At 72.4% G+C, this 115,343-nt stretch carries 84 protein-coding genes and 1 riboswitch (1 of these 85 only partly in view); of the genes, 46 read left to right on the top strand and 38 right to left on the bottom strand.

What is annotated here, in order from left to right:
* Positions 1-30 precede the first annotated feature (30 nt).
* Together STRVI_RS41420 and STRVI_RS41415 are read left to right on the top strand one after the other, a co-directional pair.
* On the top strand, positions 31-14,511 hold the full coding sequence (locus STRVI_RS41420; RefSeq protein ID WP_050993858.1) for a non-ribosomal peptide synthetase: 14,481 nt from the start codon (positions 31-33) through the stop codon (positions 14,509-14,511).
* Positions 14,512-14,518: 7 nt separating this feature from the next.
* Positions 14,519-15,028 (top strand): flavin reductase family protein, encoded by a 510-nt coding sequence (locus tag STRVI_RS41415; protein WP_014061536.1) that lies wholly within the window; start codon positions 14,519-14,521, stop codon positions 15,026-15,028.
* 100 nt (positions 15,029-15,128) lie between these two features.
* Here STRVI_RS41415 and STRVI_RS41410 read toward each other — a convergent pair whose 3' ends face one another.
* From STRVI_RS41410 to STRVI_RS41395, 4 genes are all read right to left on the bottom strand, one after another.
* Positions 15,129-15,767, bottom strand: a complete 639-nt coding sequence (locus STRVI_RS41410) for an MBL fold metallo-hydrolase (protein ID WP_014061535.1) — start codon at positions 15,765-15,767, stop codon at positions 15,129-15,131.
* Entirely contained in the window at positions 15,767-16,852 is a 1,086-nt protein-coding gene (locus STRVI_RS41405; RefSeq protein ID WP_014061534.1) for an S-(hydroxymethyl)mycothiol dehydrogenase, read from the bottom strand. Before STRVI_RS41405 ends, STRVI_RS41410 begins: the two co-directional genes overlap by 1 nt.
* A gap of 110 nt (positions 16,853-16,962) precedes the next feature.
* A complete protein-coding gene (locus tag STRVI_RS41400; protein ID WP_014061533.1) occupies positions 16,963-18,582 on the bottom strand; it encodes a M4 family metallopeptidase in 1,620 nt (539 codons plus the stop codon).
* Between the two features lie 808 nt (positions 18,583-19,390).
* Positions 19,391-20,401, bottom strand: a complete 1,011-nt coding sequence (locus STRVI_RS41395) for an NAD(P)-dependent alcohol dehydrogenase (RefSeq protein WP_014061532.1) — start codon at positions 20,399-20,401, stop codon at positions 19,391-19,393.
* A gap of 98 nt (positions 20,402-20,499) precedes the next feature.
* Here STRVI_RS41395 and STRVI_RS41390 point away from each other — a divergent pair, with 98 nt between their 5' ends.
* Together STRVI_RS41390 and STRVI_RS41385 are read left to right on the top strand one after the other, a co-directional pair.
* Positions 20,500-21,081, top strand: a complete 582-nt coding sequence (locus STRVI_RS41390) for a TetR family transcriptional regulator (protein ID WP_014061531.1) — start codon at positions 20,500-20,502, stop codon at positions 21,079-21,081.
* A gap of 88 nt (positions 21,082-21,169) precedes the next feature.
* Positions 21,170-21,760 carry a Uma2 family endonuclease gene (locus STRVI_RS41385; RefSeq protein WP_014061530.1) on the top strand — a complete coding sequence of 197 codons (591 nt, stop codon included), beginning with the start codon at positions 21,170-21,172 and terminating at the stop codon, positions 21,758-21,760.
* Between the two features lie 118 nt (positions 21,761-21,878).
* On the opposite strand, the gene STRVI_RS41380 is transcribed toward STRVI_RS41385, so the two are convergent.
* A complete protein-coding gene (locus tag STRVI_RS41380) occupies positions 21,879-22,454 on the bottom strand; it encodes a TerD family protein (protein WP_014061529.1) in 576 nt (191 codons plus the stop codon).
* A 182-nt stretch (positions 22,455-22,636) separates the two neighbouring features.
* Here STRVI_RS41380 and arfB point away from each other — a divergent pair, with 182 nt between their 5' ends.
* Positions 22,637-23,065, top strand: a complete 429-nt coding sequence (gene arfB / locus STRVI_RS41375; protein ID WP_014061528.1) for an alternative ribosome rescue aminoacyl-tRNA hydrolase ArfB — start codon at positions 22,637-22,639, stop codon at positions 23,063-23,065.
* A 125-nt stretch (positions 23,066-23,190) separates the two neighbouring features.
* Here arfB and STRVI_RS41370 read toward each other — a convergent pair whose 3' ends face one another.
* Positions 23,191-23,691 carry a flavin reductase family protein gene (locus STRVI_RS41370; RefSeq protein WP_014061527.1) on the bottom strand — a complete coding sequence of 167 codons (501 nt, stop codon included), beginning with the start codon at positions 23,689-23,691 and terminating at the stop codon, positions 23,191-23,193.
* Between the two features lie 404 nt (positions 23,692-24,095).
* Between STRVI_RS41370 and cdgB the strand changes: the two genes are divergently transcribed.
* Together cdgB and STRVI_RS41360 are read left to right on the top strand one after the other, a co-directional pair.
* Positions 24,096-25,784 carry a diguanylate cyclase CdgB gene (gene cdgB, locus STRVI_RS41365; protein ID WP_014061526.1) on the top strand — a complete coding sequence of 563 codons (1,689 nt, stop codon included), beginning with the start codon at positions 24,096-24,098 and terminating at the stop codon, positions 25,782-25,784.
* A 251-nt stretch (positions 25,785-26,035) separates the two neighbouring features.
* Positions 26,036-27,010, top strand: coding sequence for a hypothetical protein (locus STRVI_RS41360; protein WP_014061525.1), 975 nt, complete (start codon positions 26,036-26,038; stop codon positions 27,008-27,010).
* A 154-nt stretch (positions 27,011-27,164) separates the two neighbouring features.
* On the opposite strand, the gene STRVI_RS41355 is transcribed toward STRVI_RS41360, so the two are convergent.
* The 3 genes from STRVI_RS41355 to STRVI_RS41345 all read right to left on the bottom strand — a co-directional run bounded on the left by STRVI_RS41355 (position 27,165) and on the right by STRVI_RS41345 (position 30,474).
* Complete coding sequence (locus STRVI_RS41355) at positions 27,165-28,127, bottom strand: 1-phosphofructokinase family hexose kinase (RefSeq protein WP_014061524.1); 963 nt, start codon at positions 28,125-28,127, stop codon at positions 27,165-27,167.
* Positions 28,128-28,357: 230 nt separating this feature from the next.
* Positions 28,358-29,542 carry an N-acetylglucosamine-6-phosphate deacetylase gene (nagA, locus tag STRVI_RS41350; protein ID WP_014061523.1) on the bottom strand — a complete coding sequence of 395 codons (1,185 nt, stop codon included), beginning with the start codon at positions 29,540-29,542 and terminating at the stop codon, positions 28,358-28,360.
* Positions 29,542-30,474 carry an ROK family protein gene (locus STRVI_RS41345; protein ID WP_043241504.1) on the bottom strand — a complete coding sequence of 311 codons (933 nt, stop codon included), beginning with the start codon at positions 30,472-30,474 and terminating at the stop codon, positions 29,542-29,544. Before STRVI_RS41345 ends, nagA begins: the two co-directional genes overlap by 1 nt.
* 292 nt (positions 30,475-30,766) lie before the next feature.
* Between STRVI_RS41345 and STRVI_RS41340 the strand changes: the two genes are divergently transcribed.
* From STRVI_RS41340 to otsB, 3 genes are all read left to right on the top strand, one after another.
* The gene (locus STRVI_RS41340; RefSeq protein WP_014061521.1) at positions 30,767-32,050 is read left to right on the top strand and encodes an extracellular solute-binding protein; all 1,284 of its coding nucleotides are present in this window, start codon (positions 30,767-30,769) and stop codon (positions 32,048-32,050) included.
* 134 nt (positions 32,051-32,184) lie between these two features.
* Positions 32,185-32,427: a DUF3263 domain-containing protein gene (locus tag STRVI_RS41335; protein WP_043241501.1), complete on the top strand. Its 243-nt coding sequence runs from the start codon at positions 32,185-32,187 to the stop codon at positions 32,425-32,427.
* 154 nt (positions 32,428-32,581) lie between these two features.
* A complete protein-coding gene (otsB, locus tag STRVI_RS41330; RefSeq protein WP_208949305.1) occupies positions 32,582-33,436 on the top strand; it encodes a trehalose-phosphatase in 855 nt (284 codons plus the stop codon).
* 225 nt (positions 33,437-33,661) lie between these two features.
* Here the strand turns inward: otsB and STRVI_RS41325 are convergent, their stop codons facing one another.
* Positions 33,662-35,116, bottom strand: a complete 1,455-nt coding sequence (locus STRVI_RS41325) for an alpha,alpha-trehalose-phosphate synthase (UDP-forming) (RefSeq protein ID WP_014061518.1) — start codon at positions 35,114-35,116, stop codon at positions 33,662-33,664.
* Between the two features lie 148 nt (positions 35,117-35,264).
* A complete protein-coding gene (locus STRVI_RS41320; RefSeq protein WP_043241498.1) occupies positions 35,265-36,212 on the bottom strand; it encodes a glucosyl-3-phosphoglycerate synthase in 948 nt (315 codons plus the stop codon).
* Positions 36,213-36,405: 193 nt separating this feature from the next.
* A riboswitch (SAM riboswitch) is annotated at positions 36,406-36,547 on the top strand.
* 18 nt (positions 36,548-36,565) lie between these two features.
* Here STRVI_RS41320 and thrC point away from each other — a divergent pair.
* The 4 genes from thrC (at position 36,566) to groL (ending at position 40,752) form a co-directional block, all read left to right on the top strand.
* Entirely contained in the window at positions 36,566-37,867 is a 1,302-nt protein-coding gene (gene thrC / locus STRVI_RS41315) for a threonine synthase (protein ID WP_014061516.1), read from the top strand.
* Positions 37,864-38,142 (top strand): MoaD/ThiS family protein, encoded by a 279-nt coding sequence (locus STRVI_RS41310; protein ID WP_014061515.1) that lies wholly within the window; start codon positions 37,864-37,866, stop codon positions 38,140-38,142. The genes thrC and STRVI_RS41310 overlap by 4 nt, the downstream gene beginning before the upstream one ends.
* Positions 38,143-38,551: 409 nt before the next feature.
* Positions 38,552-38,758, top strand: coding sequence for a cold-shock protein (locus tag STRVI_RS41305; protein WP_009716982.1), 207 nt, complete (start codon positions 38,552-38,554; stop codon positions 38,756-38,758).
* A 368-nt stretch (positions 38,759-39,126) separates the two neighbouring features.
* Positions 39,127-40,752 (top strand): chaperonin GroEL, encoded by a 1,626-nt coding sequence (groL, locus tag STRVI_RS41300; RefSeq protein WP_014061514.1) that lies wholly within the window; start codon positions 39,127-39,129, stop codon positions 40,750-40,752.
* Between the two features lie 157 nt (positions 40,753-40,909).
* Here the strand turns inward: groL and murQ are convergent, their stop codons facing one another.
* Positions 40,910-41,881, bottom strand: coding sequence for an N-acetylmuramic acid 6-phosphate etherase (gene murQ / locus STRVI_RS41295; protein ID WP_014061513.1), 972 nt, complete (start codon positions 41,879-41,881; stop codon positions 40,910-40,912).
* A gap of 93 nt (positions 41,882-41,974) precedes the next feature.
* Positions 41,975-42,913 carry a MurR/RpiR family transcriptional regulator gene (locus STRVI_RS41290; RefSeq protein ID WP_043237409.1) on the bottom strand — a complete coding sequence of 313 codons (939 nt, stop codon included), beginning with the start codon at positions 42,911-42,913 and terminating at the stop codon, positions 41,975-41,977.
* A gap of 161 nt (positions 42,914-43,074) precedes the next feature.
* Between STRVI_RS41290 and STRVI_RS41285 the strand changes: the two genes are divergently transcribed.
* Both STRVI_RS41285 and STRVI_RS41280 read left to right on the top strand, forming a co-directional pair.
* Entirely contained in the window at positions 43,075-43,440 is a 366-nt protein-coding gene (locus STRVI_RS41285) for a hypothetical protein (RefSeq protein ID WP_043237407.1), read from the top strand.
* Entirely contained in the window at positions 43,440-43,712 is a 273-nt protein-coding gene (locus tag STRVI_RS41280; RefSeq protein WP_014061510.1) for a DUF4031 domain-containing protein, read from the top strand. Before STRVI_RS41285 ends, STRVI_RS41280 begins: the two co-directional genes overlap by 1 nt.
* Before the next feature lie 389 nt (positions 43,713-44,101).
* Here STRVI_RS41280 and STRVI_RS41275 read toward each other — a convergent pair whose 3' ends face one another.
* Positions 44,102-45,340, bottom strand: a complete 1,239-nt coding sequence (locus STRVI_RS41275; RefSeq protein ID WP_086019661.1) for a Cmx/CmrA family chloramphenicol efflux MFS transporter — start codon at positions 45,338-45,340, stop codon at positions 44,102-44,104.
* Positions 45,341-45,429: 89 nt separating this feature from the next.
* Positions 45,430-46,101 carry an HD domain-containing protein gene (locus tag STRVI_RS41270; protein WP_014061508.1) on the bottom strand — a complete coding sequence of 224 codons (672 nt, stop codon included), beginning with the start codon at positions 46,099-46,101 and terminating at the stop codon, positions 45,430-45,432.
* A 56-nt stretch (positions 46,102-46,157) separates the two neighbouring features.
* Here STRVI_RS41270 and STRVI_RS41265 point away from each other — a divergent pair, with 56 nt between their 5' ends.
* Together STRVI_RS41265 and STRVI_RS41260 are read left to right on the top strand one after the other, a co-directional pair.
* A complete protein-coding gene (locus STRVI_RS41265) occupies positions 46,158-46,886 on the top strand; it encodes a copper homeostasis protein CutC (protein WP_014061507.1) in 729 nt (242 codons plus the stop codon).
* Between the two features lie 243 nt (positions 46,887-47,129).
* Positions 47,130-47,549, top strand: a complete 420-nt coding sequence (locus STRVI_RS41260; protein WP_014061506.1) for a VOC family protein — start codon at positions 47,130-47,132, stop codon at positions 47,547-47,549.
* An 8-nt stretch (positions 47,550-47,557) separates the two neighbouring features.
* Here STRVI_RS41260 and STRVI_RS41255 read toward each other — a convergent pair whose 3' ends face one another.
* The 3 genes from STRVI_RS41255 to STRVI_RS41245 form a co-directional block, all read right to left on the bottom strand.
* Entirely contained in the window at positions 47,558-49,699 is a 2,142-nt protein-coding gene (locus STRVI_RS41255) for a HelD family protein (RefSeq protein WP_014061505.1), read from the bottom strand.
* Between the two features lie 292 nt (positions 49,700-49,991).
* Positions 49,992-50,420, bottom strand: a complete 429-nt coding sequence (locus STRVI_RS41250) for a hypothetical protein (RefSeq protein ID WP_014061504.1) — start codon at positions 50,418-50,420, stop codon at positions 49,992-49,994.
* A gap of 202 nt (positions 50,421-50,622) precedes the next feature.
* A complete protein-coding gene (locus STRVI_RS41245; RefSeq protein ID WP_014061503.1) occupies positions 50,623-52,272 on the bottom strand; it encodes a DNA repair helicase XPB in 1,650 nt (549 codons plus the stop codon).
* Between the two features lie 178 nt (positions 52,273-52,450).
* Here STRVI_RS41245 and STRVI_RS56260 point away from each other — a divergent pair, with 178 nt between their 5' ends.
* On the top strand, positions 52,451-53,347 hold the full coding sequence (locus STRVI_RS56260) for a VanZ family protein (RefSeq protein WP_014061502.1): 897 nt from the start codon (positions 52,451-52,453) through the stop codon (positions 53,345-53,347).
* A 16-nt stretch (positions 53,348-53,363) separates the two neighbouring features.
* Here STRVI_RS56260 and STRVI_RS41235 read toward each other — a convergent pair whose 3' ends face one another.
* On the bottom strand, positions 53,364-56,312 hold the full coding sequence (locus STRVI_RS41235) for a helicase C-terminal domain-containing protein (RefSeq protein ID WP_014061501.1): 2,949 nt from the start codon (positions 56,310-56,312) through the stop codon (positions 53,364-53,366).
* A 186-nt stretch (positions 56,313-56,498) separates the two neighbouring features.
* Between STRVI_RS41235 and STRVI_RS41230 the strand changes: the two genes are divergently transcribed.
* The gene (locus STRVI_RS41230; protein WP_014061500.1) at positions 56,499-57,767 is read left to right on the top strand and encodes a hypothetical protein; all 1,269 of its coding nucleotides are present in this window, start codon (positions 56,499-56,501) and stop codon (positions 57,765-57,767) included.
* Positions 57,768-57,914: 147 nt separating this feature from the next.
* On the opposite strand, the gene STRVI_RS41225 is transcribed toward STRVI_RS41230, so the two are convergent.
* From STRVI_RS41225 to STRVI_RS41215, 3 genes are read right to left on the bottom strand one after another with little or no spacing between them, the layout of a single operon-like run.
* Positions 57,915-58,853, bottom strand: a complete 939-nt coding sequence (locus tag STRVI_RS41225; RefSeq protein ID WP_123060300.1) for an ABC transporter ATP-binding protein — start codon at positions 58,851-58,853, stop codon at positions 57,915-57,917.
* On the bottom strand, positions 58,850-60,007 hold the full coding sequence (locus STRVI_RS41220; RefSeq protein ID WP_014061498.1) for a FecCD family ABC transporter permease: 1,158 nt from the start codon (positions 60,005-60,007) through the stop codon (positions 58,850-58,852). The genes STRVI_RS41225 and STRVI_RS41220 overlap by 4 nt, the downstream gene beginning before the upstream one ends.
* Complete coding sequence (locus tag STRVI_RS41215; RefSeq protein ID WP_014061497.1) at positions 60,004-61,038, bottom strand: FecCD family ABC transporter permease; 1,035 nt, start codon at positions 61,036-61,038, stop codon at positions 60,004-60,006. The genes STRVI_RS41220 and STRVI_RS41215 overlap by 4 nt, the downstream gene beginning before the upstream one ends.
* A 75-nt stretch (positions 61,039-61,113) precedes the next feature.
* Between STRVI_RS41215 and STRVI_RS41210 the strand changes: the two genes are divergently transcribed.
* On the top strand, positions 61,114-61,806 hold the full coding sequence (locus tag STRVI_RS41210; RefSeq protein WP_014061496.1) for an HAD family hydrolase: 693 nt from the start codon (positions 61,114-61,116) through the stop codon (positions 61,804-61,806).
* 165 nt (positions 61,807-61,971) lie between these two features.
* Here STRVI_RS41210 and STRVI_RS41205 read toward each other — a convergent pair whose 3' ends face one another.
* Positions 61,972-62,277: a hypothetical protein gene (locus STRVI_RS41205; protein WP_050993857.1), complete on the bottom strand. Its 306-nt coding sequence runs from the start codon at positions 62,275-62,277 to the stop codon at positions 61,972-61,974.
* A 168-nt stretch (positions 62,278-62,445) separates the two neighbouring features.
* On the opposite strand from STRVI_RS41205, the gene STRVI_RS55800 reads away from it, so the two are divergent.
* Positions 62,446-62,829 carry a cold-shock protein gene (locus STRVI_RS55800; protein WP_014061494.1) on the top strand — a complete coding sequence of 128 codons (384 nt, stop codon included), beginning with the start codon at positions 62,446-62,448 and terminating at the stop codon, positions 62,827-62,829.
* Between the two features lie 126 nt (positions 62,830-62,955).
* Here STRVI_RS55800 and STRVI_RS41195 read toward each other — a convergent pair whose 3' ends face one another.
* The 4 genes from STRVI_RS41195 to STRVI_RS41180 form a co-directional block, all read right to left on the bottom strand.
* The gene (locus STRVI_RS41195; protein WP_014061493.1) at positions 62,956-63,822 is read right to left on the bottom strand and encodes a 1,4-dihydroxy-6-naphthoate synthase; all 867 of its coding nucleotides are present in this window, start codon (positions 63,820-63,822) and stop codon (positions 62,956-62,958) included.
* On the bottom strand, positions 63,819-64,631 hold the full coding sequence (gene mqnB / locus STRVI_RS41190) for a futalosine hydrolase (protein ID WP_014061492.1): 813 nt from the start codon (positions 64,629-64,631) through the stop codon (positions 63,819-63,821). The genes STRVI_RS41195 and mqnB overlap by 4 nt, the downstream gene beginning before the upstream one ends.
* A 121-nt stretch (positions 64,632-64,752) precedes the next feature.
* Complete coding sequence (locus STRVI_RS41185; protein WP_014061491.1) at positions 64,753-65,259, bottom strand: hypothetical protein; 507 nt, start codon at positions 65,257-65,259, stop codon at positions 64,753-64,755.
* Between the two features lie 210 nt (positions 65,260-65,469).
* A complete protein-coding gene (locus STRVI_RS41180; protein WP_043237404.1) occupies positions 65,470-66,924 on the bottom strand; it encodes an MFS transporter in 1,455 nt (484 codons plus the stop codon).
* A gap of 422 nt (positions 66,925-67,346) precedes the next feature.
* Here STRVI_RS41180 and STRVI_RS41175 point away from each other — a divergent pair, with 422 nt between their 5' ends.
* Positions 67,347-68,252 carry a DUF3027 domain-containing protein gene (locus STRVI_RS41175; RefSeq protein ID WP_043237401.1) on the top strand — a complete coding sequence of 302 codons (906 nt, stop codon included), beginning with the start codon at positions 67,347-67,349 and terminating at the stop codon, positions 68,250-68,252.
* Between the two features lie 1,078 nt (positions 68,253-69,330).
* Positions 69,331-72,864: a sacsin N-terminal ATP-binding-like domain-containing protein gene (locus STRVI_RS41170; protein WP_043237398.1), complete on the top strand. Its 3,534-nt coding sequence runs from the start codon at positions 69,331-69,333 to the stop codon at positions 72,862-72,864.
* A gap of 311 nt (positions 72,865-73,175) precedes the next feature.
* Here STRVI_RS41170 and STRVI_RS41165 read toward each other — a convergent pair whose 3' ends face one another.
* Positions 73,176-73,994, bottom strand: a complete 819-nt coding sequence (locus STRVI_RS41165) for an SAM-dependent methyltransferase (RefSeq protein WP_014061487.1) — start codon at positions 73,992-73,994, stop codon at positions 73,176-73,178.
* 412 nt (positions 73,995-74,406) lie between these two features.
* Positions 74,407-74,670, bottom strand: a complete 264-nt coding sequence (locus tag STRVI_RS41160; RefSeq protein WP_014061486.1) for a DUF2530 domain-containing protein — start codon at positions 74,668-74,670, stop codon at positions 74,407-74,409.
* 170 nt (positions 74,671-74,840) lie between these two features.
* On the opposite strand from STRVI_RS41160, the gene STRVI_RS41155 reads away from it, so the two are divergent.
* The 4 genes from STRVI_RS41155 (at position 74,841) to thpR (ending at position 79,330) form a co-directional block, all read left to right on the top strand.
* Positions 74,841-76,307: an NCS2 family permease gene (locus STRVI_RS41155; RefSeq protein ID WP_014061485.1), complete on the top strand. Its 1,467-nt coding sequence runs from the start codon at positions 74,841-74,843 to the stop codon at positions 76,305-76,307.
* Positions 76,308-76,532: 225 nt separating this feature from the next.
* Entirely contained in the window at positions 76,533-76,994 is a 462-nt protein-coding gene (locus tag STRVI_RS41150) for a MarR family winged helix-turn-helix transcriptional regulator (protein ID WP_043237395.1), read from the top strand.
* A 32-nt stretch (positions 76,995-77,026) separates the two neighbouring features.
* Positions 77,027-78,409: an MFS transporter gene (locus STRVI_RS41145; protein ID WP_014061483.1), complete on the top strand. Its 1,383-nt coding sequence runs from the start codon at positions 77,027-77,029 to the stop codon at positions 78,407-78,409.
* 342 nt (positions 78,410-78,751) lie between these two features.
* Entirely contained in the window at positions 78,752-79,330 is a 579-nt protein-coding gene (gene thpR, locus STRVI_RS41135) for an RNA 2',3'-cyclic phosphodiesterase (RefSeq protein ID WP_014061482.1), read from the top strand.
* Positions 79,331-79,533: 203 nt separating this feature from the next.
* Here the strand turns inward: thpR and STRVI_RS41130 are convergent, their stop codons facing one another.
* A complete protein-coding gene (locus STRVI_RS41130; RefSeq protein ID WP_014061481.1) occupies positions 79,534-80,529 on the bottom strand; it encodes an aldo/keto reductase in 996 nt (331 codons plus the stop codon).
* A gap of 177 nt (positions 80,530-80,706) precedes the next feature.
* On the bottom strand, positions 80,707-81,231 hold the full coding sequence (locus tag STRVI_RS41125) for a hypothetical protein (protein ID WP_014061480.1): 525 nt from the start codon (positions 81,229-81,231) through the stop codon (positions 80,707-80,709).
* A gap of 365 nt (positions 81,232-81,596) precedes the next feature.
* On the opposite strand from STRVI_RS41125, the gene STRVI_RS41120 reads away from it, so the two are divergent.
* On the top strand, positions 81,597-82,607 hold the full coding sequence (locus tag STRVI_RS41120; protein ID WP_014061479.1) for a membrane protein: 1,011 nt from the start codon (positions 81,597-81,599) through the stop codon (positions 82,605-82,607).
* Positions 82,608-82,770: 163 nt separating this feature from the next.
* Here the strand turns inward: STRVI_RS41120 and serC are convergent, their stop codons facing one another.
* Positions 82,771-83,889 (bottom strand): phosphoserine transaminase, encoded by a 1,119-nt coding sequence (gene serC / locus STRVI_RS41115; protein WP_014061478.1) that lies wholly within the window; start codon positions 83,887-83,889, stop codon positions 82,771-82,773.
* 177 nt (positions 83,890-84,066) lie between these two features.
* On the opposite strand from serC, the gene STRVI_RS41110 reads away from it, so the two are divergent.
* The 9 genes from STRVI_RS41110 to STRVI_RS41070 all read left to right on the top strand — a co-directional run bounded on the left by STRVI_RS41110 (position 84,067) and on the right by STRVI_RS41070 (position 98,481).
* The gene (locus tag STRVI_RS41110) at positions 84,067-87,024 is read left to right on the top strand and encodes an FAD-binding and (Fe-S)-binding domain-containing protein (protein WP_014061477.1); all 2,958 of its coding nucleotides are present in this window, start codon (positions 84,067-84,069) and stop codon (positions 87,022-87,024) included.
* 630 nt (positions 87,025-87,654) lie between these two features.
* Entirely contained in the window at positions 87,655-88,512 is an 858-nt protein-coding gene (locus tag STRVI_RS41105; protein WP_014061476.1) for a TIGR03084 family metal-binding protein, read from the top strand.
* Positions 88,509-90,257 (top strand): acyclic terpene utilization AtuA family protein, encoded by a 1,749-nt coding sequence (locus STRVI_RS41100; protein ID WP_014061475.1) that lies wholly within the window; start codon positions 88,509-88,511, stop codon positions 90,255-90,257. The genes STRVI_RS41105 and STRVI_RS41100 overlap by 4 nt, the downstream gene beginning before the upstream one ends.
* A complete protein-coding gene (locus tag STRVI_RS41095) occupies positions 90,254-91,852 on the top strand; it encodes an acyl-CoA carboxylase subunit beta (RefSeq protein WP_014061474.1) in 1,599 nt (532 codons plus the stop codon). Before STRVI_RS41100 ends, STRVI_RS41095 begins: the two co-directional genes overlap by 4 nt.
* Before the next feature lie 11 nt (positions 91,853-91,863).
* Positions 91,864-93,855 (top strand): biotin carboxylase N-terminal domain-containing protein, encoded by a 1,992-nt coding sequence (locus STRVI_RS41090; protein WP_014061473.1) that lies wholly within the window; start codon positions 91,864-91,866, stop codon positions 93,853-93,855.
* 115 nt (positions 93,856-93,970) lie between these two features.
* Positions 93,971-95,131 carry an acyl-CoA dehydrogenase family protein gene (locus tag STRVI_RS41085; RefSeq protein WP_014061472.1) on the top strand — a complete coding sequence of 387 codons (1,161 nt, stop codon included), beginning with the start codon at positions 93,971-93,973 and terminating at the stop codon, positions 95,129-95,131.
* A 193-nt stretch (positions 95,132-95,324) separates the two neighbouring features.
* Positions 95,325-96,908 carry a 4-coumarate--CoA ligase family protein gene (locus STRVI_RS41080; protein WP_014061471.1) on the top strand — a complete coding sequence of 528 codons (1,584 nt, stop codon included), beginning with the start codon at positions 95,325-95,327 and terminating at the stop codon, positions 96,906-96,908.
* Positions 96,905-97,849 (top strand): enoyl-CoA hydratase family protein, encoded by a 945-nt coding sequence (locus tag STRVI_RS41075; protein WP_014061470.1) that lies wholly within the window; start codon positions 96,905-96,907, stop codon positions 97,847-97,849. The genes STRVI_RS41080 and STRVI_RS41075 overlap by 4 nt, the downstream gene beginning before the upstream one ends.
* The gene (locus STRVI_RS41070; protein ID WP_014061469.1) at positions 97,846-98,481 is read left to right on the top strand and encodes a TetR/AcrR family transcriptional regulator; all 636 of its coding nucleotides are present in this window, start codon (positions 97,846-97,848) and stop codon (positions 98,479-98,481) included. The genes STRVI_RS41075 and STRVI_RS41070 overlap by 4 nt, the downstream gene beginning before the upstream one ends.
* 78 nt (positions 98,482-98,559) lie before the next feature.
* Here the strand turns inward: STRVI_RS41070 and STRVI_RS41065 are convergent, their stop codons facing one another.
* Positions 98,560-99,660: a citrate synthase 2 gene (locus STRVI_RS41065; protein WP_014061468.1), complete on the bottom strand. Its 1,101-nt coding sequence runs from the start codon at positions 99,658-99,660 to the stop codon at positions 98,560-98,562.
* A 340-nt stretch (positions 99,661-100,000) separates the two neighbouring features.
* Here STRVI_RS41065 and pdxH point away from each other — a divergent pair, with 340 nt between their 5' ends.
* Together pdxH and STRVI_RS41055 are read left to right on the top strand one after the other, a co-directional pair.
* Positions 100,001-100,696: a pyridoxamine 5'-phosphate oxidase gene (pdxH, locus tag STRVI_RS41060; RefSeq protein ID WP_251982833.1), complete on the top strand. Its 696-nt coding sequence runs from the start codon at positions 100,001-100,003 to the stop codon at positions 100,694-100,696.
* A 544-nt stretch (positions 100,697-101,240) separates the two neighbouring features.
* The gene (locus STRVI_RS41055; protein WP_014061466.1) at positions 101,241-102,791 is read left to right on the top strand and encodes a PAS domain-containing protein; all 1,551 of its coding nucleotides are present in this window, start codon (positions 101,241-101,243) and stop codon (positions 102,789-102,791) included.
* A gap of 470 nt (positions 102,792-103,261) precedes the next feature.
* On the opposite strand, the gene STRVI_RS41050 is transcribed toward STRVI_RS41055, so the two are convergent.
* A complete protein-coding gene (locus STRVI_RS41050) occupies positions 103,262-104,017 on the bottom strand; it encodes an SIS domain-containing protein (RefSeq protein ID WP_014061465.1) in 756 nt (251 codons plus the stop codon).
* A 151-nt stretch (positions 104,018-104,168) separates the two neighbouring features.
* Between STRVI_RS41050 and STRVI_RS41045 the strand changes: the two genes are divergently transcribed.
* Entirely contained in the window at positions 104,169-104,861 is a 693-nt protein-coding gene (locus STRVI_RS41045; RefSeq protein ID WP_014061464.1) for a metal-dependent transcriptional regulator, read from the top strand.
* An 892-nt stretch (positions 104,862-105,753) separates the two neighbouring features.
* The gene (locus STRVI_RS41040) at positions 105,754-106,623 is read left to right on the top strand and encodes an alpha/beta fold hydrolase (RefSeq protein WP_014061463.1); all 870 of its coding nucleotides are present in this window, start codon (positions 105,754-105,756) and stop codon (positions 106,621-106,623) included.
* A gap of 19 nt (positions 106,624-106,642) precedes the next feature.
* On the opposite strand, the gene STRVI_RS41035 is transcribed toward STRVI_RS41040, so the two are convergent.
* A complete protein-coding gene (locus STRVI_RS41035; protein WP_251982832.1) occupies positions 106,643-107,080 on the bottom strand; it encodes a hypothetical protein in 438 nt (145 codons plus the stop codon).
* A 335-nt stretch (positions 107,081-107,415) separates the two neighbouring features.
* Here STRVI_RS41035 and STRVI_RS41030 point away from each other — a divergent pair, with 335 nt between their 5' ends.
* Together STRVI_RS41030 and STRVI_RS41025 are read left to right on the top strand one after the other, a co-directional pair.
* Entirely contained in the window at positions 107,416-108,603 is a 1,188-nt protein-coding gene (locus tag STRVI_RS41030) for a lactate 2-monooxygenase (RefSeq protein ID WP_014061461.1), read from the top strand.
* A gap of 176 nt (positions 108,604-108,779) precedes the next feature.
* The gene (locus tag STRVI_RS41025) at positions 108,780-109,124 is read left to right on the top strand and encodes an SH3 domain-containing protein (protein ID WP_014061460.1); all 345 of its coding nucleotides are present in this window, start codon (positions 108,780-108,782) and stop codon (positions 109,122-109,124) included.
* A 107-nt stretch (positions 109,125-109,231) separates the two neighbouring features.
* Here the strand turns inward: STRVI_RS41025 and STRVI_RS41020 are convergent, their stop codons facing one another.
* From STRVI_RS41020 to STRVI_RS41010, 3 genes are all read right to left on the bottom strand, one after another.
* Positions 109,232-110,917, bottom strand: coding sequence for a hypothetical protein (locus STRVI_RS41020; protein WP_014061459.1), 1,686 nt, complete (start codon positions 110,915-110,917; stop codon positions 109,232-109,234).
* Positions 110,914-111,723 carry an ABC transporter ATP-binding protein gene (locus STRVI_RS41015; protein WP_050993856.1) on the bottom strand — a complete coding sequence of 270 codons (810 nt, stop codon included), beginning with the start codon at positions 111,721-111,723 and terminating at the stop codon, positions 110,914-110,916. The genes STRVI_RS41020 and STRVI_RS41015 overlap by 4 nt, the downstream gene beginning before the upstream one ends.
* A 174-nt stretch (positions 111,724-111,897) precedes the next feature.
* Positions 111,898-112,563, bottom strand: coding sequence for a bifunctional DNA primase/polymerase (locus STRVI_RS41010; RefSeq protein ID WP_014061457.1), 666 nt, complete (start codon positions 112,561-112,563; stop codon positions 111,898-111,900).
* A 383-nt stretch (positions 112,564-112,946) separates the two neighbouring features.
* Between STRVI_RS41010 and STRVI_RS41005 the strand changes: the two genes are divergently transcribed.
* Entirely contained in the window at positions 112,947-114,344 is a 1,398-nt protein-coding gene (locus STRVI_RS41005; protein WP_014061456.1) for a hypothetical protein, read from the top strand.
* Between the two features lie 362 nt (positions 114,345-114,706).
* Positions 114,707-115,343 carry the 5' portion of a hypothetical protein gene (locus tag STRVI_RS47205; RefSeq protein WP_014061455.1) on the top strand. Its footprint extends 1,019 nt past the window's final position, so 637 of the gene's 1,656 nt are visible here — the first part of the coding sequence; it begins with the start codon at positions 114,707-114,709; its stop codon lies beyond the right edge, outside the window.

The following is a 115,343-nucleotide window of genomic DNA, read 5'->3' as shown; positions in this document are numbered from 1 at the left end:
ATGTCTCTCCCGCAGGGTGTTCGATTCCGCTTGACCGACGGCCAGCGGGGAATCTGGTACGCCGTCCAGGGCGATTCCGCCAATCCGCTCTTCGGCCTGGCGGAGCGGGTGGACATCCAGGGCCCCGTCGACACCGGGCTGTTCGAGGCCGCCCTGCGGCGGGTGGTGGACGAGACCGAGGCCCTGCGGGTGTCCTTCGGCGAGGACGCCGACGGCCCCTACCAGGTGGTGGCGCCCGGACTCGACTGGCCGTTCCACCTCGTGGACGTGTCCGGACAGGACGATCCGGAAGCCGCCGTGCGCGACTGGACCTCGGCCGACCAGAGGCGGCCGGTGGACCTCACAGCCGGACCGCTGTTCACCTTCGCGCTGTTCCGGCTCGCCGAGGACCGGTACGTCTGGTACCAGCGCCATCACCACATCGCGCTGGACGGCCTGAGCGTGGGCATGGTCGCGCGTCGGGTCGCCGCCGGGTACTCGGCCGCCTCGGCGGGGGAGCGGTGCCCGGAGTCCGGCCACGGCGGTCTGCGGGAGCTCATCGAGGCCGACGCCGCGTACGGCGGGTCCGAGGAGATCGCCCGCGACCGGGGTTACTGGGCCGAGCAGTTGGCCGACCGCCCCGAGGCGCATGGCCTCACCGCACAGCCCACCCGCTATCCGGACGGCCCGCTGCTGCGGGTCGCATCCACGCTGGAGCCGGCCGCCGTCGAGTCGATCCGGTCGCTGGCCCGCGAGGCCGGTACGGCCTGGCCGACAGTGGCCGTCGCCGCCCAGGCGCTGTATCTGCACCGGATCACCGGCCGCACCGATGTCGTCCTCGCCCTCCCGGTCGCGGCCCGGCCCGGCGGCGACGCCGCGAACGTGCCCGGCATGGTGTCCAACCTCGTGCCGCTGCGGCTGTCCGTACGGCCCGGGGACACCGTCGCCGAGCTGCTGGGCCAGGTCTCCCGGCGGATGCGCGGCGCCCTGCGCCACCAGCGCTACCGCTACGAGGAGCTGCGCCGCGACGTCGGCGCGCTGGCCGACGGCAGGCGCCTGGTCGGCCCGCGCGTCAACATCATCATGTTCGACTACGACCTGGACTTCGGCGGCCACCCGGGCGTGGTGCACAACCTGACCATCGGCCACGACGACGATCTGACCGTCGTCGTCGACAACCGGGCGGGTGACGGCGGGCTGCGGGTGGAGCTCAACGCCAGTCCCGAGCTGTACTCCGCCGCCGAGGTGGAGCGCCACGGCGAGCGGCTGACCGGACTGATGCGCGCCCTGGGCGCCGGTGCGCCCGACCGGCCGCTCGGAACGCTGGACATCGCCACCGAGGCCGAGCGCCGGCAGGTGCTGGCGGACTTCGACGGCGACGCGGCCCAGGCCGCCACCGCCGCGCATTCCGCGAAGCTGGACGGTGACGGGGCGGACGGCGACGGGGCCGCCACCGCCACCCTCACCGAGCTGTTCGAGGCGCGGGTGCGGGAGTGCCCCGACGCGCCCGCGGTGTCCCTCGGCGCGGACACGCTGACCTACGCCGACCTGAACGCGCGGGCGAACGCGCTGGCCCGGTTGCTGGTCGCGCGGGGCGCGGGGCCGGGCCGGTTCGTGGGCCTGGTGCTGCCCCGCTCGATCGACCTGGTGGTGGCGCTGCTGGCGGTGGTGAAGTCGGGCGCCGCCTATGTGCCCATCGACTCCGCGTATCCGGCGGACCGTATCGCGTACACCATCTCCGATGTGGACCTGACCCTGCTCGTGACGGACACCCGGGTCGAGGTGGCGCTCCCGGAGGGCGTGGCGCGGGTGGTGCTGGGCGACGAGGAGGTGCGGGCCAGGCTCGCCGCCCTGCCCGGCACCGATCTGACGGACGCCGACCGGCCCTCGCCCCTGCTGCCGGTGGCCCCCGCGTACGTCATCTACACCTCCGGTTCCACCGGGCGCCCCAAGGGCGTCGTGGTCTCCCACCGGAACGTGGTCCGGCTGTTCGCCGCCACCGGCCGGTGGTTCCCCTTCGGCGCCGACGAGGTGTGGACCCTGTTCCACTCCTACGCCTTCGACTTCTCGGTGTGGGAGCTGTGGGGGCCGCTGCTGCACGGCGGGCGGCTCGTGGTGGTCCCGTTCGAGGTGTCGCGGTCGCCGGAGCGCTTCCTGCGGCTGCTGGCGGACGAGCGGGTGACCTTCCTCAACCAGACCCCGTCGGCGTTCTACCAGCTCGTCAACGCCGACCGCGAGGACCCGGCGACCGGCGACCGGCTGGCGCTGCGCCATGTGGTCTTCGGCGGAGAGGCGCTGGACCTGGGGCGGCTGGCCGACTGGTACGAACGGCACGGCGCGGGCGCCCGGTGCGCACCGCGGCTGGTCAACATGTACGGCATCACCGAGACCACGGTGCACGTCAGCTACCTCGCCCTGGACCCCGGACTCGCCGCCGCGGGCGCCGGTTCGCTGATCGGCGGGAGCATCCCCGATCTGCGGGTGCGGGTGCTGGACGGCGCGCTGCGCCCGGCGCCCCCGGGCGTGGCCGGCGAGATGTACGTGGCGGGCGCCGGTGTCGCGCAGGGCTATCTGAAGCGGCCCGGCCTGAGCGCCTCCCGGTTCGTGGCCGACCCGTTCGCGGGCGACGGCAGCCGGCTGTACCGCACCGGTGACCTGGCGCGCTGGAACGCCGACGGGCTGCTGGAGTACCTGGGCCGCGCCGACGACCAGGTGAAGATCCGGGGATTCCGGATCGAGACCGGGGAGATCGCCGCCGCGCTGTCGGCCTGCCAGGGCGTCGCCGACTGCGCCGTGGTCGCCCGGGACGACCGGGGCGGTGAGCGGCGGCTGGTGGCCTATGTGGTGCCGCAGGCCCCCGGTGAGGGGCTGGATTCCGGGCTGCTGCGCAAGAAGCTCGGCGAGTCGCTGCCGGACTACATGCTGCCCGCCGCGTTCGTCACCCTGCCCGCGCTGCCCCTGACGCCGAGCGGCAAGCTCGACACACGGGCGCTGCCGGAGCCCGAGGTGGCCGGCGGGGCGGCCGGACGCGATGCCCGCACCCCGGGCGAGCAGGTGCTCGCCGGGCTGTTCGCCGAGGTGCTCGGCGTGCCCCGGGTCGGGGTGGACGACAACTTCTTCGCCCTCGGCGGCCATTCGCTGGCCGCCACCCGGCTCGCCGGCCGGGCCCGCTCCGTGCTCGGCGTGGAACTCGCCGTGCACGAGGTGTTCGACCGGCCCACCGTGGCCGCGCTCGCCGAACTGCTGGACACCGCGCGGACGGCGCGGACCGCGCTGGTCCCGGTGGACCGGCCCGAGCCCATGCCGCTGTCGTTCGCCCAGGCCCGGCTGTGGTTCCTCGACCGGCTCGACGGCCCCAACCCCACGTACAACATCCCCTTCCTGCTGCGGATGTCCGGCGACCTGGACGTGGCGGCGCTGCGGGCGGCGCTGCGCGACGTGCTGCTGCGGCACGAGAGCCTGCGCACCGTCTTCCCCGACACGGCGGGTGAGCCCCGGCAGCACCTGGTGGCCGCCGAGGAGCTGCCGCCGCTGCCGTACGCGTCCGAGGTCACCGCCGCGGACCTGCCCGCCGCCCTCGCGGCAGCCGCGAGCCACAGCTTCCGGCTCGCCACCGAACTGCCGCTGCGCGCCGAGCTGTTCCACCTCGGCGGCGGCGAGCATGTGCTGTCCGTCGTCGTCCACCACATCGCCGGGGACGGCTGGTCGCTGGCCCCGCTGGTGCGCGATCTGTCGGCCGCCTACACCGCCCACTGCGACGGCCGGGCCCCCGGCTGGGAGCCGCTGCCGGTCACCTACGCCGACTACACCCTCTGGCAGCGGTCGCTGCTGGGCGAGGACTCCGACGAGACCAGCCCGCTGGCCCGTCAACTGGCGTACTGGAAGAGCGCGCTGGCCGGTCTCCCCGAGGAGCTGGCCCTGTCCACCGACCGGCCCCGGCCCGCCGTGGCGAGCCACCGCGGCGCCGTACTGGACTGCGAGATCGGCCCCGGACTCCACCGTGAGCTGCTCGCCGTCGCCCACGCCGGCGGCGCCAGCGTGTTCATGGTGCTCCAGGCGGCGCTGGCCGTGATGCTGTCCAAGCTCGGCGCGGGCGACGACATCCCGGTCGGCAGCCCGATCGCCGGACGGACCGACGAGGCCCTGGACGACATGGTCGGGTTCTTCGTCAACACGCTGGTGCTGCGCACCGACACCTCCGGGCGGCCGACGTTCACCGACCTCGTCGACCGGGTCCGCCGGGCCGACCTGGCGGCCTACGCGCATCAGGACGTGCCGTTCGAGCGGCTGGTCGAGGTGCTCAACCCGGACCGCTCGCGGTCCCGGCACCCGCTGTTCCAGATCCTGCTGAGCATGCAGGACCACCCGGACCGCACACTGGACCTGCCCGGTCTGACCGCCTCGGTGGCCCCGGGCGACCTCACCATCGCCAAGTTCGACCTGCAATTCGACTTCCAAGAGCGGCGGGACGAGGCGGGAGCGCCTGCCGGGATCGGCGGACAGGTGCTGTACGCCACCGATCTGTACGACGCCGGGACCGTGCGCCGGATGGTGGGGCGGTTCCTGAAGGTGCTGGAGTCGGCCGTCGCGCGGCCGGGGACGAGCATCGCCGAGATCGACGTCCTGGCACCCGAGGAGACCCGCCGGCTGGCCGTGGAGTGGGCCGGTCCGGTCCGCGAGGTGCCCGCGCTCACCGGCTCGGTACCCGCCCGGTTCGCCGAGCGGGTGGCCGCCGCCCCGGACGCGACCGCGCTCATCGCCGCCGACGGCACCGAGATCGGCTACCGGGAACTGGAGACGCGCGCCAACCGGCTCGCGCACCGGCTGCTCGCCGCGGGCGCCGGCCCGGAGGCCCGGGTCGCCGTGCTCCAGCAGCGCTCCGTGGAGCTCGTCGTCTCCCTGCTCGCCGTGCTCAAGGCCGGCGCCGCGTATGTGCCGCTGGACTCGCGCGCCCCGCAGAGCCGCTGGGAGCAGGTGATGGAGCGGACCGAACCGTCGGTGCTGCTCGTCGACCGGGCCCAGCCGGACCTGGAGTTCAGCCACCGGGCCACCACCGTCGTGGTGGACGGCGACCTCGATGGCCTAGCCGACATCACCGACCTCACCGGGGATCCGGACCAGCCTCCCGTGGTGGCCGTCCACCCGGAGCGGCTCGCGTATGTGATGTTCACCTCCGGCTCGACCGGCCGCCCCAAGGGCGTCGCGGTCACCCACCGCGATCTGCTGGCGTTCGCCCTGGACGGCTGCTTCGCAGCAGACGCCCACCGCCGGGTGCTGCTGCACGCGCCGCACGCCTTCGACGCCGCCAACTACGAGCTGTGGGTGCCGCTGCTCACCGGCGGCACGGTGGTCATCGCCCCGCCGCAGGACATGGACGTCCGCACCCTGCGCCGGATGATCGCCGAGCACGGCATCACCGGACTGCACCTGACCGCCGGGCTGTTCCGCGTCGTGGCCGAGAACGACCTGGACTGCCTGGCCGGTGTGCGGGAGCTGCTGGCCGGCGGCGACATCGTGCCCGGTACGGCGGTGCGTGCCCTGCTCGACCGCTTCCCCGGCATGGTGTTCAAGGACACCTACGGCCCGACCGAGACCACCTCCTTCGCCACCTTCCACCGGGTGACCTCCGCCGACCGGGTGCCCGACGTCGTACCGATCGGTGCCCCGCTGGACAACACCCGGGCCCATGTCCTGGACGGCCAGTTGCGCCGGGTGCCGCCGGGTGTGGTCGGCGAGCTGTACATCGCCGGCGAGGGTCTGGCGCGCGGCTACTGGCGGGCGCCCGCGCTCAGCGCGGAGCGGTTCGTCGCCGACCCGTACGGTCCGGCGGGGAGCCGGATGTACCGGGTGGGCGACCTCGCCCGCTGGACCGGCGAGGGGGTGCTGGAGTTCGCCGGCCGCGCCGATGACCAGGTGAAGATCCGGGGCTTCCGGATCGAACCCGGTGAGGTCGAGGCCGCGGTCGCCCGCCGGCCCGGTGTCGCCTCCGCGGCCGTGATGGTGCGCGAGGACCGCCCCGGGGACAAGCGGCTGGTCGCCTACGCGGTGCCGGCCCCGGGCCACCGCCTCGACACCTCCGCGCTGCGCGACCAGCTCGCCGAGGAGCTGCCCGACTACCTGGTGCCCTCCGCCGTACTGGCCCTGGACACCCTTCCGCTCACCCCCAACGGCAAGCTCGACCGCAAGGCGCTGCCGGAGCCGGAGCTCACCGGCGAGGGGGCGGGCAGGCCGCCGCGGACCCCGCAGGAGCAGGTGCTGTGCGGACTCTTCGCCGAGATCCTCGAACTGGCCTCGGTGTCGGTGGACGACAACTTCTTCTCCCTGGGCGGGCACTCCCTGCTCGCCACCCGGCTGGTGCTGCGCATCCAGGCCGTCCTGGGTGTCGACGTGGCGGTGCGCGACCTGTTCGACGCGCCGACCGTCGCCGAGATGGCCCGGCTGGTCGACCGGGCCACCGGGGCGCGCACCCCGCTGACGCCCCGGGAGCGCCCCGAGGCGGTGCCGCTGGCGTACCCGCAGCGCGGACTGTGGTTCATCAACCAGATGGACCACGCCGACGGCACCTACAACCTGGGTGTGTCGCTGCGCTTCACCGGACGGCTCGACCGCGGCGCGCTCTACACCGCGCTGCACGACGTCATCGCCCGGCACGAGAGCCTGCGCACCCTCTTCCCCGACCGCGACGGTGTGCCCTCCCAGGTCGTGCTGGACGCCGACGAGGCCCAGGCCGAGGTCCAGGTCTCCGAAGTGGCCGAGGAGCGGCTGGACGAGGCGCTGTCAAAGGTGGCGCGGCGCGGCTTCGACCTCGGCTCCGAACTGCCGATCCGCGCGGACCTGCTGGTGCTGAGCCCCACCGAGCACGTCTTTCTGATCGTGGTGCACCACATCGTCGCCGACGGCTGGTCCTTCGGCCCGCTGGTGGACGACCTGGTCGCCGCCTACACCGCGCGGCGCACCGGATCCGCCCCCACCTGGCGGCCGCTGCCGGTGCAGTACGCGGACTACACGCTGTGGCAGGCCGAGCTGCTGGGCGCCGAGGACGACCCGGAGAGCCTGCTCGGCCGTCAGCTGGACTACTGGAAGCAGACCCTGGCCGGTCTGCCCGAGCAGTTGGAGCTGCCCACCGACCGGCCCCGCCCGGCGGTGCTGAGCAACGAGGGCGACCGGCTGCCGCTGTCCCTGAGCCCCGAGCTGCATACCGCGCTGACCGACATCGCCCGCTCCAGCGGCGCCAGCCTCTTCATGGTGGTGCAGGCGGGCCTGGTCGGGCTGCTGTCCCGGCTGGGCGCGGGCGAGGACATCCCGATCGGCACGGCCATCGCGGGCCGCAACGACGAGTCCCTGGTGGACGGCATCGGCTTCTTCGTCAACACGCTGGTGCTGCGCAACGACGTGTCGGGCGATCCGACCTTCCGGCAGCTCGTGGAGCGGGTCCGGGAAGCGGACCTGGCCGCCTACGCCCACCAGGAGGTGCCGTTCGACCTGCTGGTGGAGACCCTGAGCCCGGACCGGTCGCTCTCCCGGCACCCGCTGTTCCAGACGATGCTGACCTTCGAGAACATCCCCGAGCTGAAGCTGCGCTTCCCCGGTCTGGACACCAGGCTGCACCCCGCCAACAACCGCACGGCCAAGTTCGACCTGGACTTTGCCATCGGCGAGACCTTCGACGCCGGCGGCGCCCCGGCCGGGATGACCGGCACGCTGGTCTACAACACCGACCTGTACGACCGGGCCGGCGCGCAGACGCTGGCCGACCGGCTCGTACGCTTCCTGGAGACGGTGGCGGCCAACCCGGCCGTCCGCGTCACGCAGATCGACCTCCTCTCCGAGGCGGAGCGCCGGCGGGTGCTGGTGGAGTGGAACGGGGACGCGGACGGTGAGGTCGTGGCCACCCTTCCGGAGCTGTTCGAGGCGCGGGTGCGGGAGTGCCCCGGTGCGCGGGCGGTGTCCCTGGGCGGGGACGGGCTGACGTACCGGGAGCTGAACGCGCGGGCCAACGCGCTGGCGCGGTTGCTGGTCGAGGAGGGCGCGGGGCCGGGCCGGTTCGTGGGTCTGGTGCTGCCGCGGTCGGTGGATCTGGTGGTGGCGCTGCTGGCGGTGGTGAAGTCGGGTGCCGCGTATGTGCCGATCGACCCCTCCTATCCGGCGGACCGTATCGCCTACACGGTCTCGGACGTGGACCTGGCGCTCGTGGTGACGGACACCCGGGTCGAGGTGCCGCTGCCGGAGGGCGTGGCGCGGGTGGTGCTGGGCGATGAGGCGGTCGCGGGCCGGCTCGCCGGGCTGCCGGGTACGGACCTGACGGACGCCGACCGGATCGCGCCGCTCGTGCCGGCAGCACCCGCGTACGTGATCTACACGTCGGGTTCGACGGGGCGTCCCAAGGGTGTGGTGGTCTCGCACACCAATGTGGTGCGGCTCTTCGAGCACACGCGGCAGTGGTTCGCGTTCGGCCCGGACGATGTGTGGACGCTGTTCCACTCGTACGCGTTCGACTTCTCGGTGTGGGAGCTGTGGGGGCCGCTGCTGCACGGTGGCCGGCTCGTGGTGGTGCCGTTCGACGTGTCCCGTGCGCCGGAGCGTTTTCTGCGGCTGCTGGCGGATGAGGGGGTGACCTTCCTCAACCAGACGCCATCGGCGTTCTACCAGCTCGTCCACGCCGACCGGGAGGATCCGGGGACCGGCGACCGGCTGGCGCTGCGCCATGTGGTGTTCGGTGGTGAGGCGCTCGACCTGGGACGGTTGACGGATTGGTACGAACGGCACGGTGCGGGCGCCGCCTGTGCGCCGCTGCTGGTGAACATGTACGGCATCACCGAGACCACGGTCCACGTCAGCCATCTGCCGCTGAACGCGGAGCTGGCGGCCTCGGGCGCGGGCTCGCTCATCGGCCGGGGCCTTCCGGACCTGCGGATCTATGTGCTGGACGGTGCGCTGCGCCCGGTGCCCCCAGGGGTGGCGGGGGAGATGTACGTGGCCGGTGGCGGCGTGGCGCAGGGGTATCTGAAGCGGCCGGGGCTGAGCGCGTCGCGGTTCGTGGCCGATCCGTTCGCCGGTGATGGTTCGCGCATGTACCGGACCGGTGATCTGGCGCGCTGGACCGCGGACGGTCTGCTGGAGTATCTGGGCCGGGCGGATGACCAGGTGAAGATCCGGGGCTTCCGGATCGAGACGGGGGAGATCGCCGCCGTGCTCTCCGCCTGCCAGGGCGTGGCCGACTGCGCGGTGGTCGCCCGGGACGACCGCAGCGGCGAACGCCGGCTGGTCGCCTACGTGGTGCCGCAGGACCCGGGTGAGGCACCGGAACCGGGCCTGCTGCGCGACACGCTCGCCGCGTCGCTGCCCGACTACATGCTGCCGTCCGCCTTCGTGGTGCTCGATGCCCTGCCCTTGAACGCCAGCGGCAAGCTCGACCGCAAGGCGCTGCCCGCCCCGGAGTACGCGCCGGCGTCGGCGGGCCGCGCGGCGGGCACACCCCGCGAGGAGATCCTCTGCGGTCTGTTCGCCGATGTGCTCGGCGTGCCCGCGGTCGGGGTGGACGACAACTTCTTCGATCTGGGCGGCCATTCGCTGCTGGCGGCCAGGATCGTCAACCGGATCCGTTCGGTCCTGGCCGTCGAGCTGTCGGTCCGCACACTCTTCGAGGCCCCGACCGTGGCGGCGCTGGCGAGGACCCTGGGCGGGGAGGCGGCCGCCCGGCTGCCGCTGACCGCCCGCGAGCGGCCCGAGGTGCTCCCGCTGTCGTCCGCCCAGCGCAGGCTGTGGTTCCTGGGCCGGATGGAGGGGCCGAGCGCCACCTACAACGTGCCGGTGGTGCTCCGGCTGTCCGGGGCGCTGGACCGGGCGGCGCTGGAGCTGGCGCTGTCCGATCTGATCGGCCGGCACGAGAGCCTGCGCACGGTCTTCCCCGAGACCGACGGCTCGCCCCGGCAGCAGGTGTGGGACCCGGACGCGGTGCGCGTTCCGCTGACCGTGGTGGAGACGACCGAGGCCGCGCTGCCGGAGCAGCTCCGGGCGACCGCCACCCGGGGTTTCGACCTGACCGTCCAGCTCCCGCTGCGCACCACCCTGTTCGTGCTCGGCGAGAGCGAGTACGTCCTGGCCGTGGTGATCCATCACATCGCCACCGACGGCTGGTCCACGGCGCCGCTGGTACGCGACCTGTCGGCCGCCTACGCCGCCCGCTGCGACGGCCGGGCCCCGGCCTGGGCGCCGCTGCCGCTGAGCTACGCCGACTACACCCTCTGGCAGCGCGACCACCTCGGCGACGAGGACGACCCGCAGAGCCTGGCCTCCCGCCAACTGGCGTACTGGCGCCAGGCGCTCGCCGGGCTCCCGGACGAGCTGACCCTGCCCACCGACCGGCCCCGGCCGGCCGTCGCAGGCCATCGCGGACGCACCCTGGACTTCGCGCTCGAACCCGGGCTGCACGACCGGCTCACCGCGCTGGCCCGGGCCCGCGGGGTCAGCACCTTCATGGTGCTGCAGTCGGCGCTGGCCCTGCTGCTGACCAAGCTGGGCGCCGGAGAGGACATCCCGGTCGGCAGCCCCGTCGCCGGGCGCTCCGACCAGGCCCTGGAGGACCTGATCGGCGTCTTCCTGAACACGCTGGTGCTGCGCACCGACACCTCGGGCGACCCGACATTCGACCAACTGCTGGACCGGGTGCGGCGCACCGCGCTGGACGCCTACGCCCACCAGGACATCCCGTTCGAGCGGCTGGTGGAGGTGGTCGACCCGGAGCGGTCCCTGGCCCGGCATCCGCTGTTCCAGGTCATGCTGATGGTCCAGAACATGCCGGCCGCCGAAACCGCGCTGGGCGGGCTGACCCTGCGGCCCGAGCTGGTCGACCTGGGCGTCGCCAAGGTCGATCTGAGCTTCGCCTTCGGTGAGCGGCCGGAGCGGCCGGGCGCGCTGTCCGGCGTCTGCGAGTACAGCACCGAGCTGTTCGACGCGGACAGCGTGGAGACGCTGGTCCGGCGGCTGATCGAGGTGCTGGAGGCGGTGACCGGCGACCCGGGGCTGCGGATCAGCGAGGTCGACGTGCTGTCGGCGGCCGAGCGCGAGCGGGTGCTGGTCGAGTGGAACGACACCGCCCGTCCGCTGCCCGCACGCCGGGTCCACGAGCTGTACGCGGCGCAGGCCGGCCGTACGCCGTCGGCCGTCGCGGTGGTCTCCGGCGGGGTCGAGCTGACCTACGCCCAGTTGGACGAGCGGGCCAACCGGCTCGCCACGCTGCTGACCGCCCGCGGGGTGGGCCCCGAGCGGCTCGTGGCCGTGGCGCTGCCGCGCTCCGCGGACCTGCTCGTCGCCCTGCTGGCCGTGCTCAAGACCGGGGCGGCCTATCTGCCGCTGGACCCGGAACACCCGAAGGACCGGATCGGCTACACCCTCCAGGACGCCCGCCCCGCGCTGGCCCTGGTCACCACCGGCACCGCGCCGCTGCTCACGGCGGGCGGCGGGGACGGCGGCGGGCAGGACCCGGCGGACCGTAGCGGGGAGGCTGCCGCAACCGGTGGTGCTGTGGGCGGTGGTGCCGCGACCGGTGGGGTCGCGAGCGGTGATGCGGTGACTGGTGATGCGGTGACCGGCGGCGTACCGGCGCTGGTGCTGGACGACCCGGCCACCGTCGCCGAGCTGGCGGCGGCGCCCACGGCCGCGCCCGGTGTGGTGTGCTCGCCGGACCACCCGGCGTATGTCATCTACACCTCCGGTTCGACCGGCCGCCCGAAGGGCGTGGTCGTCCCGCACGGCGCGCTGAGCAACTTCCTGGACGACATGGCCGAGCGGTTCGGCCTCGGCGCCGCCGACCGGCTGCTCGCGGTCACCACCGTGTCGTTCGACATCGCCGCGCTGGAGCTCTATCTGCCGCTGCTGTGCGGCGCGGGCGTGGTGATCGCCGACCGGGACACCGTGCGCGACCCGGCCGCGCTGCTGCGGATGGCCGAGGACACCGGGGCGGGCATCGTCCAGGCGACGCCGTCGCTGTGGCAGGCCATGGTCACCGCGTCGCCCGAGGGCGTGCGCGGGCTGCGGGTGCTGGTCGGCGGTGAGGCGCTGCCGGAGGCCCTGGCCGCGCGGCTGCGTACGTCGGCCGCCGGGCTGACCAACCTCTACGGACCGACCGAGACCACCATCTGGTCGACGGCCGCCGACCTGACGGACGGCCACGGCGTGCCCTCGATCGGCACCCCGATCGCCAACACCCAGGTCTATGTGCTGGACGACCGGCTGCGGCCGGTCGCCCCCGGGGTGCCCGGCGAGCTCTACATCGCCGGTGCGGGCGTCGTACGGGGCTACCACAACCGGCCCGCGCTGACCGCGGAGCGGTTCGTGGCCTGCCCGTTCGGCGGCCCCGGCGAGCGCATGTACCGCACGGGCGACATCGTCCGCCGGACCGCCGACGGCCGGCTCGAGTTCTCGGGCCGGGCCGACCACCAGGTGAAGGTGCGCGGTTTCCGGATCGAGCTCGGGGAGATCGAAACGGTGCTGACCGCCCATGAGGCGGTCGGCCAGGCCGTGGCGCTGGCCCGCGCCGACCAGGGCGACAGCGCGCGCTTGGTCGCGTACGTGGTGCCGCGGACCCCGGGTGAGGCGCTGGATCCCGGACTGCTGCGCACGACGCTCGGCGAGTCGCTGCCGGAGTACATGATCCCGTCCGCGTTCGTGGTACTGGACCGGCTGCCGCTCACCCCGAACGGCAAGCTCGACCGCAAGGCGCTGCCCGCGCCGAGCTTCGGCGCGGCGGCCGATTCGCGGCCTCCGCGGAACCCGGTCGAGGAGACGCTGTGCGCGGTCTTCGCCGAGGTGCTCCGGCTGTCCTCGGTCGGCATCGACGACAGCTTCTTCGAGCTGGGCGGCGACAGCATCGTGTCGATGCAGCTCATCGCCCGCGCCCGCGCGGCGGGTCTGGTCCTCGCCGTCAACGACGTCTTCGAGCACAAGACGGTGGCCGGGCTCGCCGCGGTGGCGGAGGTGCTCGACGACGCGGTCTCCCGCGAACCGGACAACCCCGTCGGCGAGTTCGCCGCCACGCCGATCATGCACTGGCTGCGTGAGCGCGGCGGTGCGATCGACTCCTTCAGCCAGCCGATGCTCGTCCGGACCCCGGCGGGCCTGGACCTGGCGACGCTCACCACCGCGCTCCAGGCGCTGCACGACCGGCACGATGTGCTGCGCGCCCGGCTGATCGAGGACGACGAGGGCAACTGGCGGCTGAGCGTGCCACCGGCCGGGGCGGTGTCCTGCGCGGACCGCGTCCGCCGGGTCGGCCTCGCCGAAGCCGCGGCCGGGGACCTCGCCCCGCAGTTGGACCGCGCCCTCACCGAGGCACGTGCGGAGCTGGCGCCCCGGGACGGCGAAATGGTGCGCGCGGTGTGGTTCGACGCCGGTCCCGGACGGCCGGGACGGCTGCTGCTCGTCGCCCACCACCTGGTGGTCGACGGGGTGTCCTGGCGGATCCTGCTGCGGGACCTCGCCGACATCGCGACGGCCGTCGCCGCCGGACGGGAGCCGGAACTCACCCCGGTGGGCACCTCGGTGCGCCGCTGGAGCGAACAGCTCGCGGCCGAGGTGCGCAGGCCGGAACGGCGGGCGGAACTGCCGCTGTGGACGGACATCCTGTTTGCCCCGGACGCCCAACTCGGCGCCCCGGACGCCCTGTCGGGCGGGGCCACGGACGCCCAGCCGGGCGGGGCCACGTCGGCCCCCGGGCACGACCCGGCCGGACCGGTCGGCCGCGTCACCATGACGCTGCCGGTCGCGCGGACCGCGCCGCTGCTCGGCCAGGTGCCGTCGGTGTTCCACTGCGGTGTGGACGACGTGCTGCTGAGCGCGCTGGCGCTGGCGGTCGCCGACCGGCGCCGCAGGCTCGGCTCGGCGGCCACCTCGGTGCTGGTCGCCGTGGAGGGGCACGGCCGGGACGAGAGCGTCGGGGGTGTGGATCTCTCCCGTACGGTGGGCTGGTTCACCAGCCTCCACCCGGTGCGGCTGGACCCGGGCCAGGTGCAGTGGGGCGACCTGTGGTCGGGCGGCCCGGCCACCGGACGCGTGGTCAAGCGGATCAAGGAACAGTTGCGCGCGGTGCCCGGCACCGGGATCGGCTACGGCCTGCTGCGCCATCTGGACCCGGAGACGGCCGCGGAACTGGCCGGGCCGGCCGTGCCGCGGATCGGCTTCAACTATCTGGGCCGGGTCGAGTTCCACGACGGGCCCGGGGGCGACTGGCGCCCGGCCTCGGAGGCGCTCGGGCTCGACCTCGGCGCCGACGGTCCGGGCACCCCGTACGGACTGGAGCTGAACGCCGTCACCATCGACCGCCCCGGTGGCCCGGAGCTCATGGTGACGTGGACCTACGCCCTGGATGTGCTGTCCGAGGCGGAGGTACGGGAGGTCGGCGAGGCGTGGCTGCGCGCCCTGGAGGGGATGGCGCTCCATGCGGCCGGACCCGGCGCGGGCGGCCACACCCCCTCGGACCTCGCCCTGTCGGATCTGGAGCAGGAGGAGATCGAGTTGCTGGAGGACGAGTGGTGAAACGTCGATGACCATCACCTCTGAGGAGTTCACCCGGACCATGGCCCGGGTGCCCGCCCCCGTGACGGTGGCCACGACGGTCGACGCGTCCGGGCGCAGATGGGGGTTCACGGGCAGCTCGTTCAGCTCGCTGTCCCTGGCCCCGCCACTGGTGCTGATCTGCCTGGGCAAGACCGCGAGCACCCACGAGGCGTTCACCACCGCCGGAAGTTTCATGATCAACATCCTGGCGGAGGGACAGGCCGACATCGCGAGGCGCTTCGCCGCCTCCGGTGTGGACCGGTTCGCGGCGGGGGACACCCTGCCGATGGAGCTGGGGCTGCCGGGCATACCGGAGGCGGTCGCCCGGGTCGCCTGCGCACTGCACCGTGTGGTGGACGGCGGCGACCACTCCGTCCTCATCGGCCGGGTCGTGGCGGCCCACGTCGGCGAGGACGCCCCGCTGGTCTACTACGACCGGTCCTTCCAGCGCCCGGTGTCGGTGGCCGAAACGGCCCCCGGGGCCGCGGTCTGGTGAGCGCGGCCCCGGGGGCGGGGGCGGATCGACGGCGGGGGCCGTATGGCCCCCGCGTGATCTGCTGGTCTTGTCGGGGTGTGGGCTGCTCGGCCGCGGCGGCTCAGTGCCCCCGCGCGATCCACTCGTCGAGGTGCGGGGCCTCGTCCCCGATGGCCGTGGAGTCGCCGTGGCCGGTGCGGACCAGCGTCTCCGGGGGCAGCGTCAGCAGCCGCTCCCGGATCGACTCGATGATCGTCGGGAAGGACGAGTAGGAGCGCCCGGTCGCGCCGGGGCCGCCCTGGAAGAGGGTGTCCCCGGAGAAGACCGTGGTCAGCGCCGGGGCGTGCAGACAGACCGCACCGGGGGAGTGGCCGGGGGTGTGCAGCACCCGCAGCTCGGTCCCCGCGACGGTGAGGACGTCGCCGTCGGCCAGCGGCTGGTCCGGGGCGCGGTCCGGGTGGCGCATCCGCCACAGCACCTCGTCCTCGGGGTGCAGCAGGATCGGCGCGCCGGTGCGGTCGGCGAGGGCCGGGGCCGCGTCGATGTGGTCGTCGTGGCCGTGGGTGCAGATGATGCCGAGCAGTCGGCGGTCGCCGATGGCGTCCGCGATGGCGTCGGCGTCATGCGCGGCGTCGATCACGTACACCTCGTGGTCGTCGCCGATCAGCCACACATTGTTGTCCACCTCCCAGGTGCCGCCGTCCAGCGAGAAGGTGCCGGAGGTGACGAGGTGGTCGACGCGTACGGGCGGAGGGGTCATCAGAACATCACCACCGAGCGGAGCACCTCGCCGCGGTGCATCTTGGCGAACGCCTCCTCGATGTCCTCGAGCCCGATCGTCTCGCTGACGAACGCGTCCAGGTCGAGGCGGCCCTGCTGGTAGAGGTCGATCAGCATGGGGAAGTCGCGGGACGGCAGACAGTCCCCGTACCAGGAGGACTTGAGCGCCCCGCCGCGCCCGAAGACGTCCAGGAGCGGCAGCTCCAGCTTCATCTCGGGGGTGGGGACGCCGACCAGGACGACCGTGCCGGCCAGGTCGCGGGCGTAGAACGCCTGCTGGTACGTCTCGGGGCGGCCCACCGCCTCGATGACGACGTCGGCGCCGTTGCCGTCGGTCAGCTCCCGGATGGCCTCGACGACATCGTCGCTGCCCGCGTCGACGGTGTGGGTGGCGCCCAGCGAACGGGCCCACTCCAGCTTCCGTTCGTCCAGATCCACCGCGATGATCTTCGCGGCCCCGGCCAGCCGCGCCCCGGCGACCGAGGCGGCGCCGACACCGCCGCAGCCGATCACGGCGACGGAGTCACCGCGCTGGACGTTGCCGGTGTTGAGCGCGGCGCCGATGCCGGCCATCACGCCGCAGCCGAGCAGCCCGGCCGCGGCGGGCGAGGCCGAGGGGTCGACCTTGGTGCACTGCCCGGCGGCCACCAGCGTCTTCTCGGCGAACGCGCCGATGCCGAGCGCCGGGGTCAGCGCGGTGCCGTCGGTCAGCGTCATGGGCTGCTTCGCGTTGTGGGTGTTGAAGCAGTACCAGGGGCGGCCGCGGCGGCAGGCCCGGCACTCGTGGCAGACGGCCCGCCAGTTGAGGATCACGAAGTCGCCGGGGGCCACCTCCGTGACGCCCTCGCCCACGGACTCCACGATGCCCGCCGCCTCATGGCCGAGCAGGAAGGGGAACTCATCGTTGATCCCGCCCTCCCGGTAGTGCAGATCGGTGTGGCAGACGCCGCACGCCTGGACCTTCACCACCGCCTCGCCGGGGCCGGCGTCCGGCACCACGATCGTCTCGATCCTGACCTTCTCGCCCTTGCCGGGGGCTACCACGCCGCGTACCTGTTGAGTCATGACAGCAGCGTAAGTGGCGACCACCGGCTACGACAGGGATGACGGGGCACGCCCGGAACGGGCCGCACCGGTGTTCCCCGGTGCGGCCCGTCACCGCTTCGGCGGACCGCTTACTTCACGTTGATCGCGGTCCAGGCGGCGGCGACCGCCTTGTACTCGGTGGAGCTGGCCCCGTAGAGGTCGGACGCGGCACTGAGGGTGCCGGTGCGGGCGCCCGCGTACTTGGTCGTCGAGGTCCAGTACGTGGTCAGGGCCCGGTACCAGATCTTGATGGCCTTGTCCCGGCCGATCCCGGTGACGGTCGAGCCGTCGTAGGTCGGGCTGTTGTAGCTCACGCCGTTGATGACCTTCGCGCCGCTGCCCTCGGACAGCAGGTAGAAGAAGTGGTTGGCGGGACCGGAGGAGTAGTGGACGTCGATGTTGCCGAGCGTCGAGGACCAGTAGTCCTTGGACGCCCCGTCCTTGCTGGGCTTGTCCTGGTAGCGCAGCGGGGTGCCGTTCCCATTGATGTTGATCTTCTCGCCGATGAGGTAGTCACCGACGTCCGCGGAGTTGGCCGCGTAGAACTCCACCGCGGTGGCCATGATGTCGGAGGTCGCCTCGTTGAGACCGCCGGGCTCACCGCTGTAGTTGAGGTTGGCGGTGGCCGCGGTCACGCCGTGGCTCATCTCGTGGCCGGCCACGTCCATCGAGGTCAGCGCGTTGGCGTTGCCCGAGCCGTCGCCGTAGGTCATGCAGAAGCAGGAGTCCTGCCAGAAGGCGTTCACGTAGCTGTTGCCGTAGTGGACGCGGGAGTACGAGCCCACGCCGTTGTTCTTGATGCCGTTGCGGCCCAGGAACTCCTTGTAGAAGTCCCAGGTCTCGGCCGCGCCGTAGTGCGCGTCGACGCCGGCGGTCTGGCGGCCGCCGCCCCATACGTCGTCCGCGTCGGTGAACAGGGTGCCGGTTCCCGAGCTGCCCTGGTTCAGGTCATAGGTCTTGTGGTTGCCACGGGCTCCGTCCGTGAGGCTGTACGTGGAGCCGCTCTTGGTGGTGCCCAGGGGCACCGTGCCGCTGTACTTGCTGGTGCCGCTGCCGGTCTCGACGCCCTCCCACTGGGACAGCTTCGCGCCCGTGGTGGCGTCGGTGACGACGTGCAGCTCGCTCGGGGTGCCGTCGGCCTGCGTCCCGGTGACGACGGTCTCCCAGGCCAGGACGGGCTTGCCGGTGGTCCCCCAGACCACCTTCCGTGGCGACTTGGCCTTCTCGCCGGTGGTCGCCTTCGGCGCGGCCTTCAGCGCGGTGCCGGAGGCGGCCGAGGGGGTCACGGCGGCGTCGGTGCTCTTGACGGCTATCCGCGCGCCGGTGGCCTTGTTGACGGAGCGCGCGCCGCTGGTCTTCTCGTGGACGACCAGGTCGCCACCGAGGACCGGCAGCCCCGCGTAGGTGCGCTCGTAGCGGGTGTGAACGGTTCCGTCCGCGTCCTTGATGACGTCGCGGACGAGGAGCTTCTCCTTGGCCCCGAGTCCGAGGGACTCGGCCTGCGCGGAGGCGTCGGCCTGGGCCGCCTTGATCGCGGTGGCGTGCTCGGTGGCGGTGAGCGGAAGCGCCGTGGCGCCCGCCTCGCGGGAGCGCTCCGGCTGGGCGCTGGCCTGGCCGGACTGCACACCGATGACGACCATGGCGGCGGAGGCGACGAGCGCCGCCACGCGGACGGTCTTCTTACGGGGGGAGGAAGCGATGGGTCTCACTCGGTCTCCTTGCCTTGGGGCCGCCGGGTCGCGGCCCTGCGTAGGGGGTACGGACGGTCATGGGTGGGCCGTCCGGTCGAGCAGGAGTGGTGCGAGTGGTGCACATAGCGGTGCGAGAGGGCCCTACTGCGGAGTCGGAGGACGCGCAGCGGGTCGACCAGAGATTGTCATCGAACGATCGAATCGGGTAGACGCGTAACAAGAATTTGACGCGACGTCGTGCAAGTAGGGGCGAATTCGGTCAGCGAGGCATGAGGCAACAACAGTTGTTTGATGCCGACTTATGGTGCTACGTCATGCCCCTGTTGGATCGGTGCCTCCGGCCGCTCCGGGGGCCGGTACCGGCCAATCGCCCAGGTGGCGAGCGCGGCGGGCCGGTTGGCGGCCGTAGCGGGCGGCGTTGCTGTGTACGCGACGAGAAGACGATCTGTGTGCCGAGCGGCGCGCAGCCATGCTTTCCGCGGCGGGTCAGATCCCGCCGTCCTGGTGAGCCCGTCCGGGACCAGATGGGTCCTGTCGGCGGCGAGCAGCGGCCGCGGCGCGGCGGGCATCCGGCCCGGTGCCGCCGACGGCTTGAACGGCGGCCCGGATTTCCGCGCGACGGGCCCCGTCTCCGCCGGTGCGCGGCGGCTCATCAGCCCGTACCGACGCCATCGGCCGCCGGATCGGCAACACCCCCACCCCGCACCGTCCCGCCGCTCGACGGTGGCCTCCGCCAACACGGCGTGGGCGAGCGACGGCGGGGACGGGCGCGACCCCGCTTCGGGGAGGGGCGCGGCCCGGCGTCCGGGAGGCGTGCGGTCCCGGCTCAGAACTCCAACACCGCGCGGTAGCGCGCGCGTCCGTGGCGGACATGGTCGAGCGCCTCGTCCAGGCGCGCGGCCGGGAAGGTCTCGACGGCCGGGCGGATGCCGTGCCGCGCCGCGAAGTCCAGCATCTGCCGGTTCTCCGCCGGTGCTCCCACGAGGCCGCCGACGAGCCGCTTCTCGCCCAGCAGCAGGCTCAACGGGTGGAAGCCGAACGGCCCGTGGGGAACGCCGACCACGCACAGCGTCCCCTGCGGGCGCAGCGCCGCGAGGTACGCGTCCCACGGCAGGTCGGCCGAGACGGTCGAGAGGATGAAGTCGAACGAGCCCGAGACCCGCTGAAGCCCCTCCTCCGCGGCGACGAACTCATGGGCGCCGAACCGGCGGCTGTCGTCCGCCTTCGCCGCCGTCGAGGAGATGGCGGTCACCTGGCAGCCCCATTTGGCGAGGAACTGGATCGCGAGGTGGCCCAGACCGCCCACCCCCACCACGGCGACCCGGTCGGTGGGCCGGACCCCGTTCCGGGTGATCGCCGAGAACACGGTGATCCCGGCGCACAGGAGCGGCGCCGCGTGCTCGGAGGCGAGGGAGTCGGGGATCGGCTGGACATAGCGCCAGTCGCTCGCCCGCACCCGGGTGGCGAACCCGCCGCGGTGGCCGCGCAGAACCGTGTCGTCCTTGTCCGCGCACAGATACTGCCGGCCGCTGAGGCACCACTCGCAGGCGAAGCACGCCCCCGCCACCGCGCCGACGCCCACCCGCCGGCCGACGGCAAGCTGCCCGCCGTCGACGGCGCTGCCCACGGCCTCGATCACGCCGACCGCCTCATGGCCCGCGACCAGCGGGAACCGGGAGTAGCCGTGTGCGTCGTCGACCATGGCGACGTCGGTCTGGCAGACGCCGCAGTGCGTCACGGCGACGTCGACCTCCAGGGGGCCGAGGGGCTCCGGCTCGTACTCGAGCCGCTGAACAGGGCCACCGGCCCGCTCCACCGCGTATGCGCGCACGGTCATGCGCCCCACCTCGCTTCTAACTAACTAGTTGGTTGGTTTTTTGTACGCTACGCGGCAGCGCCCGTACTGGCAACTAACCAGTTGGTAATCTGAGCCCCGTGTCTCCCCGGAAAAGCGATGCCACCCGCCGCCGCCTGCTCGACGCGGCCACCGTCGACTTCGCCGCCCATGGCATCGCGGGCGCCCGGGTCGACCGCATCGCGGCCGCCGCGGGCATCAACAAGGCGCAGCTCTACGCCTACTTCGGAGACAAGCTCGGCCTCTTCGGCGCCGTCTTCCGCCTCCACGCCGACGTCGTCGTCGACTCCGTGCCGTTCACGGCCGACGACCTCCCCCGGTACGCCGTGCGGCTGTACGACACCGCCATGGAACGGCCGGAGCTGATCCGCCTGGCCACCTGGGCGAGGCTCGAAGGAGTGGCCACCAACAATCTGGTGACCGAGTCATCGGCCACCGTCGCCACCAAACTCCAGGCGATCGCCGACGCCCAGCGCGACGGCCGGGTCACCGCCTCGATGGACCCCCAGGACGTCCTCGCGCTGGTGCTCGCCATGGCCCTGACCTGGTCCGCCTCCGGGCTCTCCGCCACAGCCGCCCCGGACGACCCGCCCGCGGCCCACGACCGCCGTAAGCAGGCTCTCTCCCAGGCGGTCTCGGGCGCCTTCGGCGCGCGGGGCTGATCGTCCTCCGAAAGGGTGACTACGGGCCAGACCGCCCGGGACCGCTCGCCTACGCTGGAAGCATCGCTCCGTACGAAGGAGGTCCACCGTGGTACTGACGGCCCCCGAGCGCGAGGCGCGCACGGACAGTGGCGAGAGCACCGCTTCATCGGTCGAGGAAGCCTTCGTGGCGTTGAGCGCGGCAGCCCCCGAGGGATGGCGCGTGGAACTGATCGAAGGAGAAATCCACGTGGTGCCTCCCGCTAACGGCGAGCACGAAGAAATTGTGTCGGAAGTGACTGGGCAGGTACGCGACCACAGGAAAGACCTGGGGCGCTACACCGGCGTCGGACTTCGCGTTCCGGATGCGTCACCAACCGGCAAGGTCGTTCCTGATTTCGTCATCGCGCCGAAGGGGAGTTTCGGTGACTCCTTGGAGTACCACGACCCCGGCGCCGTGATGCTCGTCGGCGAGGTCACCTCGCATTCGACCGCCGACAACGACCGGGGACCCAAGCTGCGGGGCTACGCGGCGGCGGGCATTGCGTTCTATCTGCTGATCGACCGGGAACGGAAGCAGGCCGTGCTGCACTCCCTGCCCGCCGGGAAGAGGTACACCCGCAAGGTCGAGGTCGACATCTCCCAGCCGCTGTCGCTGCCCGAACCGCTCGGGTTCGACCTGGACACCAGCGAGTTCTGACCCCGTCCCGACCCCGTTCCCCTTTATAAGCGCCCCATGAGCGCCTTAATAGGCGCCGATAGGGCGAGGGCCGCCCCTGGTGTGGGGCGGCCCTCAGTGTTTCCGCGCCGGTGAAACCTCAGACGCTGACGCCGAAGTCCTGGGCGATGCCCACGAGACCGGCGGCGTAGCCCTGGCCCACGGCACGGAACTTCCACTCCGCGCCGTTGCGGTACAGCTCGCCGAAGACCATGGCGGTCTCGGTCGCGGCGTCCTCGCTCAGGTCGTAGCGGGCGATCTCGGTGCCGCCGGCCTGGTTGACGATGCGGATGAACGCGTTCCGCACCTGGCCGAAGTTCTGGCTGCGGGACTCGGCGTCGTAGATCGAGACCGGGAAGACGATCTTCTCCACGTCGGCCGGCAGACCGGCCAGGTTGACGTTGATCTGCTCGTCGTCGCCCTCGCCCTGACCGGTGACGTTGTCACCGGTGTGGACGATGGTCTGGTCCGGGGTGGACTTGTTGTTGAAGAACACGAAGTGCTGGTCGGAGTAGACCTTGCCGTTCGCGTTCACGGCGATGGCACTCGCGTCGAGGTCGAAGTCGGTGCCCGTGGTGGTGCGGACGTCCCAGCCGAGGCCGACCGTGACGGCGGTCAGGCCCGGTGCCTCCTTGGTGAGCGAGACGTTGCCGCCCTTGGACAGGCTTACAGCCATGGGGAGTCCCTTTCGTGGTCTCGATGATTCGAGGCGACGGGCGAAGCCGTCGTCACCCTCCACAACGCCACGAACAGCCCGACAGGTTCCAGCTCCCTTTACTTTCTTTGCCAAACCCTGATGCGGCGGTGTGACGAGATAACCGGATGACGCCGCCGGGGTCGGCAGGCGACCATGGACGTATGCCCGCGCCCTATGTCATCCGAGGTTCCGTCTCCTTGCCGGAGGCCGAGCTGGTGTGGCGTTTCTCGCGCTCCTCCGGACCCGGTGGACAGCACGTCAACACCAGCGACAGCCGGGTCGAGCTGCGCTTCGACCTCGCCCGCACCGAGGCGCTGCCGCCCGTATGGAAGGAGCGCGCGCTGGAGCGGCTGGCGGGCCGGCTGGTGGACGGGGTGGTGACCGTACGGGCCTCCGAGCACCGCTCGCAGTGGCGCAACCGCGAGACGGCCGCCGTAAGGCTCGCATCGCTGCTCGCGGAGGCGACCGCGCCACCGCCCAAACCGCGCCGCCCCACCCGGATCCCCCGGGGCATCAACGAGCGGCGGCTGCGGGAGAAGAAGCAGCGCAGTGACGTCAAGCGGGGGCGTACGGGGCGGGGCTGGACGTAGGACGCAGCGCCGGGCCGGGGCCGACCGAACCGAGCCGACCGAACCGAGCCGACCGAACCGAGCCGCCGGACCGGGCCGACCGGGCTCCCCACTCCTCGCTCTTCGGTCTCCACCCCCTGGCGCCCTCACCCCAGCGTCCGGTAGCGCCCCCTGAAGTACGTCAGCGGCCCGCCCTCCGCGGCCGGTGCCGCCGCGTCCAGCACCCGTGCCACCACCAGCGTGTGGTCCCCGGCCGTCACCCGCTGCTCGGTGCGGCACTCCAGCGTCGCCAGCGCGCCCACCGCGAGCGGGGCGCCCGTGTGCTCGCCCCGCACCACGGGCATGTCCTCGAACAGCAACCTGTCGCTGATGCGCCCCTTCATGGCGAACCGTCCCGCAATGTGTCGCTGACCTTCCGACAGGACCGATACCGCCCAATGCGGCTGTCGCTCCAGCAGCTCGTCCATCCGCGAACCGTTGCGAACGCTCACCATCACCAGCGGCGGGTCAAGTGACACTGACATGAACGCGGTGGCCGTCATGCCGACGTCCTCGCCGCGCGGCCCCTCCTCCGGGTCATGCGCGGTCACCAGCACCACGCCCGCGGTGAGCCGTGACAGCGCGACACGGAACTCGTCCTCACTCACCCCACCAGCATGGGGGACGGCGGGCTCGGCTGGACTGGAAGGAGTCGTCGGGAACACCCTTCGACGCTAACCGCCCCCGCCCCCTCCCCGCATCGGGCCCGGGGACCACAGCGGGCTTAGGTCGCCGGCCGTAGGCCGGGCGCCGGCCGTAGGGTGCCCGGGCTGTTCGGGTGGCCGCCTTGCATGGCCAGGTATTGCCGTTCCGGAATTTGCGTTCACAAAAAATTGGAGCGCTCCCACCTCCTCTGTTAAAGAAGTGAACACGCTCTGTGACATGAGTCACAGCAGGCAGTAATTGTTGACCCTGTGTACCGAGTGAACAGCTCGCTGTGATTCAGTGGCCGTGGCAATCGGACGACAAGACGCCAGGAGTTTGCTGTCGAGGTCTCGGGGGAGTGCGATCGATGGAGACCGAGTCGGAGCCGTATATCCGCCTTGCGACACTGCGGCAGCTACACCAGGTAGTCGCCGATCTGAACACCGCCCGCAACCTCGCCGACACGCTTCAGGCCGTCGCCGACGGCGTCATCGCCGGACTCGGGTTCGAGCTGTCGGCCGTCAACCTCGTCCGCCCCGACGGAGACCTCGTCGTCGCCGCCGTCGGCGGCAGCGCCGGGGCCGAGGCGCTGATGGCCGGGCGGGTCGGCTCCCGCTGCTCCTGGGAGCGTCGGCTGTCCATGGGCGACCGCTGGGGCGATCTGCGCTTCATCCCGTACAGCGAGGGCTGGGTCCTCGACGACGACGACGTCCCGCAGTGGCACACCCCCGGCCCCGCGCCCCGCTTTCCCGACGAATGGCACCCCATGGACCGCCTGTTCGCCCCGCTCTTCGCGGCGGGCGGCTCCGGCGGCGAGCTCATCGGCGTCATCTCCGTCGACAAACCGCGCAACGGCCGCCGCCCCGGCGCCTGGGGCCGCGAGGCCCTCCAGATGTACGCCTTCCACGCCGCCGTCGCGATCGGCAACGCCCGGCTGCGCGGCAATATGCAGCGCGCCCTGCTGCGCCTGGAGCGCGAGCAGCAGGCGCTGCGCGCCAGCGAGGAGTCCTTCCGGCAGGCGTTCGAGTACGCGCCCAGCGGTATGGCCATCGCCGAGATGGGCGGCGATCAGCACGGCCGGCTGCTGCGCACCAACGACGCCCTGTGCCGGCTGCTGGGCCGTCCCGCCTCCGCGATGCGCCGCTTCTCCTTCTCCGACCTCGTCCACCCCGAGGACATCGGCACCCTGCTGCGCACCTCCGCCGAGGGCGGCCGCGCCGAGCTGCGCCTGGCCCGCCGCGACGGTTCGTACGTCTGGGTCTCGCTGCGCAACTCGGTGGTGGCCGACGCCGCCGACGGCCCGCGCTTCCTGCTCACCCATGTCGAGGACATCGAGGAGCGCAAGCGCCATGAGCTGCAGCTCGCCCACCGCGCCAGCCATGACTCGCTGACCGGCCTGCCCAACAGCGCCGAGCTGCGTGCCCGGCTCGCCGCCCGGCTGTGCGCCACCCCGCCCCGGCCGGGCGGGGGCTACGACGACGAGGCCGTCTCGCCCGACGGCGCGGGCGCCGGCGGGGTCTATGTCGACGCGGCGGGACATCTGCACGGCTTCGACGACTTCGAGTGCTTCGGCACCCCGCCCCCCGCCGAGAGCGTCCCGTTCGACGGCCATGTGCACACCATCCCGCCCAACGAGGACTCCAACGCCGATGACGGCCATAAGGGGCTCGCGGTGCTCTTCTGCGACCTCGACGGCTTCAAGTCCATCAACGACCGCTTCGGGCACCACGCGGGCGACGCCGTGCTGATCGAGGTCGCCCGTCGGCTGACCAATGGCGTGCGCGAAGGGGACACGGTCGCCCGCCTCGGCGGCGACGAGTTCGTCGTCCTCGCCGACGGCCTCGGCCGGGCCGACGCCCAGGACCTGGCGGTGCGGCTGCGCAACGCGATCACCCCGCCCATCCGGGTCGACGGCCGGGCCGTCCGGGTGGGTGCCAGCTTCGGCATCGGCTGGGCGGGCTGCGGAATGTCGGCCGAAGAGGTGCTGCACTCCGCTGACCAGCGGATGTATATCGAGAAGCGGTCCCGCTCCAAGGAGCGCCGCCGGGCCGGGTAGATGTGCCGGTGGGCGGTTGTGAGATATGTCGGAGGGTAGGAGGGGTGCACCGACCGGCCGAATGAGGTGTGGGAGCGGTCGGTCGCGGTAGGCTGCGCCGATGCGGCCCTGCCGCCGACAGTGAACCGATCGTGAATATTGGCCATCCGGACAGCACACGCCCTGTTGAGGCCCTCTCGACCCTGATATGAGCTGTCGTGGCGCGTTCTGATCCTGCGCCGATGGCCATATGCATAGGGGAGTGACGAGGGATGACGGCCGGCAACAACGGCTCGGGCACACCGGAGAACGACGACCCGTTCGCCTACCTGTACCGCTCGGAAGGCGACCAGGGGGACCAGGGCGGTCAGTCGGGCCAGCCGGGTGCCGCCCCCCGCACCGGTGGCTACGGCTACCCAGGTCCGGCTCAGCCAGGGGTTCCCCGCACCTCCTACAACCAGGTCCGTGCGGTGGGCGAGCGCAACTACGGCCAGCAGATCCCGAACCAGCCGCCGCAGGGATACGGCCAGCAGCAGGGCGGCTACGGTCGGCAGAACGCCCACTACGCCGCCCCCGAGACGCTGCCCGGCGGGGCATCCGGCCAGCCCGGTGGCGGCCATGGGGGAGGCGGCCGGGGCCCCAACAACAGGGGGCTGCTGATCGGCGCGATCGCCGTGGTCGCGGTGGTCATCGTGGGCATCGGCGTCGCCATGATCACCAACGGTGACGACAAGAAGGACGGCCAGGCCGATCCGACGAACCAGCCCACGGCGGGCTCCAGCGTCGGGCCCGGCGAGTCCTCCGGGCCCTCCAATGCCCCGGACGCGAATCTGCCCACCGAGGACGCCGCCAAGATGCGGCTGACCGGCGGCGCGGCCCCCGCGAGCGCCATCCAGGGCGCCAAGGCCGACGGCGGCTCCTACGTCGGCGTCAATGCCCCGGGGGCGTCCGCGACCTGGAGCCTGGACGTGGACAAGGCGAAGTCGTACCGGCTGTACGTCACGTACGGCGTGCCCGGCGAGGACCAGAGCATGTCGCTGACGATCAACGGCAAGAAGGAGGCGCGGCCGCTCAACATGAAGAACTTCGCGGGCGCGCCGAAGGGTGACTTCGAGAAGGGCTGGACGGAGACCTGGTCGATCGTCCAGCTCAGCAAGGGCACCAACACGATCACCGTGTCGTGTGAGAACGGCGACAAGTGCAACGCCAACATCGACCAGATGCGGCTGGCCAAGGCGAAGGGCTAGGCCGAGGCGACAGCCAAGGGTCGGGGTCCCGGAGAGACCGCCGGGGCCCCGGAGAGACCGCCGGGGTCCCGGAGAGACCGCCGGGGCCCCAAGAGGGTGCGGGGCTTCTGAACGTGCGGGCGGTGCTCGTGGCGGCCTCGCCCCGCCATCGGCCTTACGCCGCCGCCGGGTGCTCCGTCACCTCGACGCCCGCCAGCACCTCGTCGTAGACCGCCCGGTCGAACTCGCCCGCCACCGGGGCCCGTACGGCCGCCGCCGACAGGGCCACCGCGCGGGCGAGCCGGTCCGGCCACGGTGCCTCCTCGACCAGCCCGGACAGCAGCCCCGCGACCGCCGCGTCCCCGGCCCCGGTCGGATTGCCCGCCAGTCGGCGCGGCGGGGCGGCGCGCCAGGCGCCATGGGCGGTGACCGCGAGCATGCCGTGGGGGCCGAGCGAGGCGGCCACCGCGCGCGCCCCGCGCCGCCGGGCGTCGCGCGCGGCGCGCAGCGGGTCGGTGGATCCGGTGAGCCCGGCGAGCTCGTCGATGTTGGGCTTGACGAGATGGGGGCGGGCGGCGATGCCCCGGCGCAGCGGTTCGCCGCTGGTGTCCAGCAAGGTGGGCACGCCCGCCGCATGCGCCTCCCGGATGAGCTGGGCGTACGTCCCGACGGGGACCCCGGGTGGCAGGCTGCCGCACAGCGCGACCGCCGACGCCTCGCGCAGCAGCCGGCCGTAGGCGTCCATGAAGGTGGACCACTCGGGGGTGGTGACGATCGGGCCGGGCTCGTTGAGCTGGGTGGTGTCGCCCGTGGTGGCGTCCACGACGCCGATGGTGCGCCGGGTGGTCCCGGCGATCGGGACCAGTGCGTCGGTGATCGTTCCGTGCGGTGCCTTGGGGCCGGTGCGGGGCACGGCGATTCCACCGAGCAGTTGCCGCAGCACCGTGCCGGTGACCCCGCCGACGAAGCCGGTGACGACGGTGTCGTGGCCCAGCGCGGCCAGTACCCGGGCCACGTTGAGACCCTTGCCGCCGGGCCGTTCGGTGACCTCGGTGACGCGGTGGGTGGTGTGCGGGCGCAGTTCCGGCACCCGGTAGGTGATGTCGAGGGCGGCGTTGAGCGTGACCGTGAGGATCACCCTGGCATCCCCTCTCCCGTCCCCCCGCCGGACGGAGATTCCTGTGCTGAACGCGGCTGTGTGCCGAGCCGTGCGTGGCTGGGCCCGAGTCCGTACCAATGCCCGGCCCGTACCAATGCCCGTGCCCGTACCTGAGCCCGTGCCCGAGCGATCATGTCAAAACGAGTGGCTTCGGCACAGACCTCCGTGTCGTTCAGGACACCGTCATCGCCGCCTGAAATCAGGGCACTTCAGCTCATTTCGGGGTGGACCACCCAACTGCCCCGGCGCATCACGCCCCGCAGCCGGAAGTCGTCGTCGAGCACGACGAGATCCGCGTCCTTGCCCACCTCGAGCGAGCCCACCCGGTCGGCGATGCCCAGCAACCGGGCTGGGGTCGCGGACAGCGCCCTTACGGTCTGCTCGACGCTGAGCCCGTCGATGGTGACGGCCCGCTGGAAGGCCCGGTCCAAGGTGAGGGTGGAGCCCGCGATGGAGCCTGCCGTCGGCCCGTCGCTGATCCGCGCGACGCCGTCCTTGACCTCGACCTCCATGGGGCCGAGCGGATAGCGCCCGTCGTTCATGCCCGCCGCGCCCATCGCGTCGGTGATGAAGGCGACCCGGTCCGCGCCCGCCCGGTGGAACGCCAGCTCCAGCATGGCGGGGTGCAGATGGGTGCCGTCGTTGATCAGCTCGATGGTGACCCGCTCGTCCTCCAGCAGCGCGGCGATCGGGCCGGGGGCGCGGTGCAGCAGCGAGGGCATCGCGTTGAACAGGTGGGTCGCCACGGTCGCGCCCGCCTCGACGGCCTCCCGTGTCGCCTCGTACGTCGAGTCGGTGTGGCCGACGGCCGCGAGCACTCCGCTGTCGGCCAGCAGCCGTACGGACTCCAGCCCGCCCGGCAGTTCGGGGGCCAGGGTCATCATCCGCGCGGTGCCGCGCGCCGCGTCCACCAGCTTGCGCACATCCGCCGGATCGGGCGCGCGCAGCAGCGATGGCTGGTGGGCGCCGCAGCGGTGGGGGGAGATGAACGGCCCTTCGAAGTGGATGCCCGCCAACTCGCCCTGCTCCACCAGCTCCGAGAGGACGGCGGCCTGCCGGGCGAGGTCGTCCAGATCGCCGGTGACGGTGGAGGCGAGCATCGTGGTGGTGCCGTGCAGCCGGTGCGTACGGATGGCGGTCAGCGACTCCTCGGGGGTGCCCGCCGAGAACGAGGCACCGCCGCCGCCGTGCACATGCAGGTCCACGAAGCCGGGGACGATCCAGCGGCCCGGCAGGTCGAGCGCCTCCACTGCCTCCTCGCTGTGGCCGGACGCGGTATCCGCCGCCGGCCCGGTCGTGGTGATGCGCGTGCCCTCGACCGTCACCCGCCCGTTGTCGACCACGCCTCCCGGCAGGACCACCCGGGCGCCTGTGAGAACCGTTCGCTGGACCATCAGGCGGTTACCTCCGTGGAGAGTCGATCCCAGGCGAGCAGACCCGCGCCCAGGCAGCCGGCGGTGTCCCCGAGGGCCGCCGGGACGATACGGGGAAGCTGCTGGAAGGTGAGCCGCTCCTCGATCGCGGTGCGCAGCGGCGCGAACAGGGTCTCCCCGGCCTCGGCCAGCCCACCGCCGACGATCAGCACGCCGGGGTCCAGCAGGGTGAGGCCGGTCACCAGACCGTCGGCGAGCGCGCCCACCATCTCCCCCCATACGGCCACGGCCCTCGGATCGCCGGACCGGACGGCCTTGGCGCAGTCGGCGGCGTCGGCCGTCGGATCGCCGCTCGCACCGGCCCAGGCGCGGCCCACCGCCGCCGCCGAGGCGAGCGTCTCCAGGCAGCCGGACTGACCGCAGCCGCAGGCGGGGCCGCCCGGCCGGACGACGATATGGCCGATCTCGCCGGAGGAACCGTGCGCTCCGGGGTCGATCCGCCCGTCGATGCCGATGGCGCCCGCGATCCCGGTGCCCACGGAGACGAACAGGAAGCGCCGCGCGCCCTCGCCCGCTCCTATCCGCCCCTCGGCCAGCCCGCCCATCCGGACGTCGTGCCCGAGCGCGACCGGGATCCCGCCCAGCCGCTCGGTGAGCAGCGCGCGCAGCGGGACGTCGCTCCAGCCGAGGTTGGCGGCGAAGACGGCCACCCCGCGGTCCTCGTCCAGAACCCCGGGCACGCCGACCCCCGCGGCCACCGGGGGTCCGCCGAACCGCCGCTCGCCGATCTCGCGCAGCTCGGCGGCGAAGTCGAGGATCGCGGCGACGACCGCCTCGGGTCCGCGCTCCCGCTCGGTGGGCCTCCTGGCCTCATGGAGGAGTGTGGTGTCCGCCCCGATCAGGGCGGCCTTCATACCGGTGCCGCCCACATCCAGGGCGATGACGTGTTTCACATGGAACAGTCTCGCGCGATCCACCATAAGAGGTCTAGTCCACTCGCCGCTTCTCGTCAGGAGATCACGCCGTTGCCGGTAAGGGAGTTGGTATGAACCTGACCTTCCGTTTGTGAGTGGGTGACACATCGCACTTTGGCGTGTAACAGCCTGCTCACCTGGGCAAGGGAGCTTCCGATATCGAAGCGATATGCCCATGGTGTAGACCTTGTGGAGGTTTGCAAGGCAGACTCGCTCGACCTCGGGGGAGGACCCTGGAGGATGAAACAAGCCATAGGGTGGGAAAACAGCGGTGCAGCGGCGACGGTTCTTGGGTTTGACGACGGCGGGTGTCGCGGCGGTGACGACGACACCCGGGCTCACGGCCTGTGGCAGCGACAGCTCCGGCTCGGACGGTGACGCCACGCTGAAGGTGGTCGCGGCCGACTACGGCGACAGCACCGCCAACGGCTCCCAGAAGTACTGGAACAAGCTGGCCCGGGCCTTCGAGGCCAAGAACAGCGGCATCAAGGTCGAGGTCAAGGTCTATAGCTGGACCGAAGTGGACCGGCGCGTTGCCGAGATGGTCAAGAACGGTCAGGCCCCGGATATCGCGCAGATCGGCGCGTACGCCGACTACGCCGCGCAGGGCAAGCTCTACCGCGCCGACGAGATGCTCGCCATCCCCACCCAGGCCGGTTTCATCACCTCGATCGCCCATGCGGGCGAGGTGCGGCGGGTGCAGTACGGGGTGCCGTTCGTGGCCAGCGCCCGGCTGCTCTTCTACAACAAGAAGCTCTTCGACCAGGCCGGTATATCCTCCGCCCCCACGAGCTGGGACGAGCTCAAGGAGGCGGCCGTCCGGCTCAAGGCCGACGGGGTGAAGATCCCCTACGCGCTGCCGCTCGGCCCCGAGGAGTGCCAGGCCGAGACCATGATGTGGATGCTCAGCGGCGGTGGCGGCTACACCGACACCAACGGCAGCTACACCATCGACTCCTCCGCGAACATCGAGACCTTCGAATGGCTGCGGGACGAACTGGTCGGCGCGGACCTCACCGGCCCCGGCTCCCCGGCCCGCACCAACCGGCAGGACGCCTTCGACGCCTTCACCCGCGGCGAGGTCGGCATGCTCAACGGCCACCCGACCCTGATGCAGCAGGCGTCCGGCCACGGCATCAGCTACGGCACCGCGCCCCTGCCCGGCCGCAGGGGCAAGTCCCCGTCGACGATGGGCGTCGCCGACTGGCTGATGGCCTTCAAGCAGAACGGCCACCGCACGCAGATCGGGAAGTTCCTCGACTTCGTCTACACCGAGAAGAACGTGCTGGACTTCGTCACCGAGTACGACCTGCTGCCGGTGACCACCGCCGTCGAGCAGACGATGCTCGGCGACCGTGAGTACAAGCGGCTGTGGCGATTCCTCGACGAGCTGGAGAGCGCCGAGTTCTACCCGGCCGACAAGACCTCCTGGGCGGAGGTCAGCAAGCTGTTCAAGCAGAAGATCGGCTCGACCGTGGCCAAGGGCGGCGACCCGACGAGCGTGCTGGGCCAGATCCAGCGCGAGGCCGACGCCATGGAGAATGCGGGGGCATGACAGTGGACACGCCCGGCCCCGGCCCCTCCGACGACCCTGCCGACGAAGGCGAAGGCGAAGGCGAAGGCGAAGGCGGGGGCGGGGAGCAGGACGGGGGCCGGGAGCAGGTCGACAGCCCGGCCGAGGGGCAGCACCTGGAGCCGGGCCCGGGCGCCGGGCTGTCCGACCGCGACGTGGCCGTGCTCGCCGTGGAGCGACGCGGCTGGCCGGGCCCCGGCGCCAAGGAGCGTGCGATACGGGAGCGGCTGGGCATCTCCCCCACCCGCTACTACCAGTTGCTGAACGCGCTGTTGGACGACCCCAGGGCCCTGGAGCACGACCCGGTGACCGTCAACCGGCTGCGGCGGGTCAGGGACGAGCGCCGCGAACGGCGCTGACGTCCATCGGGGGAGGGGGGCCGGGGCGGTGCACCGGCGGGGCGGCTGGGGGCCGTTCACCGGCGGGACCTCCCTGGGCCGTTCACCGGTGGGACGCCCGGGGGAAGCCCGTGATGCCGCCGGGCCCGGTAGGGTCACCGCCATGGGCAGCGCTATGGGCAGTCACCCCCTCCCCGTACCTACCACCGCCGCCGGCCGCGAGGGCCTCGCAGCCCTCCTCGAACGGCCCGGCCGCGCCGTCGTCGGACTCGACTTCGACGGCACCCTCGCCGAGATCGTCCCCGACCCCGACCAGGCCCGCGCCCATCCCGGCGCCGTCCCCGCGCTCTCCCGGCTGGCCCCGCGGCTGCGCTCCGTCGCGGTGATCACCGGCCGTCCGGCCGAGGTCGCCGTCCGGTACGGCGGCTTCGCCGGGGCCGAGGGGCTGAACGGGCTCGTCGTCCTCGGCCTCTACGGCGCCGAGCGCTGGGACGCGGCGAGCGGCGCCGTGCAGGCACCCGAACCGCACCCCGGCGTCGCCGCCGTCCAGGCCGAACTCCCCGCCGTCCTCGAGGAGTACGGCGCCGCGCAGGGCACCTGGATCGAGGACAAGGGCCGCGCCGTCGCCGTCCACACCCGCCGTGCCGAGGACCCGCAGGCCACGTTCGAGCTGCTGCGCGCGCCGCTTCACGCCCTGGCCGAGCGCCATGGGCTGATCGTCGAGCCGGGCCGGCTGGTGCTGGAGCTACGGCCGCCGGGCATGGACAAGGGCGTCGCGCTCACGGAGTACGTACGGCGGACGGACGCGGAAGCCGTGCTCTACGCGGGCGACGACCTGGGCGACCTGGCCGCCTTCGCGGCGGTGGAGCGGCTGCGTGAGGAGGGTGTGCCGGGGGTGCTGGTGTGCAGCGGCAGCTCGGAGGTGACCGAACTCGCCGAGCGGGCCGACCTGGTGGTCGACGGCCCGGCGGGCGTGGTGGAGCTGCTGTCGTCCCTGGCCGACGCGGTCAGCGGCGCCAACGCCTCGTAGCGCCCGCCCGGACCGCGCCGGTCACCCGGGCGGCGTCCGTTGCCCGGACCGCGCCGGTCACCCGGGCGGCGTCCGTTGCCCGGACCGCGCCCGTCACGTCGGAGGTCCGTGGTTCAGGAACCCGCCACCACGTAGAGCTCGCCGAACCCGCGCCCGTCACCTCGTAAGTCTGTGGCTCAGAAGTCCGTGGCTCAGAAGCCCCGCCGCCACCGCGAAACCCTCGCCCTACAGCGCCCGCAACTGCGCCAGGAACCATGCCTGGGGCGGCAGCGCGGTCGCGGCGGCGGCGAGTCGCTTCGTACGGTCCGCGCGCTCGCCGTCGCTCATGCGCAGCGCCTCGTCCAGGGCCCGGGCCGTGGCCTCCACGTCGTACGGGTTCACCACCAGCGCGTCGTCGCCCAGCTCGGCGTACGCCCCCGCCTCCCGCGACAGCACCAGCGCACATCCCCGCTCGGAGACCACCGGGACCTCCTTGGCCACCAGGTTCATCCCGTCCCGGATGGGGTTGACCAGCGCCACGTCCGCCAGTCGGTAGGCCGCGAGCGACCGTGCGAAGTCGTCCTTCACATGCAGGGCGACCGGGGTCCAGCCCGCCGTGCCGTACTCGGCGTTGATCTCGTCCGCGAGCCGCCGCACCCGCTCGGTGTAGTCGCGGTAGACCGCGAGGTCCTGGCGGGAGGGGTAGGCGAAGGCCACATGCACCACGCGCTCGCGCCACTCGGGGTGGGTCTCCAGCAGCCGCCGGTAGGCCAGCAGCCCGCGCACGATGTTCTTGGACAGCTCGGTGCGGTCCACCCGGACGATCGACTTCCGGTCCGGCCCGATCTGCGCCCGCAGACTGGTCAGCCGTTCGTCCACATCGGCCTGCCGCGACCGCTGCCGCAGGAAGTCCGCGTCCGCGCCCAGGCCGTGGACGCCCAGCCGGGTCTCCCGCCCCTCGAAGCGCACGGCCGTCGCCGCGCCGTCGCCGTCCCGGACGATCTCCGCGCCCAGCACGGCCGTGCAGCAGTCGGCGAAGGCCCCGGCCCAGCGCTCGGTGAGGAACGCGGCGCGGTCGCCGCCGAGGATGCCGCGCAGCACACCCGCCGCGACATCGTCCGGCAGCAGCCGGTAGTAGTCCGGCGGGGCCCAGGGGGTGTGCGAGAAATGACCGATCCGCAGGTCGGGGCGCCGCTCGCGGAGCATCGCGGGCACCAGCGCCAGGTGGTAGTCCTGCACCAGGACGACGGCCTCGTCCACCGCCTCCTCGGCGAGCGCGTCCGCGAAGGCCGCGTTATAGGTCTCGTAGGCCGCCCACTGGTCGGCGAACTCCGCGTCGAAGACCGGCTCGACCGGGGTCTGGTAGAGCAGATGGTGGACGAACCACAGCACCGAATTGGCGATGCCGTTGTACGCGGCGGCGAAGACATCCGGCGCGATATCGAGCATCCGCACCTGCTGGCCGCCGGTGTCACCGGGGTTCAGATGGTTGTCCCCGGCGCGCCGGGCCGCCTCGCGGTCACCCTCCCCGAGCGCTGCGCACGCCCACACCGCGTTCGCGTCCGGGCCGATGGCGCTGAGGCCGGAGACCAGCCCGCCACCGCCGCGCCGGGCGGTGAGCGAGCCGTCCTCGTCCAGGGTGTACGAGACCGGACCGCGATTGGACGCGACCAGGATCGGGGCGGTGCGCGGAACTGCCATGTCGCGAGCCTAGCCAGCCGCGACCCCGCGCAAACGTACGTACGGTTTCTTGCCCCGTAGGCGGTATGGGGCGGCGTGTTTCCGACCCGTAGGAGCCATCGCCTGATGCCGGGGTCCCGGGGTCATCACGCCGCGCCGCCCGGGGTCATCACGCCGCGCGCCGCTCCGCGTACTCCGGTATCTCGATCATCGGCGGCCGCTCCTCGGTGTCCACGGCCGTGGTGCGCGGCTCGAAGCCGGTCTCGCCCCGGTCGAACTGGGTCAGCCGCGGCCGCACCAAATGGCCCCGGGCCAGCCGCAACTGCGCGGTGCGGTAGATCGCGGCCGCCATCCGGCCGAGCGCCAGCCCGTCCTGGTGGCGGTGTTTGCGCACCCCGATGTCCACCTGGCCGAGCGCGTCGAGACCCACCGTGTGCAGCGCGTCGACCAGCAGGCCCAGCTCGACCCCGTAGCCGACCGGGAAGGGCAGCCGCTCCAGCAGCGTGCGGCGCGCCGCGTACTCACCGCCCAGCGGCTGGACGAATCCGGCGAGCTGGGGCCAGTGCAGATTCAGCAGCGGGCGGGCGACCAGCTCGGTGACCCGGCCGCCCTGGCCCGCCACGTCGCCGAGCGGGCGGTCGTACATGCCCTTCACGAGCTGCAGCGTGGGGTCGGTCAGCAGCGGACCGACGATCCCCGAGACGAAGCGCGGATCGAATTCCCGCAGGTCGGCGTCGATGAAGCAGATGATGTCGCCGCTCGTGGCCAGCAGGGACCGCCACAGCACCTCGCCCTTGCCGGGCAGCGCGGGCAGCCCGGGCAGCAGCGAGTCGCGGTGGACGACGGTCGCGCCCGCCGCCGCGGCGACCTCGGCGGTGCGGTCCGTCGAGCCGGAGTCCAGCACCACCAGCTCGTCCACCAGCGGCGCCGCCTCGCCCATCAGCTCGCGGCGGATCGTCGCGGCGATCTCGCCGACCGTGGCCTCCTCGTTCAGGGCGGGCAGAACCACGCTCAGGGTCGTCGCCGAGCCCCGCTTCGCGTCCAGCAGGCGGTTCAGCGGCCGGTCGTCGGCCGACCAGGAGCGGTGCTTCAGCCAGCGCTCCACCTCATCCAGCACCTGTGTCTCTCCCCTGCCGTGGTCGCTGTGATCCATCTCGCGCATCGGACGGCTAGCTCAACCATCCGGGCCGTCGGTTACAGTCTTGAACAACGCACATGGCCGTCGTATGTCGGGGTCGACCTCGGTGTTTACCGAGGAAGTCCGTGATGATGCCGTGCTGACAAACGCCCGGGTCCGCCCGGCGCCATACCGCTCATCCAGAGGGGCAGAGGGAACGGCCCGTTGAAGCCCCGGCAACCCTCCAGCTGATCTCGCATTCCGCAGCGAGGCTCCCAGCTCGGGAAGGTGCCAATTCCGTCTCGTGGCGAAATGCGTCGCGAGGAAGATGAGGAGAAAGGGCCTCGCCATCCATGGCTGTGCAGTCAGTAGAAAGCTCAACCACTTCCTCCACCTCCGACGCCTCCGGTGCCTTCGGTCCCGCCATCGCATTGTCCTGCCGGGAGTGCGGTGAGCGGTTCGATCTGGGCCCGATCTTCGCGTGTGAGGTGTGTTTCGGGCCGCTCGAGGTCGCGTACGAGCTGCCGGCCGGCGACCCGGAGGAGCTGCGGCGGCGCATCGAGGCCGGTCCGAACAGCATCTGGCGCTATGCCCCGCTGCTGCCCGTCCCCGCGGACGTGGCGGACCAGCCCAGCCTGCACCCCGGTTTCACCCAGTTGGTCAAGGCCGACAACCTCGCCCGTGAGCTCGGCGTCACCGGTGAGCTGCACATCAAGGACGACTCCGGGAACCCCACCCACTCCTTCAAGGACCGGGTCGTCGCCATCGCGGTCCAGGCCGCCCGCACCTTCGGCTTCACCACCCTCTCCTGCTCCTCCACCGGCAACCTCGCCGGCGCGGTCGGCGCCGCGGCCGCCCGCGCGGGCTTCCGCTCCTGCGTCTTCATCCCGCACGACCTGGAGGCGGGCAAGGTCGTCATGGCCGCGGTCTACGGCGGTGAGCTGGTCGGCATCGAGGGCACCTACGACGACGTCAACCGCTTCTGCAGCGAGCTGATCGGCGACCCGGCGGGCGAGGGCTGGGGCTTCGTCAACGTCAATCTGCGGCCGTACTACGGCGAGGGCTCCAAGACCCTGGCCTACGAGATCTGCGAGCAGCTCGGCTGGCGGCTGCCGGACCAGATCGTCATCCCGATCGCCTCCGGCTCCCAGCTCACCAAGATCGACAAGGGGCTGAAGGAGCTGATCTCGATCGGTCTGGTCGAGGACAAGCCCTACAAGATCTTCGGCGCCCAGGCCGAGGGGTGCTCCCCGGTCTCCGCCGCGTTCAAGGCCGGCCATGACGTCGTCCGGCCGCAGAAGCCGCAGACCATCGCCAAGTCGCTGGCCATCGGCAACCCCGCGGACGGCCCGTACGTCCTGGACATCACCCGCCGTACGGGCGGCGCGGTGGAGGACGTGAACGACGAGCAGATCGTCGACGCGATCAAGCTGCTCGCCCGCACCGAGGGGATCTTCGCGGAGACCGCGGGCGGGGTCACCGTCGGCGTGACCAAGAAGCTGATCGAGGACGGTCTGCTCGACCCGTCCCTGACGACCGTCGTGCTCAACACCGGCGACGGCCTCAAGACCCTCGACGCGGTGGCCCCCACCACGGGCCCCTCCGCCATCATCCGCCCCACCCTTGACTCGTTCCGAGAGGCTGGTCTCGCATGAGCGTCAACGTCCGAATCCCGACCATCCTGCGCACCTACACCGCCGGTCAGGCCGAGGTCCCCGCCGAGGGCGCGACCCTCGCCGAGGTCCTGGCGGACCTGGAGAAGAACCACCAGGGCATCGCCGCCCGCGTGCTGGACGACACCGGCAAGCTCCGCCGCTTCGTCAACGTCTACGTCAACGACGACGACGTCCGCTTCGCCGACGGCCTGGCCACGGCGATCCCGGACGGTGCCGGGATCTCGATCATCCCGGCGGTCGCGGGCGGCTGCTGACCCCGCGTCCACCCTTCTCACCTTTGGAATCGCCCCGTCCGGGGACAACCGGACGGGGCGATTCCGTGTGTGGAATCGCGATACAGTTGCCCGGATTCCCCGATGGCCCCCGGGCCGGAACCACATATGAGAACTCGTCAAGTTGTGCGTAAAGTGTGAGCGCGAATTGTCGGGTTGGTTCCCTATGTCCCGCCCGGCTTGCCCGAACTTCACATAAATTCTCTCTTTTAACCGTTCGGCCGTGCCCAGAATTCTCGTCCGATTGACCTGTTGCAGAGGGCGTTGGGACGGATACATTCAGCGGCGGTCGACGCGTTCCGGCGCACACCCCCCACATCCGGGGGGTGAGGTCTGACCCGGGTCCGCGGAGTGCGGTCCTGCGCAAGGGCCAGCAATAGGGGAGTTAGGAATGGCTCAGGGCACCGTCAAGTGGTTCAACGCGGAGAAGGGGTACGGCTTCATCGCGGTCGACGGTGGTGCGGATGTGTTCGTCCACTACAGCGCGATCCAGATGGACGGGTACCGCACCCTCGAGGAAGGCCAGCGGGTCGAGTTCGAGATCTCGCAGGGTCAGAAGGGCCCGCAGGCCGACATGGTCCGCGTGGCCGTAGGCTGACGCGCCGACGCGACGCAGCTGAACAGTACAGTCCGAAGGGTCCGTGTCCCGGCCAGGGTACGGACCCTTCGGCGTGTCCGCGCTGATCATTACGGGGCTGGGTACGGCAGGGGATGGCCTCCGGCCGCTTGCGCCCGCCCGTCGCCCGGCCGCCACCCCCCCAAGGATGGCCTCCGGCCGCTTGCACTCTATAGGTCCGAGTGCTAATCATTGGCGTTAGCACTCTGACGTTGAGAGTGACAGAAGGACCGGGTCGGTGAGGCCCGCCAGGCCATGCGGGGCAAGGAACCGCACGGCAGGCAGGCCGTCCGTCGCGGGCGCCAGCGCGGTCCGGAGCAATCCACCCCGTCTTGGGAGGACCACTTCACATGGCCAAGATCATCGCGTTCGACGAGGAGGCGCGGCGCGGCCTCGAGCGCGGGATGAACCAGCTCGCCGACGCCGTCAAGGTCACCCTCGGCCCCAAGGGCCGCAACGTCGTCCTCGAGAAGAAGTGGGGCGCCCCCACGATCACCAACGATGGTGTTTCCATCGCCAAGGAGATCGAGCTCGAGGACCCGTACGAGAAGATCGGCGCCGAGCTGGTCAAGGAGGTCGCGAAGAAGACGGACGACGTCGCCGGTGACGGCACGACGACCGCGACCGTCCTCGCCCAGGCGCTGGTCAAGGAGGGCCTCCGCAACGTCGCCGCGGGTGCCAACCCGATGGCGCTCAAGCGGGGTATCGAGAAGGCCGTCGAGGCCGTCTCCGCCCAGCTTCTCGAGCAGGCCAAGGACGTGGAGACCAAGGAGCAGATCGCCTCCACCGCCTCCATCTCCGCCGCCGACACCCAGATCGGCGAACTCATCGCCGAGGCGATGGACAAGGTCGGCAAGGAAGGTGTCATCACCGTCGAGGAGTCGCAGACCTTCGGGCTCGAGCTCGAGCTCACCGAGGGCATGCGCTTCGACAAGGGCTACATCTCCCCGTACTTCGCGACGGACATGGAGCGTATGGAGGCGTCGCTCGACGACCCGTACATCCTGATCGTCAACTCGAAGATCAGTAGCGTGAAGGACCTCCTTCCGCTGCTCGAGAAGGTCATGCAGTCGGGCAAGCCGCTGCTGATCATCGCCGAGGACGTCGAGGGCGAGGCCCTGGCGACCCTGGTCGTCAACAAGATCCGTGGCACCTTCAAGTCCGTCGCCGTCAAGGCCCCGGGCTTCGGTGACCGCCGTAAGGCCATGCTCGGTGACATCGCCATCCTTACCGGTGGCACCGTCATCTCCGAGGAGGTCGGCCTCAAGCTGGAGAACGCCGGGGTGGACCTGCTCGGCCGCGCCCGTAAGGTCACCGTCACCAAGGACGAGACCACCATCGTGGACGGCGCCGGCGACACCGACCAGGTGCAGGGCCGCGTCAACCAGATCCGCGCCGAGATCGAGTCCTCGGACTCGGACTACGACCGCGAGAAGCTGCAGGAGCGCCTGGCGAAGCTGGCCGGCGGCGTGGCCGTCATCAAGGCCGGTGCCGCCACCGAGGTCGAGCTCAAGGAGCGCAAGCACCGCATCGAGGACGCGGTGCGCAACGCCAAGGCGGCCGTCGAGGAGGGCATCGTCGCCGGTGGTGGCGTGGCCCTGCTGCAGACCGTCTCGATCTTCGAGAAGCTGGAGCTCGAGGGCGACGAGGCCACCGGTGCCCAGGCCGTGCGCCTGGCCCTGGAGGCCCCGCTGAAGCAGATCGCGGTCAACGCCGGTCTCGAGGGCGGCGTCGTGGTCGAGAAGGTGCGCAACCTGACCCCGGGCCACGGCCTCAACGCCGCGACCGGTGAGTACGTCGACCTGATCGCCGAGGGCATCATCGACCCGGCCAAGGTCACGCGCTCCGCGCTGCAGAACGCCGCGTCGATCGCCGCGCTGTTCCTCACCACCGAGGCCGTCATCGCCGACAAGCCGGAGAAGGCCGCCCCGGCGGGCGCTCCGGGCGGCATGCCGGGCGGTGACATGGACTTCTGATCGATTCGGCGCGTTCGTTCGCCGGTCGGTCGTACCGTCCAGGACGTCGGGGCGGCACCCTCTCCCAGGGGTGCCGCCCCGACGGCGTTTTTTTGGGGGCGGGCGGATCCGGGGTCCCGCGTATACCGGCGTATCTGCAGCCCGGCGTATCCGGGGCCTACTCCTTGGCCGCATCGAGGGCGGCGCGCAGATGGCCGTGCGCCTCGGCGAGCAGCTTCTCGGCGGTCGGGGCGTCCACCTCGCCCAGGATGGTGAGGATCGCGTTCTTCACCTCGCCGTCCGTGGCCGCCAGCGCGCTCTCGATCCGCTGGTCGGAGGCGCCGGTCGCCAGGAAGACGATCCTCCGGGAGCGGGCGCGCAGCTTGTCGTTGGAGGCGCGCACATCGACCATCAGATTTCCGAAGGTCTTGCCCAACCGGATCATGGTGATGGTCGAGATCATGTTGAGCACCAGCTTCTGGGCCGTGCCCGCCTTCAGCCGCGTCGAGCCGGTGAGCAGCTCCGGCCCCACGACGATCTCGATGCCGTGGTCGGCCGCGGCGGCGAGCGCCGAGTCGGCGTTGCAGGACAGCCCGACGGTGAGCGCGCCGATCCGGCGGCCGTGTTCGACCGCGCCCACGGCGTACGGGGTGCGGCCGGAGGCCGAGACGCCGACCACCGTGTCGTCGGGGCCGATCCCGAGCAGGTCGAGGTCCCGGGCGGCCAGCTCCGCGCTGTCCTCCGCGCCCTCGACCGAGGTCACCACGGCGTCCGGGCCGCCCGCGATCACCCCGACGACCCGCTCGGGCCGGGTATTGAAGGTGGGCGGGCACTCGCTCGCGTCGAGCACCCCGAGCCGTCCGGCGGTGCCCGCGCCCGTATAGAGGAGACGGCCGCCACGGGACATCCGCGCGGCGATGGCGTCGATGGCGGCGGCGATGCGGGGGAGCTGGAGGGCGACGGCGGCGGGGACGCCGGCGTCCTCCGCGTTCATGATCCGGGCGATCTCGAGGGTTTCGAGCCGGTCGATCTCGGCGAGTTCGGGGCGGAACGCCTCGGTGGTCAGGGTGTCGAGCTGGGCGCGGAGCCGGGTGGAGTCCTGGTCGGCTGCGGAGTCGGTGGGGTCGGCTGCGAAGTCGGCGGAAGTCATGGTGAAGCGGCTCTTTCCGGTACGTCAGGGCGGGGGTGGGGGTGACGGTGACTGGTGGGCAGTCACCGGGCGAAGCGATGATCGGTGCCCGGCTCAGCGATGCCCGGGGCGCGGGTCGTGGCGGTGCGCGAGGGCCTCGTACGACGCGGAGAGGGCGGGCGCCGCCGATTCGTACGTCCGCTGGGCGACCCCTATGAACAGGCAGTCCACCACCAGGAGCTGGCTGGTGCGGCTGGACATGGCCGCCGGGCGCAGCTCGCTCTCACGGGCGGTGGAGGTGGTGAGCACCAGGTCCGCGTACTGCGCGACCTCGCCGTCCGGTCGTCCGGTGATCGCGACGGTGGTCGCGCCGCGCTCGAAGGCCACCCGCAGCGGCTCGATGACGTCCGTCGTACGCCCGGAATGGGTGATCGCGATGGCGACGTCGCCGGAGTGGAGCTGGACCGCGTTGGTGACCGCGAGATGCGGATCGGCGTGCGCGTGGGCTATCAGCCCGATGCGCAGCAGCTTCTGGACCAGGTCCTGCCCGACGAGGCTGGACGCCCCCACCCCGTACACATCGATCCGGCGCGCCGTGGCCAGTGCCGAGACGGCCGCCTCGACCTGGCCGGCGTCCAGGACGGCGGCGGTGTCGGCCAGACACTGCTGCTCCTCCCGCGCCAGCTTGGTGACCACGTCGGCGATCGGATCGTCGACCGCGATGTCCGCGGTGACGGCCGGGGCCCGCCCGGCGGCCTGGTGTGCGGCGAGCGCGGCGAGCGCGATGCGCAGATCGCGATATCCGGGGTAGCCGAGCAGTCGGGAGGTGCGGACGACGGTGGCCTCGCTGGTGCCGGTCCGCTCGGCGAGCCCGGTGACGGTGAGCGCCGCGCATCCGGCCGGATCCCCCGCCACGGCCTCGGCCACGCGCTGCATGGAGCGGGTCATGGAGGGGCCTAACGTGCGCACCTTCGCGGCGAGGGCGGCCGGAGGGGGCGGGGTGGGGGCGGATTGCGGTGGTGGCATGAAAGTTTCCTTCAGGTCGCTGCTCATCCGCGAAAACTATTTCCGGCCACGGGGTCCGTCAACCCTCCGGGCGGCGGGCCGCAGCGAGCCTCCGGGCGGCGGGCCGCAGCGAGACGAAGTGAGAAGAGCGGGGACGAAGCGAGACCGGGGATGAAGCAAACAGGCGCCAGGAGGAAGCAAAGGTGACAATGGAACCCATGAAGCTCGAACACGCACTGCACGCGGCCCGCGCCCTCGTCCTGGCCGACCTCGCGGCGGGCGAGGTCGCCCGGGCCGATATCGTCTCGCTGGTCGAAGACGCGATCGCGCACCGGCGGTGGTGGGTCGAGCAGTGGCCGGAAGGCATCGAGTACGTGGCCGGTCTGGTCGCCCAGGACGTCCAGGACGCCCTGCTGGAACGGTACGGCCGATGGCCGCTGTGCCCCGTATGCACTCAGGGCGGCGACCTCCACGCCCTCGACGTGGAGCCCGAGTTGGGCCCCAACCCGCACTGGGTCTGCGGCAAGACGGCGGTCGCGGTGGCGCCCGTGGGATCGTTGGGCACCACCCTCTGATGGCCGTACTGATCGACCCGCCCTCGTGGCCGGGCCACGGCCGTCTGTGGTCCCACCTGGTCAGCGATGTCTCCTACACCGAACTCCACGCCTTCGCCGCCCGCATCGGCGCCCCGCGCCGAGGCTTCGACCGCGACCACTACGACCTGCCGAGCGAGCTGTACGCGAAGGCGGTACGGGCGGGCGCGGAGGAGGTCGGCAGCAAGGAACTCCTCCGCCGCCTGAAGGCCGCGGGCCTCCGCCGCCCCCAACGAGCCGCGAACGCGGACTGACCGGTGCGGGCGGGCCCGCGGCCCGCCCTCCCTGCCAACCGGCCGCCGGTGCGGCCGCCACGCCCCCGCCGTGCGTAGGTCTGCCGCGCTGCCGCGCTGCCGCTCGTGCCCCCGAGCGGCTGAGGGCGGCCGCGCCGCGGGCGGTACGCCGTCTGAAGGCTGCGGGTCTCCGCCGCCCCCAACGAGCCGCGAACGCGGACCCGGGGTGACCGGGGCGGGCCTGCCACCCGTCCTGCCAACCGACCGCCCGGTGCGGCCGCGCTGCGGGGTATGGCGGGCATCAAGCTCGGCTCCGGCGCCAAGGTGAGTGCCCCGCGCGGGCGGTGTGGCCGCGCCCGCGCGACGAGGTGGGGTCTCTCAGGGCGTCGTGCGCGACGGGTCGGGGTCTCTCAGGGCGTCGTGCGCGACGGGTCGGGCGCCGCTTCCGCGTCCGCCGGGGAGTACGTCGCCGACGTGGCGATGACGCGCGAGGCACCGGCCGCCCGGTGCAGCCGCATCGCGGCGACCGTCGTCACCACGCCCGTACCGGCGAGTGCCGCACCCGTCCAGGCGACCGCCGGGTAGCCCCAGCCCAGGTCGATGACGAGGCCGCCGAGCCACGGGCCCACCGTGTTGCCGATGTTGAAGGCCGAGGTGTTCGTCGCGCCCGCGAGCGTGGGCGCGGCGTTCGCGAGGTTGAACATCCGGGCGTTGAGCGCGGGCGCGGTGAAGAAGGCAGTGAAGCCGAGCAGCAGCGCCAAGGTCACGGCCGCGACCGCGCTGTGCGCGGTCAGCGCCAACGCGCTCAGCACGACCGTCGAGGCGGTGATGCCCCCGAGCATCGTGCCGAACAGATGCGCGTCCGCGATCCGCCCGCCGAGCACCGTACCCAGCAGCGCGCCGACTCCGAACAGCGCGAGCACGGTCGGCACCCAGCCCTCGTCCAGCCCCGCCACATCCGTCAGCAGCGGCCCGAGGTAGGAGAACAGACAGAAGACCGCGCCACCGCTCAGCGCGGTGGCGACCAGCGCCAGCCACACCTGCCGGTCGCGGTAGATGCGCAACTCGGCCCGCAGCCGCGGCCGGTCGTCCCCGGTCGGCACCTCCGTACGCGGTACGAGCGCGACGACTCCGACCAGCCCGAGCGCCGACAGCCCGGCCACCGCCCAGAAGGCGGCGCGCCACCCCGCGTGCTGCCCGAGCAACGCCCCGGCGGGGACCCCCGCGATGTTCGCGATGCTCAGTCCGCCGACCATCACCGCCATCGCCTTCGCCCGCGCGTTCACCGGCACCAGCGATACCGCCACCGCGGCGCCCACCGCCCAGAACCCGGCACACGCGAACGCGCTGACGACCCGCGAGGCGAACAGCACCCCGTACGACGGCGCCAGCGCCCCCGCGATCTGCCCGAGCCCGAACGCCGCCAGCAGCGCCATCAGCGTCGTCCGCCGAGGCAGCCGCAACGTGGCCGCCGCCAGCACCGGCGCCCCGACCACCATCCCGATCGCGAAGGCCGATATCAGCAACCCGGCCGTGGGGATGGACACCCCCATGTCCCGAGCGACGGGTTGCAGCAGCCCGGACAGCATGAACTCGGAGGTACCGAGAGCGAAGACGGACAGCCCGAGGACGTAGACCGCCAGGGGCATGCGGGAGCGAGCGGAATCCGCTGGGGAGGAGGAGGGCATGCCAGGCTCAACGCCATGGCCTGACCTCGGCATTCCGCCAACGGCACATGTTACGAACCGAGCAGCTCCAGCTCCGTGGCCATGTTGCGCCGGGCCGGTTCCTCCCAGCGGTCGTGGGCCTCCGGCGTACGGAAGAGGCGGGACAGGCCCAGCAGGTGGCGGAGGACATTCGCGCGGCCCTCGCGGAAAGCGTCGTCGGGGACGAAGCCGTACTCCTCGCGGACCGCCGCCGCGTAGGCGCCATAGGCCGCCGGGGAGCCCGCCAGTACGGCGAGGTCGGCGTCGCACAGGACTTCGCCGTTGGTGTCGCCCTCGGCGGGGTCGTGGTCCCGGGTGACGAGGACGAGGCGGACGGTTTCGGCCGTGCGGGGGGCCGGGACGGCTGCCTCGGTGAGGGCGCGTTCGGCGAGGCGGGCGCTGCGTTCCTCGTTGGTGGAGCGGTCGGGGAGGTAGACGGCGTCGTGGAACCAGGCGGCCAGGCGGATGGCGGCGGGGTCGGGGGCCTGGACGTGGGGGAGCAGCTCCTCCACCCGGTCCAGGACCGCGAGCAGGTGATCGGTGGTGTGGTAACGGCGCTGGGGTTCGGCCCAGCGGGTCAGCAGGTCCTCGCCGTAGGGGGCGGGAGGCGGGGCCGTGGCTTCGCGGGCGCTGGTGAGGAGGTCCGTCCAGCGGGTGAGCAGGGCGTCATGGGCCGGATGGCGGGCGGGCGCGGGTGCGGACATGGGCCAATTGTGGGGTAGCGGTTTGCCCTCTTGCGCGGTGTGGCAAGCTGTGGAGCATGTCTAGACCAATTCTCGAGGTGATCGCCCTGAACCCGGCGGACGCGATCGCCGCACAGGCCGGAGGGGCGGACCGCCTCGAACTGGTCACCGACATGGCCGCCGACGGGCTCACCCCCTCCCGTGAGACCTTCGCCGCCGTCCGATCGGCCGTGGACCTGCCGGTACGGGTGATGCTCCGCGCCGCCGACGGCTTCGCGGCCGGGGACCCCGCCGCGTTCGACACGCTGTGCGAGGCCGCTGCCGCGCTGCACTCCGAGGGGGCGGACGAGTTCGTCCTGGGCTTCCTGACCGACGACGGCGGGGTCGACCTGGCCGCCGTGACCACGCTGACCGAGGTCGTGCGGGCGGGCGGCGGCGTAGACGAGAGCCGCTGGACCTTCCACCGGGCCATCGACCGCGCCGCGGATCGCGACGGGCTGCGGAAGCGGCTCGCCGACATCCCCGGCCTCGACACGTATCTCACCGCCGGGTCCGCACGTGGCGTCGACGACGGTCTGCCGACCTTGGCCGAGGAGGCGGCGCGGACCGGTACGCCGGGCTATGAGCCGCGCATCATGGCCGGTGGCGGGCTGCGCCTCGACCATCTGTCCGCCCTGCGCGCCGCCGGGATCGACGCCTTCCACATCGGCGGCGCGGCCCGCCCGGCGGGATGGGCCGGCCCTGTGGACGCGGCGGCGGTAGGCCGGTGGCGTACGGCCCTGGACGCGCCCGTTCCGGTCGCCTGAGGGGATGCCGCGCGGCGCTGAGGCGGTCTGCGCGGCGCTGAGGGCGGCTGCACGGCGGCTGTGCCGACAAGCTCCTGCTGGGTGCTGGGTGCCTCCTGGTGCTGGGTGCTGGGCTCGGATACCGGGCTCGGGTACCGGGCCTGCACACCGGCCCGGAAACCGGGGTTCGATACCGGGCGGCTTCTGCCCGGTATCGACCGTACGGTCATCCGCACAGCACAAAACACCTCACGGGAGCTTGCCATGCACTTCGCCTCGATCCGCATCATCACCGAGGACGTCGCCCGGATCACCGACTTCTACGAGCGGGCCACGGGCCTGACCGCGAAGCGGTACACGGACGACTTCGCCGAGCTCATGACTTCGAGTGGAACTCTCGCCCTTGCGAGCACCCGCACGGTGCGGGTGCTCGGTGAGCAGGCGCCCCGGCCCGCGGCGAACCAGAGCGTGATCGTGGAGTTCCGCGTCGCCGATGTCGACGGCGAGTACGAGAGGCTCAAGGAGTTCGACGTCGAGATCGTGAACGAGCCCACCACGCAGCCCTGGGGCAACCGTTCGCTGCTGTTCAAGGACCCCGACGGCAATCTCGTCAACTTCTTCGCGCCCGTCACCCCGGACGCCCTCAAGCGATACGAGCAGCAGACCGCCGAAGCCAAGGCATAACGGTCAGCTCAGTTCAGCCGCTCCGGCAGCGCCGCCCCGTGGACGACCGTCAGCCCCGAGACCGCACGGGTCAGGGAGACGTACAGGCGGCGCAGACCGGTGCGTTCGTCCGGCTCGCCGTCGACCACCGCGGCCGGTTCGTCCAGCACCACGTAGTCGTACTCCAGACCCTTGGCCAGGGTCGCCGGGACGAGGGTGAGCCGGGCCTCGGCGCTGGTCTCCTCGCCGGGGGAGAGGTGGGTCAGGCCTGCCGCGTCGAGGGCCTCGGCCAGGGCCGGGACGCGGGCGTCGGCCGCGATGAGACCCACGGAACCCTCGTGGGTCAGCGCGTCCCGGCACGCGGCGATCACGGCCGCGTCCAGCTCCGCCGGGTCCACGGCCCGTACGGAGAAGTCGCCCGCCGCCTCGCGGATCGAGGTGGCCTCCGACAGGCCGGGGGCGATGGCGGGCAGCAGTCGCGAGGCGTACGCGATCACCTCGCGCGGCACCCGGAACCCCTGGGTCAGCTCCTCGATCGCCGCCCCGTCCTTGCCCAGATGGGTCAGGGCCTCCTCCCAACTGGCCGTCGCCCATGGGGTGGTGCCCTGGGCGATGTCGCCGAGCACGGTCGCCGAGCCGGTGCTGCAGCGGCGGCCGACCGCGCGGTACTGCATGGGCGACAGGTCCTGCGCCTCGTCCAGGACCACATGCCCGAGGGACGGGGTGCGCTCGATGAGATCGGCGGCCTCGTCGATCAGCACCAGGTCCGCCGGGGACCACTTCGCGGACTTCACACCGCGCCCCGGCTTCGCCCACAGGACGGTCTTCTGCTCGTCGGCGTCGAGGACGCCCTCCGCGTGCTCGGCCAGGAAGTCGGCGTCGGAGAGCAGCCGCAGCACCAGCTTGGCCGGGTCGACCGGCGGCCAGACCGCCTTGACCGCCGCCTTGACGGCCGCGTTGCGCGCGACCGCGTCCTGGACCCGGTCGTCGGGCGCCTCACCCGCCTGCTCCATCCGGACGAGCACGGTGTGCGCGATGCGCTGCGGAAGCGCCTCGCGGGCCGCGCCGTAGCGGATGTCGCGGGTGAGCAACTCCTCGACCATCTCCTCCAGTTCGTACGCGGGCACCCGCCAGCGGCGTGAACCGCGCACCACCACACAGGGTTCGGTGGGGGCGGTGACGTACGAGCGCAGGGCGCGGCGCAGCACCTCGGCCAGCCGCGCGTCGCCCTTGATACGGGCCGCGTCGGCGGAGTCGGTGCCCCGAGCCTCCGCGCCCAGGGCCGGGCGGGTCACCAGGTCCTCGACGGTCGCCTGGGCCACCTGCAACTCGCCGAGGGCGGGCAGGACCTGCTCGATGTAGTGGAGGAAGGAGCGGTTCGGGCCGATGACGAGGGTGCCGGAGCGGGCCAGCCGCTCGCGGTGCGCGTACAGCAGATACGCCACCCGGTGCAGCCCCACGGCCGTCTTACCGGTGCCCGGTGCCCCCTGGACGCAGATGGTGCCGCCGATCCCCTGGCGGACGATCTCGTCCTGTTCCGGCTGGATCGTCGCGACGATGTCCCGCATCGGGCCGACGCGCGGGCGCTCGATCTCGGACTGGAGCAGCTTGCTGGTCTGCTCCGCCTCGGTGGGGTCGGAGAGCCGCTCGTCCTCGTACGCCGTCAACTCGCCGCCCGTGTAGCCGAAGCGGCGGCGCAGCGCGATGTCCATCGGCGCGGTCTTCGACGCCTGGTAGAAGGGCTGGGAGACGGGGGCACGCCAGTCGATGACCATGGGGTCCCCGTCCGCGTCGTGCACATGGCGGCGGCCGATATAGAACCGCTCGCCCTCCGCGCCCTCCGCCGTCTCCGCGTCCGGTGCGTGCAGATAGTCGAGCCGGCCGAAGAAGAGCGGGGTGTCGGCGAGGTCGGCGAGGGCCTTGATGCGCTCGCTGACCTGGTGGTGCAGCGCTGCGGCGTTGACCCAGTTCGCGGCGACGTCCCGGAGGTCGAGGGCCTCGACGTCGGCGCGCATGGCGCGCAGCGCGGCGCGGGAGTCGGTCAGATGGGCGCGCTCCCGCGCGAGGGGGTTTGAGAGAGGGGCTGAGGCTGGATGGGGGTCTGAGAGAGGGGCTGAGGCTGGATGGGGGTCTGAGAGGGGATCTGCGTGGTCAGGGGCGTGCGAGGGCACGGCGTAGCCTCCGGCGAGCGAGTACACAACGAGTGCACAAAGCGAGTACACAAAGCGGGTGCGCGGTACGGATGCGCGGTCAGAGATGCCGACCGGTTTCCGTCCGGGCGGCGGCTCTCCCGTTCGGAACGCGGGAGGCGGCAAGACCGGCGATTGTAGCCAGGGCATGTCCGGGAGGCGAATGAATTATGACGGCCCCCGGGGAAGGGGCCGGGCGGGCTCGCGGGCGGGCCTCGTGTGGGGCTGTGAGCCTCCGTCCGGGCTGTGGGCCCGCGTGGGCTCCGTCTTTGTCTCAGGCGAGCCGCAGGGCGCGGAAGGTCACGCGCTGGTTGAACCACAGCAGCGTCACCGTCGTCGCGCCCATCAGGACCGCGACGGTCAGATGCCCGGCCACCGAGGTGACCGGGGCACCGACGGCGGCGAGGACGAGATGGAGGCCGACGCGGAGCGCGAGCAGCCCGATGGCGATCTTCCGGGTGTGGGCGTTCTTGAGCATCGCGCGCATCAGCTTCACCCGGCGGCGCAGCACGGTCGCCCCGACGACGACGTTCACGAGGGCGATCGCGATGAGCACCATCCAGGCGTCGTCCCACGCCTTGGTCAGGTCGTACGCGGCACCCATGACGCCCTCGAAGCCGAAGAACCACAGCGGCAGCGGCTTGATGTCGCTCAGGTCGATGTCGGTGGTCGCGGTTTTGCGTTTGCGGATGCTGATGCCCATGTCCCCGCCCCTTCGGCGTCGTGTGGTGCCATGTCCTGCTGACACTCACGATCCTGACGGGCGGGGAATCTCCCGGGCAGAGTCGGCGATCACGGGTCACTCATGACACATGTCATGGCCATGGGAGCGTGCCCAACGGTCATGGGTGACCGGGCGACCGGGTGACGGGTGACGGTAACGGGTGACCGTGACCGGCCGAACGTCAGACGTCCTCGTCCGCGAGCAGCTCGCTCGCGTCCACGATCCGGTACGCGTACCCCTGCTCGGCCAGGAACCGCTGCCGGTGCGCCGCGAAGTCCTGGTCGATCGTGTCGCGCGCGACCACCGAGTAGAAGACCGCCGGGTGGCCGTCGGCCTTCGGGCGCAGCACCCGGCCGAGCCGCTGGGCCTCCTCCTGGCGGGAGCCGAAGGTGCCGGAGACCTGGATGGCGACCGTGGCCTCGGGGAGGTCGATGGAGAAGTTGGCGACCTTCGAGACGACGAGCACCGACAGCTCGCCCTGCCGGAAGGCGTCGAAGAGCTTCTCCCGCTGGGCGTTGGTGGTCTCGCCCTTGATGACGGGCGCGTCCAGGTGCTCGCCCAACTCGTCGAGCTGGTCGATGTACTGGCCGATGACCAGGGTCTGCTGCCCCTTGTGCCGGGCGACCAGCGCCTCGGTGACCTTCCGCTTGGAGTCGGTCGTGGCGCAGTAGCGGTACTTCTCGTCGGTCTCGGCGGTCGCGTACGTCAGCCGCTCGGCCTCGGTCAGGTTGACCCGGACCTCGACACAGTCGGCGGGCGCGATATAGCCCTGCGCCTCGATCTCCTTCCAGGGCGCGTCGAACCGCTTGGGCCCGATGAGCGAGAAGACATCGGACTCCCGGCCGTCCTCCCGGACGAGCGTCGCCGTGAGCCCGAGCCGCCGCCGGGCCTGCAGATCGGCGGTGAACTTGAAGACGGGCGCCGGCAGCAGATGCACCTCGTCGTAGACGATCAGGCCCCAGTCGCGGGAGTCGAACAGCTCCAGATGCGGGTAGATGCCCTTCCGCTTGGTGGTGAGCACCTGATACGTGGCGATGGTGATCGGGCGGATCTCCTTCCGCGTACCGCTGTACTCGCCGATCTCCTCCTCCGTGAGCGAGGTGCGGCGCACCAGCTCGTGCTTCCACTGCCGGGCGGAGACGGTGTTGGTGACCAGGATCAGCGTGGTCGACTTGGCGGTGGCCATCGCACCCGCCCCCACCAGCGTCTTTCCGGCACCGCAGGGCAGCACGACGACACCGGAGCCGCCGTGCCAGAAGCCCTCCACGGCCTGCGTCTGATACGGCCGCAGCGCCCAGCCGTCCTCGTGCAGCTCGATGGGGTGGGCCTCGCCGTCCACATACCCGGCCAGGTCCTCGGCGGGCCAGCCCAGCTTCAGCAGCGTCTGCTTGATCTGCCCGCGCTCGGAGGGGTGGACGACGACGGTCTCCGGGTCGAGCCGGGCGCCGACCAGCGGCTGGATCTTCTTCGACCGCAGGATCTCCTCGAGGATCGGGCGGTCGCTGGTCTCCAGGACCAGACCGTGGGTGGGGTGCTTGAGCAGCCGCAGCCGCCCGTAGCGGGCCATGGTCTCCGCGACGTCGACGAGGAGGGCGTGCGGGACGGGATAGCGGGAGTACGCGACGAGGGCGTCGACCACCTGCTCGGCGTCGTGCCCGGCGGCGCGGGCGTTCCACAGCCCCAGCGGGGTCACCCGGTAGGTGTGGATGTGCTCGGGCGCCCGCTCCAGCTCGGCGAAGGGCGCGATGGCGCGGCGGCAGGCGCCGGCCTGCTCGTGGTCCACCTCGAGCAGGAGCGTCTTATCGCTTTGGACGATGAGGGGTCCATTCACGCGCCTGGGTCCTTTCGTGCTGCCGGCCAAAGAACCAGTGTCCCCCATCGAGAAGGCGTGGCGGAGAGCCGTAGGGATACAACGGGCGGCTACGGGCAAGCGGCGAAGACGAACACGGACCGACGGAACCGCGACGACAGCGCCGCGACAACAGAGCCATGAGCGGGAGGGAGTCCCTGTGATCAGCATCGCTGGATGGGAGATCCGGCGGACGGCGGACAAGAGGACGACGGTAAAGCGGGCAGCGGAGAAGCGGTCGGGGGAGAAGAAGCCGCGGGAGGGTTCCCGGACGACGGGCGGCCAGAAGGCGGCGAGCGGCCAGAAGAAGGGGTCGCGGGCGGGTGGGGCTCTGACGAAGGGGTCCCGGACGACAAAGCCGCAGACCGCGAAGCCTCAGTCCGCGAAGCCTCAGTCCACGAAGCCGCAGACCACGAAGCCGCAGACCGCGAAGGCCCAGGCTGCGAAGCCTGAGTCCGCGAAGGCCCCGTCGACGAAAGCCCGGACCGGGAAAGCCCGGATCGCCAAGCCTGCCAAGCCCGTGGAGCCCGAGGGCACCCCGGAGACGGCGCTGCTGCAGCGCAAGTCGTTCGGTGCGCGTGCCGCACGGTTGCTGGTGCTGCTCCTGGCGTTCGTCTGCATGGTCGGCTTCGCGGCGGCGCTCGCCAAGGCCACGCTCGTGCCCTCGCCCGGCTCCGTCGACCTCGTCCACACCAATCTGCACCCGGGACGGTCGCTGCGCGCGTACCTCGACCAGCCCGCCTTCCGGGACACGGTGAAGCAGATCGGCGGCAATGTGCTGCTCGGTGGCCCCTTCGGGGTGCTGCTGCCGATGCTGCTGCCCAAGGCGCGGGGCGCGGTGCGGGTGGTGGTGGTGACGGCCTTGGTGATGGTGGCCGTCGAGACCGTTCAGGGGCTCATCGTCGAGGGTCGGGCCTTCGACATCGACGACGTCATCCTCAACACCACGGGCGCGCTGCTCGGCTACGTCGTGATCGGCCGCTGGCTCGGCCACGCCCTGCACCCCCGCCGCCGCCACTGGTGGCACCGCTGGACCCAGCGACCGCCTGCCGCGTGAGCTGTCGCCGTAGGGCCTACGTCGCGTCCTCGGCCAGTTCGGCGGCGCCGGTGATGCGGTGCAGAGGGTACGTACGGACCTCGTCCGCCGTGTGGTCGTACGCCGTGACGAAGCCGCCCTCGACCCGGACCGGCGCGATCACGCGCTGGGTGGCCGCGCCGTTCGCGTTGACGTAGCCGATCCAGACGTTGGAGCCGGTCAAGGCCGCGGCCTGCATGGTGGCGAGGGTGTCGGCGGAGGTGGTGCGAGGCAGCCGGCCCCCGCTGGCGGCGGCCCCGGAACGAGCCCCGGCACCGGACCGGGAACCGGACCCGGCACCGAACCGGGAGCCAGCCCCGGCGTCCGCCGCCGCCCCCGACCCCGCTCCGGACACGGCCGCCGGTTTGTGGGGCGCCGTCGCGGCGAGGTCCCCGGCGCGGATGGCGCGTACGGCCGCGCCCAGCAGGGTGGCGTCGGCCACCGGCGGGCCCTCCGGAACCGGCACGGGCGGCGTCCGGGGCGGGGTGCGCTGCGCTTCGGGGCGGCTGACCAGCACATCGCCCTCGGCGGACTCGGCAGCCGGGGCGTACCCCATCGCCCGCAGCCCCTCCAGCAGTGTGTCCGGCGGCGCCTGGGCGGCCAGGACGGTGGGGGCGAGGCGGCGCAGCCGCAGTCCTGCCGAGCGGCGGTCGGCGAGGATCTCGGCGAGCAGCGCGTCGTCGTCGCAGCGCAGATACGCGGAGGCGGTGCCGATGCGAAGGCGGCCGTGCTTACGGGCCACATCGTTGACGAGGTAGGTGAGCGGCTGGGGCACGGGGGTGCGGGAGTGCGCGGTGAGGAAGGTGTGGACGTCGTCGGCGGTCCGCCCGGCGTCCAGCGCGCGGCGTACGGACTCGGGCGTGAAGCGGTACACGGTCGCGCCGCCCTTGGACTCGACGTCGGCGAGGATGCCCAGCGTCTCGGCGAGCGGCCGTTCCAGGGGGCCGGGCGCGACGGCGGTCAGGTCGGCCTGGAGCAGGACGTGGTCGAGGGGCTCGGGGAGCAGCGGCGCGAGCAGCCGCGCGGCCTGCGCGGACGCGACCTCGTTCCTGGCGGCCGGCGGTTCGTCCGGGTGGGGTTCCAGCAGGGCGCGGCCGTGGGAGGAGAGGGCGCCCCGGCCGGTGATCCCGAGCATTTCGGCCTCGGCCACGGCCCAGCGAGCCAGCCGCGAGCGCAGGTCCTCCCTGGTGGGGGAGGCGGCGGCGCTGGGGGCGCCCCAGGTGGGTGAGGCGGCACCAGGGGCGGCACCAGGGGCGGCACCGGTCGCGGCGGGGGCCCCGCGGTGGCTGGTCGGCCGCTCCCACCGCAGCCGGGTCAGCACGACGTCGGGGGCGGCCGCGGCACCGGACGGGAGGGTGGCCAGCAGTTCGAGGACCCGGCGGCGGACTTCGGGGGCCGGGGAGCGATCCAGGTCCGGGCCGAGCGCGGCGAGGGTACGGCCCCGGTTGTCCCGGCCGCCGACCAGCCCCGCCGTACGGGTCGCGGGCAGCCAGGCGGCGGCGAGCCGCGCCCAGCGCTCCTCGGGGGGCAGCCGCAGCCAGTCGTCGTAGGCGGGGGTGGGGGCGTAGCGCTCGTCGGTCTCACCGTCGGAGGCCACCAGCCCGGCGGCGTAGGCCAGCTCGATCCAGAAGGCGGCCACCGGTTCGGCCACGTCGAGTGCCACGGCGGCCCGCTTGAGGTCGCGGACGCTCAGCCCGCCCGCGCGCAACACGGGAGGTCCGGCGTTCTCCCACTGCCCCAGCAGCTCCTCGACGGTGGCCACAGAGGTGAAGGTCTGGCCCGCGGCAGTGTTATCCACAGCCTGTGGATCGTGCTCGACGGTGGGCGAGAGGGGCGGGGCCAGCGGTTCGGGGGTGCGGTGCGCCCGGCCGTGGCGCAGATGCAGGGCGACCTCGCGGGGCAGCACCACGTTGCGCGGCCCGGACGGCAGCAGCAGCCCACGGTCCAGCAGCCAGCCGACGGGCGGGGTGGGCGAGGCGACGGACGCCTCCCCGTACGGCGGTCCCCAGGTCAGCTTGGACAGCACGGCCGCCGCGCCCGCCGGCGCCCCGTCGAGCAGCGCCGCCATCCGGGCGCGGTCCTGGAACAGCTCGGCCAGCGCCGCCACCGCCGTGACCGGGTCGTGCGTGGGCGGCAGCCCGGCGCCCGCCAGCAGCTCCTGCAGTCGGCCCGGCGACATCCCGGACGTGGCCTCCTGAACGGTCGGGCCGAGGCCGGTCGGGGAGGGTGAGGTGGGCGAGGGCGCGAGCAGTTCGCGGGCGGTGCGGACGAGGCGGAGCCGGTCGTCACCGCCCCAGACCAGGGCCTGGTCGCGCAGGGTGGCCACGGCACGCGGCAGCTCGGCCGCGATCGCCGCACGTTCCTCGGCGCCCAGGGCTGCGTCGGTGCCGGACGGGGGGCTGGCGGGGGAGGCGGGGGTGAGGGGCGAGGCGGCCTCGATACCCGACGTGGGACCGACGGGCGCCGCGGGCCCGACGGACGATGCGGTCCCGGGACCCTGAACATCCCCAGCACCGTCAGCGTCCCCCGCGCCCCGGGCGTCCCCCTGACCCGCAGCCACCTCCCCCTGCCCCCCGGCCTCCTCCGCGCCCTCATCGCCCGTCAGCAGGTCCCGCAGGGTTTCGTACGGGCACGGGTCGGGCGCGACCGCCAGCGCCTCGGCGGTCTGCAGCGCGAACCGGTCGAGCCGCTCCACGGCCCGTACCACCGAGGCGCGGGTGCCGGCCCGGGTGGCGAGCTGGGTGAGGTCGTTCGGGACCGGGGAGAGCAGATCGGGGCGGGCGCGCAGCAGGGCGGCGAGGGCGTCGTCGGGCCGGGTCCGCAGCTCCTCGGCGAGTGTGCGCGGCACCGCACGGCCGCGGTTGCCGTGGCCGCCGTCCCATGGGCCGGTCTCCCGTGGGCCGCCGTCCCCGTGGCCGGTTTCTCCACGGCCGGTGTCTGCGGGCAACTCATGCCTCCCGGTTGCGCGAGCTGGTCTCTTCGGGCATTTCAGCCTTCCCGATTCCATGAACTGCTCATTCGATCCACAGTACCCGCGGGGCGCGGGACGCAGGGGGTGCGGCGGGACTCCGCTTCCGCGCGGTACCGTCGGAGCCGACTGATACGCCGACCGTGCGCATTGTCAGGGGTCTTGGTGGGGATCGAGAGCGAAAAGCTCGTCTACGACTATCTGAGCCGTGTCGGTGACCTGGCTCAGCAGCAGGGTTTGTCGTCCGGTGAACGCATGCGACTGGTCTCCGGGCTGCGGGCCGATATCGACCATCGCCGGACCACCGGAGGGGCGGACAGCCCGGCCGGGGTGAAGCGGATCCTGTCCAAGCTGGGTTCACCGGCCGACGTGGTGGCCGCCGTGGGCGGTCGGCCCCCCGACCCGGGCTCGGGAACGGGCGCTGAGCCGGGCCCGGCGGGTGGTGGCGCGATCGGCGGCGCGGGCAATGGAGCGGGCGGCGGTGGGTCGCCGCGGGGAGCCGCCGGGGCGGCGCGGGCGGCCCGCGACAGACTGGCCGGGCTCGCCAAGAGCAGCGGGCTCACCGGTAAGGTCCCCACGCCGCGCGAGGAGGACGCCCCGGGGGTGCCCGGCGCCGGCTGGAACGGCGGCGGCCCGGGTGACGGTTCCCCCTCCCTGATCAAGCCGAGGCCCTCCACTCCCGCCAGGCCCCCGTCCAACGCCGCCTCGCCGCCACATCTCGCGGGGGAGGACGAACTGAGCCCGCGCGAGTCCAACATGGACTGGTGGCATGTGGAGGCGGGGCCGTTCGCCCAGTCCGAGCGGCGCGACGCGCAGTACGGCTCGGTCGAGGGGTTCACCGGCGGGATCGAGATCCCCGAACTGCTCGGCAAGGGCAAGACGGCCGAGCAGGAACGCCAGGAGCGGCGGGAGGCCGAGGAGAAAGCGGCGGCGGAGGAGGCGGCTGCCGCCGAGGCCGAGGCCGCCGAGGAGGCGAAGGCCAAGGCCAAGGCCGGGGGCAAGCAGCGCGGTGCGCTGCGCCGGGTGCTGCTGGGGCCCGGTAAGGCGGCCGATCAGCCCGCGGGCGGGGGCGGGGTCGGCGTCGCCAAATGGCTGGCCGGGCTCGGCCCGATACTCCTGGTGGCGGTCGGACTCCTCGTGGCGGGCGCCGCCATGGGCAACATCATCCTGATCGCCTTCGGCTGGGTGATCGCGTACTACGGCACCTACCGCCACTCCCCGGCCGGGGCGAAGTGGGCCTCGCTGGGCATACCGGGTCTGGTCGGGGCCGGGGCCGGGGTCTGGCTGTGGGGCCGGGCCGCCCGCAAATGGGGCCAGCCGATCCCCGAGGACGGGTGGAAGGACGCGCTGACCGACACCTGGCCGTTCGTCGTCCGGGGCGCGGCCATCGCCTCGGTGCTCTTCCTGCTGTGGCGCGCGCGGCGCAAGGGCTGAGGTCTGAGGGCGCGGTGGGGGGCTTGCTCCGGCAGCTCCCGTGGGGTTCACGCCGGGCCACCGTGAGGCTCGAATCCTCAAACCCTCAAAACCCGCAAACCCTCGAACCGGAAGCAAGCGCCGGGCGGTGCCGGCCCCCGCCGCCGCTCAGCCCTGCTCGGCCTGCCAAGGCGTGCCCGGGACGACGAGGGGGCTGCCGGTGACCGGATCGGGGACGACCACCGAGTCCAGGCCGAACACCTCGTGCACCAGCTCCGCCGTGACGATCTCCGCCGGGCCGCCGCGCGCCACGATCCGGCCCTCCTTCATCGCGATCAGATGATCGGCGTAGCGGGCGGCCTGGTTGAGGTCGTGCAGGACGGCGACGACCGTACGGCCGCGTTCGTGGTTGAGCTGGCGCACCAGGTCCAGCACCTCCACCTGATGGGAGATGTCCAGATACGTCGTGGGCTCGTCCAGCAGCAGCAGATCGGTCTCCTGCGCGAGCGCCATCGCGATCCATACGCGCTGCCGCTGCCCGCCGGACAGCTCGTCCACCGGGCGGTCGGCGAGCGCCGTCACGTCCGTACGCTCCATGGCGTCCGTGACGGCTCGTTCGTCCTCCTCCGACCACTGCTGCCACCAGTGCTGATGCGGTTGGCGGCCGCGGGAGACGAGATCGGCGACGGTGATCGCCTCGGGCGCGACCGGGGTCTGCGGGAGCAGCCCCACGGCCCGGGCGATCTTCTTGGTGGGGATACGGGCGAGATCCGTGCCGTCGAGGAGCACGGCGCCGCCGCGCGGCCGCAGCAGCCGCCCGAGGGCGCGCAGCAGGGTGGACTTGCCGCAGGCGTTGGGGCCGACGATGACCGTGACCTCGCCGTCGGGTATCGCCAGGTCCAGCCCGTCCACGACGGTCCGGTCCTCGTACGCCAGGGTCAGCTCACGCGCGGTGAGCCGGTTCGGGGCAGCGGGTTCCACCGGATCCGTTTCCGGCGTACGCGTACTCGCTCCCGTCGTACTAGCTCCCGCCGTACTAGCTCCCGTCCTACCCGTTCCTGTCGTATCCGTTCCCGTCGTTCCCGTTGTGGACGCCGAAGCGGTCATGCGGCGGTGCCTCCCTTACGGCCGCGTCCCCCGGAAGACAGCAGCAGGTGGATCAGATACGGGGCGCCGACCGCGGCGGTCAGCACGCCCACCGGCAGTTCGGTCGGCGCGAACAGCTTGCGGGCGAGCAGATCCGCGGTGACGACGATGAACGCTCCGGCCAGGGCCGAGCACAGCAGCGGGATCTGGGCGGTCCGGGTCATCCGGCGGGCGATCTGCGGCGCGAGCAGCGCCACGAAGTCCACCGGGCCGGCCGCGCCCGTCGCCATCGACGCGAGCACGACGCCGACGGACACCAGGCCCAGCCGCACCCGCCCGAGCCGTACGCCCAGCGCGGTCGCCGTGTCGTCGTCCAGGGACACGGTGCGCTGCGCCCGCGCCGCCCACAGCACACCGGGCAGCAGCACCAGCAGCGCCCAGCCGAGCGGACCGGCCTCGTCCCAGCCGCGTCCGTTGAGCGAACCGGTCATCCACACCTTCGCCTGCTGGGCCACGAGGTAGTCGCCCTTGGTCAGGAAGAGATGGGTGATCGAGCGCAGCGCGACGGCGAAACCGATGCCGATGAGCACGAAGCGGGCCGCCTGCAGCCCGCCGCGCCAGGCGAAGACGTACACCAGTGCGGCGGCGGCGAGACCGCCCGCGACGGAGAGATAGGGCAGGACGGCGAAGGAGGTGACCCCGTAGGTCATCGCGCCCACGGTCACCGCGCTCGCGCCCTGGCTGACACCGATGATGTCCGGGCTCGCGAGGGGGTTGCGGGCCACCGTCTGGATCAGCGCGCCCGCGATGCCGAAGGCGGCGCCGACCATCAGACCGAGCGTCATCCGGGGGAGCCGCAGCGTGCCGACGACGAGATCGTTCGGGGTGGCCTGCCCGAGGCCCCACTGGGTGTGCAGAACGGCCTTCACGGCGTCGGCGGGGGCGATGAAGCTCTCGCCGACGCACAGATACGCCACACAGACGGCGACGGTGGCCAGGGCCAGCCCGATCGCGACGAGGGCCGAGCGGCGATGCAGCAGGAACGATCCGCCACGGAGGTCTCGCACGTCATGGCCGCGTCGTCCGCCGCCCTTGATGCGGATCAGGCCGTAACCGGCGGGGCGGACGCCGGGACGGATCCCCGGACGGTCGGTGCGGCGGTCGGTGGCGGTCACGCGGCCACCGTCTTCCGGCGGACCAGCGTGACCAGGAAGGGCACGCCGATCAGCGCGGTCATCACGCCCGCCGGGACCTCGCTCGGCGGGAAGAGGATCCGGCCCACCACATCCGAGACCAGCAGCATCACCGGGCCGATCAGAGCGGCCATCGGAAGGACCCAGCGGTGGTCGGTGCCGACGATCGCGCGGGCGATATGGGGGACCGCGAGGCCGACGAAGGCGAGCGGACCCGCGGCGGCGACCCCGACCCCGGTGAGGATCGTGGCGCCGAGGGCGGCGACGACCCGTACGACCGCCACGTTCTGGCCGAGCCCCTTCGCGACGTCCTCGCCGAGCGCCAGCGCGTCCAGACCGCGTGCCACCGCGATCACCAGCACCGTGCCGACCAGCAGGAACGGCCAGATCTGGCCGACGATCTCGGTGTCCCGCCCGGCGAGCGAGCCGATCTGCCAGAAGCGGAACTCATCCAGGGCCGCCGCCTTCGTCGTCAGCACGCCCGTCGTCACGGACACCAGCAGCGCGTTGATCGCGGCGCCGGAGAGGGCGAGTTTGACCGGGGTCGCGCCGCCCCGCCCGCTGCTGGCGATGGCGTAGACGGCGACCGACGCCAGCCCCGCGCCCGCGAAGGCGAACCAGACATAGCCGCCCAGCGTGTGCACCCCGGCGAAGGCGATCGCGAGCACCACGCCCACCGAGGCCCCCTGGCTGACGCCGAGGATGCCCGGGTCGGCGATCGGGTTGCGGGTGACACCCTGCATCACGGTGCCCGCCATGGCGAGCGCCGCGCCGACCATCAGCCCGATGACGGTGCGCGGCAGCCGCAGGGACCGCACGATGTCGGCGGCGTCGCTCGACCCGCCGTGCAGCAGCGCGTCCAGCACCCCGCTCGGCGCGATCTGGCGGCTGCCCACGGCGAGGCTCAGCAGGATGGCGAGCAGCAGGGCGACGACGGCCGTGGCCGTCCAGCCGAGGCGGCGGCGGACCAGTGAGGCTCTGGGAGGGCGGCTGCTGGTCCGGTCGGCGGTCATCGCTTCCGTTCGTTCGTCTCGCTCGTCGGCTACGAAGTTAGGGGAGGCTAAGTGTATGGGGTGGGTCGAGGCACAATGGCGGGCATGTCTTCGTACTCCGTTCCGTCCCCCGCCCCCACCACCGCCCCGGGCTTCGCCGCGGACGCCGGGTCACACACGGTGACCGTCGGCTTCGACCTCGACATGACCCTCATCGACTCCCGGCCAGGCATCAAGGCGGCGTACGAGGCGCTCTCGGCCCGGACCGGCACCTACATCGACTCCGACCTCGCCATCACCCGGCTGGGCCCGCCGCTGGAGCAGGAGCTGGTGCACTGGTTCCCCGACGAGCGGATCGAGGAGATGGGCGAGCTCTACCGCGAGCTCTACCCGGAGTACGCGATCGCGCCCACCCCGGCCATGACGGGGGCCCGCGAGGCGATCGAGGCCGTACGGGGGGCCGGGGGCCGGGCCATCGTCGTCACCGCGAAGCACGAGCCCAACGCCAAGCTGCACCTGAGCCACCTGGGCATCGAGGCGGACGCGGTCATCGGCTGGCTGTGGGCCGAGGCCAAGGCGGAGGCGCTGCGGGAGTACGGGGCGACGGTGTACGTGGGGGACCACACGGGTGACGTACGGGGCGCCCGTACGGCCGGTGCGCTGTCCGTGGCGGTCGCCACCGGGCCCTGCCCGGCGGATGAACTGCTGGCGGCCGGCGCGGATGTCGTCCTGGACGATCTGACGGCGTTCCCGGCCTGGCTGGCGGGGCATATAGGCGGCCAGGCGTAGGAGGTCAGGCGTAGGCGGCCACGTATAGGTGGGCACGCCTAGGCGGTCACACAGCAGGTAGGCGGTCACACAGCAGGTAGGCGGTCGCACAGCAGGTAGGCGGTCACACGGCAGGCTCATCGGCTCGCTGACGCGGATCCGGGGCTGAACAGACCTCGGGCGGATTCACCCGTTTGGCGGTACGGCCGTCCGTGGCGCCTGGGCGGCCGCGGCCTGCCGCCGCTGCGCCGCGATGGAGCGCAACAGCCCCGCGGCGGCGAGGACGAAGCCGACCCCCATCAGCATGCACATGAAGTACGCCACCGATGGCAGCGGATCCGCGCCGAGGAAAAGCGGTGCGACGGTGACGAGCGTGGCCACCGCTCCGATGGCGAAGACGATGACGCCGGACCGGATGAGCCGGTCGCCGGGAAGGGGTGCCTCCCGGGGGTAGCTGGGGGAGCCGCCAGGGTGCGGGGTTTCATTACTCACCGCACCAGGGTAGATCCGTGCCAGAGCGCGCATAGGAACCACCCGGGTACGTCTTGTCACCAGGCTCGGGACCATTAGCCTTGGTGGTGGCGGGTCTTACGACCCGCTGTAGTGCTATCGAGAGCTGTTTTTCCGTGTTTTCCGACGAGCGACGAGGACGAGACAGACGTGCCTACCGGCAAGGTCAAGTGGTTCAACAGTGAGAAGGGCTTTGGCTTTCTCTCCCGCGATGACGGTGGCGACGTCTTCGTTCACTCGTCGGTGCTTCCGGAAGGCGTGGACGCACTAAAGCCGGGGCAGCGCGTGGAATTCGGCGTGGTGGCCGGAAACCGCGGAGACCAGGCATTGTCCGTCACCGTTCTCGACCCGACCCCTTCCGTGGCGGCCGCCCAGCGGCGCAAGCCGGATGAGCTGGCGTCGATCGTCCAGGATCTGACCACCCTGCTGGAAAACGTGACGCAGCAGTTGGAGCGCGGCCGCTACCCGGACAAGGCACACGGCCACAAGATCGCGGGCATGCTGCGGGCGGTGGCCGACCAGCTCGACGTATGACCTGATGGCCTGACCTGCTCGCTGACCTGATAGGCCGACCTGCTCGGCCCGGCACGTACGACACCCCGTCAGGCGGAATCCATCGGGACGCCTGAATCCATCAGAGCGCCGGAATCCGGCGGAACGTCAGACCGCGTCCAGCGCCCCGGGGCCGAGGGGCGGCACCAGCCCCTCGGCCGCCGCGCGGGTCAGCAGCCCGCGCACCGCGGCGTAGCCGTTCTCGCCCAGGTCGGCGGTGAACTCGTTCACGTACAGCCCGATGTGCTGATCGGCGACGGCCGGATCCATCTCCTGGGCGTGCTCCAGGACATAGGTCCGCGACGCCTCCGGGTCGTCCCAGGCCATCCGTACCGACGTCCGGGCGGCGTCGGTGAGTTCCCGCAGCCGCTCGTCGCCCAGCGAGCGCTTGGCGATGATCGCGCCGAGCGGGATCGGCAGGCTGGTGGTCTGCTCCCAGTGCTCGCCCATGTCAGCCAGGCAGTGCAGCCCGTAATTCTGATAGGTGAACCGGGCTTCGTGGATGACGAGCCCGGCGTCGACCTCGCCGTCCCGCACCGCGGGCATGATCGCGTGGAACGGCAGCACCTTGATCTCGCCGACCCCGCCCGGCACCTCGGCGGCGGCCCACAGCCGGAAGAGCAGATACGCGGTCGAACGCTCGCTCGGCACCGCGACCGTCTTCCCCGCCAGGTCCTTGCCCGTGAACTGCTGACCCTCCCCGGGCTGCCGCGTGAGCACCAGCGGACCGCAGCCGCGCCCGAGCGCGCCGCCGCAGGGCAGCAGCGCGTAGTCGTCCAGCACCCACGGCAGTACGGCGTAGGACACCTTCAGCACATCGAACTCACCGCGCTCCGCCATCCCGTTGGTGATGTCGATGTCGGCGAAGGTGACATCGACCGCGGGCGCGCCGGGAACGCGGCCGTGGGCCCAGGCGTGGAAGACGAAGGTGTCGTTGGGGCACGGGGAGTAGGCGATCTTCAGGGGCTCAGTCACTGCCGGGTTCCTTCCGGGTCCAAGGTCCAGGTGCCGAGGAGGGGAGCGATGGTTGCGAAGGCGCTCGTGAGCGCCTCGAGCGCCTCCCCGATCCGCCAGGCAGCGCGGTCCCGCGGCCCGACGGCGTTGGAGATCGCCCGTACCTCCAGAGCGGGCACGGACTGGGCCGCGGCGGCCTCCGCCACGCCGAAGCCCTCCATGGCCTCGGCGGCGGCGTGCGGATGGCGGCGCAGCAGCTCGGCGGCCCGTTCGGCGCTGCCGGTCACGGTCGACACGGTGAGCACGGTGCCGCGCACGGCGTCCGTCGCCTCGGCGACGGCGGCGACGAGCGGGGCGGGCGGGAGGTGTTCGACGGTTCCGAAGCCCAGGTCGGTGACGGCGGCGAAGCCGTCGGGGGTCTCGGCGCCCAGGTCGGCGGCGACGATCGCGTCGGCGACGACGATGGAGCCGAGGCGGGCGGCGGCAGGCTGCGCGGTGGCGGGGCGTGCGGCGGCGGCAGGCTGCCCGGTGGTGGGGCGCTCGGTGGTGAAGCCGCCGCCGATACCCGCCGATACGGCCAGGTCGTAGGGGGTACGGGCGACCGCGGCCGCGGTCAGGGCGGCGGCCGCTCCGGCCGCCGCTGCCGCCGGGCCGACCCCGGCCGCCAGGACGTCCACGGTGAGCGGCGGCCCGGTGGGCGGCACCGGGCTCAGCCGGTGGATCGTCCCGCCGGGGACGGGGAGTTCGGCCACCTCGGGGGCCGTGGCGCCGATGCCCCACACCACGGCGTCCCGCTCGGCGGACACGGCCGTGACGATCAGTACGCGCATGGACGGTTCCCCCTTGTCACGGCGTGGCTGGTTCTCCTGGGCTGGTCCCAGTCTTCCCAGTGCGGCCAGGTCCCGTAGGGCGGCGCTTCGTCCTACGGAGTCCCGTACGTCAGGAATCCTGTCAGGAGTCCCGCTCCAGCGTGAAGCGCCAGATGCCCTTGACGCCCTGGCTGCTCTTGCCGAGCTCGGCGATCGTGATCGTGACCTTCTTCTGGAGCGTGGTCTGGCCCGTCTGCGGGTTCTGCTGGGCGAAGAGCGTGTCGCTGTCGAAGCTGCGGTACGTCTCCTTGCTCGCCTCGGCCATGACCGGGTTGTTGGCGATCAGGCCCCAGCTCGACTTGGCGATCTCGGGGTCCACCCCGATCCGCACCTTGTCCCCGGGGGTCACCTTGATCGTCTTTTCGGGCTTGGCGGAAAGGCACGCCTTGAACTTCTCCGAGCTCAGGTCCTTGCCGTCGCCGTAGCAGCCGTCGCTCGCCTCGGCCGTCACGGTCTCCGAACCGACCGTCACCGTTGCCAGCGGGGTCGGCTTGTCGCATGCGGAGAGGGCGACGAGCCCGAGGGACACAGCACAGGCGGCGGTGGCGGCGCGGCGGCCCTTGCCCCTGGAAAACAGCGCAGCGGTCATGCGGGCAGGCTATCGGGCCGCCCCGATCACTTCGCGCGCGGGTCAGGCGAGCCGTGGAGGCGGGTCGGGCCGGCGCTCGTACACACAAATCAGGCCACCCGCAGACGCGAGCCGGCCCAGCCCTCGTGCACGCAATTCAGCCCACCCGCAGACGCGAGCCGGCCCAGCCCTCGTGCACGCAATTCAGCCCAGCCGTCGCCCACGTGCCGCTCAAGCCACCCGTGGATACGGCGCCCCCTGCCGGGAGGCGCTCAGCAGCCCGCGGACGCTCAGCGCCACGCCCACCGCGAGCACCGCCGCCGCGACCGCCATCCCCAACGCCCCGTGGAGCGGCAGCACGATGCCGATGGCGCCGCCGAGGACCCACGCCATCTGGAGCGTCGTCTCGGAGCGGGAGAACGCGGAGGTGCGGACCTCCTCCGGGACGTCGCGCTGGATCAGCGCGTCCAGCGACAGCTTGCCCAGCGCCTGGGAGATACCGGCGGTGGCGGCCACGGCGGCGACCGTCACCGCGCCGTAGAAGGCCGCCGACACGATGATCACGGCCAGGGCCGAGCTCAGCACCACCGCGATGATCCGCTCCGGGCCGCGCGCCCGCAGCCAGGCGCCGATCGCGGTGCCCAGCGCGTTGCCGCCGCCCGCGCAGACGGCGGCCAGGCCGAGCGAGACCTCGGGGCCGAGCCCGCCCACGGGCTGGTCGCGGAGGAGGAAGGCGAGGAACAGGGTGAGGAATCCGGACAGGGTCTTCAGCGCGGCGCACGCCTGCAGGGCGTGCAGTACGGAGGGGCCGACCGTACGGAGGCCGAGCCGCCCGGAAGGGCTACTGCGAAGGGTGCTCCAAAAGTTGGTCCAGAAGGTGGTCCTGGACCCGCCGGCCTTGGCCTTGGGTTTACGCACCGTCACCGTCACCGGTAGATGCAGATGGCGCTGTCCCGAGGTGAGCTGCGCCCTGGCCTCACCCTTCGCGGAGTCCACCTTGTGCGGGAGGGTGAACGACAGGAATCCGCCCAGCAGAAAGATCACGGACGCCCCGTACAGCGGCCAGCTCGGGCCGATCTGATGCAGCCCGGCCCCCAGCGGGGCCGCCACGCCGGTCGCGAGCAGTCCGGCAAGCGTGACCCGTGAGTTGGCCTTGACCAGGGAGAAGTGGGGTGGGAGCAGCCGTGGCACGACGGCGGAACGGACGACTCCGTACGCCTTGGACGCCACCAGCACGCCGAGCGCCGCCGGATACAGCTCGAGGCCGCCGCCCGCCACCGCCCCCGCCATCGTCAGCGCGAGCACCGTGCGGGTCAGCATCGCGCCCGCCATGGCCGCGCGGCGGCCGTGCGGAAGGCGGTCCAGGAGCGGGCCGATGACGGGGGCGAGCAGCGCGAATGGCGCCATGGTGATGACCAGGTAGAGCGCGACCCGGCCGCGGGCCTCGTCGGTCGGGACCGAGAAGAAGATCGTGGAGGCGAGCGCGACGGTGATCAGCATGTCGCCCGCGGAGTTCACCGCGTGCAGCTCGATCAACTTGCCGAGCCCCGACTCCCCGGCCCCATGGGCGTGGGTGGCCCGGCGGATGCCCCGCCCGGCCGCGGTGAAGGGGAGACGGAGCGCATGGACGACCCAGCGGCCCGACCGCCTGGTCGGACCGCCGCTGTACCACCGCTTGCCTGCCATCTGACCATGGTGCAGCCAACGCGGCCCCGGCGTCAGACCTTCGACGGCTTTCCGGCTGGCGGCGCCGTCGGTAGGGATCGGCAACACCTCGCTGTCCAGCGGAAATGTGGTTTTCCCGGGGCGGGCGGGCAGGGGATGGACGGCACGGCGGCCGAGGACGGGCTTGGGACGGGGGTAGGGGCTGCGCGGCCGGACAAGGTAGCGTGCGTAACCGCGCCACCGAGGGTCGTTCCTGGCCGTGTGCCGAGTAGCCATCCCGCAGAATGGGACGTACAAGGTGCGCCCGAAGGCCGGATGGGCGCGGACGTCGAGGCGGCCCCATGGTCCGCTCCGTCCGCGGTCCCGCGTTCCGGCCGTACGGCTGGCGCACCAGGTCAGACGGCTGCGACGGCGTGGAAGAGAGAATCGATCCTGTGAGTGCGATGCGAAGCCGTACCCCCGACCGCCTGTGCGCCGAGGCGGTCGAACTCGCCCGCGAGGCGGCCATGGAAGCCGCCTTTCCGGGGAAGGTCGGCGAGTATATGGGCGCTGTCGCCGAGGGCGACCGCGTGGTCACGCATCTCTTCGAGAGCCCCGAGCCGGGCTATCGCGGCTGGCGCTGGGCGGTCACCGTGACCCGCGCCTCCCGCGCGAAGGCCGTCACCCTGGACGAGACGGTACTGCTCCCCGGCCCCGACGCGCTGCTCGCGCCGGAGTGGGTGCCCTGGAGCGAGCGGCTGCGCCCCGGCGACATGGGCCCGGGCGATCTGCTCCCCACCGAGGCCGAGGACCTGCGCCTGGAGCCGGGCTTTTCGGGCGAGGACGTCCCGCCGCCCAACTCCGTGGTCTCGGAGGAGATGCAGCAGCTCGCGGCGGCGGAGGAGGCCGATGTGACGGCCGGCGCCCCCGTCACCCAGACCGCCGCGCCCAAGACCGGCTCGATCGCGGCCATCGCCGAGGAGCTGGGCATGCGGCGCGCCCGGGTGCTGTCCCGCTACGGCCTCCACGTCGCGGCCGACCGCTGGGACGAGGCGTACGGCTCCCAGACCCCCATGGCCCAGGCGGCCCCCGGCACGTGCGCGACCTGCGGCTTCCTGATGCCCCTCGGCGGCTCGCTGGGACAGGCGTTCGGGGTGTGCGCGAACGAGTTCAGCCCGGCGGACGGCCGCGTCGTCTCCCTCTCGTACGGCTGCGGCGCCCACTCCGAGGCGGCCGTGATGCCGAAGCCCCCGCGCCCGTCCGCGCCCGTGGTCGACGAGACCGTCGTCGAACCGCTCCCCCTCCACCCGGACCGTGCGAGCGGCTCCGTCGAGGCGGACACCCCGCCGGAGGAATTGGGCCATAGCTGAGGCCGTCTGTGGGGGCTGAGGCGGTTTGCGGGGGCGCCCGGGCGCCCTGGCGGGCGCAGTCGGCGCACCGTCGCCGGCCCGTCGCTGAGCCTCGCCCCAGGCCCGGCCAGGCGGTCCGCTCCGGCGGGCGCGCCGTCGCCCATCCCTGAGACCTACCTCAGGCCCGACCGGGATGGTCCGCCCCGGCGCCGCGCGGTCGCCGCGATGGCGGCCGTGAGGCGTCGCCGCTGCCCCGGGTACGTGCCTTCCGGGGTTCGTTCGGGGATGCCTGGGCGGGTGCGGTAGGGAGCCCTGTGTGCCTGGGGTGGGTGGCTCTGTGCGGGGCGGCGCGGCATGAGGTGGTCTGTGGGGGGTGGTCCGGTGGCGCGCCGTTGCCGCGATGGCGGCCGTGAGGCGTCGTCGCTGCCCTGGGTACGTGCCTTCCGGGGTTCGTCCGGGGATGCCTGGGCGGGTGCGGTCGGGAGCCCTGCGTGCCTGGGGCGGGTGGTCGTGTGCGGGGCGGCGCGGCATGAGGCGGTCTGTGGGGCGCGGCCCGGCGCAAGGCGGGCCCGTGTGACGCGCGCTGGGCGGCGGGCCCGTGTGACGCGGGCTCGGCGGGCGGCCCTGTGCGGCACGGCCCGGCCGTGCCCGGCCCGGTCCACGCGTCCGATCTGTCCGCAACCGCCCGTCGTCAGGCCCGAAGGCGGGCCCAGTCGCCCCGGTTTCCGCCCCTGTGGGGCGGCCTGCCGGTGGAGGCTTGGCCGAGTTGGGCGGAGGGGCCGGGCGCGGAGGGGCTGAGCGGTCGCCTGGGCGGAAGGGTCGGGCGCCCCGGAGGCCGAGGGGCTCGGGGTGAGGCGGCGAAGACCCGGAGCTGAGGCGGGGGATGTCGCGGGGCTGAGGCGGGGAATCCGGTTGTCTGGAGCCCGAGGCGTCGTTTGGGCGCGGATAGCGGTACGTTCGCGGCTAGCAAGGGCGACACGCGAGGGAACGACGAGCGCGGTGGGGCGAGCCCCACCGCGGGGGACTCGGCGGTGTGGAGCCGCGGCGCAGGACGGACCCCGACCAGGAACTCCGGAGGCGAGACGTGAGCAGCACGGCGATGGTGCGAGGCGCGACCGAGGACGCGGACCCGTTCGGGACCGCGCGGCTGCGGCGCGGCGTGCTGGACGCCTGGGCCGCGTCGCCCGCCCGGTTCCGGGAGGACGCCAACGCCGAGGAGGACCTGGCGCTGGGCGGCCACCGCGACCGGCTGGTCGTCGAGATGGCCCAGAACGCGGCGGACGCCGCCGCCCGCGCCGGGGTGCCCGGACGGCTCCGGCTGACCCTGCGGCCGGCCACCGACGGCGAGCCCGCCGTGCTGGCCGCCGCCAACACCGGGGCGCCGCTGGACGCGGTCGGGGTCGAGTCGCTGTCCACCCTTCGGGCGTCGGCCAAGCGGGACGAGCCGGAGAGCGCGGTCGGGCGATTCGGCGTCGGCTTCGCGGCGGTGCTCGCGGTAAGCGACGAACCCGCGGTCGTGGGCCGCACCGGCGGGGTGCGCTGGTCGCTGGCCGAGGCGCGGGAGCTGACCCAGCACGCCACCGCCACCAGCCCCGGCCTCGCCGAGGAGCTGCGCCGCCGCGACGGCCACGTACCGCTGCTGCGGCTGCCGCTGCCCGCCGAGGGGATCGCCCCGGACGGCTACGACACCGTCGTGGTGCTGCCGCTGCGCGACGGCGCCGCCCTGGACGTGGCCGAGCGGCTGCTGGCCGGGATCGACGACGCGCTGCTGCTCACCCTCCCCGGCCTGGCCGAGGTCGTGGTGGAGACCGTCGAGGGCACCCGGACGCTGCGCCGCCGCCAGGAGGGCCCGTACACCGTCATCGAGGACACCGGCGAGGGCAGCCGAGAGGGCAGCCGCGAGGACAGCCGCGAGGACAGCGGCGCCCGCGGTACGACGCGCTGGCGCACCGAGAGCGCCGGTGGGCGGCTGGAGCCGGAGCTGCTCGCCGACCGCCCGGTGGAGGAGCGGCTGCGCCCGGTGTGGTCGGTGACCTGGGCGGTTCCGGTGGACGCGGAGGGCGCGCCGATGCGGTCCGCGACCGCCCCGGTCGTCCACGCCCCGACGCCGACCGATGAGCCGCTGGGCATGCCGGCGCTGCTGATCGCGTCCTTCCCGCTGGAGCCCACCCGCCGCCACACCGCCCCCGGCCCGCTCACGGACTTCCTGCTGGACCGCGCGGCCGAGTCGTACGCGACGCTGCTGCGCGACTGGCATCCGGTCTCGGTCGGCACGATCGACCTGGTCCCGGGCGAGCTCGGCCGGGGCGAGCTGGACGGGGAGCTGCGCCGCAGGGTGCTGGAGCGGCTGCCGAGGGTGCCGTTCCTGCCCAGTGCCGCCGCACCGGCGGTGGGCGCGGGCACCGAGGCCGTGGAGGGCTGGCTCGGGTCGCCGGACGCGCTCGGCCCGGACGCCGCCCAGGGCGGCCCCGCGGCGGGCGATGCGGCCACGGCCGCCGCCCCGCCGGTGGCAGCGGCCGGCCCCCCGGCCGACTGGGACGACGACGTGCTGGCGCGCGGCGGCTTCGAGGGCGAGCCGCACGCGCTGCGGCCCCGGGACGCCGAGGTCGTCGAGGGCGCGGGCGCGGAGACGGTGGAGGTGCTGGCCGAGCTGTTCCCGGCGCTGCTGCCCGCGGGGCTGGAGCGCCGTTCGGAGCTGCGGGTGCTGGGCGTGGCCCGGGTGCCGCTGGGCGAGCTCATCGACCGGCTCGCGGGCGTGGAGCGCGCCCCGGCCTGGTGGCGGCGGCTGTACGACTCGCTGGGCGGAATCGACCCGGACCGGCTCAGCGGGCTGCCGGTGCCGCTGGCGGACGGCCGGACGACGATCGGGCCCCGGCAGGTGCTGCTGCCGCTGCCGGGGGAGGCCGACGGCGACCTGGACAGCATCGGAACCGTCGAGGGCGCAGAGTCCGCCGGGGCCGCGTGGGCCGCCGAGTCCGCCGGGATGGCCGGAACCGCCGAGTCCGCGGGGATCGCCGGGACCACGGAGGCCCCCGAGCGCGGCGGCGCGGTCGGCGCTACGCATCGCACCCTCGCCCGCCTCGGCCTGAAAGTTGCACATCCGGACGCCGCCCATCCACTCCTGGAGAAGCTCGGTGCCACCCCCGCCACCCCCCGCGCCGTGCTGACGACCCCGCAGGTGCGGGCCGCCGTCGCGCATTCGCTGGAGGCGGAGGACGAGTACGACCCGTTCGCGGAGGAGGGCGAGGCCCTCGGCGCGGCGCTGGACGCCGACACACTGGCCGACACCGTTCTCGGTCTGGTCCAGCAGGCCCGGCTGGCGCCCGGCGACGAACCCTGGCTGGCCGCGCTCGCGCTGCCCGACGAGGACGGGGAGCTGGCCCCGGCCGGTGAACTGGTGCTTCCCGGCAGCGCCTTCGAGCAGGTGATGCGGGAGGGCGAACTGGCCGCGTGCGACGCCGAGCTGGCCGAGCGCTGGGGTGAGCAGCCGCTGGCCGCGGTCGGTGTGCTGGCGGGCTTCACGCTGGTCAGGGCCAGCGACGTGGTGCTGGACCCGGATGAACTGGAGCCGCGCGAGGGCGACTTCACCGAACCGGACGACGTCGGCGTGCTGGAGGCCGTCGACGTGTGGTGCGAGGACGTGCTGGACCGGCTGCCCCAGACGCCGGTGCCGCCGGTGGCCACCGAGATCGTGGCCGTACGGGACCTGGACCTGGTCGACGACGACGCCTGGCCGCGGGCGCTCGCCATGCTCGCCCAGCCGCCGCTGCGCGACGCGCTGACCGCGCCGGTGCGGGTGCTGCTGCCGGACGGCACGACGGAGACCGTGCGCTCGTACACCGCGTGGTGGCTGCGCGGCCATCCGGTGCTGGACGGCCGCCGCCCCGCCGGGCTGCGCGCGGCCGGGGGCGATCCGCTGCTGGCGGGGCTGTACGAGGCGGTGGACGCGGCCGGGTTCGAGGACGAGCAGGTGCTGCGGGCGCTGGGCGTACGGACCTCGGTCGCGGCGCTGCTGGACGAACCGGGAGGCGCCGCCGAGCTGCTGGCCCGCCTCGCCGACCCGGACCGCGAGGTGACCCCCGCCCAGCTCCACGCCATCTACGGGCAGTTGGCCGACCTGGAACCCGAGCAGGTGACCCTGCCGGACGACGTACGCGCCATCGTGGACGGCGAGCCGACGGTGGTCGAGGCGCTCGAGGCGCTGGTCGCGGACGCCCCGGACCTGATGCCGCTGGCCGAGGCGGACGGCCGGGCGCTGCTGCCCGTACGGCCCACCCGGGCGGCGGAGCTGGCCGAGCTGTTCCAGGTGCGGCGGCTGAGCGAGGCGTACCCGGCGCGGGTGACCTCACAGGGCGATCCGCACGAGGTGCCCGAGGCGGTCCGCGAACTCCTCCCGGGCGCCCCGCTGTCGTACATCGAGCACGAAGAGCTGCTGATCGAGGGCCTGATCGAGGGCGAGGACGAGCTGGACTGGCGGTACGTGGACGGCACCCTGCACGCCTCGACGGTCGAGGGCGTCGCGGCCGGTCTGGCCTGGGCCGCCGGCCACTGGTCGCGCCGGTTCGAGGTGGCGGCCCTGCTGGAGGACCTGACCCGTACGGAGGAGCTGGCCCGGGCCCGCTGGTTCGACTGAGGGACGCCGGGGGGTGTTCGGCTGACGGACGCCCGGGGGCCGTTCGACGACGGACCGCCCGGGGCTGCCCGGGGCGGGCTTCTGCCTTGGGGATGGGGCTCGCTCCCCGAGCGCTCCCCGAGGCGGGGCCTACGCCCGGTGAGGGTTCGCACCCTGGGCCAGGTCTTGCCCGGGGCGGGGCTCGCGCCCGGGTCACGTTCCGCGCCCCGGTCAGGGCCTCTGGGCCCTCAGTCAGGGTCTCTGCCCCCCGGTCAGGGTCTCTGCGCCCCCCGGCTAGCTCTTGCCCGCGCGGCCAGGTCTTGCCCGCCCGGTCAGGGCTTACGTGCCACGCCCGCGTAGATCCACAGCTCCTTGGCCTCCGCGTCCGCCATGGCCTGTTCGTTCGCGGGCTTCCAGCGGTGGGGCATCACCACGCCCGGGTCGACCAGTTCCATCCCGTCGAAGAACGGAAGGACCTCCTCCTGGGTGCGGCCCTGCACATGGATGCCGCTGCTGCGGTAGAGGTTGGTCACCGCGTCCGAGACCCCGCCGCGGGGGTCGAGCCCACCGTGCGAGAGCACGAGGTAGCTGCCCGGCGCCAGGGGCTCGACCAGCTCTCGCACGATCTCGTACGGCTTCTGCTCGTTCGCGACGAAGTGCATGATCGCGTTGAGCGACAGGGCGATCGGCTGGGACAGATCGAGGGTGTCGGTCAGATCCTCGGCGGCCAGGATGCCCTGCGGTTCGGTGACGTCCGCGTGGATGTAGGCGGTGCGGCCCTCGGGCGTGGAGAGCAACAGGGCCTGGGCGTAGGCCAGCACGATGGGGTCGTTGTCCGCGTAGACGACCCGGGACTCCGGGGCGATCTCCTGGGCGACCTGGTGGAGGTTGGGCTCGGTGGGGATACCGGTGCCTATGTCCAGGAACTGCCGTATGCCTGCCTCGCGCGCGAGCCAGCGGGTCGCGCGGTGCATGAATGACCGGTTGGCACGGGTCCACGGCTTGACGTCGGGCCAGACGGCCTCGACCTGTTCGGCGGCGAGGGTGTCGACCGCGTAGTGGGTCTTACCGCCCAGGAAGTAGTCGTACATGCGGGCCGAGTGCGGCTTGCTGGTGTCGATCTCATCGGCACGAAAGCGGTTACCGGTCATATCCCTCACATTACTGGTGAGTTGGCTGCCACAAGACGGTAGTTCCCGAACAAAGTGCGCGCCGTGAGGCTTCCGCAGAATTGTGAACGACCCGTGAAGATCGTACAGTTGTCGCATCCGGCTCCGCCCGCGCGTCTCCGCGGCGGGGCCCTGGTCTTTCCGTGTGCACCACAGACGGGTGAGCGGGTGCGTCGCAAGGAGGGGAGCGCGCCCGCGCACCAGGCCAGGGCGCCGGATCGCCGCCGGGAACGGCGACGGTCCGGCGCCGCGCCATCGCGGGTGCGTGGCCATCGTGAGTGCGCTGCCACCGCGGGTGCGTGGCCATCCCGAGCGCGCCGCCACCGCGGGTGCGTGGCCATCGCGAGCGCGCCGCCATCGCGGGTGCGTGGCGTGTGCGCTGGGGGTAGGTGCGTCAGCCGCTCTGCGCGTCGCCGTTCCGCGAGCCGTTGATCGCCGCGTGCCGGGCCCGTACGTACCAGATGCCGAGCAGTCCGAGGGCGCCGCCGGCCAGGCAGGTCCATAGCCACCACAGATGTCCGTGCTCGTCGAACCAGCGGTAGAAGGGCAACTGGACGAGGAAGAGGACGAACCACACGATCGTGCCGCCGGTGATCGTGGCCACGACATTGCCCTCGAGCGGCTCCGGCGCCTCGTGCTTGGGGGTCCACTTCGTCATGGCCCCAGCTTAAGGGGGTCGGTCATGGGCCCGGTCGGGGCCGTGCCGGGACCGGTTTGGCGATCGGGACTTAATAGTTTCATACTCAATACTTTCGGGTCTGGCTGGAATGTCTTGTTCGATCGTCCAAGAGACCCACTGTTGATGTTCACGCAAGACTGAGGTCATCCATGTCCCCCTCGGCCCCCGCGCCGGTCGACGCCAGCGAACAGGCTCCGATTCCCCCTATGAACGGCATCGACAAGTACTTCAAGATCAGTGAGCGTGGCTCCTCGGTCTCCCGGGAGATCCGTGGCGGCCTGGCCACGTTCTTTGCGATGGCCTACATCGTCGTACTGAACCCGATCATCCTCGGGGCCGGTACGGACAAGTTCGGGCATCAGCTCAACAACGGCCAGCTCGTCACCGCCACCGCCCTGATCGCGGGCCTGACCACGCTGCTCATGGGGATCATCGGCAACGTCCCCATCGCGCTCGCCGCGGGCCTTGGCATCAACGCCGTGGTCTCGCTGCAGCTCGCACCCAAGATGAGCTGGCCGGACGCGATGGGCATGGTGGTGCTCGCGGGTCTGGTGCTGATGATCCTCGTCGCCTCGGGGCTGCGGCAGCGGGTGATGGACGCGATCCCGGCCGGGCTGCGGCGGGCGATCGCGATCGGCATCGGGCTGTTCATCGCCTTGATCGGCCTGGTCGACTCCGGCTTCGTCAGCCGTAACCCCGACTCCGCGCACACCACCGTCCCCCTGGGCCTTGGAGTGGCCGGGCGGCTGGAGGGCTGGCCGGTGCTGGTGTTCGTGGTGGGCCTCGCGCTCACGTTCATCCTGATCGTCCGCAAGACGCGCGGCGCGATCCTGATCGGCATCGTGACCATGACCCTGGTCGCGATCGTGATCAACTCCCTGGCCCGGATCCCGGACGCCCAGTGGGGGCTGACCATCCCCAAGGTGCCGGAGAAGGTGGTCGACACCCCGGACTTCGGCCTGGTCGGCCATGTCAGCCTCTTCGGCGGCTTCCATGAGGTCGGTGTGCTCACCGGCTGTCTCTTCGTCTTCACCGTGCTGCTGTCCGGTTTCTTCGACGCGATGGGCACGATCATCGGCGTCGGCGAGGAGGCCGGGCTGACCGATGAGCGCGGGCAGCTCCCGGGCATGGGCCGGATCCTGATGGTGGACGGCGTCGCGGTCGCGGGCGGCGGCTTCGGCTCGGCCTCGGCGAACACCTGCTTCGTCGAGTCCACGGCGGGCGTCGGGGAAGGGGCGCGCACCGGACTCGCGAACGTGGTGACCGGCGGTCTCTTCCTGCTCGCCCTGGTCTTCACTCCGCTGGCCAAGGTGGTGCCCTCGCAGGCCGCGACCCCCGCGCTGGTGGTCGTCGGCTTCCTGATCATGGCGGCGAACGTCAAGGAGATCGACTGGAGCGATTTCACGATCGCGATCCCGGCCTTCCTGACCATGATCTCGATGCCGTTCACGTACAGCATCACCAACGGGATCGGGCTGGGCGTGCTCTCGTTCCTGCTGCTGCGCATCGCCACCCGGCGGACCCGGGAGATCCCGTGGCTGCTGGGCGCGGTGGGGCTGTGCTTCCTGGTGTACTTCCTGCTCAACCCGATCGAGCAGGCGCTCGGCGTCTCCTGAGCCGTGCCGCCGTCTCCTGAGCCGAGCCGCCGTCCTGCCCTGGCGTATGTCGTCCCCCTGCTGTACGTCGTCCCTTCCTGAGCGTCCAGGACCGGAGGTGTCCTGGACGCTCAGGCGTTTCGCCGAGCGTCACTACCCGGAGTCAACTCACTCGTTCGGGTGAAATAGAAATAGGGAAGTAACCAGGGTTTTCATTAGGCGAGGTAATGAGTTATGCTAAAGACCATGCCGGAACTGTCCCGCTCCCAGCACAACGCGAAGGCGCCCCCCGATGACGCGGCCGCCGTGAGCGCCCTGCGGTCGGCAGTGATGCGTCTCTCGCGGCGGCTCAAGCACCAGCGGGTGGACGAGTCGCTCAGCCCGACCGAGATGGCGGTCCTGGGCACGCTTGCCCAGTGCGGCTCCGCCACCCCCGGTGAGCTGGCCCGCAAGGAGCACGTCCAGCCGCCGTCGATGACCCGCATCGTGGCCCTGCTGGAGGCCAAGGGGCTCGTCAGGCTCGAGCCGCATCCGGAGGACCGGCGGCAGAAGGTCGTCTCGCCGACCGAGCGGGCCGAGGCCATGCTCGAGGAGAGCCGACGCAAGCGCAACGCCTGGCTGGCCGAGCTGGTCGGGGAGCTGACCGAGGACGAGTGGGACGTGCTGCGCGCCGCCGCGCCCGTGCTGGAGAAGCTCGCGCATTTGTAAGAACAACCGAGGCAGCCAGGAGGCGAACACACTTGAGTACGGGACCCGGAGCAGACTCCGCACCCGCACCGAAGCACCCCACAAACCCCGCGCCCGACCCCGCTTCCCCCGTCACCACGGGACGCATCCGGGGCGGGACCTTCCGTTCGCTGAAGATCCGTAACTACCGGCTGTTCGCCACCGGTGCCATGATCTCCAACACCGGCACCTGGATGTCGCGGATCGCCCAGGACTGGCTGGTCCTCAGCATCACCGGCTCCTCCACCGCCGTCGGCATCACCACCGCGATGCAGTTCCTGCCCATGCTGCTCTTCGGGCTGTACGGCGGGGTGCTCGCGGACCGATGTCCCAGACGGCTGCTGCTGATGTTCACCCAGACCGCGCTGGGGCTGTGCGGGCTCGCCCTCGCCGCCCTCACGCTCAGCGGCCATGTGCAGGTCTGGCATGTCTATCTGATCGCGTTCCTGCTCGGCATGGTCACCGTCGTCGACAACCCGACCCGCCAGGTCTTCGTCAACGAGATGGTCGGCCCCAAGGACCTGCGGAACGCGGTGAGCCTCAACTCCGCGAACTTCCAGTCCGCCCGGCTGGTCGGCCCGGCGGTCGCCGGTGTGCTGATCACCGCCGTGGGCAGCGGCTGGGCCTTCCTGATCAACGGACTCTCCTTCGCCGCCCCGATCATCGGGCTGCTGCTGATGCGCACCAGTGAGCTGCACAAGGTCGAGCGGGCGCCGCGCGGCAAGGGGCAGCTTCGGGAGGGGCTGCGCTATGTCGCCGGGAACCCCGATCTGATCTGGCCGATCGTGCTCGTCGGTTTCATCGGCACCTTCGGCTTCAACTTCCCGATCTGGCTGAGCGCCTTCGCCGACGATGTCTTCCACGCCGGACCCGGTACGTATGGCCTGCTCAACACGCTGATCGCGATCGGCTCGGTGGCCGGTGCGCTGCTCGCCGCCCGACGCGTGGTGGCCCGGCGGCGGCTGCTGGTCGGGGCCGCGCTGATGTTCGGCGTGCTGGAGATGGTCGCGGCGGCGACCCCGTACTTCTGGCTCTTCGCGGCGCTCATGGTGCCGATCGGGATCTTCAGCCTGACGTTCAACGTGACCGCGAACTCCAGCGTCCAGCTCGCGACCGATCCCGCGATGCGGGGCCGGGTGATGAGCCTGTTCATGATGGTCTTCGTCGGCGGTACGCCGATCGGCGGCCCGCTGGTGGGCTGGCTGACCGACACCTGCGGCGCGCGTATCGGCTTCGCCGCGGGCGGTCTGGTCTCGGCCGCCGCCGCGGGCACGGTGGGGCTGCTCCTGGTCCGGGCCGGCGGTCTGCGGGTGAAGCTGGATCTTCGCCGTGGCCACCCGCGTGTGGTCTTCGTCCCCCGCGCACCGGAGGAGAAGCCACTCGCCGCCACGGCCTGAGTCCGGCGCGGCATCACGGGACGGGGGTGCTGGGCGGGGTCACCGGACGGCGGCCACCCAACGGGGGCAGGGCCTTGTCCCCGGCGCCCACCCCCGGTGGGGGCCACGGGGCCGCTGCCACCGGACGGGGGCGCCGTTCGGCGCCGGTGTACCAGAGCGGGCACGGTGGGGCTGCTCCTGGTCCGGGCCGGCGGTCTGCGGGTGAAGCTGGATGTTCGCCGTGGCCACCCGCGTGTGGTCTTCGTCCCCGGACCGCTGCCACCCAACAGGGGCAGGGCCGTGTCCCCGGCGCCCACCACGCACCCCACCCCGACCCCAACCCCCTTGGGGGAGACTGGGCGGATGAGACTCTTCGCCGCCGTCCTGCCGCCGGACGCGGCCGTCGCCGAGCTGGCCGCGCGGGTGGCGGCGCTCCAGGCGCTGCCGGGGGCGGACGGGCTGCGCTGGACCGAGCGGGAGGGCTGGCACTTCACGCTCGCCTTCTACGGCGAGGTGGCCGAGGAGGTGCTGCCCGAGCTGCACACCCGGCTGGCCCGTGCCGCCCATCGGCACCGCGCTCATGAGCTGCGGCTGGCGGGCGGGGGCCGGTTCGACGACCGGGTGGTGTGGGTGGGCGTCGACGGCGACAGCGAGGCTCTGCGGCGGCTGGCCGACTCCGCCGAGGCGGGGGGCCGACGGATCGGCGTCCCGATGGACCGGCACCGGCCGTACCATCCGCATCTGACCATCGCCCGTGCCCGTTCCTCCCGCCACCGCTCCGCCACCAGCCTCGTCCCGTACGTGGACGGGCTCACCGACTTCGCGGGCCGGGGGTGGACCGTGGGTGAGCTCTGCCTGGTGCGCAGTCATCCACCGGCCCCGGGCGTCCCCGGGCGGCAGCCGCGCTACGAGGTGATGGCGGCCTGGCCGCTGGGGCACTGAGCGGTCCGGCTAGTCTCAAGCCTGTGGACCCCAAGACCAGAAACATGATCATGAGCGGCGCGCTGGTGCTGATTCTCGTCGTCGTCGCCGCTGCGGCCGCCCTGGGCGGCTGAAGCCCCTACCAGCAGTTAAGGGCAGTGGGGCGCGGGCCGCGCACGGCCCACGCCCTCAGCGCCTTCCCTACCGCCCCAGAGGCGGCTCGGCTACCAGGCGAACGCCTCCGGCGACGGCCCCGGACCCGGGAAGATCTCGTCCAGCTCCGTCAGCACGTCCTCGCTCAGCTTCAGTTCCGCGGCGCGCACCGCCGACGCCAGTTGCTCGGCCGTGCGCGGGCCCACGATCGGGCCGGTCACCCCGGGGCGGGTGAGCAGCCACGCCAGGGCCGCCTCGCCGGGCTCGATGCCGTGCTTGGCCAGCAGGTCCTCGTACCGCTGGATCTGGTCGCGCACCGCCGAGTTCTTCAGCGCGTCGGCGCTGCGCCCGGACGTGCTGCGCGATCCGCCGCCCTCGCGCTCCTTGCGGAGGGCGCCGCCGAGCAGTCCGCCGTGCAGCGGCGACCAGGGGATGATGCCCACGCCGTAGCCCTGCGCGGCCGGGATGACCTCCATCTCGGCGCGGCGCTCGGCCAGGTTGTACAGGCACTGCTCGCTGACCAGCCCGTACGAGCCACGGCGGGCCGCGGTCTCATTGGCCTGGGCGATGTGCCAGCCCGCGTGGTTGGAGGAGCCAGCGTAGATGATCTTGCCCTGCTGGACGAGGACGTCGATCGCCTGCCAGATCTCGTCCCACGGGGTGGAGCGGTCCACGTGGTGGAACTGGTAGAGGTCGATGTAGTCCGTGCCGAGCCGCTTGAGGCTGGCGTCCACGGCCCGGCGGATGTTGACGGCCGAGAGCTTGTCGGTGTTGGGCCAGGGCTCACCATCGGCGGCCATGTTTGCGTACACCTTGGTCGCGAGGACGGTCTTCTCGCGCCGCCCGCCGCCCTTGGCGAACCAGCTCCCGATGATTTCCTCGGTGCGGCCCTTGTTCTCGCCCCAGCCGTACACATTGGCGGTGTCGAAGAAGTTGATGCCCGCGTCGAGCGCGGCATCCATGATCGAGTGGCTGTCGGCTTCCTCGGTCTGCGGACCGAAGTTCATGGTGCCGAGGACGATCCGGCTGACCTTGAGACCTGTGCGTCCGAGCTGCGTGTACTCCATGGGATCAGCCAAGCCGTTGGAGTGCGCTCTAATCAAGTGGGGCGGGCCGGGGCATCGGTGACCCGGCGACTGCCGGCGGTCGTGTATTCCCACGGAAAGCCCGAAGGCCCGCTTTTTGGCCCCCCGTGCGGTCAAAAAGCGGGCGTCTTGGAATTTCTCGAAGCCGACCTTTTCGGATTAGCGGGCAGCGCGGGCCTTCATAAAGCCGAGAGCGCCGAGGGCCAGGGCCATCAGTGCGCCGATCAGGACCATGTAGAGCCCCGGCCCGGCGGTCATTTCGTACAGCTTCGCGGCCTGCTCCGCCGCCTTTTCCGCGACCTTCTGCGACACCCCCTCGTCGTCCTTCAGCTTCTGGGTGACCAGCCGCTCGGGGTCCGCCATGTTGATGGCCGCGACGATCGCCATGGCCAGCCCCAGAACCCCGCCGACCAGGTAGAGCGCCGCCTTCTTGGTGGCCATGGCGGCGATGAACAGGATCCCCGCGACCAGGGCGATGATCAGCGTGATGATGCCGTCGCCGTCGATGCCCTTGATGCCTCCGGTGGCGCCCTCGGCGTCGGAGACCACCCAGTTCACCATGGAGCCGACCAGTGCGATGACCGAGCCGACGATCGCGAAGATCGCGATCTTCTTGGACGGCGCGGCCGGTGCGGCCGGTGACGCGTGTGCGCCGCCGCCGCTCGGGGCCCCTGTGGAATGCATGGGAGGCGCGCTTTGCGCATAAGAGGACTGGCTGTATTCGCTCATGAGCTCAGACCGTAAGCGGGGCCTTTCTGTATTGCAATGCCGCCGCCCGCTATGCCGTCAATGACCGATAAATTTCTCGCCGAAATAATCCCCGGATGAGGTCAAATAATCTGCGGGTTATTTCGGGCTGATCGCCCGCACGAATAATTGACAGGCGTTATCTGCCCGTGATCGCCGAAGTCATGCACGGGGGAGTCGTACATGGGTGGCGGGAGCCGCTCGGCGCCTGGCCGGGGGAGTCGCTCCGTGCCTGGCCGGAGGGAGTCCCCCGGCGTGGTTCTGGCGCCGGACGCCCCCGGCGGGATGGCAGGCTTGGGCCCATGCGTCCGCTTCCGTTCGTACTCGGTGCCGCCGCGCTGCTGACCGTGTCCGCAGCCGCCCCGGCCTTCGCCGACGACTCGTCGTCGCCGTCTCCTTTCACGATCAAGGATCCACGGATCACCGAGTCCAGCGGCCTGGCCGTGAGCCGCCTCCACCCCGGCGTCTACTGGACGCACAACGACAGCTCGGACGGGCCGTATATCTACGCGGTCGACGGCAAGACCGGGAAGACGGTCGCGCGGGTCACCCTCCGGGGCATAGGGGATCCCCGCGATGTCGAAGCGATCTCGATAGGGCCGGACGGCAATCTCTACGTAGGCGACATCGGCGACAACCTGGGCGGTCAGTGGTCCCATGTGTGGATCTACCGCTTCCCCGAGCCGAAGCAGCTCAAGGACACCACCGTCACCGCGACCCAGTTCACCGTCAAGTACCAGGGCGGGCCGCGCAACGCCGAGGCGCTGATGGTCCATCCCAAGACGGGCCGCGTCTATATCGCCAGCAAGAGCGACGAGGACGCCGGGCTGTACGCCGGACCGGCCACGCTGAGCCCCTCGGGGGTGAATGTCTTCCGGCGGGTCTCCGACCTCGACATGGAGGTCACGGACGGGGCCTTCGCCCCGGACGGCACCCGGCTGGTGCTCCGCGGCTACTTCTCGGCCGCCGAGTACCGCTGGCGGGACGGAAAGCCGACGCGGCTGGAGGAGGAGCCGGGGCTGCCCCTGCAGCGGCAGGGCGAGTCGGTCACCTTCACCCCGGACGGCGGCACGCTCATGTACGGCACCGAGGGCGCGGGCTCCAAGGTGACGCCGGTCGACCTCGGCGGGGAGCTGCTGCCGGACGCCACCGCGAAGGAGCAGAAGAAGAACGGGGAGTACTCCGACCGCGTCGACGGCAAGCTCACCGAGGACGAGAAGAACGGCAACCTGGTCAAGGCCGGGGTCACCTTCGCCGGTGCGCTGGTCGTGTTCCTCGGCCTGCGCAGGCTCTTCCGCCGGAACCGATCCTGATCGTCGGCGCAAGCGAGATCGTCGGCGCAAGCGAGATCGTCGGCGCAAGCGAGATCGTCAGCGCAAGCGAGATCGTCAGCGCTGCGAAGTCGTCAGCGCATGCGGAGGGGCCCGCAGCCGACCACCGGCTGCGGGCCCCTTCGCGTGGGCGTAAAAGCGCTCGTCAGAGGTGCTCGATGACGTAGTCCACGCACGCCGTCAGCGCCTGGACGTCCGCCGGGTCGACGGCCGGGAACATCGCCACTCGAAGCTGGTTGCGGCCCAGCTTGCGGTACGGCTCGGTGTCCACGACGCCGTTGGCCCGCAGCGCCTTGGCGACCGCGGCGGCGTCGATCTCCTCGGTGAAGTCGATCGTGCCGACGACCTGCGACCGCTTGGCCGGGTCGGCCACGAACGGGGTGGCGAACTTGGAGTCCTCGGCCCAGCCGTACAGCGTGCGCGACGAGGTCGCGGTGCGCCGTACCGCCCAGTCCAGCCCGCCCTGTCCGTTGATCCACTTGAGCTGGTCGTCGAGCAGGAAGAGCGTCGCCAGCGCCGGGGTGTTGTACGTCTGGTTCTTCAGCGAGTTGTCGATCGCGGTCGGCAGCGAGAAGAACTCCGGGACATGCCGGCCCGAGGCGTGGATCCGGGCGGCGCGCTCCAGCGCGGCGGGCGAGAACACGCCGATCCACAGACCGCCGTCGGCCGCGAAGGACTTCTGCGGCGCGAAGTAGTAGACGTCCGTCTCGGCGATGTCGACCGGCAGACCGCCCGCCCCGGAGGTCGCGTCCACCAGCACCAGCGCGCCCTCGTCGGCGCCGGCCACCCGCTGGATGGGCATGGCGACACCGGTGGAGGTCTCGTTGTGGGTGAAGGCGTAGACGTCCGTGCCGCTCTCGGCGCGCGGCTCCGGGTGAGTGCCGGGGTCGGAGGAGAGCACCGTGGGCTCCTCCAGCCACGGCGCCAGCTTCGCGGCCTTGGCGAACTTCGAGGAGAACTCGCCGAAGGACAGATGCTGGGACTTGGAGTCGATCAGCCCGTGGGTCGCGATGTCCCAGAAGGCGGTCGAGCCGCCGTTGCCCAGGACGACCTCGTACCCCTCCGGGAGTTGGAAGAGCTCGCGCACCCCTTCGCGCACCGCGCCGACCAGGTTCTTGACCGGGGCCTGGCGGTGGGAGGTGCCGAGCAGGGAGCTTCCGGTGGCGGCCAGGGCGCTCAGCGCCTCGGTGCGCACCTTGGACGGGCCCGAGCCGAAGCGTCCATCGGCGGGCTTGATGTCATCGGGAATCCGGATCTCAGCCACGACCGAAGCCTAATCCGTCGGCCCCCCGGTCCGACCCGGCGTCCAGCCGCTGAGACGGTACGTCCACATCCTGTTGACGCGGAAGGTGGGGGCGGTGTAGGGGCGATCGGGGAACGCGGCGGCCATGAATCGGAATTGGACATTCTCAACGGCCCTCCCGGCGTGGACCATGGAGGCATGGCTGATCACCAGGCAGACGAGCTGGAGCAGGCGCTGCGACGGGCCGTCCGCGGGGACGTCTCCTTCGATACGGCGAGCCGGGCCCTGATGACCATGGACGCGTCAAACTACCGACGGGTGCCGGACGGGGTGGTCGCGCCCCGGGACGCGGACGATGTGGCGGCGGCGCTGGCCGTCTGCCGGGAGCGCGGGGTGCCGGTGGTCGCGCGCGGCGCCGGGACCTCGATCGCAGGACAGGCCACCGGGCTCGGCGTCGTCCTCGACTTCACCCGCCATATGCGCGGCATCGTCTCGCTCGACCCGGAGCGGCGGACCGCCGTCGTCCAGCCCGGCGTGATCCTCGACGACCTCCGTACGGCGGCCGGCGCCCATGGGCTGACCTTCGGCCCCGACCCGTCCACCCACAGCCGCTGCACCCTCGGCGGCATGATCGGCAACAACTCCTGCGGCTCCCACTCGGTGGCCTGGGGCACCACCGCCGACAACGTCCACGAGCTGGACGTCCTCACCTACGGCGGCGAGCGGGTGCGCGCCGCCCAGGGCCTCCACGACCTGCCCGCCCGGCTCCGCGACGGCATACGGTCCCTGGCCGGTCACCACCTGGCCCTGCTCCGCACCGGCTTCCCCGAGCTGCCCCGCCGGATCTCCGGCTACGCCCTGGACGAGCTGCTGCCCGAGAAGAACGCCGACCTCGCCCGCGCCCTCACCGGCAGCGAGGGCACCCTCGGCGTGGTCACCGAGGCGACCGTAAGGCTGGTGGAGGCGCCGAGCGCCCGCGCCCTGGCCGTGCTCGGCTACCCCGACGAGAGCGCGGCGGCCGAGGCCGCGCACACCTTGCTGCCGTACGGTCCGCTGACCGTCGAGGGCATGGCCGCCGATCTGGTCGCCGGGGCCTCCGGGCTCCCCAAGGGCGGCGCCTGGCTGTTCGTGGAGGTCGGCGGCGCCACCCGCGAGGAGGCGCTCTCCCGCGCCCAGGAGGTGGCCCGCGCCGCCGCCGAGGCCACCACCGGCCATACCGTCGTCGCCGACCCGGCCGGGCAGCGCGCCCTGTGGCGGGTGCGCGAGGACGCCTCCGGGACCGCCACCCGACTGCGTATTCCGGGTAGGGCCGACGACAGTGAGGCATGGCCCGGCTGGGAGGACTGCGCGGTGCCGCCGCCCCGGCTCGGCGCCTATCTGCGCGACTTCCGCGCCCTGATGGCCCAGCACGGGCTGCGCGGCACGCCGTACGGGCACTTCGGGGACGGCTGCATCCACGTCCGCATCGACTTCGACCTGCTGACCGAGCCCGGGATCCGGATCTTCCGCGCCTTCTCCTCCGACCTCGCCGATCTCGTCGTCGCCCACGGCGGCTCGCTCTCCGGTGAGCACGGCGACGGGCTGGCCCGCGCCGAGCTGCTGCCGCGCGTGTACGGGGACGAGATGGTCGGCCTCTTCTCCCGCTTCAAGGACCTGTGGGACCCGGAAGGCGGCCTCAACCCCGGCGTCCTGGCCCGCCCGCAGCGCCTGGACCAGAACCTGCGCTTCGATCCCCTGCCGAGGCGCCCGGTGGACGTCGAATTCGGCTATCCGCACGACAAGGGGGACTTCTCGGCGGCGGTCCGGCGCTGTGTGGGCGTCGCCAAGTGCCGTAACGAGTCGGTGTCCGGCGACGGGGTGATGTGCCCGTCGTACCGCGTGACCGGCGAGGAGAAGCACTCCACCCGCGGCCGGGCCCGGCTGCTGCACGAGATGCTCGCGGGCGAGGTCGTCCAGGACGGCTGGCGCTCGGAGGAGGTACGGGACGCGCTCGACCTGTGCCTGTCCTGCAAGGGCTGCCGCAGCGACTGCCCGGTCGAGGTCGACATGGCCACGTACAAGGCGGAGTTCCTGCACCACCACTACGAGGGACGGGTGCGGCCCGCCGCGCACTACTCGATGGGCTGGCTGCCCGTATGGCTCCGCGCCGCCTCCCACCTGAGGGCCGCGCCCGCCGCCAACGCCCTGGCGGGCGTGCCCCCGCTGGCGGCCCTGGCCAAGCGCATGGGCGGGATCGCCCCCGAGCGCGACATCCCGGAGCTGGCCCGGGAGCCCTTCACGCGATGGTGGCGGGAGCGGGTGCGCGCCGCGGCGCGCGATGCCGAGTCCGGGGCCGGACTGGGACGGCCCGGGCGGGTGCGAGGCTCCGGCCCGGGGGAGCCCGGCGGGGTCGGCGGGTCCGCGGCGGCACCGGCCGGGCCGGTGGACCCGGACTCCGGGGCCGGGCGCGCCCGCACCGTCGTCCTGTGGCCCGACACCTTCACCAACCACCTCTCCCCGTCCGTCGGCCGCTCGGCGGTCGCCGTACTGGAGGATGCCGGGCTGCGGGTGGTCGTCCCGCCCAAGCCCGTGTGCTGCGGTCTGACCTGGGTCTCCACCGGCCAGCTCGACCGCGCCCGCGCGGTCATGCGGCGCACCCTGGACGTCATGGCCCCGGCTCTGGACGCCGGGCTTCCGGTGGTCGGCCTCGAACCAAGCTGCACCGCCGCCCTCCGCACCGACCTCCCCGAACTCCTCGGCTCAGATCCGCGCGCCGCGCGGCTCGCCGAGTCCGTGTCGACGTTCGCTCAGGCCCTTGAGGAGTACGCCCCCGACTGGCGGCCCCCGAAGGTCGATCGCCCCGTGGTCGGCCAGACCCACTGCCACCAACACGCCGTCCTCGGCGACGCCGCCGAGCGCCGCCTACGTGAACGCGCGGGCCTTACGGGCGCGTTGAGCGGCGGCTGCTGCGGTCTGGCGGGCAACTTCGGCTTCGAGGACGGCCACTACGACGTCTCGGTGGCCTGCGCCGAGGAGCAACTGCTGCCATCGGTCCGGGCCGCGGACCCTGGCACGGAGGTCCTGGCGGACGGCTACTCCTGCCGCACCCAACTGAGCCAACTGGCGGGCCGGAAGAGCCGCCACCTGGCGGAGGTCCTGGCGGAACGCTTGCGGTGAGCGGTGAGCGGTGAGCGGTGAGCGCGGTGGGCGGCTCGGCGGGGTGCGGCTTTCGGCTCGCGCCTTCGGCGCACTTGAGCAACGGGGGCGGGAGGCGGGGGCGCGGCGCCGCCGCCGCCCGCCGGGCCGGTGGGCCGGTGGGCGTGGGCTCCGGTGGCGGCTTCCGCGCTCGTCGGCCGGGGCGCCTGCGGGCTGCGGGCGGTAGGCGGCAAGATCCCCACCAATGCGACCCCGGCGGTCCACCCCTCCCGGTACCCCTCTGAAAAACGCTTGACCTGGCGCAACTAATTCATCAAACGATTTTCAGAGGGGGGCACCCCCCACCCCCTGTCCGGCATCGGCCTCGCCCGCCGGTCACGGAAGCCGCTACCGGCGCTCGCGTCCACCGGCCCGGCGGCCGGCGACGCGGGCTCGGCCCCGGCACCCCCTGCCCCGCTGCTCAATTGCGCGAAGGCGCGAGACGAAAGCCGCACCCGACCGAGCCGACCAGCCCAGCGCACCTGACAAGACCTGGCCCCAACCGGCTGAATCATGCAAGCGTGCTTGATTGTTTCTCGTCGCGCTGCCACCCTCGCTCGACAAGAACGAAAGACAGCCGACACACGACTGACCCGACGACGGGAGCGACGCGTGTCCGAGACGGAGGCTCTGCTCGGCGATCTGCGGGCGGAGGGGGACGAGTTGGACGGCCTGGTGGCCGGGCTCGGGGGCGCGGAGTGGCGTACGGCGACGCCCGCGCCCGGGTGGAGCATCGCCCACCAGATCGCGCATCTCGCGTGGACCGACGAGCGGGCCGTACAAGCCGTCGAGGATCCGCAGGGGTTCGCCGACGAGGTGCGCCGGGCGTGGACCGCGCCGGAGGCGTTCGTGGACGAGGGCGCGGAGCGCGGGGCGGCCGAGCCGCCCGAGGCGCTGCTGGAGCTCTGGCGCGCGGGGCGGGAGCGGTTGCTCCGGACGCTGGCCGCGCAGCCGCCGCGCGCCCGGCTGCCGTGGTACGGGCCGCCGATGAGCGTGATGTCGATGGCGACCGCCCGGCTGATGGAGACCTGGGCGCATGGCCAGGACGTCGCCGACGCGTTGGGTGTGCGCCGGGCGCCCACCGCCCGGCTGCGCCATGTGGCCCGGATCGGGGTCCGGGCACGGGGTTACGCGTACGCGGCACGGGAGTTGGAGCCGCCGGCCGAGGAGTTCCGGGTGGAGCTCACCGGCCCGGACGGCGAGTTGTGGCCGTACGGGCCCAAGGACGCGGCCCAGCGGGTGACCGGGCCCGCGCTGGATTTCTGTCTGCTGGTGACCCAGCGGGCGCACCGCGACGATCTGGCCGTACGGGCCGAAGGGGCGGACGCGGACCGCTGGCTGGACATCGCGCAGGCGTTCGCGGGCCCGCCCGGCAAGGGCCGCGCCCCGGGGCAGAGAGACGGTGGCACGGCCCGGGGGAGCGTCGCGGGAGGTGGCGCTGCCGGAAACCGCGCCGGAGGCGCCCCGTGACGCCGCCGCCCCCACCCCTCCGTATCGGCAACGCCTCCGGCTTCTACGGCGACCGCTTCGACGCGGTGCGCGAGATGCTCACCGGTGGCCCGCTGGACGTGCTGACCGGGGACTATCTCGCCGAGCTGACCATGCTCATCCTGGGCCGGGACCGCGCCAAGGACCCGGCGCGCGGTTATGCCACCACCTTTCTGCGCCAGCTCGAGGACACCCTCGGGCTCGCCATGGAGCGCGGCGTACGGCTCGTCACCAACGCGGGCGGGCTCAACCCGGCCGCGTTGGCCGACGCGATCCGCGCCCTCGCCGAGCGGCTCGGCATCGACTGCCGGGTCGCCCATGTCGAGGGAGACGACCTCCTCGGCGCCCGCGACTGGGGGCCGGGCGTGGTCACCGCCAACGCCTATCTCGGCGGCGCCGGTATCACGGCCTGTCTGCGCGGTGGCGCGGACGTGGTGGTCACCGGTCGGGTGACGGACGCCGCGCTGGTGACGGGCCCGGCCGCGGCGCACTTCGGATGGGCCGCCGACGACTGGGACGCGCTCGCGGGAGCCGTGGTCGCCGGGCACATCCTGGAGTGCGGTACGCAGGCGACCGGCGGCAACTACTCCTTCTTCACCGAACACGACCTCCGCCGCCCCGGCTTCCCCCTCGCCGAGATCCACCCCGACGGCTCCAGCGTGATCACCAAGCATCCGCACACCGGCGGCGCCGTCACGGTCGGGACCGTCACCGCCCAGCTCCTCTACGAGACGGCGGGCGCCCGCTACCCGGGCCCGGATGTCACCGCCCGGCTGGACTCGGCGCGGCTCATCCCGGACGGCCCGGACCGGGTGCGCGTCCACGGCGTACGGGGCGAGGCACCGCCGCGCACCCTCAAGACCGGGCTGACCCGGCTCGGCGGCCACCGCAACGAGGTGGTGTTCGTGCTCACCGGCCTGGACATCGAGGCCAAGGCGGCGCTCGTACGGGACCAGATGGAGGGGGCGATGAGCAAGCGCCGCCCCGCCGAGGTCCGTTGGACCCTCTCCCGTACCGACCACTCCGACGCGGCCGTGCAGGAGGAGGCGAGCGCCCTGCTGCGGCTGGTGGTCCGCGACCGGGACGCGGCGGCGGTGGGCAGGGCGATCAGCGGCGCGGCCGTCGAACTGGCCCTCGCCAGCTACCCCGGCTTCCATGTGACCGCCCCGCCCGGAAAGGGCTCTCCTTACGGCGTCTTCGAGGCCGTGGACACCCCGGCCGACACCGTGCCGCACACCGCCGTACTGCCGGACGGCTCCCGGCTGACCATCCCTCCGGCCCCCACCACGCCCGCCGCCGAGGGCCCGGCGGACGAGCCGTCCCTGACGCCGTCCCTTCGACCGTCCCTTCCGCCGCCCCTGACGCCGTCCCTTCCGCCGCCGCTGTCGCCCGGGCCGACCCGCCGCGCCCCGCTGGGCGCGATCGCCGGGGCCCGCAGCGGTGACAAGGGCGGCAGCGCCAACATCGGCGTCTGGGCGCGAAGCGAGGACGCCTGGCGCTGGCTGGCCCACACCCTCACCGTCGACCGGCTGCGCGAACTGCTCCCGGAGACGGCCCCGTTGAAGATCACCCGCCATCCGCTGCCCCGGCTGCGGGCCCTGAACTTCGTCGTGGAGGGTCTGCTCGGCGAGGGCGTCGCCGCGCAGGCCCGTTTCGACCCCCAGGCCAAGGCCGTCGGCGAATGGCTGCGCTCACGCCATCTGGACATACCGGAGGTACTGCTTTGACCGCGCTCGCGTCCGCGCTCGACCCCGCAGGCGCCGATCACACGGCCCATCGGGAGGCGATGCTCGCCAAGCTCGCCGAGTTGGAGGGCGAGCACGCCAAGGCGCTCGCCGGGGGCGGTGAGAAATACGTCCAGCGCCATCGCAAGCGCGGCAAGCTGCTGGTCCGCGAGCGGATCGAGCTGCTGCTCGACCCCGACACCCCCTTCCTGGAGCTGTCGCCGCTGGCGGGCTGGGGCAGCGAGTATCCGGTGGGGGCCTCGCTCGTCACCGGCATCGGGGTGATCTCCGGTGTGGAGTGCCTGATCAGCGCCAACGACCCGACCGTACGCGGCGGGGCCAGCAACCCCTGGACGCTCAAGAAGTCGCTGCGCGCCCATGAGATCGCCCGCGCCAACCGGCTCCCGCTCGTCAGCCTCGTCGAGTCCGGCGGCGCCGATCTCCCCTCCCAGAAGGAGATCTTCATCCCGGGCGGGGCGATGTTCCGCGATCTCACCCGGCTGTCCGCCGCCGGAATCCCCACGATCGCCGTGGTCTTCGGCAACTCCACCGCCGGAGGCGCGTACATCCCCGGGATGTCCGACCACGTGATCATGGTCAAGGAGCGCTCCAAGGTCTTTCTGGGCGGTCCGCCGCTGGTGAAGATGGCCACCGGCGAGGAGAGCGACGACGAATCGCTGGGCGGCGCCGAGATGCACGCCCGCACCTCCGGCCTCGCCGACTACTTCGCCGGCGACGAGCCCGACGCGTTGCGCCAGGCCCGCCGGGTCGTCGCCCGCCTCAACTGGCGCAAGGCGCACGCCGATCCGGGGCCCGCCGAACCGCCGAAGTACGACGCCGAGGAGCTGCTCGGCATCGTCCCCGGCGATCTCAAGGTCCCCTTCGATCCGCGCGAGGTGATCGCCCGGATCGTGGACGGCTCGGACTTCGACGAGTTCAAGCCGCTGTACGGGCGCAGCCTGGCCACCGGCTGGGCCGCGCTGCACGGCTATCCGGTGGGCATCCTGGCCAACGCCCAGGGAGTGCTGTTCAGCGAGGAGTCCCAGAAGGCCGCGCAGTTCATCCAGCTCGCCAACCAGCGCGACATCCCGCTGCTCTTCCTGCACAACACCACCGGCTACATGGTCGGCCGCGACTACGAGCAGGGCGGGATCATCAAACACGGCGCCATGATGATCAACGCCGTCTCCAACTCCCGGGTCCCGCATCTGTCGGTGCTCATCGGCGCCTCGTACGGCGCCGGTCACTACGGGATGTGCGGCCGGGCGTACGACCCCCGCTTCCTCTTCGCCTGGCCCAGCGCCAAGTCCGCCGTGATGGGCCCGCAGCAACTGGCCGGGGTGATGTCGATCGTCGCCCGGCAGTCCGCCGCCGCCAAGGGGCAGCCGTACGACGAGGAGGCCGACGCCGCGCTGCGCGCCATGGTGGAGCAGCAGATCGAGTCCGAGTCGCTGCCGCTCTTCCTCTCCGGGCGGCTCTACGACGACGGCGTCATCGACCCGCGCGACACCCGCACCGTGCTCGGCCTGTGTCTGTCCGCCCTGCACACCGCGCCGGTCGAGGGCGCGCGCGGTGGCTTCGGCGTCTTCCGGATGTGAGTGAGGAACCCGTGATTCGTTCCCTCCTGGTCGCCAACCGCGCCGAGATAGCGCGGCGTATCGTCCGCACCTGCCGTGACCTCGGCATCGCCACCGTCGCGGTCCATTCCGACGCGGACGCCGGCGCGCCCCACGCACGCGAGGCCGACGCCGCCGTACGGCTGCCGGGCGACGCCCCGGCCGACACGTATCTGCGCGGCGATCTCCTGGTGAAGGCCGCCCTGGCCGCCGGGGCCGACGCCGTCCACCCCGGCTACGGCTTCCTCTCCGAGCACGCCGACTTCGCGCGCGCCGTAAGGGACGCGGGGCTGGTGTGGGTGGGGCCGCCGCCCGAGGCGATGGAGGCCATGGCCTCCAAGACTCGCGCCAAGGAGATCATGCGCAAGGCGGGCGTGCCGCTGCTCGACGCGATCGACCCGGCCGAGGCCACCGCCGACGATCTGCCCCTGCTGGTCAAGGCGGCGGCGGGCGGCGGCGGCCGTGGCATGCGGGTGGTCCGCGAACTGGCCGCGCTCCCCGCCGAACTCGACTCCGCCCGCGCCGAGGCGGCCTCCGCCTTCGGCGACGGTGAGATCTTCGTGGAGCCCTATATGGAGGGCGCCCGCCATGTCGAGGTCCAGGTGTTCGCCGACACCCACGGCACCGTCTGGACCCTCGGCACCCGCGACTGCTCCCTCCAGCGGCGCCACCAGAAGGTCATCGAGGAGGCCCCGGCCCCCGGCCTGGACGAGGAACTGCGGCGCACTCTGGCCGAGTCGGCGGCCAACGCGGCGCGGGCCATCGGCTACGAGGGCGCGGGCACGGTGGAGTTCCTGGTCTCGCCCGCGGGGCGGGCGTACTTCCTGGAGATGAACACCCGCCTGCAGGTCGAGCACCCGGTCACCGAGGAGATCTACGGCCTTGACCTGGTGGCGCTGCAACTGCGGATCGCGGAGGGGGAGCGCCTCGACGCCGAGCCTCCGGCGCCCCGGGGGCATGCCGTCGAGGCGCGGCTGTACGCCGAGGACCCGGCGCGCGACTGGCGGCCACAGACGGGGATCATGCACCGGCTGGAGATCGCCGGGCTGCGGGTCGACTCCGGGCCGGCCGACGGCGACGCGATCGGCGTCCACTACGACCCGATGCTGGCCAAGGTCGTCGCCGTCGCGCCCACCCGGGCCGAGGCCCTGCGGCGGCTGGCCCACGGGCTGGAGCGGGCCCGGATCCACGGCCCGGTGACCAACCGGGAGCTGCTCGTACGGGCCCTGCGGCACCCGGAGTTCGCGGCGGCCCGTATGGACACCGGCTTCCTCGAACGCCATCTGGCCGAGCTGACCGCCGCCGCCTCCGATGACGACGAGGCGGCCTCGCTCGCCGAGCTCGCCGCCCTCGCCGCCGCCCTGGCCGACGCGGCGCGGCGGCCGGGCACCGCGACCGTGGCCGGGCGGTTGGGCGGGTGGCGGAACGTGCCGTCCCAGCCGCAGTCGAGGAGCTACCGCGCCGAACCGGGCGGCACCGAGCACGAGGTGCGCTACCGCCTCACCCGTGACGGGTTGCACGCGGAGGGCATGCCCGGCGTCCGGGTGCTGGGCGCGGGTGCGGGGCGGGGCGCCGACTCCGGGTTGAGCACCCGTCCGGGGCCGGACGCCGCTCCGGGGCGGGTCGTCCTCGATGTGGCCGGGGTCCGGCGGACGTTCGAGGTGACGGCCTATGGGGACCGTCGCTATGTCGACACTCCCCAGGGCGGCCATGTGTTCACCGCGCTGCCCCGCTTCCCCGACCCCACCGCCCGTGCCGAACCGGGCTCGCTGCTGGCGCCCATGCCGGGCACGGTGGTCCGGGTCGCCGAGGTGGTGGTGGGGGACCGGGTCGAGGCCGGACAGCCCCTGCTGTGGCTGGAGGCCATGAAGATGGAGCACCGCGTCACGGCGCCCGCCGCCGGGGTGCTCACCGCCCTGCACGCCACCACCGGCCGTCAGGTCGAGGTCGGCGCCCTGCTCGCCGTCGTGGCGGCGGGGGAGTGACGACGCGCTGCGCACCACGCAGAACGTCCGGGCCCGGACAGACCGTCCGGGCCGTGTGGGCCGGGTGGGACAGCACACGGCCCGCACAACGCATCGCAAGTGGGAGGAGCCGTCCATGACCAGCTCGCATACCCCCGTGGACACCCCGGAGCGCGTGGCGCTCCGCGCGGCGGTGTCGTCGTTCGCCAAAGGACACGCCCCGGGCGGCCCCCAGGAGCGCGACGGCGTCCGCGAACTGTGGGCCGAGGCAGGCAAGCTCGGCTATCTCGGCGTCAACCTCCCCGAGGAGTACGGCGGCGGGGGCGGCGGCATCACCGAGCTGTCCATCGTCCTGGAGGAGCTGGGCGCCGCGGGCTGCCCGCTGCTCATGCTGGTCGTCTCGCCCGCCATCTGCGGCACCGTCATCGCCCGGTTCGGCACCGCCGAGCAGAAGGAGCGCTGGCTGCCCGGTCTGGCCGACGGCAGCCTCACCATGGCCTTCGGCATCACCGAGCCCGACGCCGGATCCAACTCGCACCGCATCACCACCACCGCCCGCCGGGAGGAGGGCGGCGGCTGGATACTCAACGGCCGTAAGGTCTTCATCTCGGGTGTGGACATCGCCGACGCGACCCTGATCGTCGGCCGCACCGAGGACGCCCGGACCGGGAAGCTCAAGCCCTGCCTGTTCATCGTCCCGCGCGAGGCGCACGGCTTCTCCCACCACCACATCCCCATGGAACTGGCCGCCGCGGAGAAGCAGTTCGAGGTGGTGCTGGACGACGTACGGCTGCCCGCCGACGCGCTGGTGGGCGACGAGGACGCCGGGCTGCTCCAGTTGTTCGCGGGGCTCAACCCGGAGCGCATCATGACGGCGGCGTTCGGGCTGGGGATGGGCCGCTACGCGCTCGACAGGGCCGTCGACTACGCCCGTACCCGCCAGGTGTGGAAGGAGCCCATCGGCGCCCACCAGGCGATCGCCCACCCCCTCGCCCAGGCCCATATCGAACTGGAGCTGGCCCGGCTGATGATGGCGAAGGCGGCGTACCTCTACGACACGGGCGATGACGCGGGCGCGGGCGAGGCCGCCAACATGGCCAAGTACGCGGCCGGGGAGGCCACGGTGAAGGCCGTGGACCAGGCCGTGCACACCCTCGGCGGCAACGGCCTGACCGTCGAGTACGGTCTGGCCCGGCTGATCACGGCCGCGCGGGTGGCCCGGATCGCCCCCGTCAGCCGGGAGATGATCCTCAACTACGTCTCCCACCAGACCCTGGGGCTGCCGAAGTCGTACTGACCGCTCCTTCCGCTGCGAGGGCCGGGCGGAGGCGCCGTACCGGCTTATGGGCGTCGCACCGGCCTTATGGGCGTCGCACCGGCCTTACGGGCGTCGCACCGGCCTTACGGGCGTCGTACCGGACGGCGCCGTACCGGTCTCACGAGGTGGGCAGAACGGACAGGTAGGTCCATCAGAGCTGAGGGGAACGGCCATGGTGCTGCGCAGCGAGTATCCCGATGTCCCGCCTGTCGATCTGCCCATCCACGACGCCGTACTGGCCCGCGCGGCCGAGGAGTTCGGCGACCTGACCGCGCTGGTGGACGGCGTGACCGGGGCGGCCCTGAGCTATGCCGCGCTGGATCGCGCCTCGCGCCGCATCGGGGCCGCGCTGGCCGAGGCGGGGGTGTGCAAGGGTGATGTGCTGGCGCTGCACAGCCCCAACTCGATCGTGTTCCCACCGGCCTTCTACGGCGCGACCCGCACCGGGGCAGCGGTCACCATGGTGCATCCGCTGGCGACGCCGGAGGAGTTCGCCAAGCAGCTCCGGGACGCGGCCGCGTCCTGGATCATCACCGTCTCGGCGCTGCTGGGCGTGGCCCGGCAGGCCGCCGAACGGGCGGGCGGGGTACGGGAGATCTTCGTCTGCGACGAGGCGAGCGGCCATCGCTCGCTGCGCTCCATGATGAGGAGCACCGCGCCCGAACCGGTGGTGGAGATCGACCCGGCCGAGGACATCGCGGTGCTGCCGTACTCCTCGGGCACCACCGGCACCCCCAAGGGCGTGCTGCTCACCCACCGCAACGTCTCCACCAACCTCGCGCAGGTGGAGACGCTGGTCCCCAACCAGCCGGGGGAGCGGGTACTGGCCGTCCTGCCGTTCTTCCACAGCTACGGCCTTACGGCGCTCATGAACGCGCCGCTCCGCAACGGCGCCACGGTCATCGTGCTGCCCCGCTTCGAACTCGACAGCTTCCTCGCCGCCATCGAGAAGCACCGGGCGCAGGCGCTCTATGTGGCCCCGCCGATCGTGCTCGCGCTCGCCAAGCACCCGGCGGTGGACGGCCACGATCTGTCGTCGGTGCGGTACGTGCTGAGCGCGGCGGCCCCGCTGGACGCCCGGCTCGCGGAGGCGTGCGCCCGGCGGCTCGGTGTCCCGCCGCTGCTGCAGGCGTTCGGGATGACGGAGCTGTCCCCGGGCTGCCATCTGGTGCCGCGCGATGCGAAGAACGCACCACCGGGGACGGTCGGAAAGCTGCTTCCGAGCACCGAGATGCGCATCGTGGGCCCGGACACCGGCGAGGACCTGGCCGTGGGCGAGGACGGCGAGATAGTCATCCGCGGACCGCAGGTGATGAAGGGCTATCTGGGCCGCCCCGAGGACACCGACGCGATGATCGACGCCGAGGGCTGGCTGCACACCGGCGACGTCGGGCATGTGGACGCGGACGGCTGGCTGTATGTGGTGGACCGGGTGAAGGAGTTGATCAAGTACAAGGGCTATCAGGTCGCCCCGGCCGACCTGGAGGCCGTGCTGCTCGCCCATGAGGCCGTCGCCGACGCCGCCGTGATCGGGGTGACGGACGGGGCGGGCAACGAGATCCCCAAGGCGTATGTGGTGCGCCGGCCCGGGACCCGGATCTCGGAGGACGACCTGATCGCGTACGTTGCCGGACAGGTGGCCCCGTACAAGAAGGTGCGCCGCGTGGAGTTCACGGACACCGTGCCGCGCTCGGCCACCGGCAAGATCCTGAGGCGTGAACTGCGCGCCAGGGAAAGGAGTTCGACCACCCCATGACCGACGGCCCCACGACCCAGGATGTTCCGCCGACTGGAGGTCCCGCGACCGGAGGCTCCACCACGTCCGGGGTGCGAATGCCTCTCATACGGTCCGCCTCCGCGCGCGGTATCACCACCCTCACCCTGGACTCGCCGCACAACCGCAACGCTCTCTCGACGCGCCTGGTCGCCGAGTTGCGCGAGGCGCTGGCGGCGGCCGGGCGGGACGACCGCGTCCGGGCGGTGCTGCTCACCCACACCGGCACCACCTTCTGCGCGGGCGCGGATCTGAGCGAACCGCCCTCGGCGTCCGGTGCGGCCGCACTGGTGGCGCTGTTGCGGTCGATCGTGGAGCTGCCCAAGCCGGTCGTCGCGCGCGTCACCGGACATGTGCGGGCCGGTGGGCTCGGGCTGCTCGGAGCCTGCGACATCTCGGCCGCCGGGCGCGGCGCCAGCTTCGCCTTCACCGAGGCGCGGCTCGGCCTCGCCCCGGCCGTCATCTCGATGCCGCTGCTGCCCCGGCTGGACCGGCGCGCGGCGGCCCGCTACTACCTCACGGGCGAGCGGTTCGACGCCGCCGAGGCGGCCCGGATCGGGCTGGTGACGATCGCGGACCCGGAGGGCGACGCGGACGAGGCGCTGGCGCCCGTCCTCGACGGGCTGCGCCGGGGCTCCCCGCAGGGTCTCGCCGAGTCCAAGCGGCTGGTGACCGCCGATGTGCTGCGCGCCTTCGACCGGGACGGCGAACCGCTGGCCGCGCTGTCGGCCTGCCTCTTCGCCTCCGAGGAGGCCCGGGAGGGCATGACGGCGTTCCTGGAGCGGCGCGAGCCGGTGTGGGTACGGGAGACGGCGGCCGAGGCGGGGGCGGACGCTCAGGCCGCGGGGGACGCCGGGGCCGCGGGGGCCGCGGGGGACGCTGGGGCTACCCCGGACGCCGGGGCCGCGGGGGCGTCCCGATGACCCCCCGTACGGCATTGCGCGACCCCAAGCAGGACCGCAGCCGCGCGACCCGCAGGCGGCTGTTGGAAGCCGCCGTGGCCTGCCTCGCCGAGCGCGGCTGGGCAGGGTCCACGGTCGCGGTGGTCGCCGAGCGGGCCGGGGTGTCGCGGGGCGCGGCCCAGCACCACTTCCCGACCCGTGAGGACCTCTTCACGGCCGCCGTCGAGCATGTCGCCGAGGAGCGCTCGGCCGAGCTGCGCGCCCTCCCCGCCCCGCATGGGGAGGGCCGCGTCCACACGGTGGTCGAGGCGCTGATCACCCTCTACACCGGCCCGCTCTTCCGGGCCGCGCTCCAGTTGTGGGTGGCGGCCTCGTACGAGGAGCAGTTGGGCTCCCGGGTGACCGCCCTGGAGGCGAAGATCGGCCGGGAGACCCATCGGATGGCCGTGGAGCTGCTGGGCGCCGACGAGTCGGCGCCGGGCGTCCGGGAGGCCGTCCAGGGCCTGCTCGACATGGGACGCGGCCTGGGCCTGGCCAACCTCCTGACGGACGACGGCCAACGCCGGGAGCGGGTGGTGGCCCAGTGGTCGCGGATCGTGGAGGCGATCCTGGCCCCGCAGGAACCTGGCCACCCTTCCCCGGCCGCGTCCTGAGCCAGGGCTTGGCTCCTGGGCTACGGTTCGGCTCCCGTGCCGCAGCTCGGGTTCCCGAGCAACCCCTCGCCGCCCGAACTATCGCTTGGTGTCCCCGTACCCGTCGATCTCGTGCGGGCTGCGCGTGCCGGGGCCGATGTACCGGGCCGACGGCCGCACCAGACGGCCGGTCCGCTTCTGCTCCAGGATGTGCGCGCTCCAGCCCGCCGTGCGGGCGCAGGTGAACATCGAGGTGAACATGGGCGCCGGGACCTCGGCGAAGTCCAGCACGATGGCCGCCCAGAACTCCACGTTCGTGGCCAGCACCCGGTCCGGCCGCCGGTTGTGCAGCTCGTCCAGGGCGGCCCGCTCCAGCGCCTCGGCGACCTCGAAGCGCGGCGCGCCCAGCTCCTTCGCGGTGCGCCGCAGCACCCGCGCCCGCGGGTCCTCGGCGCGGTAGACGCGGTGGCCGAAGCCCATCAGCCGCTCGCCCCGGTCGAGGGCCTGCCGGACGTAGCCGGTGGCGTCCCCGGTGCGCTCGATCTCCTCGATCATGCCGAGCACCCGGGAGGGCGCGCCGCCGTGCAGCGGCCCCGACATGGCGCCCACCGCACCCGAGAGCGCGGCGGCGACATCGGCGCCGGTGGAGGCGATGACGCGGGCGGTGAAGGTGGAGGCGTTCATCCCGTGCTCGGCGGCCGAGGTCCAGTACGCGTCGACGGCGGCGACATGCTTGGGGTCCGGCTCACCACGCCAGCGCCGCATGAAGCGCTCCACGATGGTCCCGGCCTTGTCGATCTCCCGCTGCGGCACCATCGGCTTCCCCTGGCCGCGGGCCGACTGGGCGACGTAGGACAGCGCCATCACGGCCGCGCGCGCCAGGTCCTCACGGGCCTGCTCCGCGTCGATGTCCAGCAGCGGTTTGAGGCCCCAGACGGGCGCGAGCATGGCCAGCGCGGACTGGACGTCGACCCGGACGTCCCCGGAGTGGACCGGGATGGGGAACGGCTCGGCGGCCGGCAGCCCCGGGTTGAAGGCACCGTCGACCAGCAGACCCCAGACGTTCCCGAAGGAGACATGGCCCACCAGGTCCTCGATGTCCACGCCTCGGTAGCGCAGCGCGCCGCCTTCCTTGTCGGGTTCGGCGATCTCCGTCTCGAACGCGACGACTCCTTCGAGTCCGGGTACGAAGTCGGACATCAGGCGGCTCCTCATGCTGCGGACGACGGCGGTGCCGGAACGGTTACGCGGCCGCCTGACACGGCTCGCGGTCCGTACCGGTCACTCCGGTGATGTGCCCCGTGCGGGTGGTGGTCACCCAACCGCGGCGGGGAGTGACCTCCAGGACACGGGGGGTGGTGCCTGCCAGGCGCCGACAGGCGCATGGTCATCCTCAGTCTGGTGCGTGCGCACGCCACGGGGAAGCGTGAGAAGCGGCACACGCGGTGCGCGTCGCGGGAGGGTTACGGGACGGTAAGGCGGGGGAGGGAGACCGCTCGTCCGGGGCAGCCCGTGCGAAGGACCGATGATGTTGCAAGATATGCCCGTGCCTCACGTTGACTCGGAGCCCTCGGCTTCCTCCGCGCGTACGTACGACCCGGCCGCCATGCGCGAGCACTACCGCGCGGCCGGCTTCGACGAGGCGGACCTCGCGGGCGATCCGTTCCGGCAGTTCACGCGGTGGTTCGAGGACGCGGTCGGCAGCGGGCTCTTCGAACCGAACGCCATGATCGTCTCGACGGCCGACGCGGCGGGCCGCCCCAGCTCCCGCACCGTCCTGATGAAGAGCTTCGACGAGCGCGGCTTCGTCTTCTACACCAACTACGGCTCCCGCAAGGGCCGTGAGCTGGGCGAGAACCCGAATGTCGCGCTGCTCTTCCCCTGGCATCCCATCGCCCGGCAGGTGATCGTCACGGGCGCCGCGCGGCGCACCGGGCGGGACGAGACGGCGGCGTACTTCCGGACCCGGCCGCACGGCTCACAGCTCGGGGCGTGGGCGAGCACGCAGTCCTCGGTGGTGGGCTCGCGGGAGGAACTGGACCGCTCGTACGAGGAGCTGGCGGACCGCTATCCGCCGGGGGAGCAGGTGCCGGTGCCGCCGGAGTGGGGCGGGTTCCGGGTGGTGCCGGAGGCGGTGGAATTCTGGCAGGGCCGGGAGAACCGGCTGCACGACCGGCTGCGGTACGTCCGGCTGCCCGCTGAGGAGGGCTGGCGGGTGGAGCGGCTGTACCCGTAGGGGCGGCGCGTGCGGAGGGCGGCGCTCGGGCCGGTGCGGACCGTAAAGCCGCCGAGAACAGACCCGTAAGGCTGCCGAGAACAAACCCCCTGATGCCTTGAAGAGCCCCGATGTCCTGAAGAGCCCTGAGGCACCTGAAGAGCTCTGAGGCCCGTGAAGAGCCCCGAAAACGCGGACAACCCGCGGGTCTTTACCCCTGACGCCCTGAGGCGGAAGGGGGCCGGTCGGACGTACCGGCGACCCGCGGGTCGGGTGACTGCATGGGATTGGCCGGCTGCGCACCTCTTTCGTGCGCCAGTCCGGCGATGCGCAGAGCGCGACGACGGACTGCTAGCCCGCAGTCACCTCACGCGTCCGGATTTCATACATCTGCCGAACCACCTCCCTTCTCGTGTAGTGGAAGCCTAAGAACCGCCTCCTGCCACACACAAGCGAATTTCCGTGTGGCAACGATTTCGACGAATGCGGTGTGGCGCGTGTCACGTTCGAGTTCAATGTCCGACGTGCCCCACAACAGACAGCCACGTCGAGCAAGGGGTGTCAGGTGAGCGCTTCACAACGTTCCGAACCCGCAGGGCCAGCGCGTTCCGCCCGATCCTCGCGGGGGGTCCCCGGGCAGGCGGGCGCCGCCGCGTCGGCGTCCGTCCGGCCCGAGTGCCCGGACGGTCCCGAGCGGCCCGACTCCGAACTGCTCGCCGCGCTGCTCGACGGGATGGACGCCGCCCTGTGCGCGTTCGACGCCGACGGCATGGTGACCCACTGGAACCACGAGGCCGAGCGCATCCTCGGCTGGACGGCGGCGGAGGCGGTCGGCCGCAAGGGGCTGGGCGGCTGGGCCGCCCGCCCAGGGGACGCACGGGACGTCGACGCGCGCCTTACGGAGGCCATGGGCACCATGGGACGCCGGGTGCACGAGTTCGCGCTGCTGACCAAGGACGGCGGCCGGGTCCTGGTCCGTACCCAGTCCTCGGCGGTGGCGGGCGCGGACGGCCGCCCGGCCGGGGTGTACTGCGCCTTCAGCGAGGTGCATGCGCAGGTCGACCTGGAGCGGTCGATAGCGCTGAGCGAGGCGCTGCTGGAGGACGCGTCGTGGAACGTGGTCCTGGTCGACGCGGATCTACGGGTGGCCGTCGTCAACGCCAGCGCGGCGGGCGCGCTGCGTACGGCCCGTAAAACCGCGCCCGGCCGGCCGCTGGGCGATTTCCTGGACCAGGGCGTCGAGGAGGCGGAGGCCGCGCTGCAGCACGTCCTTGCGGAGGGCGCGCCCCCGGCGCCCACCGAGCTGTGGGTGACACTGCGGGAAGCCGACGCGGCGGACGGCTTCGAGGGCGCGGACAGTGTGCGCTACGAACTGCTCGACGACGACGAGGCGGTGCGCGGCGAGGGGGTCGACCGTGGCGAGGCCGGTGCGGCGGCCCGGCGCCGCTGCTACCTCAGCGGCTTCCTCCGGCTGGCCTCACCGCTCACCGAGGAGCCGACGCCGCTCGGCGTGGCCTGGATCTTCCAGGATGTGACGGAGGCGAAGGGCCAGGAGCAGGAGAGCGCCCGGATGCGCTTCCGGGGCAACCAACTGCACCGGGCGGCGCGGGCGGCGGCCGAATGCGAGGACCCGATGGAGGCGGCCTCGGTCCACCTGGACTTCGCGCTGGCGGGCTTCGCCGATCACGCCCTGATCGACCTGGTCCTGGACCCACCGCCGGGCGCCCCGGCGGACCGGGTCCGGCTCGTCCGGGCGGCGGCCACCCCCGTCGGCGCCCCCGGCCCCTGCCCGCCCGTCGTCCCGGGCGGCATCCCGCTGGGCTACCCGGAGGGCCATCCGGCGCTCCAGGCGGTCGACCGCTGCGGTTCGGTACGGGCGAGCACGAGACGCTCGGACGAGACCGCGGCGGCCCAGTGGGCGGTGGCCCGCAAATGGCCGGAGGGCACGGTGCACGGCCTGTGCGCGGTGCTGCGCAGCCGCGGCCGCACCCTCGGCGTGGTCACCTTCCTGCGTACGTCCAGCCGCCGGGCCTTCGACCGTACGGACGCGGCGTACGCGGAGGACGTCGCGGCCCGCGTCGCAGCCTCGGTGGACCTGGCCATGGGCCGCCGCTGACGCCCCGGGCCGGGAGGCCCCAGGCCATGACGCCCCGGCCCCTGCAGCCCCGGCCCGTGCAGCCCCGGCCCGGGAGGCGCCGCGCGCCCGCCGCCCGCGGCCAATTCAGCCCCTCCGGTGTTTGAGGAGCGGGGTGCGGGGGCGGAGCGCTGGCCGGGGTCCGGGGCCGCCCCTGGGGTTCGCTCAAGCCCCTCCGGTGTTTGAGGAGCGGGGTGCGGGGGCGGAGCGCTGGCCGGGATCCGGGGCCGTCCCCGGGATTCGCTCCAGCCCCTCCGGTGTTTGAGGAGCGGGGTGCGGGGGCGGAGCCCCGGCCGGGGTCCGGGGCCGCCCCCGGGATTCGGGAAGGGGCGGGGTGGGGGAAGCTACCCCCCGCTGCGCGCTCACCGGCGGGCCACCACGTGTATGAGCTCACCACCGGTCAAGGCTCCCGGCGAGGGTCTCACCGCCGGTCAAGGCTCCCGGCGAGGGTCTCACCTTCGGTAGAAGATCCGGTCCCCGTACTCGGTCATCACCTTGCGGTTCCACTCATGCCCGCCGTCCACGTTCCCCGACCTCAGCATGGGCGGCTCGATCCCCCGCTCGGCCAGTTCCGCGACCCCGGCGGCCACCATGGACTGCATGATCGCGCTTGTCACGACGGTGGACGCGGGCGCGAAGGGCGCGCCGACGCCGTCCACCGTGAGTTCCGCGTCGCCGATCGCGATCTTGTTGTCGATGACCAGATCGCACTGGTCCTTGAGGAAGCCACCGGAGGGGTTGCGCGAGGTGGTGCCGGTCGCGTAGCCGACCGAGGTCACCCCGATCACCCTGACACCGCGCTCCCGGGCGCTCATCGCCATCTCCACGGGCAGGGCGTTGCGCCCGGACAGCGAGATCACGATCAGCAGGTCCCCGGACCGGAGCGGACTGCTGTCGAGGACGGTCGTGGCGAGTCCCTCGACGCGTTCCAGCGCGCTGCCGAGGGTGGCGGGCATGACGTCCACGCCCACCACCCCCGGCACCGGCAGCAGGTTCATCAGGGCGAGCCCGCCCGCGCGGTAGACGACGTCCTGCGCGGGCAGGGAGGAGTGCCCGGCGCCGAATGCGAAGAGGCGGCCGCCCGCGGCGACGGTATCGGCGATCAGGCTGCCCGCCGCGGCGATATGCTCGCCCTCCTCGTCCCGCACCTGCCGCAGCAGGCCGATGGCCGCGTCGAAGAATTGCCCGGCCGGTTTGGACTCGTTCATCAACGCGTCGCCTTCCCTGTGGGGTTTCCGATCATGACGCTGTCAATAGCAGTCCGGTCCCTTGCGGCGGAAGAGGCTGTCTCGGCCCCGTTGTCGGCGGGATGCGTCAGAATTGGCTGAGGGCCACCGCACGACACTTCGAGGGGCACGCATGTCCGGACTGATCGACACCACGGAGATGTATCTCCGCACCATCCTCGAGCTCGAGGAGGAGGGCGTGGTCCCCATGCGCGCCCGGATCGCGGAGCGGCTCGAGCAGAGCGGCCCGACGGTCAGCCAGACGGTGGCGCGAATGGAGCGCGACGGGCTGGTCACGGTCGCGGGCGACCGTCATTTGGAGCTGACCGAGGAGGGCCGTCGGCTGGCCACGCGGGTGATGCGCAAGCACCGGCTCGCCGAGTGCCTGCTCGTCGATGTGATCGGGCTGGAGTGGGAGCAGGTCCACGCCGAGGCGTGCCGCTGGGAGCATGTGATGAGCGAGGCGGTGGAGCGGCGCGTGCTGGAGCTGCTCCGCCATCCGACCGAGTCGCCTTACGGCAACCCGATTCCGGGCCTGGAGGAGCTGGGCGAGAAGGCCGAGGCCGATCCGTTCCTGGACGAGTCCATGGTGAGCCTGCGTGAGCTGGAGCCCGGCTCGGAGGGCAAGACGGTGGTGGTGCGCCGCATCGGCGAGCCCATCCAGGCCGACGCCCAGGTGATGTACACGCTGCGGCGGGCCGGGGTGCAGCCGGGCTCCGTGGTGAGCGTCACGGAGTCGCCGGGCGGGGTGCTGATCGGCAGCAGCGGTGAGGCGGCGGAGCTGGAGGCGGAGATCGCCTCGCATGTCTTCGTGGCCAAGCGCTGACCGGCCGAGCGCTGACCTCCGGTCTTCGTGGCCGAGCGCTGACCTCCGGTCTTCGTGGCCGAGCGCTGACCGGCCAAGCGTTGACCCCCGGTCTTCGTGGCCGAGCGCCGACCCCGGCCGGGCGCGAGCTTCTCGCACCTGATTCCGGCCCCCTGCCCAATTCCAGACCCTGAATCCCCGACCCCCGCCCTGATCCACGAACCCGGGGATTCCCCCGTCCCGACCGATCCGACCGTCTCGACCGTTCCGATCATTCCGCCCCCCGACCCCCGGCGTGCGGACGCTCCGACCGGCCCCGCTCCAGACCCCCGGGGGCCCCGGGGGCCAGGCGGTCCAACGCCTCGCGCATACACCCCCGCACAGCCTCGCGCGCTTCGACACGCTGACCGATACACCCCGTTCAGTCGATTCGGCCGTCACGACCTGCGACGACGGATTTTCCCGAAACCGGAGTCGAGAGAAACCGAGCGGGCGGGGCCGACGCGTGCGACGCTGTCGCTGACGCGCAGGCCGTCAGGGGAGGGGGCCGCGGTGGGCCCGAGAGGCTGTGCCGCCGAGGGGGAATTCTTCAGCGAGGGCCCCGGTGCCGTCAGGTGCCGGGGCCCCGCTTCCCCATGTCCCCCCGCTGGGCCCCGGGCCGCACGGACCGCGCGAACGCGGCCGGTGCGACCCGGAGCCCTGGTGACCCGGAGCCCCGAGCTCTCAGGGTCGTCCCCCGCGGACTCCCTTCCCCGAGCAGTCCGCCTCCCGCTAGCTGTCTCCCCATGGCACAGACGATCAACCCCTGACGGTGGTCACTCGAACGAGGGGTGTTGGACGTAACAGCATCGTGTTCGAATATGAGTTCGATACTGTGAGGGTGTTCGAGAGAGGGCTGGAGGTGCCAGACCACATGGTGCGACGCATTGAGGTGAGCGGGACCGGCGGCGTGCGGCTCGCCGCCTGGGAGTTCACCGATCCGCCCAAGGCAGGCGCCGGCCGCGAGGGAGCGCGGGGCCCCGGAGTGCTGTTGCTCCATGGGCTGCTGGGCCGGGCGGCCCACTGGGCGGAGACGGCCCGCTGGCTCTCCACCCGCCATCGGGCGGTCGCCCTCGACCAGCGCGGCCATGGCCGCAGCGACAAGCCGGCCGAGGGGCCCTTCGACCGCTCCACCTATGTGGACGACGCCGAGGCGGCCGTGGAGCAGCTCGGCCTCGCCCCCGTGACCCTGATCGGCCATGCCATGGGCGCCCTCACCGCCTGGCAGCTCGCGGCCCGCCGCCCCGATCTGGTCCGGGCGCTGGTCATCTGCGATATGCGTGCGTCGGCCCTCGGCGCCGCCTCACAGCGCGAGTGGGCGGAATGGTTCCGCTCCTGGCCGGTGCCGTTCGCGACGCTCGCCGATGTGCGCAGGTGGTTCGGTGAGGACGATCCGGCGCTGGAGCGGCCGAATCCGGCCCGGGGCGATTTCTTCGCCGAGGTCATGGCCGAGCGTTCGGACGGCTGGCGTCCGGCCTTCTCCTGCCGCCAGATGCTGAAGGCCCGTGAGACCTGGGTCCGGGACGCCCATTGGGAAGAGCTCGCGCTGGTCGAGTGCCCCACCCTGGTCGTCCGCGGGCTGGACGGCGAGCTGGGCCGTGCGGAGGCGCAGGAGATGGTCCGCGTCCTGCCCCACGGGCAGTATGCGGAGGTGGTGGACGCGGGCCATCTGGTCCACTACGACCAGCCGGACGGCTGGCGCCGCGCCGTGGAGCCCTTCCTGGCCTCGGCCCTCCCCGTCTGACGACGGCGCGCCCCCCGGTTCAGAACGCCCAGGTGAACGGCTCGCCGCCGATCTCCGTCCACATGACCTCGACCGACCTGGCCCGCGCGGGAATCAGGAAGGTGGTGCAGAGCAGATAGCTCTGCCCGTTCTTCCAGTCCTTGATCCCGTCCGGGTCCGCGCAGCCCTTGGGCTGTCCGGCATCGTCCACGACCTTGGCCCCCCGCCGGCCGTCCGCGTACACCTCCGCGTAGTCCCCGACCCGCGGATACTCCCGCACGGTGGCCCCGCGCAGATGGGTGTACTTCACCTGGGCGACCGCGGGCACCAGGCCTTTGGCGTCCGCCGGGTCCGGCACCAGCGCCTTCGCCTCGTCCGCCGTGCCGATGTCGACCTTCTGCGCCGCGATCCGATAGGTGGGCTCGACCCCGGTGTCCTCCTTGAACGCACGCGTACCGGTCTGACCCGGCCAGAACACCCCACCCCCCGACCGCATTCCCACCGTCCGCGCCCCACCCTGATCTCCGTCGGCGGCCTCCGAGCGGGATGTGTGCCGCGCGTTCTCGGATGTATCGCCCTTTTCCCCGAATGGTCCGCACGCGGTCAGGGCGAGAGCCAGTACGGCAACGGGCGCGCCGACCCGCAGCCATGTTGTCTTGGTCAGCGGCACGGGGAACTCCAATGCGGGAACTGTCTCCGTCGCGTTCCGGTGTGATCCCTTGAACGCGACCGACGGTTCGTCGATCCTACGAGTCCTCTACTGCCTTGCGGCAATGGGAAATTGACCAGTAATGGACAGGTGAAGGGAAGCACATGATCGGCGGCGACATCACGGATCCGGAACCCGGCAGGGACTGGGCGGCATTTCAGTACGAGATCTATCTGAACGGGATGACCGGCGTCGTTCCCCGGCTGCCCGCCGATCTGACCCGGCTCGAGGAGCTGGCCGAGGCCCGGCTGGGGCCCGGGCCGGTGGGCTATGTCGCGGGCAGCGCGGGCAACGGCAGCACCGAGCGGGCCAACCGAGCGGCGCTGGACCGGCATCGGATTGTGCCGCGGATGCTCCGTGACGTACGGCGGCGGAAGCTGTCGGTCGAGCTGCTGGGCACCCGGCTGCCCGCGCCGCTCGCGCTCGCGCCGATCGGCGTGCTGTCGATCATGCACCCGGACGCCGAGTGCGCGGCGGCGCGGGCCGCCGCGGCGCAGGGCGTGCCGTTCATCCTGTCCTCCGCGTCCAGTACGCCGATGGAGCGGGTGGCGGAGGCGATGGGGGACGGTGAGCGGTGGTTCCAGCTCTACTGGGGCAAGGACCGCGAGGTCACCAGGAGCTTTCTGGACCGGGCGAGGACGTGTGGTTTCACCGCCCTTGTGGTGACCCTCGACACCCCGCTGCTGGCCTGGCGGCCGCGCGATCTCGACCAGGCGTATCTGCCGTTCCTGCGCGGTGTGGGAACCGCCAACTACTTCACCGATCCGGCGTTCCGGGCCGGGCTCGCCAAACCGGTCCACGAGGACCGGGACGCCGCGGTACTGCACTTTGTGCAGATGTTCGGCGACCCCGGGAAGACCTGGGAGGACCTGGCGTTTCTGCGTGAGCAGTGGGACGGACCGATCGTGCTGAAGGGGGTGCTGCACCCCGACGACGCCCGGCGTGCGGAGGAGGCGGGGATGGACGGCGTCGTGGTGTCCAACCACGGAGGCCGCCAGGTGGGCGGCTCCATCGGGGCGGCCGACGCGCTGCCGGGGGTGGTGGCGGCGGTCGGCGACCGGCTGGCGGTGCTCTTCGACAGCGGGGTGCGCACCGGTGACGATGTGTTCAAGGCGCTCGCCCTCGGCGCCCGCGCGGTGCTGCTGGGGCGGCCGTACGCGTATGGGCTGGGGCTGGACGGGCAGCCGGGGGTGGAGCATGTGATCCGCTCCCTGCTGGCCGAGTTCGAGCTGACGATGGCGCTGTCGGGGCATGCGGATGCGGCGGGGCTCACGCCGGACGCACTCGGCTGACAATTCCCTTCGGCTTTCAACTTGTTGTCGGATGCACCGGTGCACCGGCGACTCGCCGCGGGACCGTCGGGGCTTTACCGGGTCATGAGCTTCCGGATTGACGGGTGCTACGCTCTTCGGCGCGCAGTGAATTAACCGATCATGCAGTGAATTAACCGATCACGGGGGGTGGTTGCGTGAAGATCCAACGTAAAGCCTCGATGGTCGTGCTCGCGGCGACGCTGATGCTGGGCGGTTCCGTGGCCCTGGCGCCGACGGCGTCGGCGGTGGGGTCATCGGCGTGTCAGTTCAATTCCCCGGATGTCAATTTCAAGGTCTCCACCAGTGGGGCGAGATTCCGTACCGGACCGGGAAAGCGGTACCGCGCTATAGGGACGCTTTACCGGGGGGATTCCTTCCGGTACTTCTGCCGCACCCGGGGCTTTGAGAAGAGCTGGTCCTACGGAAAGATCCTCAGGCGGACGACGACCGGAATCCGGCCCGGGACCAGAGGCTGGGTGTACAGCAAGTACCTCGACTAGCCGGAACGTTACGGCAGTTGAGGTGCGGGCGGTTCGTGCGACGCCACCACGCATCGGCGGGGCCGGGGTGAGTCCCCGGCCCCGCCGATGCGCTGCGTGCCCGGGGCTCACCCCTTGCTGACCGCCGTCAGGATCTCCGGCAGCCGCGCCGCGACCCGCGGTGCCGCCATGCGCAGGCCGGTCTCCGCGAGGGCCGCGCCGTACACCGCGCCCAGCGGGAAGACCACCCACAGCCAGCCGTGCGCCCCGGAGACATGCAGCCAGATCGTCAGGCCCAGCACCGGTGCGCACAGCACGGCACCCACGACCATCCCGCCCAAGATGCTGAGCCAGGCGATCCCCGCCTGTGCCGGGACGACGTTCTTGTGACCGCTGTCCTGCGGAATGGAGTACGGGGCCAGCACGGAGGTCAGGGCGCCGGTGGCCAGCATCGAGCCGAGCAGCGCCAGGGCGATCCCGAGCGCCTCGGGGGCGGCCGGCCAGTTCTTCTGGAGGGCGGCGGAGCCGAGCACCGCCATTGCCACATAGGGCACCGCGACCAGGAGGAGCGCCAGCGCACGGCCCCGCATCTCCAGATAGGCGTCACGGCGCGAGGAGATCGTCTGGGCGACCATCCAGAAGGCGGAGGAGTCCTGCCCGAACTGGTTGTACATCAGCATGCCGAGCATCCCCGACGCCCAGCAGGCCCAGTAGATCGAGCCATTGCCCTGGACCGCCGTGATGAAGGGCACCAGCAGGCCGACGCCCAGCGAGGTGACCCATGCCGACTTGGTCTTCGGGTCCCGTACGGCATAGCGCAGGGTCCGCAGCAGCACCGTGCCGGTGCGGCCGGCGGGCAGCAGCCGGGCGAACGGGCCCGAGGCGTCCGGGGTGTCGGCCGTGCCGGAGCCCCGCCGCTCGCGCGGCGCCGCCGCCTGGAGCGTGGAGGCGTCCGGCGTGGTCATCAGATGGGTGAGGGTGCCCGTCCACCACCACATCAGCAGCGCCAACGCGCCCGCCGTCAGCGCGAACTGGGCCGCGGCGACCCCATAGGCGCCGTCGCTCACCCCCTGGACGGCGTCGATCGCCGCCGCGGGCGGCACCCAGCGCAGCACCCGCGCGGCCGGTTCCAGCACGGCCAGGCCGTTCTTGCCGCCGAGCTGCTGGGCCCCGAGGTTCACGAACTGCGCGCCGATCGCGACGAACAGACCGCTGAGCACCGCCAGGTCGCGGCCCTTACGGCTGGTGAGGAGGCGGGTGTTGGCCGTGGCGACGGCGCGGGCCAGCGCCACGCACACCAGCACCGTCAGCACCACGGCCACCGCCGCCGCCACCGCGGCCGCCGCCCCGTGCGCGACGGCGACGGCCGAACCGGCCGCCAGGGTCAGGGTGAAGAGCGGGCCGATGCCGATCAGCGAGGACACCAGCAGTGCGGTGATCAGCGAGCGCGGCCGCAGCGGCAGCATCACCAGCCGGGTCGGGTCGAGGGTTTCGTCGCCGCCGGGGAAGAACAGCGGCATCACCGCCCAGCCGAGCGCGAGCACCGCCGTCAGCAGCGTGACCAGCGCGTCGACGTGGTTCGTGTCGCGCAGCAGCACCAGACCGAGGAGCTGCAACACGGCGAACAGCATGGCCAGCACCAGCGAGGTGATATACGCGGCCCGCCGACCGCCGGACTGGCGCAGCCCGTTGCGCAGCAGCGCCAGCTTCAGGGAGACGAAGACGGGGGTGGGGGAGACGGTGGGGACGGCGGGCGGCGCGGGCGCGGCGGTGCCGAGCGGGCCCTTGGCGTCGAGCGGGTCGGTGAGCGTCATCGGGCGCCGCCGCCCAGCCAGTCGAGGCTCTGGCCCGCCTCGCGCCGGCCCGCGCCGACCAGTTCCAGGAAGGCGTTCTGCAGGGACGGTGCGTCGCCCCGCACCTCGGCCAGCGGGCCATGGGCCCGGATCCGCCCCTTCGCGATCACCGCCACCCAGTCGCACAGCGACTCCACCAGCTCCATGACATGGCTGGAGAAGACGACGGTGGCGCCGGAGTGGGTGTAGCGCTCCAGGACGCCGCGGATGGTCTGGGCGGAGACCGGGTCGACCCCCTCGAAGGGCTCGTCGAGGAAGAGGACTTCCGGGTTGTGGAGCAGCGCGGCGGCCAGTCCGATCTTCTTCCGCATACCGGTGGAGTAGTCGATGACCAGCTTGTTCTGGGAGCCCGCGAGATCCAGGACGTCCAGGAGCTGGGTGGCGCGCCTGTCGACCTCCGCACCGGGCAGCCCGCGCAGCCGCCCGGTGTAGGTGAGCAGCTCCCGGCCGGAGAGCCGCTCGAACATCCGCAGTCCCTCCGGCAGCACCCCGATCCGCGCCTTGATCTCGACCGGGTCCCGCCAGACGTCGTGCCCGCCGATCTCCACGGTCCCCGAGTCGGGGCGCAGCAGGCCGGTGATCATCGAAAGCGTGGTGGTCTTACCGGCTCCATTGGGCCCGACGAGGCCGATGAACTGCCCGGCGGGCAGCTCCAGATCGATCCCCGCGACCGCGATCTGCTCTCCGTAGCGCTTCCACAGGCCGCTCACCCGCACGGCGGCGGCCCTGGTCGGCTCTGTGCTGGCTGCTGTTTGCTCCTGAGGCACCGGCTTCCCCCGTTTTCCTGTGGGACGAGTCACGGGGGGCCGGTCGTGGCGCCCCCGTCCGTCGCTCCACGATAGGGGCCGACCTGGGGAGCGCTCCGGGGGGCGTCAGCGGCGCGGTGTGTCTCAGCGGCGCGGGGTGCCAGCGGGCCGGTGTGTCAGCGGTCCCGGGGGTGGTCAGCGGCGCTCGCGGCCGCAGGCGTAGGCGAGGGCGCTCACCAGCTCCTGGGCGTCGGGCAGCCAGCGGTTGGCGGCGGTGGGCCGCCGGGCCCACTGGATCGGACCGCGCAGGCCCACCCGGGTCGGGGGCGCGACCACATAGTCGCCCTCGCCGCGCGGGGTCAGGTCGATCGCGTTCGGCGGCCAGCCCAGATTCCGCACCAGGTCGGGGACCTTGGCGGCGGCGCCCGGGAGGACGAAGAAGAGCATCCTGCGCCCGGGGGTGCAGGTGACCGGGCCCAGCTCGACCTGGCGGCGCTCCATGCGCGCGAGCGCCAGACAGCCCGCCGACTCCGGTACGTCGAGCGCGTCGAAGGTGCGACCGGTCGGCAGCAGGATGGAGGCGCGCGGCGTCCTGGCCCACATGCGGCGGACCACGACCGCGCTGCCCGTGGCCTGGTTCACCCAGTCCCGGCCGGTCGGATGGGCGCCGGGGGCCGGGCAGTCGGCGCTTCCGCAGGAGCAGCGCTCCACTCCGTCCACGGTCTCCAGCCAGGCGCCGGAGAGCACGTCCCAATGCCGCTCCTCGGCATATCGCACCGCCGCGTCGCGCAGCCGTTCCCCGCGCTGCTGAGGGATCTGCGAGGTTCCCGCGGGGAACCGCGATGGTCCTGTCACGTCCATGGTCTCTTCCACGCAAGGACAACTTCCGCCGTCAACAGGGGTTACGGCCGGACCCCCACACGGGCGGGCCGCCGGGGGCCCGGGGTGCGCGAGGACGGCACGGCGGGGCGCATGGGTGCACAGCCGGGGGCGCGTGTGGGGTTGCGGCTGTGTAAGCGGGTAACCACCATGCGTGACAGGCGTGCGAGTGTCCGGCGGCCATGCCGCGGCGCCAGGGGGAGGGCGTGCCCGGACTCGTATCGGCGCCGTACGCGAACGATGCGGTCGATGCGGTCAATACGGGCAAGTTCCGCATTCGCCGTATACCTGCGATATCTGCGGGGCATCACTCAGCAGCAGAGACGGATACGCCGAGAACGCAAGCAGTCACAGGAGGTAACGCCATGGCCGCTAGGCCGCTTGTGGCGCGGCAGCCGAACGAACGGCTGCAGGCGCTCATCCAGGAAGCCGGCTGCTCCAACGCCGGGTTGGCGCGCAGGGTCAATATGTGCGGCGCCGAGCACGGTCTCGATCTTCGGTACGACAAGACGTCGGTGGCCCGTTGGCTGCGTGGCCAGCAGCCCCGGGGCCGGGCGCCGGGCATCATCGCCGAGGCGCTCGGCCGCAAGCTGGGCCGTACGGTCACGATCGACGAGATCGGCATGGCCAACGGCAAAAACCTTGCCTCCGGGGTCGGTCTGCAGTTCTCGCCCACCGTCCTCGGCGCGATAGAGCAGGTCTGCGAGCTGTGGCGCAGCGATGTGGGGCGCCGCGACTTCCTCAGTGGTTCGACGGTCGCCGCCTCCGCGCTGGTCGAGCCCAGCCGCGACTGGCTGATCACCGGTGCGGACACCCAGGTCGCGCGCACCGCGGGCGCCCGGGTGGGGCGTTCGGACGTCGCGGCGGTGCGCGCCACGACGGACGCCCTGGTCGACCTGGACCACCGCTACGGCAGCGGCCATGTGCGCCCCGTCGTCGTCCACTATCTGAACAGTGTGGTCTCCGGGCTGCTGGCCGGCTCGTACACCGAGGCGGTCGGCCGTGAACTCTTCGCGGCCGTCGCGCGGTTGACGGAGCTGGCGGGCTATATGGCGGTCGACACCGGGCAGTCCGGTCTCGCCCAGCGCTACTACATCCAGGCGCTGCGGCTCGCCCAGGCCGCGGGGGACCGGGGCTACGGCGGCTATGTGCTCGCCGCCAGCATGAGCCATCTCGCCGCCCAGCTCGGGAATCCCCGGGAGATCGCCCAGTTGGCGAAGGCCGCGCAGGAGGGCGCGCGTGGCCAGGTGCCGCCGCGCGCCGAATCGATGTTCCTGGCGGCCGAGGCACGCGGCCACGCCCTGATGGGGGACGCGCGGGCCTGCCAGGCCGCGGCCGGGCGCGCGCTGGACGCGTTGGAGCGGGCGGTGGGGAGCGGTTCGGGCTCCGTCACGGGTGACGACCCCACCTGGGTCCGCCACTTCGACCGTGCCTATCTCGCCGATGAGCTGGCCCACTGTCACCGCGACCTGGGCCAGGCCGAACAGGCCCGGCGGCGCGCCGAGGAGGCCCTGGAGGGGCTTCCGGAGGGGCGGGTGCGGCGGCGGGCGATCGGGCTGTTGCTGCTGGCCACCGGGCATGTGCAGCAGCGCGACGTGGAGCAGGCGTGCCATGTCGGCACCCAGGCGGTGGATCTGCTGGGCACGCTGCGGTCCAACCGGGGGGCGGAGTATCTGGACGACTTCCAGCAGCGGTTGGAGCCCTATCGGGACGAGCCGGTGGTGCGGGAGTTCGGGGCGCGGCTGCAGATGCAGGTCGCCTGAGCCCGAGGTGGTCACCTGAGGCTGTCGCCTGAGATTTCCGCTGGGCGCGGGGGTGTTGTGGGGCCTTGTGGGGTGCGGGAGTCATGGGGTGTGCGGGGTGTGCGTCGCGTTGTGGCTGCTGGTGCGTGTGGGGTTGGTGGGTGTGATGAGGTGCGTGCGTTGGGTGCGCGCGTTGGGGTGTGCGTTGCCTTGTGATTACCGGAGGTACGGGTGGGGTTTACATAACCCCTGATCGCGGTGGTGTGCCCCCTGTCGCGGTGACCAGTCTCTCGCCGTCCCCCTGGGCTCATGGGCATCGCGCCGTCTGGGGAACCGGTAGCGTGAGCCGACGATTCCGTAGTTCCGTATACCAAGGAGTCCCGGTGACACAGAGCGGTCAGGGGAATGAGCCGCGGCTTCCCGCGGTCCCGCCCGCGCAGCCTGTGCGCGAGGGGGTTGTGCTGCCCGCCCAGGGGGACTACAAGCCCTCGGACGGCCACCAGGCGGCCCCGGCCGGGGGACAGGCATGGGGGCAGCCTTGGGGCCCGCAGAGCGCTCCGGAACTGCCGCCGCAGGGGGAGTTCGGCGCGCCGCCGCCCCCCGAGGGGCAGCCTTACGGGTCGCCCGAGGGGCAGACCTACGGAGGGTCGCCTGGGGGGCAGTCCTACGGAGGGCCGCCCGAGGGGCAGACCTACGGAGGGTCGCCTGGGGGGCAGTCCTACGGGCCGCCTGGGGGACAACAGGCCTACGGGGCGCCCGACGGGTCCTACGGTTCGCCTGGAGCGCAGCCTTACGGGTCGCCCGAGGGACAGCCTTACGGGTCCCCCGAGGGACAGCCTTACGGCCAGCAGCAGGGTTGGTCGGCCCCCCAGAGACCGGCTCAGCCGCCGTACCAGGCCGCCGACGAGACCCAGGTACTGCCGCCGCAGCCCGCCGGGGACGCCGACGCGACCCAGTTCATACCCCCGGTCCCGGGTGAGGCCCCGCCGCCTCTGGACACCCCCACCACCACGCTCGCCA

The sequence above is a fragment of the Streptomyces violaceusniger Tu 4113 genome, assembly GCF_000147815.2.
GTDB classification, from domain to species: domain Bacteria; phylum Actinomycetota; class Actinomycetes; order Streptomycetales; family Streptomycetaceae; genus Streptomyces; species Streptomyces violaceusniger_A.
The sequence above is the reverse complement of the archived record's forward strand: the minus strand, read 5'-3'. Positions and strand labels throughout refer to the sequence as shown.

What these genes read in the sequence shown, in the direction of transcription:
- STRVI_RS41415 (WP_014061536.1), top strand. Translation starts at nt 14,519, where the DNA reads ATGACCATCACCTCTGAGGAGTTCACCCGGACCATGGCCCGGGTGCCC.
- STRVI_RS41410 (WP_014061535.1), bottom strand. Translation starts at nt 15,767, where the DNA reads ATGACCCCTCCGCCCGTACGCGTCGACCACCTCGTCACCTCCGGCACC.
- STRVI_RS41405 (WP_014061534.1), bottom strand. Translation starts at nt 16,852, where the DNA reads ATGACTCAACAGGTACGCGGCGTGGTAGCCCCCGGCAAGGGCGAGAAG.
- STRVI_RS41395 (WP_014061532.1), bottom strand. Translation starts at nt 20,401, where the DNA reads ATGACCGTGCGCGCATACGCGGTGGAGCGGGCCGGTGGCCCTGTTCAG.
- STRVI_RS41380 (WP_014061529.1), bottom strand. Translation starts at nt 22,454, where the DNA reads ATGGCTGTAAGCCTGTCCAAGGGCGGCAACGTCTCGCTCACCAAGGAG.
- arfB (WP_014061528.1), top strand. Translation starts at nt 22,637, where the DNA reads ATGCCCGCGCCCTATGTCATCCGAGGTTCCGTCTCCTTGCCGGAGGCC.
- cdgB (WP_014061526.1), top strand. Translation starts at nt 24,096, where the DNA reads ATGGAGACCGAGTCGGAGCCGTATATCCGCCTTGCGACACTGCGGCAG.
- STRVI_RS41360 (WP_014061525.1), top strand. Translation starts at nt 26,036, where the DNA reads ATGACGGCCGGCAACAACGGCTCGGGCACACCGGAGAACGACGACCCG.
- nagA (WP_014061523.1), bottom strand. Translation starts at nt 29,542, where the DNA reads ATGGTCCAGCGAACGGTTCTCACAGGCGCCCGGGTGGTCCTGCCGGGA.
- otsB (WP_208949305.1), top strand. Translation starts at nt 32,582, where the DNA reads ATGGGCAGTCACCCCCTCCCCGTACCTACCACCGCCGCCGGCCGCGAG.
- STRVI_RS41325 (WP_014061518.1), bottom strand. Translation starts at nt 35,116, where the DNA reads ATGGCAGTTCCGCGCACCGCCCCGATCCTGGTCGCGTCCAATCGCGGT.
- thrC (WP_014061516.1), top strand. Translation starts at nt 36,566, where the DNA reads ATGGCTGTGCAGTCAGTAGAAAGCTCAACCACTTCCTCCACCTCCGAC.
- STRVI_RS41310 (WP_014061515.1), top strand. Translation starts at nt 37,864, where the DNA reads ATGAGCGTCAACGTCCGAATCCCGACCATCCTGCGCACCTACACCGCC.
- STRVI_RS41305 (WP_009716982.1), top strand. Translation starts at nt 38,552, where the DNA reads ATGGCTCAGGGCACCGTCAAGTGGTTCAACGCGGAGAAGGGGTACGGC.
- groL (WP_014061514.1), top strand. Translation starts at nt 39,127, where the DNA reads ATGGCCAAGATCATCGCGTTCGACGAGGAGGCGCGGCGCGGCCTCGAG.
- murQ (WP_014061513.1), bottom strand. Translation starts at nt 41,881, where the DNA reads ATGACTTCCGCCGACTTCGCAGCCGACCCCACCGACTCCGCAGCCGAC.
- STRVI_RS41290 (WP_043237409.1), bottom strand. Translation starts at nt 42,913, where the DNA reads ATGAGCAGCGACCTGAAGGAAACTTTCATGCCACCACCGCAATCCGCC.
- STRVI_RS41285 (WP_043237407.1), top strand. Translation starts at nt 43,075, where the DNA reads ATGGAACCCATGAAGCTCGAACACGCACTGCACGCGGCCCGCGCCCTC.
- STRVI_RS41280 (WP_014061510.1), top strand. Translation starts at nt 43,440, where the DNA reads ATGGCCGTACTGATCGACCCGCCCTCGTGGCCGGGCCACGGCCGTCTG.
- STRVI_RS41275 (WP_086019661.1), bottom strand. Translation starts at nt 45,340, where the DNA reads ATGCCCCTGGCGGTCTACGTCCTCGGGCTGTCCGTCTTCGCTCTCGGT.
- STRVI_RS41270 (WP_014061508.1), bottom strand. Translation starts at nt 46,101, where the DNA reads ATGTCCGCACCCGCGCCCGCCCGCCATCCGGCCCATGACGCCCTGCTC.
- STRVI_RS41265 (WP_014061507.1), top strand. Translation starts at nt 46,158, where the DNA reads ATGTCTAGACCAATTCTCGAGGTGATCGCCCTGAACCCGGCGGACGCG.
- STRVI_RS41260 (WP_014061506.1), top strand. Translation starts at nt 47,130, where the DNA reads ATGCACTTCGCCTCGATCCGCATCATCACCGAGGACGTCGCCCGGATC.
- STRVI_RS41250 (WP_014061504.1), bottom strand. Translation starts at nt 50,420, where the DNA reads ATGGGCATCAGCATCCGCAAACGCAAAACCGCGACCACCGACATCGAC.
- STRVI_RS41225 (WP_123060300.1), bottom strand. Translation starts at nt 58,853, where the DNA reads ATGACCGCTTCGGCGTCCACAACGGGAACGACGGGAACGGATACGACA.
- STRVI_RS41215 (WP_014061497.1), bottom strand. Translation starts at nt 61,038, where the DNA reads ATGACCGCCGACCGGACCAGCAGCCGCCCTCCCAGAGCCTCACTGGTC.
- STRVI_RS41210 (WP_014061496.1), top strand. Translation starts at nt 61,114, where the DNA reads ATGGCGGGCATGTCTTCGTACTCCGTTCCGTCCCCCGCCCCCACCACC.
- mqnB (WP_014061492.1), bottom strand. Translation starts at nt 64,631, where the DNA reads ATGCGCGTACTGATCGTCACGGCCGTGTCCGCCGAGCGGGACGCCGTG.
- STRVI_RS41185 (WP_014061491.1), bottom strand. Translation starts at nt 65,259, where the DNA reads ATGACCGCTGCGCTGTTTTCCAGGGGCAAGGGCCGCCGCGCCGCCACC.
- STRVI_RS41180 (WP_043237404.1), bottom strand. Translation starts at nt 66,924, where the DNA reads ATGGCAGGCAAGCGGTGGTACAGCGGCGGTCCGACCAGGCGGTCGGGC.
- STRVI_RS41175 (WP_043237401.1), top strand. Translation starts at nt 67,347, where the DNA reads ATGCGAAGCCGTACCCCCGACCGCCTGTGCGCCGAGGCGGTCGAACTC.
- STRVI_RS41170 (WP_043237398.1), top strand. Translation starts at nt 69,331, where the DNA reads ATGGTGCGAGGCGCGACCGAGGACGCGGACCCGTTCGGGACCGCGCGG.
- STRVI_RS41165 (WP_014061487.1), bottom strand. Translation starts at nt 73,994, where the DNA reads ATGACCGGTAACCGCTTTCGTGCCGATGAGATCGACACCAGCAAGCCG.
- STRVI_RS41160 (WP_014061486.1), bottom strand. Translation starts at nt 74,670, where the DNA reads ATGACGAAGTGGACCCCCAAGCACGAGGCGCCGGAGCCGCTCGAGGGC.
- STRVI_RS41155 (WP_014061485.1), top strand. Translation starts at nt 74,841, where the DNA reads ATGTCCCCCTCGGCCCCCGCGCCGGTCGACGCCAGCGAACAGGCTCCG.
- STRVI_RS41150 (WP_043237395.1), top strand. Translation starts at nt 76,533, where the DNA reads ATGCCGGAACTGTCCCGCTCCCAGCACAACGCGAAGGCGCCCCCCGAT.
- thpR (WP_014061482.1), top strand. Translation starts at nt 78,752, where the DNA reads ATGAGACTCTTCGCCGCCGTCCTGCCGCCGGACGCGGCCGTCGCCGAG.
- STRVI_RS41130 (WP_014061481.1), bottom strand. Translation starts at nt 80,529, where the DNA reads ATGGAGTACACGCAGCTCGGACGCACAGGTCTCAAGGTCAGCCGGATC.
- STRVI_RS41125 (WP_014061480.1), bottom strand. Translation starts at nt 81,231, where the DNA reads ATGCATTCCACAGGGGCCCCGAGCGGCGGCGGCGCACACGCGTCACCG.
- STRVI_RS41120 (WP_014061479.1), top strand. Translation starts at nt 81,597, where the DNA reads ATGCGTCCGCTTCCGTTCGTACTCGGTGCCGCCGCGCTGCTGACCGTG.
- STRVI_RS41110 (WP_014061477.1), top strand. Translation starts at nt 84,067, where the DNA reads ATGGCTGATCACCAGGCAGACGAGCTGGAGCAGGCGCTGCGACGGGCC.
- STRVI_RS41085 (WP_014061472.1), top strand. Translation starts at nt 93,971, where the DNA reads ATGACCAGCTCGCATACCCCCGTGGACACCCCGGAGCGCGTGGCGCTC.
- STRVI_RS41080 (WP_014061471.1), top strand. Translation starts at nt 95,325, where the DNA reads ATGGTGCTGCGCAGCGAGTATCCCGATGTCCCGCCTGTCGATCTGCCC.
- STRVI_RS41075 (WP_014061470.1), top strand. Translation starts at nt 96,905, where the DNA reads ATGACCGACGGCCCCACGACCCAGGATGTTCCGCCGACTGGAGGTCCC.
- STRVI_RS41070 (WP_014061469.1), top strand. Translation starts at nt 97,846, where the DNA reads ATGACCCCCCGTACGGCATTGCGCGACCCCAAGCAGGACCGCAGCCGC.
- STRVI_RS41065 (WP_014061468.1), bottom strand. Translation starts at nt 99,660, where the DNA reads ATGTCCGACTTCGTACCCGGACTCGAAGGAGTCGTCGCGTTCGAGACG.
- pdxH (WP_251982833.1), top strand. Translation starts at nt 100,001, where the DNA reads ATGCCCGTGCCTCACGTTGACTCGGAGCCCTCGGCTTCCTCCGCGCGT.
- STRVI_RS41050 (WP_014061465.1), bottom strand. Translation starts at nt 104,017, where the DNA reads ATGAACGAGTCCAAACCGGCCGGGCAATTCTTCGACGCGGCCATCGGC.
- STRVI_RS41045 (WP_014061464.1), top strand. Translation starts at nt 104,169, where the DNA reads ATGTCCGGACTGATCGACACCACGGAGATGTATCTCCGCACCATCCTC.
- STRVI_RS41040 (WP_014061463.1), top strand. Translation starts at nt 105,754, where the DNA reads ATGGTGCGACGCATTGAGGTGAGCGGGACCGGCGGCGTGCGGCTCGCC.
- STRVI_RS41030 (WP_014061461.1), top strand. Translation starts at nt 107,416, where the DNA reads ATGATCGGCGGCGACATCACGGATCCGGAACCCGGCAGGGACTGGGCG.
- STRVI_RS41020 (WP_014061459.1), bottom strand. Translation starts at nt 110,917, where the DNA reads ATGACGCTCACCGACCCGCTCGACGCCAAGGGCCCGCTCGGCACCGCC.
- STRVI_RS41010 (WP_014061457.1), bottom strand. Translation starts at nt 112,563, where the DNA reads ATGGACGTGACAGGACCATCGCGGTTCCCCGCGGGAACCTCGCAGATC.
- STRVI_RS41005 (WP_014061456.1), top strand. Translation starts at nt 112,947, where the DNA reads ATGGCCGCTAGGCCGCTTGTGGCGCGGCAGCCGAACGAACGGCTGCAG.